Genomic DNA, 113,308 nt, shown 5'->3' on the forward strand with positions numbered 1-113,308 from the left:
CGATTTACGAAACCATGCCAGGCTGGAGCGAGACCACATTCGGCGTTAAGACGCTGGAAGGTCTGCCGCAAGCTGCACGTGACTACATCAAACGTGTAGAAGAAGTGACCGGTGTGCCGATTGATATTATTTCTACCGGCCCAGACCGCAGTGAGACCATGATTCTGCGCGACCCGTTCGACGCATAATCTCCTCAGGCCGGACTCTGTCCGGCCTTTGTATTTCTAATCTTTGACTCCACTCACTCTATTTTTTCTTGCAGATATCGATACTTGCCAGAAAAAACGCACCGGCCACCACGCTCTGGTTTATCATCATATTTAAACATCACGCCGACCGGCGCATAACCATAACGTTCGATGATTCACTGAGGTATATGTGCAGCTAACAAGTTTTACCGATTATGGTCTGCGTGCCCTGATTTACATGGCGACGTTACCGGAAGGTAAGCAGACCAACATTACCGAAGTCACCGATACCTACGGGGTGTCGCGTAACCATATGGTTAAAATCATCAACCAACTGAGCCGGGCTGGCTTTGTCGCCGCAACACGCGGTAAAAACGGCGGAATTCGTTTAGGCATGGACCCGGAAAAAATCGTCATTGGCGATGTGGTGCGAAGAATGGAGCCATTGCAGCTCGTGAACTGCGACGAGTGTGTGATCACGCCGGCCTGTCGTTTGCGTAAAGCATTGCACGATGCGGTCCAGCTATTCCTCAAGGAACTGGACAAGTATACGCTGGCCGATTTGGTCAAAGATAACGATTCGCTGTACCAACTTTTATTGTCCGAACCGCCGGTGGCAATCCAAATTAAATGACATCGGAGGAACCGTAATGTCAAAAGATCCTTTTCAGGATAGAGAAGCTGAAAAATACGAAAACCCAATTCCAAGCCGCGAATTTATTCTGGCACTGCTAGAAAAACGGGAAAAACCGACCAACCGCGATGACATCGCGCAGGAATTGAATATCACCAGCGAAGAGCAGCTGGAAGCGCTGCGTCGTCGTCTGCGCGCCATGGAGCGCGATGGTCAGCTGGTGTTTACACGTCGTCAATGTTACGCCCTGCCAGAACGTCTCGATCTCTTGCGCGGAAAAGTGATTGGTCATCGCGATGGCTACGGCTTCCTGCGCGTGGAAGGCCAGAAAGATGATTTCTATCTCTCTGCCGAACAGATGAAATTCTGCCTGCACGGCGACGTAATTCTGGCGCAGCCAGGCAGCGCCGATCGTAAAGGTCGTCGCGAAGCGCGCGTTGTGCGTGTGCTTGAACCGCGTAACAGCCAGATCGTTGGTCGCTACTTCACCGATGCGGGCACCGGATTTGTGGTGCCAGACGACAGCCGCCTGAGCTTTGATATTCTGATCCCGCAAGAAGAAACGCTCAACGCGCGTATGGGTTCGGTGGTGGTGGTGGAAATCACCCAACGTGCCACGCGTCGCACCAAGGCGCTCGGCAAGATTACGGAACTGCTTGGCGACGATATGGGCACCAGCCTTGCGGTCGATATGGCGGTGCGCACCCATGAAATCCCGCACACCTGGCCGGAAGAAGTTGAGAAGCAGATCGCTAAGCTGAAAGAAGAAGTGCCGGAAGAGGCGAAGCTTGGGCGTGTTGATTTACGTAAGTTGCCGCTGGTCACCATTGATGGTGAAGATGCGCGCGACTTTGATGATGCTGTTTTCTGCGAGAAGAAGCGCGGCGGCGGCTGGCGTTTGTGGGTGGCGATTGCTGACGTCAGCTATTACGTGCGTCCGGGCACGCCGCTGGACGATGAAGCGCATCAGCGCGGCACCTCGGTCTATTTCCCGTCGCAGGTTATCCCGATGCTGCCGGAGATTCTCTCCAACGGCTTGTGCTCGTTGAATCCGCAGGTTGATCGTTTGTGCATGGTGTGCGAGATGACCATCTCCTCCAGCGGCAAACTCACCGGTTTCAAACACTATGAAGCGGTGATGAACTCCCATGCGCGACTGACCTACAACAAAGTGTGGAACATTCTGCAAGGTGATGCCGATCTGCGTGAACAATACGCGGCGCAGGTTCCCCATTTGCAAGAGCTGCACAACATGTATCAGGTGTTGGAAACCGCGCGCGAGCAGCGTGGCGGCATTTCGTTTGAGACCGATGAAGCCAAGTTCATCTTCAACGCCGAGCGTCGCATTGAGCGCGTTGAGCGCACTTCACGCAATGATGCGCACAAGCTGATTGAAGAGTGCATGATTCTCGCCAACATCGCCTCGGCGCGTTTTGTTGAGAAAAATGAAGAGCCTGCGCTGTTCCGCGATCACGATCGCCCTAGCGAAGACAGCATCAAAAGCTTCCGTACCGTGTTGAATGAGCTGGGCTTAAGCCTGCCGGGCGGCGCTAAGCCGCATCCGACCGATTATGCTGCTCTGCTGAAACAAGTTGCCGATCGTCCAGACGCGGAAATGCTGCAAACCATGCTGCTGCGTTCGATGAAGCAGGCGGTTTACGATCCTGAAAACCGCGGGCACTTCGGCCTGGCGCTGGCGTCTTATGCGCACTTTACCTCGCCGATTCGCCGTTATCCGGATTTGCTGCTGCATCGCGCCATCAAATATCTGCTGGCAAAAGAGCGCGGCGAAGTCGATGGCATCACCACGCCGACCGGCGGTTATCACTACGACATGCAGCAAATGCTGCAGCTGGGCCAGCACTGTTCGCTGACCGAGCGCCGTGCTGATGAAGCCACGCGCGATGTTGCTGATTGGCTGAAGTGTGACTTCATGCAGGATCAGGTTGGCACCGTGTTCAACGGCGTAATCTCCAGCGTGACTGGCTTTGGTTTCTTCGTGCGTCTCAACGATCTGTTTATCGATGGTTTGGTGCACGTCTCGACGCTGGATAATGACTATTATCGCTTCGATGCGGTGGGCCAGCGTCTGATTGGCGAATCCGGCGGTCGTACTTATCGTCTGGGCGATGCGGTGGAAGTGCGCGTTGATGCAGTGCATATGGACGAGCGTAAAATCGACTTCGCGCTGATTTCCAGCAAGCGTGTCCCGCGCGGCGAAGGTAAAACCGAGCGCGAGCGTGAGAAACGCGGCGGCAAACCGCCAGCTAAACGTCGTCGTGATGCCGGTAAGAAGGGCACTTTCGAGCCTGATTCAGCGTTCCGTGGCGAGAAGAAAAAGCCTGCCGTTGCTGAGAAACCGGCTAAAAGCGATAAAAAAGGCAAAAAAGTTTCCGAGAAAACCCGTAAAATCGCCGCCGCCACCAAGTCCAAGCGTGCGTCGAAGAAGCAGCCTGACGAAGCCTGATAGTTTGGTCGCCTTGTATGGCGACCAGACGAAAACGTTGCAGGGTGCGCATTAATGCGCACCCGAATCTCCGTATTCAACGATCTAAATCCAACCTTGAGCAAAGTAATGAGTGAAATAATTTTTGGTATTCATAGCGTGCAGGCGCTGCTGGAGCGCGATCCTCAGCGTTTTCAGGAAGTCTTTATCCTTAAAGGCCGCGAAGATCGTCGCCTGCAGCCGCTGATCCTCGCACTGGAAGCTCAGGGAATCCCGGTGCAGGTGGCGAACCGTCAATGGCTCGATAGCCAGGTTGAAGGCGGCGTGCATCAGGGCATTGTGGCGCGCGTGAAGCCAGGCAAGCAGTATCAGGAAGGTGATTTGCCGGATCTGCTGCAGAGCCTCGAAAAGCCGTTCCTGCTGGTGCTGGATGGCGTTACCGATCCGCACAATCTCGGCGCTTGCCTACGTAGCGCTGATGCCGCTGGCGTGCATGCGGTCATCGTGCCAAAAGACCGTGCAGCACCGTTGAATGCCACCGCGAAGAAAGTGGCCAGCGGCGCGGCAGAAAACGTGCCGTTGATTCGCGTCACCAACCTGGCGCGTACCTTGCGCTTGCTGCAGGAATACAACGTCTGGGTAGTTGGCACCGCAGGCGAAGCCGATCACACCGTTTACCAAAGCAAAATGACTGGCCCAATGGCGCTGGTGATGGGTGCGGAAGGTGAAGGTATGCGTCGTTTGACGCGTGAGCATTGCGATGAGCTGATCAGCATCCCAATGGCCGGCAGCGTCTCGTCACTCAACGTGTCGGTTGCCACCGGCGTCTGCTTGTTCGAAGCCGTTCGCCAGCGTCAGGCGTGATCCCCACCGCAAAAAATTTTCCAGGCCAGGCATAACTGCAAAACAGCTACATACTTATACCCTAAATAATTCGAGTTACAGGAAGGCGGCAAGTGCGTGAGTCCCCAGGAGCTTACATCAGTAAGTGACTGGGGTGAACACACGCAGCCAACGCACCTGTAGCTCGAAGTATGACGGGGATATGTATGATCTGGGACACCCACACCGTATTCAATCAGCCCGATCCGCTCAGCAACAGCAACCTGTTCACGCGTGATATCGCCCTGTGCGAGGCCGTTGCACGCGAAGGCGCCAGTTGGGATCGCGAATGGCTGGCTTCCGTCGGCCTGCAACTTGGCAGCGCCGAATCCCTTGAGTTAGGCCGCTTAGCGAACGTTGAAGCGCCAGAACTGCTGCGCTACAACGCGCGCGGCGAACGTCTTGATGAAGTGCGTTTTCATCCCGCCTGGCATCTGCTGATGCAGGGATTGTGCGCCAGCCGGCTTCACAATCTCAGTTGGCAGCCCGACGTACAGCCGCAGGCGATGGTGACACGTGCCGCACGTTTTATCCTGCATGCACAGGTGGAAGCGGGCTCGCTCTGTCCAGTGACCATGACGCACGCCGCCATTCCGCTGCTGCAAAATCATCTGCCTGAACCCTACGCTGACTGGCGCGAAGCGCTGCTCAGCGATCGTTACGATGCGCATCACCTGCCGGGCAATAAGAAACGCGGCCTGCTGATTGGCATGGGCATGACGGAAAAACAGGGCGGCACCGATGTGTTGAGCAACACCACACGCGCCGAACCGCTCGGCGTGAGCGGGGCGGGCGAAGCGTATCGCATCACCGGCCATAAATGGTTTTTCTCGGTCCCACAAAGCGATGCGCATCTGATTCTGGCGCAGACTTCTCAAGGACTAAGTTGCTTCTTCCTGCCCCGCTTGCTGCCGGATGGCTCGCGCAACGCCATTCGCATCGAACGACTGAAAGACAAGCTCGGCAATCGTTCCAACGCCAGCGCTGAAGTGGAATTTCAGGATGCAATCGGCTGGCTGATGGGCGAAGAGGGCGACGGCGTGCGGCTGATCCTCAAGATGGGCGGCATGACGCGCTTCGACTGCGCGCTGGGCAGCCACGGACAGATGCGTCGTGCGCTGTCGATAGCCGTACACCATGCGCAGCAGCGTCAGGTGATGGGCAAGAACCTTATCGATCAGCCGCTGATGCGCGCGGTGCTGGCGCAACAGGCGCTGCTGCTGGAAGGACAAACCGCCTTGCTGTTGCGACTGGCGCGCGCCTGGTCAACACCGGCCAGCGAACATGAACGCTTGTACGCACGTTTGTTCACACCGGCCGCCAAATTCGTGGTCTGTCAGGCGGGCATGCCCTTTGTGGCAGAAGCAATGGAAGTGCTGGGCGGCATTGGCTATTGCGAAGAGAGCGAGCTGCCGCGTCTTTATCGTGAGATGCCGGTCAATAGCATTTGGGAAGGCTCCGGCAATGTGATGTGCCTGGATGTCCTGCGCGTGCTCGGCCGCCACGCCGAGGTGATGACCATGCTGCACGATGAGTTTGATGCGGTGAAAGGCAGTAATCGTCACTTTGATCGCCGCTGGCGGCAGTTACGCTTGCAGCTCGCGAATCCGCGCGAAGGGCAGGCGCGGGAGATCACGCGCGAATTACTGCAGCTGGCGAGTGCCGCGATTCTGCTCAAAGTGGCAGAGCCGCCGCTGGCCGATGGCTGGTGTCAGCAGCATCTCGATCTGCGCGGCACGCGTGCATTGAGCGACGATCTCTGCGCACGCTTATTGTTGCGCTGCAGCGCCGCTTGACGGTGCGCCATACAGAATGGCGGTGGCGTACCAGAAGCTGGGAATGGTGGTTTCATCCAGCATCAAAATTTGATAGTAAACCGCGCCCGCCTGATTGGCCTTAGCAGCAATAGCGCGCTGCGCATCATCCGGCGATCCGCGTGTGGTGGCGGTGATATTGCCGAGCTTTGGCAGACCATAACTTTGCGCGCGTGAAATCTCCTGCGCTTGCTGCGTGGGTGGCGGCGGAGCTTGTGGCGTGGTGGTGAAAGCGGCGCAGCCGCTGAGCAGCAGAGTTAAGGCCAAATAGAGGGTACGCATAGCAACTCCTGAAGCAGGAAGATGGCTCAAGTGTAAGCCATCTTCCTGTGGCTTTTAGTCCTTCAGATGAAAAATGCTCACCAGCTGCGTCAGATGATGACCTTTCTTACTCAGATGATTGGCAGTGGTTTCTGACTGGTTAATCATATCGCTGCTTTGATGCGTGGCCTGGCTGATGTGATTCATCGCCAGATTCACCTGACCAATGCCCGCCGCCTGTTCCTGCGCGGCAATATTGATTTCGCCCATCAGCGTTTTAACCTGCTCGATGTGATTGACGATATGGCTCATCGCATCACGCGTCTGCTCGGATAGCGTATGGCCAGCCGCCACTTTATCGATTGAGCTGGCAATCAAGCCATCAATCTCTTTGGCTGCCGTGGCACTGCGCTGTGCCAGCGCACGCACTTCCGCCGCAACCACCGCAAAGCCTTTACCGTGTTCACCGGCGCGCGCCGCTTCAACCGCCGCATTGAGCGCCAGAATGTTGGTCTGGAACGCAATTGACTCAATCACGTGAGTGATATCGGCGATGCTCTGCGACGCCACACGAATCTCCGACATGGTTTCCACCGAACGTGCCACGGTGCTGCCGCCATGATTCACGGTGTTAGCCGCTTCACCGACCAGCGCCATCGCCTGACGCACATTGGCCGCGGTTTGTGCCACCGTGGCGCCAAACTGCTCCATGCTGGCCGAGGTTTCCTCCACGCTGCTGGCCTGACGTCCAATCTGCTCGCTGATGCTGGAGCTGCTGGCGGCGATGGTATCGGTGCCGCTGCTGATTTCACGCGCCGCCGAACGCACCTGACTGACGACTTTCTCCAGCCCATCGCCAATGCCGTTGATCGCGCTGACCAGCTGACCAATCTCATCACGACGTGAAGAGTCGAGATGTGCCTGCAGATTACCGGCGGCGTACTGTTCTGCCAGATGGATCACCTGTTGCAGCGGACGCGTGATGGCGCGGCGGCTGTACCACATAAAGCCCATGGCAAAAGCGATCACCAGCGCCAGCCCAATCGCCATAAACAGGTTACGGCTGTGCGTGATCGGCGCCAGCAGGCTGGCACGGCTCACTTCACCGGCGATAATCCAGTTCCAGCCCGGCAGCTGCTGCCACGCCAGCAGTTTGGTTTCGCCATCCAGTTCAACCGCCACTAATCCCTTCGGCTGGCTAAGCAGCTGCTGCTGCGTGGCGTTATCCCAGCGCGGCAGTTTGCCTTCAGCATGACGATCAAACAGATATTGGCCCTGGCTGCTGCCCGGCGCACCGTTCAACACCGAGAAGGTGCCGCTGTCGCCAAGATGGCGCGCCAGCACTTTGTCACGCATCAGCGCGTATTGCGCATCAATCTGCACCCCGACGAACAGGATGGCGATCACCGTGCCGCTGCTATCCTGCACCGGCTGATACTGCGTGATGTAACGATGGCCGAACAGCGTCGCCAGGCCGCGATACACTGTGCCCTGATTGATGCTGCGCCAGGCAGCGCTGCTGCGATCCAGTTTGGTGCCCACCGCGCGGCTGCCATCCTCTTTTTTCAGCGAGGTAGCGATACGAATGTAATCCTCGCCGTCACGCACGAAGATGGTGGAAACCGCACCGGTGCGATCGAGAAAATCATCCACTGCGATTTGATCGAGGTTGAGGGTTTTCAATCCCGCGCGCAGCGTTGGCGTGCTGAATTCGCCCACCTGAACACGTTCGCTGTCGTCGCGACTAAAACGTTTTGGCAGGAAGCTTTGGAACAGTTTGGTGTAATTCGCCACCTCTTCCGACAGCGTGGCGTTGAACATGGTGGCCATTTCATTAATGCCTTGCACCTGATTCTGCATATCATCGGTTGCCAGTTGCTCCAGCTGACGTGCCGCGTTATGGCTCAGGGTTAAGGTCAGAGTAAATAGCACAATTGCCACGCTCAAAGACGTCAATACAGACAGCTTGATTCCGAGACCCATGGCGCTGAGAGAAAGACGCTTCATAAAGTACCTTTTGAGATTATTGAAGGGGTACAAGATCAACGGCAAAGCAGGCTAAATGTTTAGGGCAGAAATTATTCAAACTTAATGTGAAGTGGCTCGCATTTTGTCCGGCAGCGCTTACACTGAGTCCAGTGATAATCATTCTCAATGGAGGCGGTATGATTGAGTTGGCAACGGAGAATCTGGCGGGCATCGAATGTATTCACGCAGCACCGGCCGGGCAGCGCCAGGCGCGCTTACCCACGGTGCTGTTCTATCACGGTTTTACCTCATCGAAAGAGGTTTACAGCTACTTTGCCGTGGCGCTGGCGCAGGCCGGTTTCCGCGTGATCATGCCCGATGCGGACATGCACGGCGCGCGCTATAACGGCGATACCGACGCGCGCATGACCCACTTCTGGGAGATCCTCAAACAGAACATCGATGAAGTGCCGTTGCTGGAAAAGGTGCTGCGCGATAACGACTGGATTGCCGATGAGCGTTTTGCAGTGGCGGGAGCCTCGATGGGCGGCATGACCGCGTTGGGCGCAATGGCGCGCTATCCGCAAATCCACAGTGTGGCGTGTTTAATGGGTTCCGGCTACTTCATGCAGCTGAGTCATACGCTGTTTCCGCCGCTGGTGGCGCGTACGCCAGAACAGAAAGAGGCTTTTGCCGCGCGCTTAGCGCCGCTGGCGCCGTACGATCCCAGCGAGCAACTGGAGAAACTGGCGAATCGACCTTTACTGCTGTGGCACGGCGAAGCGGATGAAGTGGTGCCCTTTGCCGAAACGGCGCGTCTGCAGAAAGCGTTAGGCGAGGCGCAACTCGATCAACAGATGACCGCGCTTTCCGAAAAGAACATCGGCCACAAAATCACGCCTTCGGCCCTGACGGCGCTGGTCAGTTTCTTTAAACACCATTTATAAAAAATGCGGGTTGGCGTGATTGGCGCCAGCCCGTTTAAGTTGCCGAACTAAAGTTGTGATGACAACCGTTCGGCGGCGCTGGTATTGGCACTGACTGGGTTATTGCTTGCAGGCGCATCCAACCGATTGACGTAGACATAGCCTGATGCCGCGTTGCTGTTACTTCTCATCTGCTGCGCGTAGTCAGCGGAGCTGGCAAAAGCGGGTGGAGACAGGAAGAGACCCAGTAAAGTGGCGAAAATGATCATTTTCATAATCGACTCCAGACTCACAGGGATTGCACTCTCAGACGCGGCAAATAGGATTATTCGTTGCGCCTGTAAATAGTGTAGTTCTTAACCAACTTGCCGCCAGATCGTCCCATTGAAAGCCTTGTTCAGAGAATTTGATCAAACGCTCGCTAACTCACTGAGACATCTCACTTAGCACAAAAAGCCGCATCAGCTGGCACGATAGTCGCCATTTGATGAATTGTGCGCTTGAGTTTCCGTAAGGACGCCAGTATGATTACGCGTCAATTTTTCAGCTGCATTCAGAGGTGTGTTTCATTTTTTAAATGATTCGCAACCTATAACGTTCCTTGCTTCCGTGGGCCGCAGCTGACCCTGACAGGAGGCTGAATAATCCGTAAGGAGCTATCGATGCGTCATTACGAAATCGTATTTATGGTCCACCCTGACCAGAGCGAACAGGTTCCAGGTATGATCGAGCGTTACACTGGTGCTATCACCGGTGCACAGGGCACGATTCACCGTCTGGAAGACTGGGGCCGCCGTCAGCTGGCTTACCCAATCAACAAACTGCACAAAGCTCACTATGTTCTGCTGAACGTAGAAGCGCCGCAGGAAGTGATTGACGAGCTGGAAACTAACTTCCGCTTCAACGACGCCGTTATCCGCAGCATGGTTATGCGCGTTAAGCACGCGGTAACTGAAGCATCTCCGATGGTTAAAGCTAAAGACGAGCGTCGTGATCGCCGCGAAGACTTTGCTAACGAATCGGCTGATGACTCAGATGCTGGGGATTCTGAAGAGTAATCCGACATGACGGCAAATCGACTGCGCCTGTCTGGCACTGTGTGCAAGACGCCGGTTCGAAAAGTCAGTCCGTCAGGGATTCCTCATTGCCAGTTCGTGCTTGAGCATCGTTCTGTGCAAGAGGAAGCCGGTTTCCACCGGCAAGCCTGGTGTCAAATGCCGGTGATTATCAGCGGCAGCACCCATCAGGTGATTACTCAACATATAACGGTCGGCACGCAACTCACTCTCGAAGGCTTCATTAGCTGCCATCAGGCACGCAATGGTCAGAGCAGAATGGTGTTACATGCCGAGCAGATTGATTTGATAGATTCTGGAGACTAGCCAAATGGCACGTTATTTCCGTCGTCGCAAGTTCTGCCGTTTCACCGCGGAAGGCGTTGTAGAGATTGATTACAAAGATATCGCTACACTGAAAAACTACATTACCGAAAGCGGTAAAATTGTCCCGAGCCGTATTACCGGTACTCGTGCAAAATACCAGCGCCAGCTCGCTCGTTGCATCAAGCGCGCTCGCTACCTGTCCCTGCTTCCGTACACTGATCGTCATCAGTAATCGGTAGTTGTCCATTAACGACTTTAAGAGGATAAGGTAATGCAAGTTATTCTGCTTGATAAAGTAGCAAACCTGGGCAGCCTGGGTGATCAGGTTAACGTTAAAGCGGGCTACGCTCGTAACTTCCTGGTTCCACAGGGTAAAGCTGTTCCTGCTACCAAGAAAAACGTTGAGTTCTTCGAAACACGTCGCGCTGAACTGGAAGCCAAACTGGCTGACGTTCTGGCTGCTGCTAACGCACGTGCAGAGAAAATCAACGCACTGGGCAACGTAACCATCGCGTCTAAATCAGGCGACGCTGGTAAACTGTTCGGTTCCATCGGTACCCGTGACATCGCTGATGCAGTAACTGCAGCTGGCGTTGAAGTGGCTAAAAGCGAAGTTCGTCTTCCAGAAGGCGTACTGCGCACCACCGGTGAGCACGAAGTTGACTTCCAGATCCATAGCGAAGTATTCGCTAAACTGGTTGTGAATGTAGTTGCTGAGTAAGTTCACTCAGTGATGCGAAAACGCCGGCCATGTGCCGGCGTTTTTGTTTCTGCGTTTTACTGAGCGCGGATAAAGCTGCCATCCGGCTGACGCGTAAACAGCACCGGACCGTTGCTGCCATCCACCGTTAAACCGGTCACCACGCCTTGCGCGTCCTGACGAATCTTCACCTGCTGACCATTCTGCAATGCGCTCAGCGGCTGCCCATCACCTTCGACACGCGCCATGGCAAACACATCATTCACCGGCAAATTGTTGTCGCGGAACAGCTGCGCCAGCGTCTGGCCTGATGCCACATTGTAGGTGCGCCATTCGCCCTGCGAATCGGTTTTCGGCGGCGTGTTCTGCTGTTGATTGTTATCGTAAATCTCCGCCTGCATTGGTACTTCTTTAGCGTTAGTGTCTGCCGGGCGCTCAACCGGATACTGTGGCGTACTGCTTGGCCAGAGAAACGCCAGCAGCAGCACCAGCAGGGCAATAACAATGCCGCGACGATGCAAAGCGGGCAGCGGATCCATCCAGCGCACATCATCCAGCAAATGCCAGACGCGCTGCAGTGCGGCGGGAACGCGGGAAGGGTGATCGGAAGCCATTCGTGAATCCTCCTCGCTGGCGGCTTTGCGCGGAATGCGCTGCAGCCAACGTTGCAACCAAGGTAATAAAGTACGCGGTGCGCGCGTCCTGCGACGTCGTGGGGCGATCTGGCCCATGTATTCTCTCTTGTTCCGACGGTGGCAGGTGAAAACCTCGCCACAGCTATAGTATGAGCAATGCTGACAGGAAGTGCCTGGCAGCATTGAAAAATTTGACCGCTGTATTGTTTCCGTTTCGCCGGGAAATGTCATCTGCGGCGCGTGAGATTTTACGCCAGCCGCCCGCGCTGGTATGCTGCCGGTTCTATTTTTCTCCGGGATTAAGGAATCAAGATGACGACCCCTTCATTCGACAGCGTCGAATCACAAGCAAGTTACGGTATCGGTTTACAGGTAGGCCAGCAGCTGCAAGAGTCTGGACTGCAGGGTCTGCAGCCAGAAGCACTGCTCGCCGGCCTGCGCGACGCGCTGGAAGGGAACTCACCTGCCGTCCCGGTTGACGTGGTACATCGCGCACTGCGTGAAGTGCACGAACGCGCTGAAGGCGTGCGTCGTGAGCGTGTAGAAGCGATGGCGGCAGAAGGTCAGACTTTCCTTGAGCAGAACGCACAGCGCGAAGGCGTAAGCAGCACCGAAACCGGTCTGCAGTTCAGCGTCATCACCCAGGGCGAGGGTCCAATCCCTTCACGTCAGGATCGTGTGCGTGTGCATTACACCGGCAAACTGATCGATGGCACCGTATTCGACAGCTCAGTGGCACGTGGCGAGCCGGCAGAATTCCCGGTTAGCGGCGTGATCGCGGGTTGGATCGAAGCGCTGACGCTGATGCCAGTCGGTTCCAAGTGGGAACTGGCGATTCCACACAACCTCGCTTACGGCGAGCGCGGTGCAGGTGCCTCTATCCCGCCATTCAGCACCCTGATTTTCGAAGTTGAGCTGCTGGAAATTCTGTAAGTAGCAAGAGGGCGGCAATCGCCGCCCTTATTCGTCATTTCTTCTGCAAATCCATCTGCCACAGCGCAAAACCTATCTCATCGCTGCCCACGGCTTTCATCGGGTAATCGGCATGCTGCTCGATAAATTTCGTCGCTTTTTCGCCAGGCGCGGTTTCAAAACGGATATCCAGCGGCGTGGTGCTATTAATCGGTGCTAAACGCCAGTTGTGATCGGCCTGCGGTTTCACTTCGCCATGCGCTTTGGTTTCGCTGCTGATATAGGCGGCAACCACCGAGCGGTTCTCATCTGGTGAGGCGAAAGCAACATACTTATCGCCGGTACCGGCAAACTTGCCGCCGTAAGCGCGGTAGTTATTGGTGGCAACCAGGAAAGTGGCATCAGGATCGATAGGCTTGCCTTGCCAGCTGAGATCCTTAATGCGCGAAGCCCCTTTGTTGATTAGCGTACACTCCGCGTCATAGCGCGCCGGTTGTGTGACATCGATTTGATACTGCACGCCATCGATCACATCGAAGTTATAGGTGCGGAAATCCCAGTTAATCAGCGATTGCGGTTTGCTGCTGTGCGGATCGATTTGATTAAACTGCGCCGCTGAGCACTCCAGCCACTCCTTCACCTGCGCGCCGCTGACTTTCATCACCACCAGCGTATTGGGATAGAGATAAAGATCTGCGGCGTTACGGAAGGTGAGATTACCTTTTTCCACTTCGACATAGCTGGCGGGATCGTTTTTACGGCCGCCGGCTTTAAACGGCGCGGCGGCGGAGAGCACCGGCAAGCGACCAAGATCAGGATCGCCCTGAATAAAATGCTCAACGTAAGCGCGCTGCGCGTTGTTAACGATCTGCACAGTAGGATCGTCCTGCACCAGCGACAGGTAGCTGTACATCACGTCGGCAGATTTACCGATCGGTTTGGCAACAAACTCGCGCGTGGCGCGGTGATCCTGCTCCAGCACTTTCACCAGATCGGCATCTTCAGCCGCCAGCGATTTTTTCGCTGCGCTGTCATAAATTGGGCGTGCTTCGGCTTTGCCCTGCGCGACCTGCCATTTACCATCCTCGTTATTCAGCACCAGATCGACCACCCCAAGATGATCGCCCCACATGCCGGGCATCACCGACGGAACATCGTTGAGCGTGCCTTGAGCGATATCAGCGCCTTTAATTGCCGCAAACTCTTTGCTCGGGAACACCGCGTGAGCGTGGCCGAACATGATGGCGTTGATGCCGGGAACCTGGCTGAGGTAGTAAACCGAATTTTCTGCCATGGCGTGATAGGGTTCACTGCTCAAACCGGAGTGCGGAATAGCGATGATTATTTCAGCACCTTTTGCGCGCATTTCCGGCACATAACGCTTCGCTGTTTCAGTGATGTCATCAACCCGTACTTTTCCCTGAAGATTGTTGCGATCCCACACCATAATCTGTGGCGGAACGAAGCCGATGTAACCAATTTTCAGCGTATGCGGCTTACCGTCACGGTCTGTTACCGTGGTTTCTTTGATTAAGTAGGGCGTAAACAGCGGTTTTCCACTTTTCTCGTCGATAATGTTGGCATTGACGTAAGGAAAACGCGCGCCGGCCAACGCTTTTTGCAGATAAGGTAAGCCGTAATTGAATTCGTGATTGCCGAGGTTTCCGACCGCGTAATCCAGCGTGTTCATCGCTTTATACACTGGATTCACTTCGCCTGTTTTCAGCCCTTTCGCCGCCATGTAATCGCCCAGCGGACTGCCCTGAATAATATCGCCGTTATCGACCAGCACGCTGTTCTTCGCTTCGGCGCGTGCCTGCTGGATTAAGGTGGCGGTGCGCACCAGGCCGAACTTCTCCGTCGGCGTATCTTTGTAATAATCGAAATCCATCATATTGCTGTGCAGATCGGTGGTTTCCAGAATGCGCAGATCCACCGTAGCAGCCTGTACCGTGGCGGCAGTAATACAGAGTGCCAATAACGACATGCTCGCTTTGAACATCGCTTGCTCCTTGTTCGGTCCAATGGGCCTCTCAAAATAATGTAAAACCATGACGAATTATCATTTCAATTTGTGATGGAGCTCGGATTTTCATCCAATATCTGCTGCCGGGCCGCCATAAAAGCGCATTCAGCATCCCGCCATAGCCGCCGCTGATGAACTATGGTATTGATAATCATATAGATTGCCGGAGCAGACAGCGCAGTCGCAGGCTGTTGAATGACAACTGCTAAAATAAGAACAGATTGGCGGTTGGTGTCTGACAGGCAGAATCAGCGGAAAAGAGGTTAAGAATGTTAGATAAAATTTGTCAGCTGGCGCGTGATGCGGGCGATGCCATTATGCAGGTTTACAACGGCGCAGAGCCGGTTGATGTGACCCGCAAGTCGGATGATTCTCCAGTCACCGCGGCCGATCTCGCGGCGCATCGCGTTATTGTGCAAGGCCTGAAGGCGCTTTCGCCGGAGGTGCCGGTGCTGTCTGAAGAGGATCCACCGAGCTGGGACGTCCGTCAGCACTGGCAGAAATACTGGCTGGTCGATCCGCTGGATGGCACCAAAGAGTTTATCAAGCGCAACGGCGAGTTCACCGTGAATATTGCGCTAATCGAAAACGGCAAACCGGTGTTGGGCGTGGTGTATGCGCCAGTATTAGGCGTGATGTATTCGGCAGCGGAAGGTAAAGCCTGGAAAGAAGAGAACGGCAAGCAGACGCAGATTCATGCGCGTGAAGCGCGTCCACCGCTAGTGGTGGTTAGCCGTTCGCATTTTGATAGCGATACCGAGTTGCAGGAGTATTTGCATCAGCTTGGCGAGCATCAAACCACCGCGATTGGCTCATCGCTGAAGTTCTGTCTGGTGGCCGAAGGCAGCGCGCAGCTTTATCCGCGCTTTGGGCCGACTAACATCTGGGATACCGGCGCAGGCCATGCGGTGGCGATTGCCGCCGGCGCGCATGTCCACGATTGGCAGGGCAAAACTCTCGATTACGCCCCGCGCGAATCGTTCCTCAATCCTGGTTTCCGCGTTTCACTGTTTTAAGATTTGTAGGGTCGCCATTTATGGCGACCTCTACTCACTTCTGCAACAACTCATGAATTAACTTCATCGCCTGCTGCACTTCATCCTGCGTTAGCGGACCATCTTTGACGTAACGCACATGTGCGGTGTTATCCAGCACTACAATCGCCGATCCCCCTTTCTCCAATTGCCATGCCTGACGCGCGCTGCCGTTGCTATCGACGATAAACTGCGACCACGGATACTGCTGCTTATTGCTCTCAATGCTGCTGCGCACAAACATGCCGGTGCCAGGAATCGCATCATCGGTATTGACGATAGTGGTGGTTTGATAACGATCGTGCGGCAGATGCGCGGCTTTGATGGCTTCAATTAACGCCGCGTTCTGCTCTTTAGCCGAAGAGCGACCAGCAATATGCAGGATGACGCGAACTTTTCCGCTCAGTTGCGCGCTATTCCAGGATTTATAGCTAAACTTATCTTCATCTTGTTGATAAACCAGCTCTCCTTTGTCGTTAACGCCAACAGCGGGCACGCGTTCACCCAGTTTGAATGCATGTGCCGAAGCCAGGCCAGGCAGAAGTAGTGCCAGTGCTATCACAGTGTGTCTCAAACGCATTTATCAAACTCCTTGGTGATCCGACCAGTTGTTCATGTTCCTGCAATATTAGGCATGGATGATGCGTCTGTCGCAATGAGTTAACAGGTTTGCAACCTATGCCACAATTCCATAATGAGTGAAGGTTTATACTGGGTTTCGTGAGGCTGATAACAGAGTATTCTGTAATGATGTGTCAATTCAGTAAATAATTCACCTTTTCGGAACATTGGTAAGAAAGGATGCTCTATAGTTATGCCTCATTTGCGCTTCATGGGTTCGTACCAAATTTGGTCACGACGGAGCGTATTAAACATTTTCAGGAGTTAAACAGCATGAAGATCTTCCAGCGCTATAATCCGCTGCAAATTGCGAAATATGTAAAAACGCTATTTAGAGGAAGGTTGTACATCAAGGATGTGGGCGCGTTCGAGTTTGATAAGGGCAAAGTGATGTTGCCGCGTGTCAAAGATAAACAGCATCTTAGTGTGATGTCAGAAATCAATCGCCAGGTGCTGCGGCTGCAAGCCGAGTACAACTAAGTAAGCATAATAAAGGGCGCCGATGGCGCCCTCAGTTTTTTGTGCGGTTGGTCGCCATGAATGGCGACCCTACAGTGATTCTGTATCATCTACCGTATTCTTGGTCACATTCAGCACCGGCGGGCGTTCATCAATACGCGTGACCAGCAACTGGTCGATGCGGTAACTATCAATATCCACCACTTCAAACTTGTAGCCGGAAAACTTCACAAAGTCGGTACGCTTCGGAATCTTGCGCAGCATGTACATCATGAAGCCGCCGATGGTTTCGTAGTTGCCAGACTGAGGGAAATCATCAATATCCAGCACACGCATCACATCATCAATTGGCGTTCCGCCTTCCACCAGCCATGAGTTCTCATCACGCGCGACAATCTGCTCTTCCTGGCCCTGGCCCACCAAATCGCCCATCAGCGTAGTCATCACGTCATTCAGGGTAATGATGCCGACCACCAGCGCGTATTCGTTCATGATTACCGCGAAGTCTTCACCGGCGGTTTTGAAGCTTTCCAGTGCTTCGGAGAGCGTCAGCGTATCCGGCACAATCAGCGCAGAACGAATATTCACACCGCTGTTCAGCGTCAGGCTTTGATTGCCCAACACACGCAGCAGCAGCTCTTTGGAATCGACATAGCCGACGATGTGGTCGATATCGCCATCGCAGACAATGAATTTGGAGTGCGGATGCTGGGCGATTTTGGTTTTCAGCGTGGTTTCATCTTCGTGTAAATCGAACCACACCACGTTCTCGCGCGAGGTCATCGATGACGGCACGGTGCGTGATTCCAGCTCAAACACGTTCTCAATCAGCTCATGTTCCTGCTTACGCAGCACACCCGCCAACGCACCGGCTTCGACCACCGCATAAATATCGTCGGAGGTGATGTCGTCTTTACGCACCATCGGCAGTTTGAACAGGCGGAAGAAGACGTTCGCCAGGCCGTTGAACAGCCATACCAGCGGACGCAGCACCACTAAGCAGAAGCGCATCGGGTTAATGATGCGCAGCGCCACCGCTTCCGGAGCAATCATGCCGACGCGTTTTGGCGTCAGGTCAGCAAACAGAATGAACAGGCTGGTTACGATGGTGAAGGAGCAGATAAAGCTGAGCTGTTCAGCCAATTCGGGTGCCACGAAGCGGCTGAATAGGCTATTAAAGGCGGGCGAGAAGGCGGCATCGCCGACGATACCGCCGAGGATGGCGACGGCATTCAGGCCAATCTGCACCACGGTGAAGAACATGCCAGGTTGTTCCTGCATCTTCAGCACGCGCTGGGCATTGATGTTGCCTTCGTCAGCCAGCAGCTTCAGCTTGATCTTACGGGCGGCTGCCAGCGAGATCTCCGAAAGGGAAAAAAATGAACTGATGACTATCAGTAAAAGAATGACAAGCAAGCTATCGAGCATAAAAGATCCGTTGGGTTAATCACTTGTCATTTTTGGCCTGGGCAGCGCGGGAGTGGGCGTACATCCGGTACTTGCCAGTCAAACAGGCTATCCGTGCCAAAAATGTCTGCGCCATATCGACAAGATAAGGTTAACGTCGGGGCAGAAAAAGGTGCAGGCGAGGCCTGCTGGTCGCTGATTATAGCAGCAGCGCTTATCATGCCGCTATAGGGGCATGATAAGCGCTCGGATTAATCCGAGTGAGCAACCGTCTGCTGAAGAACAAGCTTGTGCTTGTTGTATCGTTTCCCCCATTTATCGACAATAGGTCACAATTTGGCTTAGTCGCTGGGTTTACGCCGATAGGCAGAAAAAAGGCGGCTATGCTGATGGGTACACGCGCGGTGATGATACCCTTCTACAGAATAAACGCCCCTGCGGAATAGGGGCCGGCATTATTAACAGGAGTACGTGTGCCACGATTTCATATTTATTGTTTGGCCAGCCTGTTGCTTGCTGCACCTGCCGTTGAGGCAGCCAAAGTGCGCTTGCAACTGGACGGTCTTACCGGGGATTTACAGAAGAACGTCAGGGCACGCTTGTCCACTATCGGCACTGACGAGGTGTCGAACGACGGGCGTTTCCAGGCGCGCGTTGCAGAAGCGATCAAAGAAGGCCTGCGTGCGCTCGGTTATTACGAACCCGAGATCGATTTCGAATCGCGCCCGGCACCGCCACAAGGTGGTCGTCCGGTATTGATCGCGCACGTTAAGCCCGGCGAACCAGTCAAGATCGGCGGCAGCACCATCGTGATTGAAGGTGAAGCCCGCACTGACAAAGATTATCAAGCATGGGTCAAACAGGGCACGCCGAAAGTCGGTACGCAGCTCAATCACGGCGACTACGACAAATTTAAAAACGGCTTCTCCAGCCTGGCATTGCGTAATGGTTACTTCGACGGTGACTTTAAGCAAAGCCAGCTTGGCGTTTCGGTTGAACGGCGCGAAGCCTTCTGGGACATCAATTACGATAGCGGCCCGCGCTACCGCTTTGGCGATGTCGGTTTCCAGGGCTCGCAAATCGACGAAGCTTATCTGCAAAATCTGGTGCCGTTCAAAAAGGGCGATCACTACAGCTCGCGGGATCTGGCGGAACTCAACCGCCGCTTATCGGCAACCGGCTGGTTCAACTCGGTGGTGGTCGCGCCTGAATTTGATAAAGGTCGTCAAACCAAAGTGCTACCGCTGAATGCGGTGGTATCGCCACGCGTGGAAAACACCATTGAAACCGGCGTCGGTTACTCCACCGATGTCGGGCCGCGCATTAAAGGCACGTGGAAAAAACCGTGGATTAACAGCAGCGGCCACAGCCTGGCCGCCAGCGCCTACGTCTCTGCGCCGGAGCAGCAGCTCGATCTCAGCTACAAAGTCCCGCTGTTGAAAAGTCCGCTCGAGCAGTATTACACCTTCTCTGGTGGCGTAAAGCGCACCGATCTCAACGACACCAAAGCCGATACCACCACGCTGGCGATGTCGCGTAACTGGGACAGCAGCAGCGGCTGGCAGAAAGCCATTAACCTGCGCTGGAGCCTCGATCACTTTACCCAGGCCAGCGTCACCAACACCACCATGCTGCTCTATCCGGGCGTCAGCCTGAACCGCACCCGTTCGCGCGGCGGTTTGATGCCGACGTGGGGCGATTCGCAGCGTTACTCGGTGGACGTGTCGGATACCACATGGGGTTCGGACGTTGATTTCGTCATCATGCAGGCGCAAAACGTCTGGATTCGCACGCTCGCCGATAAGCATCGCTTTGTGGCGCGCGGCAATGTTGGCTGGATCGAAACCAACGACTTCGACAAAGTGCCGCCGGATCTGCGCTTCTTCGCCGGTGGCGACCGCAGTATTCGCGGTTACAAATACAAAGACGTATCGCCACGTGATGACAATGGCAAGCTGACCGGCGCCTCGAAAATGGCCACCGGCTCGCTTGAGTATCAATACAACGTGACCGGCAAATGGTGGGGCGCGGTGTTCGTCGATTCTGGTGAAGCGGTCAACGACATCAAGCAGAGCAACCTGAAAACCGGTGCCGGCTTCGGCGTGCGCTGGTCTTCTCCGGTAGGGCCGATCAAGTTTGATATCGCGCGGCCGATTGGCGACGACAAGGAGCATGGATTGCAATTTTATGTAGGATTGGGGCCTGAACTATGAAGCTGTGGAAAAAGGTCCTGATTGGCATCGGTATTTTTCTGGTGCTGCTGTTGGGCAGCATCGCGTTTCTGGTGGGCACCACGCCGGGTTTGCATCTGCTGCTGAAAGGCGCCGATCGTTGGGTGCCAGGTTTGTCGATCAAACAGGTTGAAGGTGGCTGGCGCGACCTGACGCTAAGCGGCGTGAAGTATGAAATGCCGGGCGTCAGTGTGGATGCCGGACGTTTTCATCTGGCGCTGAATCTCAACTGCCTGCTGCATTCGTCAGTGTGTGTTAATGACATCGCGCTGCAGGATGTCAGCGTGGTGGTGGATAGCAAAAAAATGGCGCCGGCCAGCGCACCGCCGCCGGAAGAGCAGAGCGGCAGCACCAATCTCAGCACGCCGTATCCGATTACGCTCAGCAAAGTTGGGCTGCACAACATCAACGTTAAAGTTGATGACACGGCAATTTCCCTGCTCGATTTCACCACCGGCCTGCAGTGGCAGGATCGTGCACTGACGCTGACGCCAACCCATATCCAAAGCCTGCTGATCGCGCTGCCGAAAGCGGCCAAAGTGGTAGATGAACAAGTGGTGCAGCCAAAAGTGCAGCAGCCGCAGCCGGATGAAAAGCCGCTGGGCGAAACGCTGCAAGCGATGTTTGCTAAGCCGCTGTTACCGGACATGCCGGACTTCCAGCTGCCGCTGGATATCACCGTGCAGGAGCTTCTTGGTGAACAGCTGCGCATTACCGGCGATACCGACGTATCGATTACGCGTCTGTTGTTAAAAGCCAAAACCGCCGATCGTCATCTGCAGCTGGAAACCTTCGATGTCGATTCGCCGCAAGGGCAGGTGAACGCCAGCGGTGAAGCGACATTGGCCGATAACTGGCCGGTGAATTTCGCGCTTAACGGCACGCTCAATCTCGACCCGATCAAGGGCGAGAAGATCAAAATGAACCTCGCGGGTGCGATGCGTGACGAGCTGAAACTCGGGCTGAATCTTTCCGGTCCAGTGCGTGCGCAGCTGGATGCGACCACGCAACTTGCGGTTGCCGGTTTACCGCTGGCGCTGAAACTCACCAGCCCGCAGCTGCGTTGGCCGCTCACCGGCGCGGTGCAGTATCAGGCGGATAATCTCGATTATCAGTTTAAAGGCAAAGCCACCGATTACGTGATGTCGCTGCGCACCGCAGTGAAAGGTGAAGGCGTGCCGCCCGCGACTATTGCGCTGGACGGCAAAGGCAACGAGCAGCAGTTCAACCTCGATAAGCTGCGCGTGGCGGCGCTGCAGGGCAATATCGATCTGACGGCGCTGGTGGACTGGAGTAAAGCCATCAGCTGGCGCAGCGACTTGACGCTCTCCGGCATCAACACCGCCAAACAGTATCCGGATTGGCCAGCGAAGCTGGATGGCAAAATTGCCACGCGCGGCAGCCTGTACGGCGGAAGCTGGCAGCTCAGCGTGCCGCAGCTGGAGCTGAAAGGTAACGTCAAGCAGAACGCGGTAAGCGCCAAAGGTACCTTGAGCGGCAACAGCTATAACCAGTGGAAAGTGCCCGGCCTGAACATTGCGCTGGGCCGCAACCATCTGGACGTGAAAGGCGAGCTGGGCGACACGCTTAACCTCGATGCCAACATTGATGCGCCAAATCTGGATAACGCGCTGCCGGGCCTGGGCGGCGTCGCCAAAGGCACCGTCAAAGCGCGCGGTACTTTGCAGGCGCCGCAGCTGCTGGCCGATCTCACCGCTACCGGTTTGCGCTGGCAGCAGCTGCAAATCCGTCGTGTGGCGTTACAGGGCGATGTGAAATCCAGCGATCAGATTGCCGGTAAGCTGCAACTGCGTGTGGAACAATTGCAGCAGGATGCGCTGAAAGTGAATCTGCTGACGCTGAACGCTGACGGCAACGAAAAGCAGCATCAGCTGAAGCTCGACGTACAGGGCGAACCGGTTTCCGGTCAGCTGGCGCTGAACGGCAGCTTTGATCGCAAAACCGAGCGCTGGCAGGGCAATCTCAACAACACGCGTTTCGACACGCCGGTAGGCGAATGGCGACTGACGCGGGCGATGGCGATTGATTACCTCAACAGCAAGCAAACCGCCACCATTGGGCCGCACTGCTGGCAGAATCCGAACGCGCAGCTGTGCGTACCGGAACCGATTGAAGCCGGTGCCAGCGGACATGCGCATGTGGTGCTCAACCGCTTCGATCTGGCGATGATCAAACCGTTCCTCACCGATGCCACCAAACTGAACGGCGTGTTCAGCGGTGATGCGCGTGTCAACTGGACCGCCGACGGCGCGCTGCCAACCGGCACCGTCGCGCTGAAAGGCAGCGGCGTGAAAGTGGAGCAGGACGTGCAGGGCAACACCTTGCCGATCGCCTTCGATACGCTGAACCTGAATGCCGCGCTGCGTAACGGTCGCGCCCAGCTTGATTGGCTGATCCATATCGTCAACAACGGCCAGCTGAGCGGCAATGTGCAGATCGCCGATCCAGAGAACCGTCGTCAGTTGTCAGGCAACATCGGCATCAGCAATATTTCGCTGGCGATGCTGAATCCGGCACTGATGCAGGGCGAGAAAATCAAAGGCAATCTGAACAGCAATCTGCGCCTTGGCGGCACATTGCAGCAGCCGCAGGTGTTTGGTCAGTTGGGGCTGAGTGATGTGGATGTCGATGGCAGCTTTATGCCGGTCGATCTCACCGCCGCCAATCTCAACATGGTGTTCAACGGCATGAGTTCAACGCTCAACGGCATGATACAGACGGCGCAGGGCAATCTTAACCTGAGCGGTAACGCCGACTGGAGCCAGCTGGATAACTGGCGTGCGCGCGTGGCGGCACAAGGCAGCCGCATCCGCGTCACCGTGCCGCCGATGGTGCGCATGGATGTCTCGCCGGATCTGGTGTTTGAGGCCACGCCAGCCGCATTCAGTCTCGACGGCAGAGTGGATATTCCGTGGGCGCGCATTACCGTGCAGGAAGTGCCGGAAAGCGCCACCGGCGTCTCTTCTGATGAGGTGATGCTGGATCAAAATCTCAAACCGATTCAGCCGAAAACCGCCGCGATACCGATCAACAGCAATCTGGTGATCCACGTCGGTAATGATGTGCGCCTTTCGGCGTTTGGTCTCAAAGCCAAACTGAATGGCGATCTCAAGCTGGTGCAGGATAAAAATGGCTTAGGCTTAAACGGCCAGATCAATATCCCATCCGGCCGCTTCCATGCGTATGGTCAGGATTTGGTGGTGCGCAAAGGTGAGCTGCAGTTCGCTGGGCCGCCGGACCAGCCTTACGTCAACCTCGAGGCGATTCGTAATCCAGAGGCTACCGAAGACGATGTCACCGCCGGATTACGCGTAACCGGGCTGGCGGATGAGCCGAAAGTGGAAGTGTTCTCCGATCCGGCGATGTCGCAACAGGAAGCGCTTTCTTACCTGTTACGCGGCCAGGGACTCAACAGCGATGGCGACAGCAACGCATTAACTTCAGCGCTTGTTGGATTGGGGGTTGCGCAAAGTGGTCAGGTTGTGGGTAAAATCGGCGAGACCTTCGGTGTCAGTAATCTCGCGGTTGATACCGCTGGCGTAGGCGATAGCCAGCAGGTGCAGGTGAGTGGTTACGTGTTACCGGGTCTACAAGTAAAATACGGTGTTGGCATATTTGATTCACTGGCGACCTTAACCTTGCGTTATCGCCTGATGCCCAAACTCTATTTAGAAGCCGTGTCGGGTCTCGATCAGGCACTGGATCTGCTCTATCAGTTTGAGTTTTAGCAATGCGAATAATTGTCTATGGCAGTTTACGGCGCAAACAGGGAAACAGTCATTGGATGACGAATGCGCAGTGGCTCGGCGACCATCAGATTGTGGGGTTTGAACTCTACAATCTGGGTCACTATCCGGGCGTGGTGGAAGGAGAAGGCAGCGTCTATTGCGAGGTGTATCGCATTGACGCCAGCACGCTCGGCGAACTTGATGCCTTGCGCACCAAAAATGGCGAATACAAACGCCAGCTTATTCAGACGCCTTACGGCAGTGCCTGGCTGTATGTCTATCAGCGTTCAGTTACGGGTCGCACGCATATCGCGAGCGGTGACTGGTTAAGGCGAGATGGCGAAACAGAGGCATAAATAAAAACACCGTCCATTGGACGGTGTTTTTTTATGCATGGCAGAAAACAGGCTTATTTCTTCTGCGCGCGCTCGTAAGAGGCGATGATTTCAGCTTTGGCCGCTTCTGCGTTGTCCCAGCCGTCAACCTTCACCCATTTGCCTTTTTCCAGATCTTTGTAGTGCTCGAAGAAGTGGGTGATCTGCGCTTTCAGCAGTTCTGGCAGGTCGTTCACATCTTTGATGTGATCGTACTCTTTGCTCAGCTTGGTGTGTGGAACCGCAACCAGTTTGGCATCTTCGCCAGACTCGTCGGTCATTTTCAGCACGCCAACGGGACGGCAGCGGATCACTGAGCCCGGCACCAGCGGATACGGGGTTGGCACCAGTACGTCAACCGGATCACCATCCAAAGACAGCGTGTGGTTGATGTAACCGTAGTTGCACGGATAGAACATGGCGGTAGACATGAAACGGTCTACAAACAGGGCGCCAGACTCTTTGTCGACTTCATATTTGATCGGATCGGCATTAGCCGGGATCTCAATGACAACGTAGATATCTTCTGGCAACTCTTTACCTGCAGGCACCTGGTTCAAACTCATCTGGCTTTCCTTCATTAGTCATATGTTGAGTGACGGCTATTATAGCCAACTGACTCTGAAAGTATGCCCCCTTTTTGGCGTTTCGGAATGCTCCAAGGCGCTACTTCGCCGTGACAAACAGCGAGACGATCCCCGCAGCAATCAGTGGTCCGACCGGCACACCACGGAAGAAGGCCACGCCAATCACCGTACCAATCAACAGCCCACCAATCACCGACGGCTGCACGCTCATAAAGTTCACGCCGCGTCCGCCCAGCCAGGCGACAAAAACGCCCACCACAATCGCGATAATCGATTGCCAGTTGGCGAACGATTTCAACAGCGAAGAAGCCGGCAGCGTGCCGCTGGCCAGCGGCGCCATCACCGCAACGGTGAGGATGATGATGCCGATCTGAATGCCCTGTTTTTCCACATAGGGAAAGAATTGCGACAGCGGAGTGAGCTTAATCGCCAGCAGGATCAGAATCGAAATGGTAACGGCGCTGTTATGAACGAAATAGCTGAGGACGGCGAGGCAAACAAGAATGATGGTGGAGGCATAAGCAGCCATGGTTTCTCCCTGCAGATTAATGGGTGCGCTGGCCGATGCCAGCGCTAAGCGTATTAAACGCTTACATTAATCAACAATCGTCGGGGTTGGTGCAACTGCCTTTGTTAATTGATTGCAACATCAGCGCCTGATTGCGCACCAGACTCACGCCCTGCGCACCGACCGACAGCGCGGCCATCGTGCCCTGGCTGCTAACAAAATAGCTGCGGCTGGCATCCAGCCAGCTGTCGCGATAAGTCAGCCACGCGCGCTGGGCGCTGCGCAATTTGTCTTTAGGCGCGCCGGTTAATTTTTTCATCGCTTGGGTGTACTGCGCGTTCATCTCTTTATCCCAGGCTTTATTGGCCGTGCCGTAGCATTGAGACATGCCGGCGGTGCTGGATTCCTTATTCAGACACTGCTCGAGCTGCTGATCGATAGGGTTTTGTTGCGCTGCAGCAAAACCACTGACCAACAAACACGCCATCGGGAGCCATTTTTTCATCGTTTCATTCCTTAAATTTTGCTGGGGCAGACTTCAGTAAAAGTGAAGTCTGGGTGATCGTCAGCCAATTGACCATCAACAATGGATAAAGTTTCCGCGATCAACTGCCGATAATCTTTCCGTTTTAGGGCCAGCGGATTTCTGCCTTTTCTTGCAAACGGGGATAATCATGTTCAAACAGCTATCAATTCGTACTGCATTACTCACGCTTTTGGCTTTTATGACGCTGCTGCTGCTGGCAGTCAGCGCGATGGGCATCTCGGCCATCAACGCAGGCAATCAATCACTGGATGCGCTCAACCGCATACAGGGGATTGAGCTCAACGCCTTGTATCAAAGTCGTTCCGAACTGATGCGCGCTCGCGCCAACGCTGCATTGGCGGTGCGTAAAATTGAAATTGGTTTACTGGATGACGGCGATGTTGTCACCAAACAAACCCAGGCGGCAGTAGAAAGCTCTCATAAGTATTTGCAGGCCTTTGTGGAGGCCGGAACGGTCACCGCTCACGGCAAAACGCTGGCTGATGCCGTCGTCGCGACTTATAACGCGTACGAGAAAGAGGGCATCACGCCGATGATTGATGCCCTGAAAAAGCAGTACACCGATGAGTATTATCAGGTGCTGGAGGGCAAACAGTCGGCGCTGGCGGCCAGTTACTCGAAAGCGGTGAATGATTTTAGCATCTACGCCAATGAAGTTTCGGCAGCGCGCCTGGCTCAAGCCGCGCATGATGAGCTGCAGCTGAAGATTCTGATTGGCGTTTCCGTGGCGCTGACCTTGCTGCTGATTGCGCTGGCCTGGCAACTGCTGCGTCGTCTGCTGCTGCGTCCACTCGACGGCGCAATTCTGCATCTGGAGCAAATTGCGGCGGGCGATTTATCACAGCCGCTGCCAGCCGCCGGAAAGAATGAGTTAGGTCGTCTCAATCAGGCGCTGGCGAATATGCAGCTGGCGCTTAGCAGTTCGGTCAGTCAGGTACGTGAAGCCAGTTTGCAGATTGATGTGGGCAGCCGCGAGTTAGCGGCAGGCACCGTGCATCTTTCTCAGCGTACCGAAGAGTCAGCCGCCTCGCTGGAGCAAACTGCCGCCAGCATGGAACAGCTCACCGCCACAGTGCGTCTCAATGCCAGCAATGCCAAAGAGGCTAATCAGCTTGCCAGCAATGTCTCCGACAGCGCCGATCGTGGTGCCGAAGTGGTTGGCTACGTGATGGAGAAGATGCAGGAGATCACTCAAAGCTCCAATCGCATTGGCGACATTCTCAGCGTGATTGATGGCATTGCTTTCCAGACCAACATCCTGGCGCTGAATGCTGCGGTTGAAGCCGCGCGTGCAGGTGAACAAGGGCGCGGCTTCGCCGTGGTCGCTAATGAAGTGCGCACGCTGGCCGGTCGCAGCGCTACCGCCGCTAAAGAGATCCGCGAGCTGATCGCGGAATCGCAGACGCGGGTGCAAGAGGGCAGCGACATGGCGACGCGCGCCGGTGAAACCATGGATGAGATCTCCAGCGAAGTGATGCGTGTCACCACGTTGATGAAAGAGATCTCTATCGCCTCGGAAGAGCAGAGTCGCGGTATCGAGCAGGTGAATCAGGCGGTGACGCAGATGGATGAAGCTGCGCAGCAGAACGCCGCGTTAGTCGAAGAAGCCAGCGCCGCGACGCAATCGCTGGAAGCGCAGTCGCAGCAGTTGCAGGATTCAATGGCGCAATTCCGCGTGTCTGCGGCGTAATAAAGTTAATAGGTGTGAAATAAGTTGGGTCGCTATAAATTGCGACCCAATAATCAATTTATCGCAGCGCGTATTTAGACGTAGCGAATCATTAAGCCGGAATTTAATTACTTTTATGCGTGCGAATGATTTCGGCTAGCGCATCATCTTCCGCGTAAAAATAAGCTGCGGGTATTTCTAATACGTCCGCCAATCGCTGCGCTGTATCCAAATCAACCTGATGAATTCCATTCTCGTAACGATTAATTCGCGTGCTGGCAACAAACTCATCGATCCCCGCCGCAATCCCCAATCCTTTTTGAGACAAACCCTTAGCCAGACGCGCTTGTTTCAAGCGTCTTTGGAAGGTTAGCTGGAGAGAGGAGGTCGATTTCATGGCTACGAGAATCGTAGATTTACTGCTTGTCAGATACTACGAGTAACGTAGTATCGTAAATAGAACAGATAAGCGGACTAAGGAGAGTTACGTGAATAATGCAAAACAAGACTGGCATCCTGCCGATATTATTGCTGCTCTGCGAAAGAAAGGAACTTCAATGGCGGCGGTGTCGCGGCAATCGGGATTATGTTCAACCACGCTCGCCAATGCATTAGTGCGGCCGTGGCCAAAAGGGGAATTATTAATTGCCGAAGCGATTGGTATTTCACCCGCAGAAATTTGGCCGAGTCGTTATTATGCGGAAGATGGCGCGTTAATTGATCGCCAGGCCAAAATCAGAAATATGAAAACAAAAAGCCCGCACTAAGGCGGGCTTGGTACAGCGGGAACAAACTTACGCTGAATGGTCGTCCGGATATTCACGGATGAAGCGTTCAACGTCGCCCACCATCGCGTCGTTGCCGCAGAAGAACGGGCAGCGTTGATGCAGCGTTTCTGGCTGGATGTCGAGGATGCGATTGGCACCATCGCTGGCTTTACCGCCCGCTTGCTCCGCCAGGAAGGCCATTGGGTTGCATTCGTACAACAGACGCAACTTACCTTTCGGATGGCTGGCAGTGCTTGGGTAAAGGTAGATGCCGCCTTTCAGCAGGTTACGGTGGAAATCGGCCACCAGTGAACCAATGTAGCGCGAGGTATACGGGCGCTTGGTGGCGATATCTTCTTCCTGACAGAACTTCAGGTATTTCTTCACGCCCTGCGGGAAGCGAATGTAGTTACCTTCGTTGATCGAGTAGGTGTAACCCTTCTCCGGGAAGGTCATGCGTTCGTGGCTCAGGCAGAACACGCCGAGCGACGGATCGTAAGTAAACGCATGCACGCCCACGCCGGTGGTGTAAACCATCATGGTGGAAGAACCGTAAACCACGTAACCCGCCGCAACTTGCTTGTTGCCCGGCTGCATGAAGTCGGCTTCGGTGATTGGCGTACCCGGCTCGCTGATGCGATGGTAGATAGAGAAAATGGTGCCGACGGAAACGTTAACGTCGATGTTCGAAGAACCATCCAGTGGATCCATCAACACAACGTATTTGCCATTCTCTGAGCCTTCAAAGATGACGAACTCGTCTTCTTCTTCCGACGCGATACCGGCCACCACGCCGCGCGCTTTCAGGGCGGCTTTCAGCTTTTCGTTGGCAAACAGATCGAGTTTCATCTGCTGCTCACCCTGCACGTTTTCCACGCCGCTGGCACCCAGAATATCCACCAGACCCGCTTTGTTGATGTCGCGGTGGATAATTTTAGCGCCAAGCTTAATGGAAGAAATCAGCGCCGTCAGTTCACCTGTGGCGTGTGGAAAGTCGTGTTGCTTCTCGACGATGAATTCGCCTAACGTTTTCATAACACATTCCCTGCATCTACGATGGAGTGGCAGCAGCTGTAACAAGCTACCAACGTATGAGCGCAGTTTAGCCGATTGAACTTTAAAAACCATAGTCCTAATCCGTTTCTTCCCTCTCAACTCGGCGTTACACTGTGCGCCGAACTTTTGAGTAATGGATCTCTTTATGCGTATTCACATCCTCGGGATTTGTGGCACTTTCATGGGCGGACTGGCGATGCTGGCACGCTCGCTGGGACATGAAGTTACCGGCTCAGACGCCAATGTCTATCCGCCGATGAGCACGTTGCTGGAACAGCAAGGCATTGAATTGACAGAAGGTTACGATGCCAGCCAGCTCGATCCGCAACCGGATCTGGTGATCATTGGTAACGCGATGACGCGCGGCAATCCTTGTGTGGAAGCGGTACTGGAACGCAACATTCCTTACCTCTCCGGCCCGCAATGGCTGCACGATTTCGTACTGCGCGATCGTTGGGTGCTGGCGGTGGCGGGAACCCACGGCAAAACCACCACAGCCGGCATGGCAGCGTGGATTCTCGAGGCCTGCGGCCTGGAACCGGGCTTTATCATCGGTGGTGTGCCAGGAAACTTCGAGGTTTCGGCAAAATTAGGAAAAAGTCCATTCTTCGTCATCGAAGCGGATGAGTACGACAGCGCGTTCTTCGACAAGCGTTCCAAGTTTGTCCATTACTGCCCGCGCACGCTGATCCTCAACAACCTCGAATTCGATCACGCGGATATCTTTGACGATCTGCGCGCCATCCAGAAGCAGTTCCATCACTTGATCCGCATCGTGCCGGGCCAGGGCAAGATCCTGCTGCCGGAGCATGACAACAACATCAAGCAAGTGATGGCGATGGGCTGCTGGAGCGAGCAGGAAAGCGTGGGCGATAACGGTCACTGGCAGGCGAAAAAGCTGACGCCGGACTCGTCACATTGGGAGATCTGGCTCGACGGCGAGAAAGTCGGCGAAGTGAACTGGGCGCTGGTGGGCGAGCACAACATGCACAATGGCCTGATGGCGATTGCGGCGGCGCGTCATGTTGGAGTGAAACCGGTGGATGCGGGTGAAGCGCTGAGCAGTTTCATTAATGCCCGTCGTCGTCTCGAATTGCGTGGTGAAGTGAACGCCATCAAGGTGTACGACGATTTTGCTCACCATCCGACTGCGATTCTCGCCACGCTGGCGGCGCTGCGCAGCAAAGTGGGCGGCACGGCACGCATTCTGGCGGTGCTGGAACCGCGTTCAAATACCATGAAGATGGGCGTGAGCAAGAACGAGTTAGCACCATCGCTGGGGCGCGCAGACGAAGTGTTCCTGTTCCAGCCGCACCATATTCCGTGGCAGGTTTCCGATGTCGCCGAGGCGTGCATCCAGCCGGCGCAGTGGAGCGCGGATATCGATACGCTGGTGGAAATGGTGGCGAAGAAAGCCCAGCCAGGCGATTCAATTCTGGTAATGAGTAACGGCGGGTTTGGTGGTATTCACCAGAAACTGCTGGAGCGGTTAGGGCGGTGATTGTGCGGTGGCCATAAATGGCCACCCTACAACAGGACATCGTAGGGTCGGCATTCATGCCGACCTTTTTCATGTCCGCAGAAAGCTTAAGCTTCTGCCAGCTCGCGCAGATACTGGAAAATCAGGCGGGCGGATTTTGGTGGCTTATTGGTGGCTTTCTCTTTCTGCGCGTTGCGGATCATGCTGCGCAGTTGCTGACGATCGGCGTGCGGATAGAGGTTAAACACCTCAGCGACCGCGTCATCACCTTGCTCGATCAAACGATCGCGCAACATCTCCAGCTTATGGAATAGCGCAACCTGCTGGTTGTGACGGTTCTTCAGCTTATCCAGCGCCTGACGAATCGGATCTTCATCGCGGGCACGCAGCATCTTACCGATCAGCTGCAGCTGACGGCGGCGGCCTTCTTTCTTGATGCGCTGCGCCAGTTCAATCGCGTCGCGCAGTTGTTCGTCGAGTGGAATCTTGTCGAGGGAATTTTTCCCCAGATCAACTAACTCGGCGCCAAGGCGTTTCAGCTCTTCGGCATCGCGTTTAATTTCGCTTTTACTGACCCAGATAATCTCTTCGTCTTCTTCGTCATTATTATCCGGCACATCGTCGAGCCAGTCATCGGGCTGCTTGGTCATCTCTTGGCTCCCAAAAAAAAGAGGCTAATCCTACCAGTTTATCGGGCGACTGCGAAATTGTTCTCTGAGTCTGATAGACTCAAACAATTCATACTTAAGATTAGACGGCAGGTCGATGAACGTATCTACTCAGGTTGCAGAACAACGTAAAGTGTTGGAACAGGCTGTCGCGCAGGCGTTGGAACTGGCAAAAGCCAGCACCGATGGCGCTGAAGTGGCGGTCACGAAAACCACCGGCATCGGCGTCAGTACCCGCTATGGCGAAGTGGAAAACGTCGAATTCAACAGCGATGGTGCGCTCGGCATCACCGTCTACCATCAAAACCGCAAAGGCAGCGCTTCCTCAACCGATCTCAGCCCGGATGCGATCAAACGCACCGTGCAGGCGGCGATCGACATTGCGCGCTACACCTCGGTGGATCCGTTCGGCGCACCGGCCGATCCCGAATTGCTGGCGTTTGAAGCGCCGGATCTCGATCTCTACCATCCGTGGGAGATCGATGCCGATCGCGCTATCGAACTGGCCGCTCAGGCGGAACAAGCTTCATTACAAGCTGACAAGCGCATCACCAATACCGAAGGCGGCAGCTTCAACAGCCACGTTGGCATCAAAGTCTTCGGCAACAGCCACGGCATGTTGCAGAGCTACTGCTCAAGCCGCCATTCGCTCTCCAGCTGTGTGATCGCAGAGCAGGATGGCAACATGGAACGCGATTACGCGTACACCATTGGCCGCTCTTTTGACGATCTGAAAAGCGCCGATTGGGTGGGGGCCGAGTGCGCCCGCCGCGTGCTGGCACGTCTGGCGCCGCGCAAGCTCTCGACCATGAAAGCGCCGGTGATCTTCGCGCCGGAAGTGGCGACCGGATTGTTTGGTCATCTGGTGGGCATGATCAGCGGCAGCAGCGTGTACCGTAAATCGACCTTCCTGCTCGATTCGCTCGGTAAGCAAATTCTGCCGGAGTGGCTGACCATTGAAGAGCATCCACATCTGCTGAAAGGCCTCGCATCCACGCCGTTCGACAGCGAAGGCGTGCGCACCCAATCGCGTGACATCATTAAAGATGGCGTGCTGCAGAACTGGCTGTTGACCAGCTATTCCGCGCGCAAGCTGGGCTTGCAGAGTACCGGCCACGCAGGCGGCATCCACAACTGGCGTATTGCCGGTCAGGGCCACAGCTTTGACGACATGCTGAAGCAGATGGGCACCGGTTTAGTGGTAACCGAGATGATGGGCTCTAGCATCAACGGCATGACCGGCGACTATTCACGCGGTGCATCCGGTTTCTGGGTGGAAAACGGTGAGATTCAATATCCTGTGAGCGAGATCACAATCGCCGGTAACCTCAAGGATATGTGGCTCAATATGGTAACCGTCGGTAACGACATTGAAACCCGCAGCAATATACAATGCGGTTCGGTGCTGCTGCCGGAGATGAAAATCGCCGGACAATAAGAGTCATCGCTTTCTGAAAGCAGCCCGCAAGGCTGCTTTTTTTTTGGCCCGACAATAATAAGGATAAAATTTATGCGTAAGCATGTGATTGCAATGTTGTCTCTCTCGCTGTTGTTCTCCTCGGCTAGCGTGTTTGCGGCCGATTTAGAAAAAGATATGGATGCGCTTAAAGATGGTCTGAGCGTGGTGAAGAAAACCTCCGACGCGCAGGAAATGCATACCGCGCTGGGCAAAATGCGTCAGGCGGCGACGGATGCTAAGCAATCCACGCCGGAAAAACTGGAAGGTCAGGCGGCCGATAGTGCGCAGATCAAGGATTATCACGCCGGTCTGGATTCGCTGATTGCTCAGATCGATGTGGTTGATCAGCTGGCGCAAGCCAACAAGCTGGACGAAGCCAAGGCTGAAGCGAAGAAACTGGAAGATATTCGCAACGCCAACCATAAGAAATTCCGCTGATAAACCGGCCAGCCCTGCCGCTGGCCTTATTCCTCCTTGCCTTCTCTCCGTTTTAATCCGCGTAAATACATCATTTCTCGCATTTTGTGACCGGTTTCGCACACTTCGTGCGTCCTGAGATCTGGCGCACACTCGCCCGTGGGATTTCCACTTTGAGGTGGAAAAGATGCGTCTCAACAGCCTGCAGCGGAAAGCGTAATTTCTTTTCAACGCGAATTATCTGTAATTGTCCGCTGTAAACAGGAGTAACAAGGTGAGGAGTGAAGCTGTCCCGCTGAAACAGAGCACGCCGGAAGCGATTCAGGCGCTGGCGGATAAGGTGTTAAGCCAAATTGCAGCGATCTACGCCGCGCATCACATCGAAGCCAACGCCGTGCAGCAGCAGATGCTGGCTTCGCATGTTCGGGCGATGGCATCGCGCTCCCTGACGGGCGAAGCGCTGCCGGAAGTAGAAGCTGAGCTGTTTGAAGATATCTCGCCGGAAACCATGGCGCTGGCGCAGCAGGTGGTTGATCTGTTTGGCAATCTGCCAAAAGAGGAAGCCTGGCTGTTATCCGTACATATTGAAGTTGCACGTGCAAACGAAGCTTAAATTTTAAGGAATTCAACATGGTAACTGTAGTGATTGGCGATCGTCTGGGTAAAGGTCAGAAAGTAGCCGCGGGCATCGAGAAAGCCGGTGGTCGTGCGGTGGTGGTGCCGGGCGTGGCAGCTGACATGAAGCTGGGCGACGTAATGAAAGCGGAAAACGCTGATTTCGGCATCTCCTTCTGCGGCAGCGGCGGCGCCGGTGCGATTACCGCGCAGAACAAATATGGCTACAAAGCCAAACACGGCATGCGTTCGATTGACGAAGGCGTGACCGCCATCAATGAAGGCGCCACCGTGCTGGGCTTCGGCTTTATGGATAAAGAAGAGCTGGGTGAGCGTCTGGTGCAGGCCTGGACTAAAAAACACGGCAGCTAAGTATGAAACAGCAATACGAGACGCAGGTAACGGTGCAGGGCAAAGGCGACAGTAAAGCAAAAGCCTTTGCCGATGCGCTGAGCAAGGTGCAGCAGCAAGTGCTGCGCACCAGCCAAAAGATTCTGTTGCGCATTGAACCCATGGATGTGCGGGTGCTGCGCGCGCAGGAGAGCGTGCGCAAGGAAAAATTCTTGTTCTTCTTCCTCGCGCGTGAGCGACGGAATTACAGCGTTGAGCTGGAAATTACCGTTAGCGTCACTGTGATCGACACCGACAAGGTGGACTTCATAGCGACTTAATAAAAACGACAACAAGGGTACGACGACATGTTTTTAATCATTTTGTTTAAGTCGTTAATCATTGGTGGATTGGTTGGCGTCGGGGTAGGAGCGGGCGCAGCGCGCATGTTCCACGCACCGACCACGCAAGGTATGGGCGCATTCCGTACCTTAGGTGAACTCAATTCCTGTGAAGGCGATCCAGCATCGCACTTCTCCTTTGGTCTCGGCTTCTTCTTTAACGCCTGGGCATCATCCGTTGCAGCGGGTTCTTTCACGCAGGACGTCGATCACCGCATTTTGCCAAACTGGGGCGCGGCGGCATTGATGGTGAAAAACCGCAACGTGGCGGAAACGCTGCACAACCCGAAACGCATGGCGATTGCCTGCGGCATCATCGGCATGATTGTGGTGGCCTTCCTTAATAGCACCGCATCTGCCGTTCCGGCGGCCTTGCAGGTCACCGCAGTGAAAGTGCTGGTGCCGGCAGCTAACCTGCTGGTGAACACCGTGATGCCAGTGATCTTCTGGCTGGCAGCGATTGATGCCGGTAAGAAATCCGGCTTCTGGGCCACCATCTTCGGCGGCCTGGCGCAGCTGATCATGGGCAACGCGGTACCGGGTTTGGTGCTGGGTATCCTGATCGGTAAAGGTGTGGAAGAGAGCGGCTGGAACAAAGTCACCAAGGTGATGATGTTCGCCATCGTGCTGCTGTTTGCTTTGAGCGGCTTCTTCCGCGGTTTCGACATGAAACTGCTGCAATCCTTCCAACTGGGTATTCCGGGCTGGCTGGATATGATCCACAACAGCGTCAGCGGCAAATAAGGAGCCATCAGCATGAACGAAACCGAAAACAAAGGGTTCTGGTACGCCGACTGGTCTTTCCCGATTTTTGTTGGCCTGCTCTCATCCGGCGTATTTGCCGGTACGCACATGTATTACCTGTACGGCATTGGTGCTTTTAACGAAGTGGCGTTTGTCTCGATGCTGCGTTCCGGTATGGAAACCGGCGTGTACGGCGCAGTGGCGGCGTTCGGTGCCAGCTTCCTGTTCGCGCGCATTATCGAAGGTTCGCTGGTGGGGATTCTCGATATCGGCGGCGCGATCCAGACCGGCGTCGGCCTTGGCGTGCCTGCGCTGCTGCTCGGTGCAGGCATCGTGTTCCCGGTCGCCAACTTCGCCGCTTCATTGGCCACCGGTTTGGTGGTGGGATTGGCGATTGGTTATCTGATCATCCTGGCGCGTAAGTTCACCATCAATCAGAGCGACTCAACCTACGGCGCCGACGTGATGATGGGCGCGGGTAACGCATCGGGCCGTTTCCTTGGGCCGTTGATTATCTTGTCGGCTATGGCTGCGTCGATTCCGATTGGCCTCGGTTCGCTGGTGGGCGCGCTGCTGTTCTACCTGTGGAATAAGCCGATCACCGGCGGCGCGATTTTGGGCGCGATGGTGTTGGGTGCGATGTTCCCAATCTCTCTCTGATGCTGGACGGTCGCCATGAATGGCGACCCTACGGCGGGTTGGAGCGATTTTCGTAGGGTGCCCATTTATGCGCACCTTAATGAGTAAGGAGTAAGCATGTTTGATCTGATTCTGCGCCGCGCACGTCTGTGCGACGAACAGCTGGTGGATATTGCCATCCAGCACGGCAAAATTGCCGCCGTCGGCGAGGTAAGCGGCCCGGCACAGCAGGAGCGCGATCTCGCGGGACGTTACTACGTCAGCGCTGGCTGGATTGACAGCCACGTGCACTGTTATCCCAAATCCCCGATTTATCACGACGAAGCCGACACCATTGGCATGGCGCAAGGCGTCACCACGGTGGTGGATGCCGGCAGCACCGGCGCTGATGACATCGACGACTTTTATCAGCTCACGCGTTCGGCTACTACTGAAGTGCGCGCGCTGATCAACATTTCGCGCACCGGCATTGTGACGCAAAACGAGCTGGCCGATATGGCGCAGATCGATGGCGATGCGGTGGTGCAGGCGGTGAAACGCCGTCCCGACTTTATCGTCGGCCTTAAAGCGCGCATGAGCAGCAGCGTGGTGGGCGAGAACGGCATTCAGCCGCTGGTGCGGGCCAAGGCGATTCAGCAGGCAGCCGGCAATTTGCCGCTGATGGTGCACATCGGCAACAACCCGCCGGTGCTGGAAGAGATCGCCGATCTGCTGACCGCCGGCGACATCATTACGCACTGCTTTAACGGCAAGCCGAACCGTATTTTGTCGCCGCAGGGCGAGCTGAAAGCGGCGGTGAAAAATGCCATCGCGCGCGGCGTGAAGCTGGATATCGGCCACGGCGGCGCCAGCTTCAGTTTTGAGGTAGCGCGTCAGGCGATCGCGCAGGGCATTCTGCCCGACACCATCAGTTCCGACATTTACTGTCGCAACCGCATCAACGGCCCGGTACATAGCCTGGCGCACGTGATGTCGAAATTCTTCAGCATTGGCATGACGCTGCCGCAAATCATCGAGTGCGTCACCGTAAATGCCGCTGCTGGTCTGCGTCTGGCGGGCAAAGGGCGCTTAACCGCCGGTTATGACGCCGACCTGACCATTTTTACCGTCAAAGAGGAAGCCCGCCCGTTCGTCGATGCTGAAGGCGAACAGGTTTTGGGTCAGCAACACATTTTGCCGCAGGCCGTGGTTATCGCCGGTCACTGGCATCTGACTGATGAAGGGAAAGCGAATCATGTCTTCGATTTATGAAAAATATGACCTGAAGCAGGTCATTAACGCCTCGGGCCGCATGACCATTCTCGGCGTTTCCACGCCGTCTGCGGATGTGGTGGATACCGTCAGCTACGGTCTGAATCACTACTTCGAGATGAAAGATCTGGTCAACAAGACTGGCGCTTACATCGCCAAACTGCTGGACGTGGAAAGCGCGGTGGTGGTGTCCTGCGCCTCGGCGGGCATTGCGCAGAGCGTGGCGGCGGTGATTGTGAAAGATAACGACTGGCTGCTGGAGAACCTGCACGCCGCGCCGCTCAGCGTGCCGCACGATATTGTGGTGCCGAAAGGGCACAACGTGAATTTCGGCGCGCCGGTGGGCAGCATGGTGGCGCTGGGTGGCGGTCGTTTGATCGAAGCCGGATACAGCAACGAATGTTCGCCTGAGCAGTTGGCAGCGGCGATTACGCCGACCACGGCGGCGCTGCTGTATATCAAATCGCATCACTGCGTGCAGAAAAGCCATCTCAGCGTGGAGCAGGCGGCGGTAGTGGCGCGCAAGCATGGCATTCCATTGATCGTCGATGCGGCAGCGGAAGAAGATTTGCAGTGCTACTACCAAATGGGTGCGGATCTGGTGATTTACAGCGGCGCCAAGGCGATTGAAGGGCCGACCAGCGGTTTAGTGATTGGTCGTACGCAATACGTTGAGTGGGTGAAACGTCAAAGCAACGGCATTGGCCGCGCGATGAAAGTCGGCAAAGAGGGCATTCTTGGTCTGACGCAGGCGATTGAAAACTATCTGGTGCAGCCAAAAACCACCGGCGCTGAAATGGTCGCCAACATGACGCCTTTCATTGAGAACCTCAACACGCTGAACGGCGTTAGCGCGCGCGTGGTGTGGGATGCAGCGGGACGCGATATTGCGCGTGCCGAAATCAAGTTTGATGAAGCGATCACCGGCTGGCCGACCGGCGAACTGGTGCAGGCGCTGAAAACCGGCGACATCGCCATCTATTTCCGTGGCTACAAAGCCAACGAAGGCATTATCGAAGCCGATGTGCGCAGCGTTAGCGCCGATCAGCTGCACATCATCTTTAGCGCTATTCAGGCGTTGATCAGCGGAGGAAAACGCGCATGAGTCTGAACCCTAATTTCTATCAGGATCGCCTGTGCCTTAACGTGCTGGCCGGTTCGAAGCAGAACGCCAAAGAGATTTGGCAGGCGGCTGAAGGCCATGTGCTGGTGGGCGTGCTGTCAAAAAACTACGCCAGCAATGAAGAAGCCATTGCCGACATGCGCGAGTATGCGGCGCTGATCGACAATGCGCTGTCCGTGGGTTTGGGCGCGGGCGATCCGAACCAATCGGCGATGGTGAGTGAGATCTCGGCGGTGCTGCAACCGCAGCACGTCAATCAGGTCTTCACCGGCGTGGCGACCAGCCGTGCGCTGCTCGGCCAGAACCAAACCGTGGTGAATGGTTTGATTTCACCAACCGGCACGCCAGGTATGGTGAAAATCTCTACCGGCCCACGCAGCTCAAAGAACGCCGACGCGATTGTACCGATCGACAGCGCCATCGCTATGTTGCAGGACATGGGCGGCAGCTCGGTGAAATACTTCCCGATGGGCGGCCTGAAAGCGGTGAATGAGTATCGTGCGGTGGCGGAAGCCTGCGCGCGTCATGACTTTTGGCTGGAGCCAACCGGCGGCATCGATCTCAATAACTTCGAAGAAATTGTCCGTATTGCGCTCGACGCAGGCGTGAGCAAAGTGATCCCGCACGTCTACAGTTCGATTATCGATAGCGCAAGCGGCGACACGCGCATTGACGATGTGCGTCAGCTTCTGGCAACGTGCAAGAAACTGCTGTAACAAATGAGTAACAGGTGAGGCTCCGTGAGATTTCCCAATCAGCGTCTGACCCAGCTTTTCGCTGCGCTGCAAAATGAAACGCTGCCGCAGGATGAGCTGGCACGCCGCTTTTCCGTTTCAACGCGCACGGTGCGCACCGATATCACCGCGCTGAACGCGCTGCTGGAACAGCACGGCGCGCAGTTTGTGCTGGCGCGCGGCGCGGGATATCAACTCAAAATTGACGATGCGGCGCGTTTTGGCCGCTTACAGCAAGAGAGCGCCACGCCGCTGCGCGTGCCGCGTACCTCGCAGGAGCGCGTGCGTTATTTGCTGACGCGCTTTCTGACGGCGGCGTATTCGATCAAGCTGGAAGATCTGTCGGAAGAGTGGTTTGTCAGCCGCGCCACGCTGCAGAGCGATATGGCGGAAGTGCGCGAATGGCTGGGCCGCTATCACCTCAATATCGAAACCAAACCACATTACGGCATGAAGCTGTTCGGCAGCGAGGCGGCGATCCGCACCTGCTTAACCGACTTGCTGTGGCAGATCGATCAGGAAACGCCGGACAGCCCGCTGCTGACGGTGGAAGCGCTGCACAGCGGCATTCTGGCGCAGCTTGAACCTTTGCTGCAACAGTGCTTTGCTCAGCACGCTATTCGCCTCAGCGATGAGGGCGATCGCTATCTGCAAATCTACTGCGCGGTGGCGGTGCGCCGCATCAGCGAAGGCTTCCCGCTCAACGATCCCGGAGCCGAAGATGTCGGCGATGAAGTGCGTGAGGCGGCGCACGACCTGATCAACCTGATGCGTCCGCTGGTCGGCAAACCGATTTCACAGGCGGAAGAGAACTGGCTGCGGGTCAATATCGCTGCGCGCCAGATTCAGGCGCTGGCACCCAGCACCATTAACGCCGACGACGCCGATGCGCTGGTCGATTACCTGCTGAATTACATCAACACCCATTACAACTATCGGCTGCAGCACGACGAACAGCTGCGCGCCGATCTGCTCACCCATATCAAAACCATGATCACGCGGGTGCGCTACCAGATTCACATCCCCAATCCGCTGTTAAGCAACATCAAGCAGCACTATCCAATGGCCTACGATGTGACGCTGGCGGCGGTGACCAGCTGGGGTAAATACACGCCTTACACCATCAGTGAGAACGAGATCGGCTTTCTGGTGCTGCACATCGGTGTTGGGTTAGAGAGGCATTACGACGTTGGCTATCAACGCCATCCGCAGGTGCTGCTGGTGTGCGACAGCGGCAACTCCACGCTGCGCATGATTGAGGCGCTGCTGCTGCGCAAATACCCGCAGTTGGTGGTAACAGCGCGGCTGTCGCAGCGCGACTATGAACTGCGCGAGCATATCGATGAAGACTTTGTCATCTCCACCGCGCGGCTCACTGAAAAGAACAAGCCGATTGCGGTGATGTCGCCATTCCCAACCGAGTTCCAGCTGGAGCAGCTCGGCAAGCTGGTGCTGGTGGATCGCACGCGTCCGTACATGCTGGAGAAGTACTTCGACGCCCAGCACTTTATGGTGCTGGACAAGCCGATGGCGCAGTCGGATCTGTTCCGCCTGCTGTGCGATCAGCTGGAGAGCGAAGGTTTTGTCGATGCGGATTTTTATCCGTCGGTGGAGGAGCGCGAAGCGATTGTCAGCACCATGCTCGGCGAAGGCATCGCGCTGCCGCATTCACTTGGCTTGCTGGCGCAGAAAACCGTGGTCTACACGGTGCTTGCGCCGCACGGCGTAAGCTGGGGCGAGGAAACCGCATCGGTGATTTTCCTGCTGGCGATCAGCAAGAGCGAATACGAAGAGGCGATGGCGATTTACGATCTGTTCGTCACCTTCCTGCGCGAAAGAGCGATGACGCGGCTGCGCGATTGCGCGGATTTTGTCAGTTTTAAAGCGGTGGCGATCGATTGTTTGAGTCGGTTGTGATCGGTGCGGTTTGCAACGAGGTCACCATAAATGGCGACCCTACAAAACGCACGATCCGTAGGGGCGCCATTCATGGCGACCTGGGGTTGTAATAGGTGCGGTTTGCAACGAGGTCACCATAAATGGCGACCCTACAAAACGCGCAATCCGTAGGGTCGCCATTCATGGCGACCTGCTCAATCAGATTACCCGCGCTTCGCCAGCAACCTCGGAATCTCACGCAAACACCAGGCTTTGGCTTCGCCCATACTGTCGCGGCGCCACGCCATAATAATATCCACTTCGCGGGTATATTCGGCGCTCACCACGCGTAAACGACCTTCAGCGATATCCTGCTCCACCATCGGATAGGGCATGGTCGCCACACCCAAACCGGCTAGCAACGCGCGGCGTTTATCATCCATGCTGCTTACCGTCAGACGCTGCTGCTTATCGAGCAACTGCACCGTCAGCACCGGGCGCTCGCGCGCGGTATCCGCCACCGCGATGCCGCGATACTTCACGCGTGTCACTTCTGACAACGGCTCAGCTTCCTGATGAATTGGATGGTCCGGGCTGGCAACATAGACGCTCATAATGCTGTACAGCTTGCGGGTGTTGATCTCGGTTGAAGCGCGGAAGTGCATATCGGGCGCAATCACGATATCGGCGCGTCCCTGTTCCAGCCGCTCCCAGGCACCGGCTAACACTTCCGTAATCAGCGAAATCTGCGTATTGGCTTTTTCTGACAGCTTTTCAACCAGCGGGAACAAACGCTCGGTAGGAACCAGCGCCTCGGCAACAATGGTGAGATGCGTTTCCCAACCGCGCGCCAGCGCTTCGGCATCGGTGGTGAGTTTATCGGCGGCTTCCAGCAGCACGCGGCCACGTTCCAGCAGCATACGACCCACGTTGGTGAACTTGGTGCGGTGGCCGGATCGGTCAAACAGCACCACATCCAACTCCTCTTCCAGCTTCTGCATGGTGTAACTCAGCGCGGAAGGGACGCGACCAAGTTCATCGGCCGCGGCGGCAAAGCTGCCACGACGGTCAATAGCATCCATCACACGTAAAGCTTCAAGGGTTAACGCGCGGTCTTTTGCCATGCCGATTCTCTGTCAGTAAATTTGAACATGCCAGGCAGATTAACTGGCTTACAATCCGGCGTCCAGACTTTTACCATGATCCCATCAAGCCTGCGGTCGAATCTCACCGCAGCGCGTCGGAGGATTATCATGATGACAACCCGCTGCGCGTCCGCATGTGGCCAGGCCGATTTCGGTTGGTTGCAGGCGCGCTACAGCTTCTCATTTGGCCACTATTTCGATCCAAAATTAATGGGCTACGCGTCACTGCGCGTGCTCAACCAGGAAATTCTGGCACCGGGCGCCGCCTTCCAGCCGCGCAGCTATCCGCAAGTCGATGTGCTGAATCTGGTGCTGCAAGGTGAAGCCGAGTATCGCGACAGCGAAGGCAATCATCTGGTGGCGCGTGAAGGCGAGGCGATGCTGCTCTCTGCGCGTCAGGGCGTGAATTATAGCGAAATCAACATCAGCAAAGATCGCCCGTTAACCCGCATGCAGCTGTGGCTGGCTGCCTGTCCTGAACGTGAAAACCCGCTGTTGCAGAAGCGCGATTTGCCGCAGCAAACCAGCGTGCTGATCGCCTCGCCCGATGGCGCGCAGGGCAGCCTGCAACTGCGCCAGCAGGTTTGGGTGCATCAGGTGACGCTAGCGCCGGGCGAGCAGTACACGGTGAAATTGCACGGGCCACGCGCTTATCTGCAATCGATCCATGGTTCTTTGGATGTGCAGGCCAGCAGCGCCAATCAGCAGCCGCTAAGCTGCGGCGACGGCGCGTTCCTCAGCGATGAGAATCAGATTAGCCTGCAGGCCAGAACGCCGCTGCGCGCGCTGGTGATTGACCTTCCCGCCTAACCCTCACGCACAAAAAAGGGCGACCGAAGTCGCCCTGATACGTTGCGTTAACGCTTACTTGAGAATGGTGAAGGCCGTTGTCACGTGCTTCACACCGCTCACACGGCTGGCAACATCGGCCGCCGCTTTCGCTTCTTCTGCAGTAACCAGACCCAACAGGAACACTTCACCGTTTTCGGTGGTCACTTTAACGTTCGAGGATTTCACCTGATCGCTGCCCAGCAGCTGCGAGCGGATTTTGGTGGTGATCCAGGTATCCGATGACGAAGTGCCGAGGCTGACTTTCTGTCCGCTACGGATTTCGTTATACACCTCGGTGGCACCGTCAACGCCCATGGCGATCTGTTTGGCACGGCTCGCCAGATCTGGGGTTGGCGACTGGCCGGTCAGCAGCACTTTGCCCTGATAGGCGGTGACCACTACGCGCGCCTGGTTTTTGATTTGTTCATCTTTGGCCAGTGCGTTTGAAACGCGCAGCTCCAGAGTACCGTCATCGACCTGCGTACCCACGGTGCGCGGGTCAGTGGCGGTTTTGGTGGCGACGGCAGCGCCGCCTGCAACCACGGCAACACAGCCTTGCAGCAGCATGGCGGTTAAGAGAATGGCGACAGCGTTCAATGCTTTCATTTGAGCTCCTTCAGTCATTCCTGGTGTGGGAATAAAGTATTATCAATCAAATCGCACAGGCAGTTCAGCGTCAGCATATGCATTTCCTGAATGCGTGCACTGCGATGTGATGGAATGCGAATTTCCACATCATGCGGACCCAACAGGCCCGCCAGCTCACCGCCGTCGTGGCCGGTTAACGCAACGATGGTCATATCGCGGGTAACCGCAGCTTCAACCGCTTTGACGATATCGCGGGTGTTGCCACGGGTGGAAATGGCCAGCAGCACATCACCAGCCTGACCAAGCGCTCGAACCTGCTTGGCGTAAATTTCATCGTGCAGACGATCGTTACCAATCGCCGTCAGCATCACATTATCAGCGCTCAGTGCCAGCGCAGGCAGGCTAGGGCGCTCCGTCTCGAAACGGTTAATCATGCTGGCGGCAAAATGCTGGGCATTCGCCGACGACGCACCGTTACCGCAGCTAAGGATTTTGTTACCGTTCAGCAGCGACTGCACCAGCGTCATCGCGGCGCGGGAAATCGCATCGGGCAGCGCTTCGGCTGCGGCGATTTGGGTCTGAATACTTTCGGTAAAACACGCTTTAATTCTGTCCTGCACAAGACCACCTGGTTCTATCCATCGGCATTAAAGGCATCGGGCAGCCACTCCAGCTCACGCCCGGTAATGGCAATGATGTCAAAACGGCAATTCACCGTATCAAAACTGCCGCCACGCGCCAGCAACCAGAGTGCGGCGGCACGCAGCAGCTTTTGTTGTTTCTGGCGCGTTACGCTGGCGGCGGCACCGCCGTAGCGCGCATCGCGTCGATAGCGCACTTCAACAAATACCCAGCAATCGGCGTCGCGCATTATCAGGTCAATTTCCCCGCTGCGACAGCGTACATTGCTGGCGAACCACTGCAGCCCGGCGCGCTCCAGATAGCGACGCGCCAGCTGTTCCTGCTCAGCGCCAATGCGCTGGCGGTTTACTGCACCGGAACGATCTGTCCCTGACGATACTGGTTCCATGCCAACTTCCTGTTGATCACGCAATCCGTGTCGGCGTTCAGCTTGCCGGTGTTGCCATCAATGGCAAAACCTGGCACCTGACGCATCTGGTTAAAGTGATTCGCCAGCGTCCAGGCATCAATGCCCATCGCGTAAAGGCGAACCAGCGAATAATCGTTGTTAAACGACTTCGCCGCCTGCTGCATCAGGCCCGGATTACTACCGGACAACAGCGGGATATCACTGAACTGCAAGCCATCCATCTCCAGACGGAAGTCCGGGCCTGCGCCCGCCTGCGCACTGCGTGAACTGGCATACAGCGCGGTGTTGTTGCGGCTGCTGGTACGCATCGCAATCATCGGCTTGATTAGCTGCAGCTCATCCTGGCTGGCAACAATGTACACCGCATCCACGCTAGCGCTGCTGGCATCGGCCGCTGGTGCCGGTGCGCTGGTTTGCGGCGCAGGAATCGTCAGGCCAGCAATCGCTACGCTCTGCGACTGCGCAGGCTCAACGCTCAGCGGCGTGCCGCTTAACGCGATACCCGCACCGCTGTTGATGCCTTGCTTCAGTTCGCCGACGCCGCCAAAACGCTGCTGCAGTACGGTTGAGCCACCCAGCGTTTGCCACTCTTGCGCGAACGCTTTGCTGATACGGTCGCCATAACTGCTGCGCGGCACCAGCAACAACGGCTGGCGTTTGCCTTGCTCGTAGATATGGTGCGCGGCATCGCGCGCTTCGTCTTCAGGAGAAAGCGCAAAGTAACAAATATTCGGATGGTTCTGGATCTGTTCGGGTTCATTCAGTGCCAGCACGTTCAGCGGAGTGTTGCTATTGGCGACGGTTTCAACGTCATTTTTTAGGAGCGGGCCGACCACCAGCGTGGCGCCATCTTGCTGGGCCTGCTGCATCACCTGCGCAATCGGCTGGCTGCTGGTGTCATACACTTTTACCTGCGCATTGCTGTTGCCCTGGGCGACAGCTGGTTGTGCGGCTGGCTGTGGCTGCTCGGTTTGCGGTGGTGTGTTACCGGCAACGGCGGGGCTGACAACGCTATTGGCGTCGGCTGGCGGCTGTGCGCTGGCATCGGCTGCAGCAGGCGCTGGCGCGGCTTGCGGTGCCGGCGCGTTGAGCACGCCATTGCGCGCATCGTTGAAGCCTTTCTGAATCGCGTTAGCAAACACCTGCGCCTGGCCGTTAAGCGGCAGCAGCAGCGCGATGGTGTTGGTCGACGCTTTAGTGAAGTTCTGCACCTGGCTGAGCTGGGTTGGCAGCGTCTTCGCGCCTGGATTCTGCGGATAACGCGTCTGCCAGTCCTGAATCGCCGCTTTCAGCATTTGTGGATCCTGGCTGTTTGCGCGCCAGGTATTCAGCAGATCGAGCCAGCCTTGCAGCGTATTTTCGTCAGCATTGATCACCAGACTGTTGATCTGATCCTGCGTCATCTGCGTCAGTGCTTGCCAGGTTGCATCGATATTACTCTGGTGATCGGCACCTTTCAGCAGCGGCTCCTGCGCAATATAGGCACGCAGCAGCGGAAGTGAAGGGCGATTCTGAGCCGCTGCGATTTGCAGCGCGTAGTAGCGCACCTGCTGATCCTGCGACAGATCGCCAGTTTTGACCTGAGCAAGCTGTTGTTGCGCACCGCTGTAATTCTGCTGACCAACCTGCATCTGCGCGCGCAGCAGCAGCAGTTCTTGCTGTTGCACATCGCTTAACTGCTGCGGCAGCTGATTGAGCTGATTCGCTGCCTGCGGATACTTTCCTTCCTTCAACAGGGCACGGATGGCAAGTAATTGCCAGTCGGTCTTGCTATCATCGCTGCTTTGCTGCACCTGTTGCAGATAATAGTCAGACCGGCCAGTCGCAGGACCCTGAATATTGACGTTAGAGGTTTGTTGCGGTCCCTGACCACTACAGGCGGCTAAAATCAGCCCAGCGAGAAGAACAGGTACTAAGCGTCCTGCTTTATGACGTACGACTTTTGAAGGAAGCATACTGTATCCAGTGATGTTTTTTTCAAGATGCTCAATATTAAATCGGCAATTCGGATGAAACAATGAAACAACTCGATCGGGCAGAGATTTCTGCCAGCACGCTCTATATCGTTCCTACCCCGATCGGTAACCTGGGTGATATCACTCAACGAGCGTTGACGGTGCTCTCAAGCGTCGATCTAGTCGCAGCGGAAGATACACGTCATACCGGGCTGTTGCTACAACATTTCGCCATCAATGCGCGACTCTTCGCACTTCACGACCACAACGAACAGCAGAAAGCTGAGGTGCTGTTAGCCAAGCTGCAAGAGGGCCAGAGCATCGCGCTGGTCTCCGATGCCGGCACGCCGTTAATCAACGATCCCGGCTACCATTTGGTGCGTCGCTGCCGGGAAGCTGGCGTGCGCGTGGTGCCGTTGCCAGGCGCCTGCGCGGCGATTACAGCATTAAGCGCCGCGGGATTACCGTCCGATCGTTTCTGTTACGAAGGGTTTCTACCGGCCAAAAGCAAAGGACGTTGCGATGTGCTGCGCGCGCTGGGTGAAGAGCCGCGAACGCTGATTTTCTATGAATCGACCCATCGCCTGATCGATAGCCTGCAAGATATGGTCAGCGTGTGGGGCGCCGAGCGCTACGTGGTGCTGGCGCGTGAGATCACCAAAACGTGGGAATCTATTCAAGGCGCACCGGTGGGAGAGTTGCTGGCGTGGGTGCTGGAAGATGAAAACCGCCGTAAAGGTGAGATGGTGCTGATTGTAGAAGGCCATAAAGCTGATGAAGAAGCGCTGCCGGCTGAGGCGCTGCGTACTTTGGCATTGCTGCAAAAAGAGCTGCCATTGAAGAAAGCCGCTGCGCTGACGGCGGAAATTCATGGCGTGAAGAAGAACGCACTCTATAAGTACGCGCTGGAGCAGCAAGAGGCGTGACAAACGCTGGCAGATCGCCTATTATCCCGCGCCGAAGCTGACTAGACAGTCGCCGCTTTGTCGTCGTCCTCTTTCGGGGGGAGACGGGCAAAGGGGAGGAAAGTCCGGGCTCCATAGGGCAGGGTGCCAGGTAACGCCTGGGGGGCGCAAGCCTACGACCAGTGCAACAGAGAGCAAACCGCCGATGGCCCAGTAATGGGATCAGGTAAGGGTGAAAGGGTGCGGTAAGAGCGCACCGCGCGGCTGGCAACAGTTCGTGGCACGGTAAACTCCACCCGGAGCAAGGCCAAATAGGGGTTCACAAGGTACGGCCCGTACTGAACCCGGGTAGGCTGCTTGAGCCAGTGAGCGATTGCTGGCCTAGATGAATGACTGTCCACGACAGAACCCGGCTTATCGGTCAGTTTCGACTTTTTCAAACACAAAACCCGCTTCGGCGGGTTTTGTGTTTTCTGGGGCTAGGATGAGGGCATCAACCCGCACATAATTAATTAAACTCTCCCACGTAAAGAAATGAAAATCCCTGAAAACATTATTGCCGCTATGCCAGAATAAGCGCGTGTTTAACTACTGAGGACAAATTTAATCCACACTGACGAGAAGCAACAACGTGGATAAGTTGTAATTTTATGGACAAAATGTTTGCGCCAAATAAGGCTTCACTCTCTTCCTTCCTTTCTGTATCAAACTGCTCAATCTGCGATCAGCACTGGCGCTTCGCGCTTTAGTTCCGTTCTCTCCTATTCTGACTTTTTAATTTAACTTGGCTAACACGCTTATTTTCGCGTGGGTGGCGTTTATTTCTCGTTCAGGAGAGAAATCATGCTGTATTGGATTTTATTGGCGCTGGCGATCGCTGCGGAAATTATTGGTACCGTCTCAATGAAATGGGCCAGCGTAAACGGTGGCAACGCCGGCTATATTTTTATGCTGGTGATGATCGCGCTGTCTTATATTTGTTTATCCTTCGCCATCAAGCGGATTGCCCTTGGCGTGGCGTATGCCATGTGGGAAGGCATTGGCATTCTGTTTATTACGATGTTTAGCGTGCTGTTGTTCGATGAAGCCTTATCCGCCGTTAAAGTCGCCGGCCTGCTGACGCTGATCCTCGGTATTGTGCTAATCAAATCAGGCACGTTGAGTCGTAAGGAGCTGCGCCATGGCAACGTTTAACTGGCTACATATCGCGTGGCTGGCGCTGGCCATTGGCCTGGAGATTGTCGCCAATATCTTTCTGAAATATTCCAACGGTTTCCGCCGTCCACTGTTTGGCATGCTATCGCTGGTGGCGGTGCTGGCAGCGTTCAGTGCGCTGGCGCAGGCGGTGAAAGGGATTGATTTGACGGTAGCCTACGCATTGTGGGGCGGGCTGGGATTGGTTGCCACCGTAGCGGCAGGCTGGATTCTGTTTGGTCAGCGTCTTAGTCGGGTTGGCTGGCTGGGCGTGGGATTGTTGTTGCTCGGTATGGTGCTGATTAAGTTCGCCTAAAGAGCCCGGTCGCACAATCCACCTCAACTTAGCGACGGCAATAGTTTAGGCTAGCGATCATTCTGCTCTGCTCAATCACAGGTGAACATAGCATGCATCTTCAGCAGATCGATCGCTGGCCAAACACGCTACGCGATGAAACCGCCACGTTGCGTCAGGAGATTGCGGCACACTTACAGCGCCACACCGGCAACAGGACCAATATCGTGACGCCATTTCGCGGCGTGATGATGGCCGAGTTGCATGAGCCGACGCCGCCGATGTCCTACATTTATGAACCCAGCCTCTCGCTGATTATTCAGGGTGAAAAACGCGTCTCCTTTGGCGATACGCTTTACACCTATAACGAGTCGCGTTTTTTCCTCACCGCCGTCAATTTGCCTACCGTTGCAGAAGTCCCGTACGCCAGCGCAGAAGCCCCGTTTATGTCATTGCTGCTCCAGCTAAATTTACCGCTGGCTCGGGAAGTGATTGCCGATATGGAGCAGCATGGCAACCGCATTAATCGGCAGAATACTGGCATGTCGCTGGGCGCGGCAGACTGCGCTCTGTTACATGCGGTGCTGCGCTATCTCGCTAATCAAGATTCGCCGCATAACAGCAGCTATGTCAGCGATCTCATTCAGCGCGAAATCCTGTACCGCATCTTAACCAGTGAAGCGGGCAGCGTGTTTCGTGAAACGGTTTTGACGGGAACCAGTAGCCAGCGTGTCTCAATTGCCATTAACTGGCTGCGAGAAAACTATGAACAACCGCTGAAAGTCGAAGCGTTAGCGCAACTGGCGGGCATGGGCGTTTCTACTTTGCATCACCATTTCCGCCGCATGACTACCATGAGCCCGCTGCAATTTCAGAAGCAGCTACGCCTGCATGAAGCGCGCCGGTTGCTGATTGCAGAGCCGGTGGATGCATCAAGTGCGGCAATCCGCGTCGGCTATGAAAGCGTGACGCAATTCCATCGTGAATATAAGCGCATGTTTGGCGCGACGCCGATGCGGGATAAGGAGCAACTTCTGGCGGGAATAGGCAATCTGGCTATTGCGATACGCTAGCATCAGCCGGGCGCACCGGCTGATGCTGAACGGCCATTAATCGGCAGTTAATGATGCCATATCAATCACAAAGCGATACTTCACATCGCCTCGCTCCATGCGCTTAAAAGCATCATTGATTTGCTGCATATTGATGGTTTCACAATCCGGATGGATGTTTTTGCGCGCGCAGAAATCCAGCATCTCCTGCGTTTCCGCAATACCACCCGAAGGTGAACCGGTAATGCGGCGGCGGCCCATAATCAGTGGTAACGAACTGAATGCTTCCATATTGCCGAGCGCGCCCACAATCACCAGCGCACCCTCGACATCCAGCAATTGCACGTAGGGTGAGACATCGTGACGGGTTGGAATAGTATCGATGATCACATCAAACGATGATGCTGCCTGCTGCATTGCCTTGTCTGAAGTGGAAAGCAACACATGCTCTGCGCCGAGTTGGTGCGCCTCTTCGGCTTTGGCCGCGCTGCGGGTAATCACCGTGACTTCTGCACCCAAGCCCGCCGCCAGCCGCACCGCCAGATGACCCAATCCACCGATGCCCACCACGCCAACGCGCGATCCCGGCCCAACATTCCAGGTGCGTAACGGCGAATAGACGGTGATGCCGGCGCACAGCAAGGGGGCAGCGCGCGCCGGATCGAGTCCTTCCGGCACATTCAGGACAAACTCTTCACGCACCACCACATGTTTGGCATAGCCGCCGTAAGTGATGTCGCCGGTCTGGCGATCGCGGCCGTTGTAGGTCACCGTGGGAAATTCACGACACATCTGCTCTTCCTGGCGGCGACACTGATCGCAAGTCTGGCAGCTATCAACAATGGTGCCGACCGCCACCAGTTGACCGGGCTTGTAGCGTTTAACGTCGCTGCCGATATCCATTACGCGGCCGATTATTTCATGGCCGGGCACAAGCGGATAAACCGTTGGGCCCCACTCCTGCCAGTCATTTCTCGCCTGATGCAAATCACTGTGGCATACGCCGGAGTAAAGGATTTCGATGGCCACATCATTGCTGCGCAGTGCGCGGCGCTCGAAGGCAAACGGGGTTAACGGCGCGTCAGCGCTCAGGGCAGCATAACCGTAGGTTTTCATAGTCGCTCCAGTTTACGGTGAATGTTCGTCAACTGTAGCCAGGGTGATGGCGGGAGAGTGAGTCTGATTCTGCCTGATAATTGCCTGTTTCTCTGAGGCGGGAGCGGCGAGTTTTGCCCTCATCCTAATCTTCTCCCAGAGTGAGGAAGATTAATCGCATTAACAGTTCCCTCTCCCTTTGGGAGAGGGTTAGCGTGGGGGAGTTAACCCCGCCCGTGCGGTTCATCCCAGTCAAATGCTGGGCCCAGCGAAATCACGCCGCTTGGGTTGATGGTTTTGTGGCTGCAATAGTAGTGATGACGGATGTGCGGCAAATTCACCGTGTCGGCGATGCCCGGCATTTGATAGATGTCGCGCAGGAAGCCGCTCAGATTGCGGTAATCACTGATGCGGTGACGATCGCACTTAAAGTGGGTGACGTAGACCGGATCGAAGCGCACCAGCGTGGTCCACAAGCGTAAATCCGCTTCGGTCAGTTGGTCGCCTGTGAGATAACGGTGTTGGCCGAGAATCTGTTCGAGACGCGCTAACGAATGGAACAGCGCCGTTACCGATTCATCGTAAGCCGCTTGCGAAGTGGCAAAACCACTTTTATACACACCATTGTTAACCGTGTCGTACACCCAGCTGTTCACATCATCAATCTTGTCGCGCAGCACGGCCGGATAATAGTCACCCGCACGGGCACCTTGCGCATCGAACGCGCTGTTGAGCATGCGCATGATGTCGGCGGATTCATTGCTAACGATGGTTTGCTGGGTTTTATCCCACAGCACCGGCACGGTCACGCGGCCGGAATAGTGCGCATCGGCGTGCAGATAGATCTGATAGAGAAACTCTTTTTGATACAGCGCGTCGCCGGTGGCGTCCGGGAAGCTGGCGTCAAAGGTCCAGCCGTTCTCCAGCATCAGCGGATGCACCACCGAAACTGAAATCATCTCTTCTAATCCCTTGAGCTTTAGCATCAACAGCGTGCGATGCGCCCACGGGCAGGCAAGCGAGACGTAAAGATGATAGCGACCACGCTCAGCAGCGAAGCCCGCTTTGCCGGTTGGACCGGCGCTGCCATCGGCGGTAACCCAGTTACGCCAGACGGCTTCTGTGCGTTTGAAGCGGCCACCGGTTGACTTCGTATCGTACCAGGTGTCGTGCCAGACACCGTCAATCAGCTGTCCCATAAGCCCTCCATAATAAAAAGGGGCGAGGAAAATCCTCGCCCCTGTGATTCAGTATATGTGTTCTCTAACGCTTATGCTGCTTAGCGTGCGGTCGCTGGCTGAACGCGCTGACGAATCAGACGGTCAATGCTGTAAGCGCCCGGACCTACCAGACCCAACACCAGGAAACCACCGGCGATGGAGAGGTTTTTCATGAACATCAGCTGGTTAACACCTTCCGCGAAGTTGCTGTGGAACAGGAATGCGGTCAGCAGGGTGAAGCCAGCGGTGAACAGTGCGGTAAAGCGCGTCAGGAAACCGAACAGAATAGCCAGACCGCCGCCGAACTCCAGCAGAATAACCAGCGGCAGCAGGAAGCCTGGGACGCCCATCGCCTGCATGTATTGTGCGGTACCGGCGTAGCCAGTGATTTTGCCCCAGCCTGCGGTAATAAACAGAATGGTCATTAATACGCGTGCTACCAGCAGGCCTGAGTCTTCGAATTTTTTCATCATCTACTCCAACAAGGTTTTTGTTGCAGGTTGTTGGCCTGCGGGTTTTGAATCCCCTTGAACCGGTTGTTTCAGTTCAGTGGGCTGATGGAGGGAGATGATAATCGCAGGTTGAAAGAGTTGTAAGCGAGATAAACTGTCAATGTTATTCAGTAAATTTGAGGAGGGCGAAACCGAATCGACTAGATCCGGTTTTAGAGAGAGGAATTAGCGGGTATTCAAGGTTGATTTGATCATGCGCCATGTGCTCCAGACGCCGAAACCACGCTTGGCCCAGCGCAGCAGACGATTGGGGCTGCGAATCGACCAGATGGCCAAAGCGCTGCTGCCAATCGCCAGATAACGACGCATGCCGATGATGGTTAACCATCCGCGATCGTATTGCGCGGTGCTGGTCAGCCAGTCGCGGCTGTCGGCGCTGAGATCAAGCCGCTGCTGCTGCACCTGATTGAGCAGTTCGTGAATGCGTGCTTCACGTTCGCGGCGGCTCATGAGCGATGCTCCTCCAGCAGTTTGCGATCGGTATCCAGCTCTTTACGCGTATGGCGCAGTAGCGTTGACTGACGCGATTTGTACAACGTCCACAAACCGAAGATCAGCGCCAGCGCAAACAGTACCGCAGTGGTAATCGCAATCGCCATCAAACGATATTGTGCATCCACCGCCCAGATGATCAGTACCATCAGGCTCATAAGACCGAAAGCGGTAAACAGCATAGTAAGGCCCACCATCATCAGCATCTGAATCAGGTTTGCCTTTTCCTCTTCCAGTTCCACAATCGCCAGTCGGACACGCGTCTCGACCATGCTGACCAGCGTGGTAACTATCCGTTGACCGATGTTAAAGACCCCTTTGCCCGGGCCGTGGCTTTGCTGACTATCACTCATCATTAACGCCGTGAGATTAAAATGCCGATGAGAATACCTACCGCTGCACCAATACCCACGCCGTGCCAAGGATTATCACGCACGTATTCGTCCGCTTTCTCCGCCGCTTCACGCGTGGTTTGTGCAATACGTTCGCCGGAATCGCCGAGACGTTCACGGGAGCTTTCAATAGCGCCGCGCGCTTTATGACGCAGCTTATCCAGCTCACCTTTGGATTTATCTGCTGAGCTGCTCAGCACTTCTTCCAGGGTATCAGCCAGATTTTTCAATTCAGCGCGCAGATGTTCAGATGTTGATTCTTTAGCCATGGAAATCTCCTTTTACAGCATTTAGTTAAGTCCGATTAATAAGGTTCAGCTTCAAGCTTTTTCAGTTCGTGCTGCGCCTCTTCCAGCTTACGTTCGCGCTTCTCAATTTTGTCCTTGTCGCCATCCTGACGCTCTTCTTTCAGCTCACGCTCACGTTCGGCGATTTTGTGCTTCTGATCGGCGATACGTTCACTGTGTGCGGATTTCAGCTTCTCATCGGTGCAGCCTGCGCGGACTTCGGTCAACGCGCGCTCCAGCCCGGTGACGCGGCGCTGGTTGTCGTGCTGTTTCGCCATATCGATCTCGCGCTGAATATCCTGCTCTTTTTGTTGGCAGAGCGATTCAGCCGCCAGCAGCGAACCCGAGAGTGAAAAAAGAATAGCACCTAGCAGTAATTGATGTTTCATCAGGTTGTGACCTTCCATTGTTGATGACCTGCCTGAGAGCAGACAGGAGAGGCTTCCCAGCATGTCTTAGGCTTACGCTACCTCTAAGGATAGACAGCAGACGAAAAAATTCAAAGAAGACGCGGGGATAGCGAGGATTAGCTCACCGCCTGGCTTAACGTCAGGCGGTGGAATTTAGCTGTAAGTTGGGCGATTAGCGTCGGGATATTGCTGCGAAGCCTGCGGGCCAGCGGCAACGACAAAGCCTTGTGGCAACAGGCGCTTCAACACTTTCTGCGCCGCGAGGCTCTGCTCTTCATTCTCAAAATGAATCACCAGCGCATCGCCTGAAGGCGTAATACTTTTGATACGCACGCCCTGTGCGGAAAGTTGCTGATAGAGATAAAAACCATCGGGCAGATTGGTGCCGCTGTTGGCGACACGAATCTGCACCACGGTTTCATGCTGCATCAGGGTCGGAACGAAACAGATCGCCAGCAGCGCCAACGCGCCACCCAGCGCCCAAGGCAGGAAACGCCTTGGGAATCCACGGAGTTTGATCATGACTGTGAATTCCCGTTACGCGTCGACTGACGTTTGCGCCAAATCACCACTAAAGAACCGACCAGACCAATAACCAGCAGCACCAGCGGCAGCAGCATCAGGCACAACATCAGTTCATCTTCGTAACGACGGAAAATCGGAGTTTTGCCCAGCGCGAAGCCCAGCACGGTAAGGATCAGCACCCACAGGAAGCCACTTACCCAGTTGAAGAACTGAAAGCGCGCATTACTCAGGCCAGAAAGCCCGGCGATGGTCGGGAGCAAGGTGCGGACGAAGGCAATAAAGCGACCCACCAGCAATGCAGACAAGCCATGGCGATGGAACAGTCGGTGGGCGCGTTGATGATATTGCGCAGGCAGGTGCGATAACCATTTTTGCACGGTAGGCGTATTACCGAGCCAGCGACCCTGAATGTAGCTTACCCAGCAGCCAAGGCTGGCGCCGGTGGTCAGAATCAGCAGTGTCAGCGGGAAACCCATGGTGCCTTTAGCAATCAGCACACCCACCAGAATCAGTAAACTATCGCCGGGCAAAAACGCGGCGGGCAGCAGTCCATTTTCCAGAAACAGAATCATGAACAGCACGCCATAAATGGCCCAAACCAGCGTCGGGTCGGAGAGCATTTCGTAATCCTGCTGCCATAAGGCATGCAGCAATGCTTGCAAAATATCCATCAATCATTCCTGAACATCATTGTTAAACGTGCCCGTGAGGGGCTTAGGCGCAGACTGGCGTTGGTTATACATTTTAGATAAGCAGCCTGAGCAGGAGTTTCCGGATCCTTCCAGAATTGATTGTTAAATCAGCGACTTTATAAAAGCCCTGTCGCAAAGGGTAATAAAAGGGCGATAACTGTAACAAAAATAACGTTATCCAGACAGGGGAAAGTGCCCGCCGCACAGGAGTTTTACCTTTAGACGCAGGTGGTCCAAAGGAGCTTTACATGAGCTGACACTATTGCAGACTAACTGACTTTTTCGACAACAAAACGGCTGAAAAATAAGCAGGATCAGCGTGGGTTTTCGCTACCTTCAGGCAGGATGACCGGATTTTCAGCAAACATGTAACGGTCGACGTTAAATTCAAAATCGTCGGTGGTGGCGTTAAACAGCATCTGCTTAGTATTTTCCAGATGTTGCCACATTGCCAGCTTACTGGCGGCGGGATCTTTGCGGATTAGGGCTTTGAGGATCTGGTCGTGATCGTCACACCAACTGGTGATATTTTTGGCATCAATGTGTTCGTGCAGCTTCAGCCAGTAAGGATTGTGCAGACGATGTAGCCACATCTTCTCGACAATTGCCGCTAAGGCGCTGTTCTGCGTAGATTGTGCGATGCGCACGTGAAACTCCATATCCCACGCCGAATCGCGCGAATGATCTTCCTGACGCGCTTTCTCCTGAATCGCCATCAATGCCACGATGTCCTGACGCGTTACCTGCGTGGCGGCAAACTCAGCCACGTTGCTTTCAATCAGCTGGCGCGCCTGCAATAACTCGAAGGGACCGAAATTGGCGAACTCCAGCTGGCTGGAGGTCACCACGCGGTTCTGCTGCTGGCTACTGATCACGTGAATGCCGGAACCTTTCCGCACCTCCACGTAACCTTCCACTTCCAGCATGATGATCGCTTCACGCACCACGGTACGGCTCACCTGCATCTCTTCCGCAATCAGACGTTCGGCAGGCAGCTTGTCGCCAACCCGGTAATCGGCGGCTTCAATGCGGCGTTTGAGTTCACTGGCGAGCTGTTGATAGAGGCGTCGTGATTCGGTCAGGTCCATTGCGCGGTCCGCTGTGGGAGAAAGTTGAGTTGTTATACCACTTCAGCCGCACAGAGGAAATGGGCTGGCCGATGCCAGCCCGATGAGGTTAGGTGCGTACCGCAGCGGACTGCACTGCGGGCTGATCGTCGAGTTCAGAAACCGGCTGATTTTTCAGGACCGTCCAGATAACCACCGCGCCTAACAGATCAAACACCGCCAGCGCTGCAAACAGCGGGCTGAAGCCCAGCGTATCGGCCAGCGCCCCGACCACCAGCGCAAACATGGTGCTCGCCGTCCAAGCCGCCATGCCGGTTAAGCCATTGGCGGTAGCCACTTCGTTGCGGCCAAATACATCTGAAGAGAGGGTGATCAGCGCACCAGAAAGCGCCTGATGGGCAAACCCGCCAACGCACAGCAGCCCAATCGCGACATACGGACTGGTGAACAAACCGATAGTGCCTGGCGCAATCATCAACACTGCGCCCATGGTGACCACCAGCTTGCGCGAGACGATAAGGTTGACGCCAAACCAGCGCTGGAACAGCGGCGGCAAGTAACCGCCGACAATGCAGCCGAGATCGGCGAACAGCATCGGCATCCAGGCAAACATGGCGATCTCTTTCAGGTTGAAGCCGTACACTTTGAACATAAATAGCGGTATCCACGCGTTGAAGGTTCCCCACGCCGGTTCGGCGAGGAAACGCGGCAGCGCAATGCCCCAGAACTGACGATTGCGCAGGATCTGGCGCGCCGACATCTTCTTGTTATTACCGGTTTGATGCTGCAGCTCCTGGCCGGCAATGATGTAGTGACGCTCCTCATCGCTCAGCTTGGTTTGCTGTTTGGGATGTTTGTAAAACACCAGCCAGCAGATGGCCCACACCATGCTCAGCACGCCGGTAATAATGAACGCCATTTGCCAGCTGTGCGCCATGATCGCCCACACCACCAGCGGCGGCGCCAGCATCGCACCAATCGACGATCCCACGTTGAAATAGCCCACCGCCACCGAACGCTCTTTGGCGGGGAACCACTCGCTACTGGCTTTCAGACCGGCCGGAATCATCGCTGCTTCGGCTGCGCCAACCGCACCGCGCGCCAGCGCAAAGCCGCCCCAACTGCCCGCCATCGCGGTTGCGGCACAGAAGATCGCCCACAGCACGGCAAACACCGCATAACCGATTTTGGTGCCGAGCATGTCCAGCACATAACCGGCCACCGGCTGCATGATGGTGTAGCACGCCGAGTAGGCGGCGACGATATAGGAATATTGTTGCGTGGTAATACCCAACTGCGTTTCCAGCGTGGGCGCCGCAACGGCAATGGTATTGCGCGTCAGGTAGCCGAGCACCGTGCCCAGCGTCACCAGCCCAATCATGTACCAGCGTAGCCCTTTGATCTTACGCATTATTAACCTCGTCCAGTCTGTCGTTGCGGTTTTACCGCTGTAGTTATCTGGAGCGGGAAGATGTGAACAGCGCTGCTCACTCCCGCAGTTCCTTGCCTGTGCCATTAATCCCTTTAGCAACGGAGCGAGAGGTTAACTTGTTATACAGCTTCAAAAGTTGAATGCCATCACATAAACCTTGCGGCGCGTGTGTGTTAGAGCGAAAGATCGTTAAAACAGCCATTTAACGCAATATCCACAACAGAATCGTCCATATACCCACAGTGAAACTGTCATTATTGTGAGTCGGATCGCAAACAATTTTGCCGTTCGCCTAAATTGGTATGATAACTTTTGGTTAAAAGCCATCTGGCTACAAAATGAGGAAGCAGGTATGTCGCGTTTTATGAGTGAGGATTTTCTACTCGACACCGAGTTCGCCCGTCGTCTGTACCATGACTACGCCAAAGACCAGCCGATTTTCGACTATCACTGTCACTTACCGCCGCAGCAGATTGCCGATAACTACCGCTTCACCAACCTCTATGACATCTGGCTCAAAGGCGATCACTACAAATGGCGTGCGATGCGCGCTAACGGCGTGCCGGAAGCGTTGTGTACCGGCGATGCCAGCGACCGTGAGAAATTTAATGCCTGGGCGTGCACCGTGCCGCATACCATCGGCAATCCGCTCTATCACTGGACGCATCTCGAATTGCGTCGACCTTTTGGCATCACCGATGTGCTGTTGAACGAACAGAGCGCGGAACGCATCTGGCAGCAGTGCAATGAGTTACTGGCGCAGGACGCATTCAGCGCGCGCGGCATCATGCAGCAGATGAAGGTGAAAATGGTCGGCACCACCGACGATCCGCTCGATGACTTACAGCATCACCGCAAGCTGGCGCAGGACAACAGTTTCGACGTCAAAGTGCTGCCGAGCTGGCGTCCGGACAAAGCCTTCAATATTGAGCTGGAGAGCTTCCTGCCATGGATTCAGCGCTTAGAGCAGGTGGCGGATGTCAGCGTGCTGCGCTTTGACGATCTGCGTCGCGCCTTAAGCCAGCGACTCGATCACTTCGCTGCGCATGGCTGCAAAATCTCCGATCACGCGCTGGATGTGGTGCTGTTTGCGGAAGCGGATGAGGCCACGCTGGACGGCATTCTGGCTCGTCGACTGCAAGGCGCAGCGCCTTCCGCTGAAGAGACGGCCCAATTCAAAACTGCCGTGCTGGTGTGGCTCGGCAGCGAATATGCGCGCCGTGGCTGGGCGCAGCAGTATCACATTGGCGCGCTGCGCAACGCTAATCGCCGCCAGTTCGATATCCTCGGCCCGGATGTTGGTTTCGATTCGATTAATGATGCGCCGCTGGCGATACCGCTGGCACGCCTGCTGGATGCGCAAAACCGCAATAACGCGCTGCCTAAAACCATCCTTTACTGCCTCAACCCGCGCGATAACGAAGTGCTGGCGACCATGGCGGGCAATTTCCAGGGTGAAGGCGAACCGGGCAAGATGCAATTTGGTTCGGCGTGGTGGTTCAACGATCAGCTGGATGGCATGCAGCGCCAGATGACACAGCTGGCGCAAATCGGCCTGCTGAGCCGTTTTGTCGGCATGCTGACCGACAGCCGCAGCTTCCTCTCCTACACGCGCCACGAATATTTCCGTCGTCTGTTGTGCCAGATGATCGGCAATTGGGTGGAGCGGGGCGAAGCGCCTGCCGACGAAGCGTTGTTAGGGCAGATGGTACAGAACATCAGTTTCAACAATGCGCGCGATTACTTCGGCATTGAGCTGGGAGCCTGATGATGCAGCGACTTAACCGTCACGATTTTCCCGGCGCGCACTATAGCGAACGCGTTATCCAGTTTGGTGAAGGCAATTTCCTGCGCGCTTTTATCGACTGGCAACTCGACTGGCTTAATCAATATCAAGACACCGATGCGGGCGTGGTGGTGGTGCGGCCGCGCAATCGCGTGGTGGAAGAGACGCTTAATCAGCAAGATGGCTTGTACACCACACTGATTCGCGGGCTAAACACGGCGGGCGAGCAGGTGAGTGAAGCTCGCCTGATCCGCAGCGTGAATCGTGAAATCCAGCCGTATCAACAGTTTGACGAATTTCTCGCGCTGGCACGCGCGCCACAAATGCGTTTTGTCTTCTCCAATACCACGGAAGCGGGCATTGCCTTCGCAGAGCAGGATCGGCTGGACGATACGCCCGCCTCGTCCTTCCCCGGCAAGCTGACGCAGCTGCTGTGGGCGCGCTTCAACCATTTTGCTGGCGCCAGTGATAAAGGCTGGCTGGTGGTGCCCTGTGAACTGATCGATTACAACGGCGACACGCTGCGTGAGGTGGTGCTGCGCTATAGCCAGCATTGGCAGCTGCCGCCGGAGTTTGCCTGCTGGGTGCAGGATCACTGCGCGTTCTACAACACGCTGGTGGATCGCATTGTCACCGGATATCCGGCGGATAGCGCGGCGATCGAAGCTTCATTGGGCTATGAAGATCGTTATCTGGTGGCGGGCGAAGTCTATTATCAGTTTGTGATTCAGGGGCCGGACGCATTGGCGCAGGAACTGCAGCTGCACGCGCTGGCACCGGAAGTGAAGTTGGTTGAGGACATCACGCCGTACAAAGCGCAAAAAGTGGCGATCCTCAACGGCGCACACACCGCGCTGGTGCCGGTGGCGTTTCAGGCCGGGCTGGAGAGCGTGGGAGACGCGATGGATGACGCGCAGATGGTCGGTTTTGTCGATGCGCTATTACGCGATGAGGTGATCCCCACGCTGAATCTGCCGCGCGATGAGCTGCACGCCTTTGCCGACGCGGTGCAGCGTCGCTTCCGCAATCCCTTTATTCGCCATGCGTTACTCTCCATCGCCCTCAACGGCATGACCAAATTCCGCACCCGTTTGCTGCCGCAACTGCTGATGTCGCAGCAGCAAAACGGTCAATGGCCTGTGCGCCTGACTTTCGCCTTTGCCGCGCTGCTGGCCTTTTATCGCGGTGCAGAGGGCGAGCGTCACTGGCCGCTGCAGGATGACGAACACTGGCTGCAGCGTTTTGCTGAGCTGTGGCCAGCGGTAAATAACGATAAACAGACTCCGGAACAGTTGGTGCGCGCGGTACTGAGCGATGCCAATCACTGGGGCGAAGATCTCACTCAGCGGCCCGGATTAGTGGCTGCGGTCAGCCAACACCTGCAAAACATCATCGTCCACGGGATGCGGACGGCGTTGACACAACTGAGATAACGCTATGCAAGATGCCATTAGAATACATTCACGCGACAACGTTGCTGTGGCGTTGCGCGATTTGCCAGCCAATACCCAGGTCGAAATCAATCAACAGACGATCACCTTGCAGCAGGAGGTTGGGCGCGGGCATAAATTTGCGTTGCAGCCTTTAGCGACTGATGCGCTGGTGATCAAATACGGTTTGCCGATCGCGCACGCCACTCAGCCGATTGCGGCCGGTGAGATCATCCACTCCAGCAATGCGCGCACCAATTTGAGCGACGTGGATGAGTACGACTATCAACCCGATTTCCTCGAACTGCCGCCGCAAGCAGGCGACCGCGACGTGCAGATCTACCGCCGCGCCAGCGGTGAAGTGGGCATCCGTAATGAGTTATGGATTCTGCCCACCGTCGGCTGCGTTAATGGCATCGCACGGCAAATCCTGACGCGCTTTATGAAAGAGACCAATGACGCCGAAGGCATTGATGGCGTGCATCTGTTCAGCCATCCGTTTGGTTGTTCGCAGCTTGGACAGGATCACGAGAACACCCGCACCATGCTGCAAAATATGGTGCGCCATCCCAATGCTGGCGCGGTGCTGGTGATTGGCCTTGGCTGCGAGAACAATCAGGTCGATGTGTTCCGTGAAACGCTTGGTGGTTTCGATAGCGATCGCGTGCAGTTCATGGAGTGTCAGAAGCAGGATGATGAGGTGGAAGCGGGGCTGGAACGCCTGCACGAACTCTATCGTGCCATGCGCGAAGATCAGCGTCAGCCGGGCAAACTCAGCGAGCTGAAGTTTGGTCTGGAGTGCGGCGGTTCGGATGGTTTTTCCGGCATCACCGCCAATCCCATGCTGGGCTGTTTCTCCGACCAGATGATTGCCAACGGCGGCACCACGGTGCTGACCGAAGTGCCGGAGATGTTCGGCGCAGAGCGTATCCTGATGAGTCGCTGCCGCGATGAAGCCACCTTTGAAAAAACCGTGGCGATGATTAACGACTTCAAGCGCTACTTTATCGATCACCAGCAGCCGATTTATGAGAATCCCTCACCCGGCAACAAAGCCGGCGGCATCACCACGCTGGAAGAGAAGTCGCTTGGCTGTACGCAGAAGGCCGGACAAAGTCAGGTGGTGGATGTGCTGAAGTACGGTGAGCGCTTGCATACGCCGGGACTCAATCTGCTAAGTGCGCCGGGAAACGATGCGGTGGCCACCAGCGCGCTGGCAGGCGCGGGATGTCACATGGTGCTGTTTACCACCGGACGCGGCACGCCGTATGGCGGTTTTGTGCCGACGGTGAAAATCGCCACCAACACGCAGCTCGCCGAGAAGAAGCCGCACTGGATCGATTTTAATGCCGGACGTTTGATTGAAGGGATGAGTATGGCGGCGATGCTGGAGGACTTCGTCGATATGATTGTGGCGATTGCCAATGGCCAACCGGCGCGCAATGAAACCAATGATTTCCGCGAGTTAGCCATCTTTAAAAGCGGAGTGACGTTGTAGAACCAGGTCGCCATGAATGGCGACCTGGAGCAATTATTCCGATTCTGACACCGTACGACGCGGCTCGCGCTCAGCTTCGGCCTGGCATACGGCGGCGGTAAACAGAATATCCGTCGAGGAGTTCAACGCGGTCTCGGCGGAATCCTGCAGCACGCCAATAATGAAGCCCACCGCCACTACCTGCATCGCCAAATCATTCGGAATACCAAACATATTGCAGGCTACCGGGATCAGCAGCAGCGAACCGCCGGCCACGCCGGATGCGCCACAGGCACACAGCGACGCCACCAGACTCAACAGAATGGCGGTTGGAACATCCACCGAAATACCCAGCGTATGCACTGCAGCCAACGTCAACACAGTGATGGTGATCGAAGCACCGGCCATGCTGATGGTGGCGCCCAGCGGGATCGACACGGAATAAGTGTCCTCATCCAGATTGAGGCGCTTCGCCAATGCCATATTCACCGGGATATTGGCCGCGGAACTGCGGGTGAAGAATGCGGTGACGCCACTTTCACGCATGCAGGTAAATACCAGCGGATAAGGGTTGCGGCGGATCTTCTGGAACACCAGCATCGGGTTAATCACCAGCGCCATAATCAGCATGCAGCCGAGCAGCAGCGTGAGCAGATTGGCGTATTCCCACAGCGCATCAAAACCGGTTGAGGCAAGGATGGAAGCTACCAGGCCAAAAATCCCCAGCGGCGCACAGCGGATCACGCAGCGCACCACCCAGGTCGCGGCATTTGACGCGTCATTAAGAAACGCTTTGCTGCTTGGGCTGGCATGACGAAACGCCAGGCCCAATCCCAGCGCCCACACCAGAATGCCGATGTAGTTGGCGTTCATCAGCGCTTCAATCGGATTCGATACCATGCTCATCAGCAAACCGTGCAGCACTTCGGCAATGCCCGACGGCGGCGTAATTTGCGTAGCACCCACGTTCATCGACAGCGTCTGAGGGAACAGATGGCTGAAGATCACTGCCACAACCGCAGCAAAGAACGTGCTGAGCAGATACAGCATGATAATCGGGCGGATATTGGTTTTCTGTCCCTGCTGATGGTTGGCGATCGAGGAGATCACCAGCACCAGAACCAGCAGCGGCGCGACGGCTTTCAGCGCACGCACGAACAGCTCGCCCAGCAAGCCAACGGCCAGTGCGGCATCACGTGAGAACCACGCCAGCGCCACGCCCGCCACCAGGCCGATCATGATTTGTTTTACCAGGCTTCCTGCGAACAGCGCGCCCAGACGTCCAATAAAGTTGTTTTGCATATCACAGTCTTTTTATATTCGCGGTCATGAGTATTGTGCGCGGTTCCACCACGCACAACGGTTTGCCCGGCGTAGTATAAGGAAAAGAGCTTATGAGGAAAGAGATAATTCTGTGCATGCGTGGCAGATCGGTTTTTTGATCTGCTGATGATGGGAAGTGTGACAGATATATAAAAGGCGAAGGTTGCCACTGGCGAAACAAAGCAGGGGCGATTAGCGCCCCTGCAGAAGATTATGGTGAGATCTTCTTCTGGTCGTTTCTGTGGTTCACCCAGGCGTTAATCAGCAGCGTACCGCCGAGAATCACGCCCACCACCGTCAGCGAGATGCCGACGGGAATGTGATAGAACTCGACGATCAGCATTTTGATACCGATAAACACCAGCACAATCGCCAGACCATATTTCAGCATCGAGAAGCGCTCCGCCACGTTAGCCAGCAGGAAGTACATGGCGCGCAGGCCAAGAATCGCGAACAGGTTTGAGGTCAGCACAATGAACGGATCGGTGGTCACCGCGAAGATGGCGGGAATGCTGTCTACGGCGAAAATCACATCGCTCAGTTCAACCATGATCAACACCAGCAGCAACGGCGTAGCAAACAGCACACCGTTTTTGCGGGTGAAGAACTTCTCGCCGTCCAGGCTATCGGTCATACGCAGATGCTTGCGCAGCCAGCGCACCACCGGCTTGTCGCCAACCGTGCTGTCATCTTCCTCTTTCGCCAGCGCCATTTTCAGGCCGGTGAACAGCAGGAAGGCGCCGAATACGTAAAGAATCCAGCTGAACTGGGTAACCAAATAGCTGCCAGCGAAGATCATGATGGTACGCAGCACAATCGCGCCCAATACGCCATAAATCAGCACGCGGCGCTGCAGGTTGGCTGGGACGGCGAAGTAGCTAAACAGCATCAGCCAGACAAAAACGTTATCCACCGCCAGCGCTTTTTCTAAAACGTAGCCGGTGAGGAAAGCGAGAGTTTGCGCGGTGGCGACTTCGCGCCCGGCGGTGCCGTCGAGATACCACCAGAAGGCGGCGCTGAACAGCAGTGAAACTGACACCCAAATCAGCGACCAGACCGCTGCTTGTTTGAATGACATGGTTTGTGCGCCACGTCGGCCCTGCAATAGCAGGTCGATCGCCAGCATGATGAGCACCACGACAGCGAAGCTGCCCCAAAGTAACGGTGTGCCAACTGAGTGCATAGTCGTATCCTTATTCCAGAAATAAAAAAAGCGGCTGAAGTCAGAAGACGTCAGCCGCTTTAATCGTGCTGCAAGCAAACCTCGCCTTCCGGCAAGGTCTCACTTACAACTCAGAATGGATTCCGGGTTGCCTGACGACCGGATGCGTGGCGCATCGTAATGACGATCAATCAGCTTACAAGTTACTCCCCTTTGCAGCGCTAAACATACGGAGTTCGATAATCGCTTTCAAGAGGGCTCCAGAAATGTTTTGCAATATTTACACTTCAGCCTGATCTGCCGGGAATACCACGCCGGTCTGGCGGCGGATTTCCGTGAGCAGTTGCGCCGTAATGCGCGAGATTTCTAACCCCGCATGCTCAACTTCACCGGCTTCTACCAATTTGGCGAAGGTTTCGGCTTCATACAGCATGGTGTTGATGTGCTGCGGCTGCGTCAGGTTTTGGCTCTCACCGCCGCGCGGGATAAAGCGCAGTTGCTGGCATTCGGAGATCTTTTCAATTATCAGCGATCCCGCTTCGCCCTGAATCTCACTCGGGATCAGTGAATCGCTGACTTTTGAGTGCAACAGCGTGACATCAAAATCGCCGTAGCCCAGCACCACAACGCCATGCGCATCAACGCCACTTTCCAGCAGGGAAGCTTGCGCTTTGACCTGCTGCGGCGCACCCCACAAGGTGACGGCGGCGGCGAGGCAGTAAAAGCCGATATCCATGATTGAGCCGTTCGACCAGCGAGGATTAAAGGTATTCGGGTTCTCGCCATCCAGATAGCGTTGATAACGCGAGGAATACTGGCAATAGTTGATCAGGGCTTTACGCAGTTTGCCCAATTGTGGCAGCGTTTTTTGCAGTTGCAGGAACGTCGGCAGGCTGGCGGTTTTAAAGGCTTCGAACAGCACCACCTGATGCTGGCGTGCGCAGGCAATCATCGCCTCGGCTTCACGCAGGTTAGACGCCATCGGCTTCTCGCAAATCACATGCTTGCCGTGCGACATAAACAGTATCGCCTGCTCACTGTGCAGCGCATTCGGACTGGCGATATACACCGCATCAATCTCACTGCTGGCGGCAAGTTCATCCAGTGAGGTGAAGGTCAGCTTGCAGGGATAATCCACCACAAAAGCGTCGGCCTGCTGCTGATTACGCGAATAGACGCCGCTCAGCTTCATCTTGCCGGTTTCATGCGCGGCGTCGATAAACTGGCGGGTAATCCAGTTGGTTCCCACGATGGCGAAACGAATCACGTGCTGCTCTCCTGCTAAAGTAAAACGGCAGAGTAACATGTTCATCTGAGCGCCAGGCAGGCGAAATTTGATCCTGAGATCCGCATTCCAATATGATGATGCCGCACAACTTTTTAACCGACTTAACGGGGACGCGCGGGTGAGTGGAAGTAAACATGCTCTGAACTGGACCACATTACTGATCGCCATCCCCGTTGGATGCGTGGCCTCGCTGGTGACGCTGGCCTTTCGTGGCGTGATCGATGTCATTAACCGCCTGCTGTTCAACAGCGATAACGAAATCACCGTGGCGATGCATGTCTGGCCGTGGATCTTCTGGCCGCTGCTGGTGGGCGCGGGCGGCGTTATAGCCGGTTTTTTCCTGCGCTATGCGGTGGCGATTGAGAAACAGGAAACGGTGCAGACCGATTATCTGGAAGTGATCAACGCGCGCCTTGATGCGGTGCCGACCAAAACTTCGCTGTTCCGTGCGCTGTCGTCGATTGCCAGTATCGGCAGCGGCGCATCGATTGGTAAAGAGGGGCCGATGGTGCAGTTATCGGCGCTGAGCGGCAGTTTAATCGGGCGCTGGCTGCCCAAATCGCTCAATCTGCGCAATAGCGATATCGTGGCGATGGCCGCTGCTGCCGGGCTGTCGTCGGTGTATCACGCTCCGCTGGCGTCAGCGATATTTGTGGCGGAAATCGCGTTTGGCATCTCGGCGCTGCAACGCTTGATTCCGCTGATTGTTTCGTCGGCAGTGGCGGTGATGACCATGTGGTCGCTGGGTTTCCGCAGCGCGCTCTATCCGTTATCCGAAGCGCTGTTTCAGATGGATATCAGCAGTTTGCTTATGACGTTGCTGATTGGTTTTGTCGCTGGATTCGCCGGTTGGCTGCTAATAAAACTCATTGCGCGCAGCAAGGCGCTGTTTGGCCGGGTGCGTTCGCTGCCGTTACGGCTGGGCGCGGGTGGATTAGCGGTGGGCTTTCTGGCGCTGATCTCCACCGATATTCTCGGTAACGGTTACGAAGTGATCGTCAAAATCATTGATGGCCAATATCTGCTGATGGGTTTGCTGGGATTGCTGGTGTTAAAAACGCTGGCGACCACGCTGTCGGTTGGCTCCAACGCGGTGGGCGGGCTGTTTACCCCTTCATTATTGATCGGCGCACTGCTTGGCGTGGCGCTGGCGCAGATTGGCGTGATGTTGCATTTACCGGTCGGCAATACCTTGCTGTATGCGGCAATCGGCATGGCGGCGGTGCTGGCAGCGGTCAGTCAGGCGCCGTTAATGGCGATGCTGATGGTGTTAGAGATGACGCTAAATAGCAGCCTGCTGTTCCCGATCATGATCGCGTCGGTGCTAGCGTCGATGGTGGTCTATCGCTTGCAATCGTCCAGCACTTATCCGGTGGTGAGCAGTCACTTCAGTCGTTCCGAAGCCAAGTATGATTTCGATAACATGCGCGTCGATCAGTTGATCATTCCCGGCGCGGCGCTGCAGCCGGAAGAGTCGGTGGGGCAGGCGCTGGCGGTGAGCTCACTCAAGCGTGAACGCTATGTGTATGTGATTAATAGCGAAGGGCAATTTCTTGGTGTGGTGTCGATTCACGATATCTCACGCAAGGTGCTGTCGCAGGAGATCACGCTGCATTCGCCAGTCAGCAGCGTGATGGACAATAACTTTCCCTGCATTTATCAGAATCAAAGCATGCGTGAAGGTTGGGAAGCCTTTGCCCGCGTCACGCTTGAGCGCTTGCCGGTGCTGAATAACCCGCAGGAGCGCCGTTTTATGGGCGCACTGACCAAAACCAGTTTGATTCAAAAAGCGCAGGAGTTTCTTTAAGCCGCGTTGCCGCGCATCGCCTGGTCGGTCATCCACAAGCGGGCGTCAAACTCCAGCTGATGATAATCCGGTTCCATGTGGCAGCAGAGTTGGTAAAACGCTTTGTCGTGCTCTTTCTCTTTGAGGTGTGCCAGCTCGTGCACCACGATCATGCGCAAAAACGCTTCCGGTGCGAGGCGGAAGAAAGTGGAGATGCGAATCTCCGCTTTGGCTTTTAGATTGCCGCCTTGCACGCGCGAAATCGCCGTATGCAGCCCCAACGCGTGCTTCATCACTTTGATCTTATTGTCCCAAATCACTTTGCTCACCGGCGGCGCGCTGCGCATATAGCGGTTTTTCAGCGCCTGGGTGTAATCATAGAGCGCGCGGTCGCTGACGATATTGTGCGTATCGGGATAGCGTTGCTGAAGAAATGAACCCAAACGCTCATGTTCGATCAGCGTCTGAACCTGCTCGAGGATGTTTTCAGGGTAACCCTGCAGATAGATTAATGACATTGGGATTCCCGGCGAAAGACAGTATACTGCGCCCCCTTTTTAGGGCGAAAATCGCGCAAAGTGTACCACGCCGGAGATTCCATGAGCCAACTTGAACTGACCAATCGCACGCTGACGCTGCACCGCTTCCCGCCTATGCGTGAGGAAAGCCCGCTACAGGCGTGGGATTCCGCCGATGAATACCTACTGCAGCAAGAGCTGCCTGAGGGACCGGTATTGGTGTTCAACGACAGCTTTGGCGCGCTGACCTGCGGGCTGGGCGCACGACCTGTGTGGCACGTCAGCGATTCGCTGCTGAGCGAACAGGCGGCAAAACAGAACCTGCGTCTCAATGAGATGGATGAAGATCAGGTGCACTTTATCGATAGCCTGGCGCCACTGCCCGCCGCGCCGGCGGTGGTGATGATCAAAATCCCCAAAGCGCTGGCGCTGCTGGAGCATCAACTGCGTGCATTGCGCGAAGTGATCACGCCAGACACGCTGATTCTGGCGGCGGCGAAAGCTAAAGACATTCACAACTCTACGCTGCAACTTTTCGAGCGCATCCTCGGCGAGAGTAAAACTTCGCTGGCGTGGAAAAAAGCGCGTCTGATTTATAGCCGCTACACCGCGCCTCAATTAGCGGATCAGCCTGCGACCACCGTTTGGCCGCTGGATGATTCTGAGTACCAGATCCACAACCACGCCAACGTGTTTTCCCGCGCGTCGCTGGATGTGGGCGCACGCTTCTTTATGCAGCATCTGCCTTTTGACATTGAAGGTGAGATTCTCGATCTGGGTTGCGGCAATGGCGTGATTGGCTTGCTGGCGCTGGAGCAGAATCCGAACGCGGACGTGCTGTTTTATGACGAATCCTACATGGCGGTGGCATCAAGCAAACTGAACGTAGAAGTGAACCGTCCGCAGGATATGGCGCGCTGTCAGTTCCGCGTTAACAACGTGCTGAGTGGCTTCCCGTCCGATCGCCTGCACGCGGTGCTGTGCAATCCGCCATTCCATCAGCAGCACGCGGTGACCGATCATCTGGCGTGGCAAATGCTGCGTGATGCCAAACGCTGCCTGCAGTATGGCGGCGAGTTGCGCATCGTCGGCAACCGCCACCTCGGCTATCACGTCAAAATGAAAAAGCTGTTTGGCAACTGCGAACTGGTGGCGTCTAACGCCAAGTTCGTGGTGCTGCGTTCGGTCAAACTGCGTTAATTAGATACTCAGCGCCAGTTCGGTCGCCTGAGCTATGGCGCGGCGAGCATCCAGCTCCTGCGCCACATCTGCACCGCCAATCACCCGAACGGATTTACCTCGCGCACTGAGCTGGTTCGCCAGCAGGCGCAGCGGTTCCTGTCCGGCACAAATCACCACGTTATCTACCGCCAGCGTTATCGCTTCGCCCTGATGACGCAGATGTAATCCGGCATCATCAATCTGCAAATACTCGACGTCGCCCCACATCTGCACGCCGTGCGCCTGCAAACTGGCGCGGTGGATCCAGCCAGTAGTTTTCGCTAAGCCTGCGCCCGGCTTGCCGGATTTACGTTGCAGCAGCCAGATTTGCCGATCGGCGGGCTGTGGCTGTGGCTGTGGCGCAATCAAACCGCCACGCGCCTGCAGGCTTCGGTCGATGCCCCAGCTTTGGTAAAAATCGTCATGGCTGGATTGATGCAGCAGAAACTCAGCGGTATCAAAACCAATGCCGCCCGCGCCGATAATCGCCACGCGTCTTCCCACCGGTTTTTTATCGCGTATGACGTCGAGATAGCTCAGCACGCTGGGATGATCGATGCCGGGAATCGCCAGCTGGCGCGGCAAGATACCGGTGGCGATAATCACTTCGTCAGCAGCTTCCAGTTCGTCTGCGTCTACGCGGTGATCCGTCTTAACGGTTACGCCTGCGGCAGCAAGCTGATGACGGAAATAGCGCAGCGTTTCACTGAATTCGGCCTTGCCGGGAATCTGCCGGGCGATATTAAACTGCCCGCCAATTTGTGCGTCGGCTTCGTACAGCGTGACCTGATGGCCGCGCTCCGCCGCCTGCAGCGCGAACGCCATGCCTGCGGGCCCAGCACCCACCACCGCTAACTGCTTTGGCTGTTCGCTGGCGATCACCGGCATCAGCGTTTCATGGCAGGCGCGTGGATTCACCAGGCAAGAGGTGACTTTGCCGACAAAGATTTGATCGAGGCAGGCCTGATTACAGGCAATGCAGGTGTTGATGGCATCGGGCTGGCCGGTTTCTGCTTTACGAACGAAAGCCGCATCGGCGAGGAAAGGGCGTGCCATTGATACCATATCGGCGATGCCATCAAGCAGAAGCTGTTCAGCAACATCGGGATGGTTGATGCGATTAGTGGCAATGACCGGCACCGACACGCGCTCGCGCAGATGCTGCGTGACCCAGGCAAAACCGGCGCGCGGCACGCAAGTGGCGATGGTGGGAATACGCGCTTCATGCCAGCCAATACCGCTGTTAAACAGCGTAACGCCACACTGCTCCAGCGCTTGCGCCAGCGACAGCGTTTCCTCGAGCGAACTGCCGTTATTCACCAGATCGAGCATCGACAGGCGGAAGATAATGATGAAGTCGCTGCCAACGGCATCGCGCACCGCTTGCGTCACAGCTAACGCAAAGCGCTGACGTCGCGCCACATCGCCGCCCCAGTCATCATCACGCTGGTTGGTATGTGCTACCAGAAACTGATTAATCAGATAACCTTCCGAACCCATGATCTCCACGCCGTCATAGCCAGCCTGTTGCGCCAGTTTGGCGCAGTGCGCGAAGTCCTGAATGGTCTGATGGATATCCGCATCGCTGAGCGCTTGCGGCGTAAAAGGATTGATCGGCGCCTGTAACGCCGAAGGGGCAACCAGATCGCGTTGATAGCTGTAGCGGCCAGCATGCAAAATCTGCAGCGCGATTTTCCCGCCTTCTGCATGCACCGCATCAGTGATGACGCGGTGCCAGTTGCACTGACTTTCCTGGTTTAGGATCGCTCCGCCTTGAGCCACCACGCCTTGCGAATTGGGCGCAATACCGCCGGTGACAATCAACGCCACGCCTTCACGCGCGCGCTCAGCGTAGAAGGCGGCGAGACGCTCTGCGCCATCGGCGTGTTCTTCCAATCCGGTATGCATCGAGCCCATCAGAAAACGGTTTTTAAGTTGGGTAAAGCCCAAATCCAGCGGGACGAACAGGTGGGCATAATGTTCAGACATGATCACATACTCAGAAAGTGGTCGGATGAGTGAACTCTAGCGGGATTTTGCAGGGAAGGAAGTATGTGGCGTTCAGCCTGTGAGAAGCATCAAAAAAAAGCAGGGCGGTAAGTCGCAGACGAAAGTATCGGACTTCTTTCGCCAGGCACGGGAAGAAACCTACTCGCCCTGTAATAGCATGAAGAAGGGGCTAATAAATTAGCTCTGTGGTTATTAATTCCTTTAAAACTCAATCTTTTTAAAAACTGTCCGGGGTAAGGACAAGGCACATCATGCCATGTCACTACACTGTTTATCCGCAAGACTAGTCTTGATTTTTCTTTTAGCACGCTCCATTACGACGTGCGAGTTCGATGATATCTACCAGGTTTTTTGACTCAAGTTTTTGGAATATTTTTGTTTTATAAGTACTGATGGTTTTATTATTTAATCCCAGCTCGCAAGCGATGGTTTTATTTGATTTTCCTTGTGCGAGTTGCCGTAAAATCAAATTTTCACGATCCGTCAGGCGAGAAAGCATGTCTTGCTCATTCGCATAACGCTGACGCTTATCCAGAATGTCACCAGGCAGATAATTCACGTTGTTAGAGACGCAACCAATCGCGGCGATCAGGGTTTGAATGGGATCGTAGGTTGACACGAACCCGTTAGCGCCCTGGCTAAGTGATTGTATAGATAAGTGATTATTTCCACCCTGGCTTATTAGAATGACTTTCATCCAGGTTTTTGATTTAACGATGTCTCGTAAAAATGCGATGCCATTTTTTTCTTTAAAGTCAGGATCTAATATTAGTATGTCGATGTGATGATGAATGATATCATCAATTCCATCGTTAATTGTGTGCGCAGTAGTGACACAATTAAAACCATTCATTAATAATAAAGCCTGCACGCCGGCGGCAACCAAACGATGCTCATCAACGATGAGGATTTTTGCATTAAACATATCTCTCCCTTTAACGCCACCATAATGATGACGTTGACGGTCATTATGTCCGGCGGATTAATAGGGCGAACCGAGAAATGTCTCGATAAGATTATGATTCTAGGAAAAGTGATGATTTTTCAGGCGAAGTTCTGAAAATTCTAATAGCGTTTGATTTACACGATCTATTTCCACTGTAATTTTCGCTATTAATGTTTGCGCATCATATGCCTCCTCGCGGTGCACCTCTAATTGACGACCTAATTTCACCAGAGCATGCGCATTCAAAATCGCGGCACCTCCTTTTAGTTTGTGGCCGAGTTGTGACAGCGCACTGGCTTCCTGAGTTTGCTGTAATTCTGCCAGCAACGTTTCGTGGCTGGTGCGGATGCTGGCAATCAACGCCAGGCAACTTTCAACATCACGTTCAGCCAACTGGGTTAACAGTGGAGGGAGATTGACAATAGCGCTTTCTGCACCATCATCATCCTGAATGAATTCTTCAGCGGCAGGCGATGGTTTTGAGTCCGTCGCGCCACGTCGGGTGCAATGCTCAATCTGCGCCAGTAAACGATCCAGATTCAGAGGCTTAAACAGGCAGTCATTCATGCCAGCCTGCAAACAGCGTTGCATGATGTGTTGTTCGGCCGAGGCCGTTAGGCCGTACAACATAATCGGCGGTAAATGATGCAGTTGCTCATATTGGCGGAGCGCCTCAGCAAACTGAAAGCCGTTCATTGTCGGCATATTGCAATCGGTGATGATTAAATCAAAACGCAGTGGCGCTTGCTGCCACAGCGCCAGCGCTTCAGCAGCACTTTCGCTGACCACCACCTGATGGCCTGATAACTCAAGTTGCTTACCGAGTAGCAAGCGATTGGGAGCATGATCGTCAATAACTAACACTGAGAGTTTGTCAGAGAACACAGGATGCGACAGATGCGGTTGGGTCTGATCGCGTGGTTCTCCTTGCGGTGCACGGAAATAAAAAGAGAAGACCGCTCCTTCGCCCGGTGCACTTTCTACAATCAGCTCGCCATCCAGCAAGTGCGCAAGATTACGGCAAATACTTAATCCTAATCCGGTGCCCAGCTGCTGTTGATGGCGTTCGCCGACCTGGACAAAGGGTTCAAAAATGGCATGTTGTTGATCTTCCGTCATACCACAACCGTTATCGCTCACTTCAATGACAAATTCGCTGCCTTCCTCTTCCTGCGCGATACCTTGCATCAGCACCACGGTAACTGTGCCTTCTTCCGTAAATTTAATAGCATTGCTTAAAAGATTAGAGAGGATCTGGTTGATCATCAGCGGATCTGTTTTCACCCAATAGGCGGCGATATCCATTTCGACACGTAGATCAATCCCTTTGCTTTCGGCTTTGTTGCGGAACAGTGCGACAGCTTGCTCAATGACATCCGGCAAATAGACAGTTTCCGGCGTGGGTTGATACATACCGGATTCGATCTTTGAAAGATCGAGTACATCACCAATTAATGATAACAATGCGTGTGCTGAACTGTAGGCAACACGAATATTCTCTGAAAGTGAATCCGTGGGCTGCGATCGTGTTTCCAGCTCTAGCAAGCCAATAATGGCATGCAACGGGGTGCGGATCTCATGGCTCATACTGGCGAGGAATTCGCTTTTGGAACGATTCGCTTTATCCGCCGCATCTTTTGCCAGCTGCAACTCCTGCAACAGCGCATTACGTTCGGTCACATCCAGCCAGCCACCAATTACGCCTGCTACATCGCCGAGACGATCGCGAAAAGGTAATGTCCAGTTGTAGAGCTGGAGAGGTTGTTGATCAAATACCATATGGATATCGCGCATCACGGCTTCGCCATCGCGTAAGGTTTGCTGATAACCCTCTTCAATACTTTGGATGCTGGCATTATTGCCCGTAAATACATCGGATAGCCGTTTGCCAATCACCTCTTCACGCTGGAAATTCATATAGCGCAAATAGGCTTTGTTACAGTCAACCAACCGGGTATTTTTGTCGCGAATATACATCGCGACCGGCGATTCATTAAATAGAGTATGGGTGAAATTGAGTTGATTCTTTAACGCATTTTCGGCCTGAATGCGCTGTTGAATGACCTTACGCAAATGACGGTTCCACAACAAAATAAGCACAATCAGCCCGGACGAAACTGAAACAATCATCAGGATCGCCTGTTTATAGTTCTGCCATGAAGCGCTAATAAAAGGGGTTTCTGCCTGCCGCCACTGCGCCAGCAGTTTGAACAGTGTTTCGGGAGGGATCGCTAATAAGGCTTTATTGAGAATGCTGACCAACATTTCATTACCGGGCTCAACACGCATAACGAAACGTGCTGGATCGGCACCCAGCGTACTCTCAACATGCAACGCATCGCCAAAATGATTACGTAGCAGATAATCTGCAAAAATTTTTGGCAGCACTACGGCATCAATCTTGTGCTCTTGCAACTGGCGCAGGGCATCAATTGGATCATCACTGTTAGCTAAACTAAGGTGGGGATAATGCTGCAACATCCACTCTTTCATCGTTTGATTGCTCAGCATTAGTACTGAGCCAAAGGGGAAGGAATCGCGTCCGACGATATTGCGGGGTTTCTGATTGCGGATGATCACCCAATGCGACACCAGCCATGGTCGGGTTGTTAACTGAGGATGCGCCTCGTCTTCCCGATCCAGGATATCCATGGGAAACAGGCGAGGAGAATTATATTTATCGCTGGAAGGTGATGCTGCTCCCAACGCATGATTACTGAAATTCAGCCCGGTCAGATTGGCGATCAGTTCCAGCACATCAACACTCATGCCGAGGAAGGGCATTTTCGCTGTACGGCTACTTAACGGGGCTAATTTGGTCGGTAATAAGGTGCTTATACGTGAGTGATCCTTCAGCCACTGCTCCTCTTCCAGGGTTAATGCGAGTGGATTACGTTGCAAAACATGGTGAACATCAAGCTGCCAGCGTTTGGCTATCTGCATGCGAATAGACAGCGGAATTTGCTGCAATGCCTTATCAACCGCTTTTGCCAGCAAGGGAAAGTGTGGACTAATTCCAAAGCTAACGTTCATTGGAATGCTGTGTGCGTCTGGCGCTATTTTAAGCGCATTAGCAAACAGATATCGGTTGAGATGATTTAGCGTTGCGGCATTTCCCCAAACCTGCCCAGTCTGATTAAAAACCACGGACGCAACTGCATCATAATAGCCAGGAAAGCGCACCAGTTGGTCGCCATGATAGTTACTTTCCAGATATTCGCGTCGTTGCGGTGCTCCGGACCAGGCGATACGTTGGCCCTGTGAAGGACTCAGGCTGATTGCGTGTTCTGCTTTAAAGCCAACCACGCTGTAATCCAACATCCAGGGTGCACTTGAGATCAACTGTTGTGGCGGTGAAGTGGGTAACACAACATTGATCGCCAGCATCTGCATCTCGCCACTGATCACGGCTTTCTGCGCGGCGCTGTGATCAGGATAGTAATAGAGCTCAATGGTGGTATCGAGCATGCTTTGTATCAGGGAGAGATAATCGGCACTCAGCCCTTCAAAGCGTCGTGTGTCGGTATCCATAAATAAAGGAGGCTGCGGCTGACCCGCTACTGCGACTTTGATCACTTTGTTGCGAAATTCCGAAGGAATGGGTTCGGCTAATTGCAATGCGGGTTGCGCAGTATCATATCGAGCCAGAAGCTGCAGTGTTTTTTCCGTTGCAGATGATGTACAGGAAAATAAAGCGACCAGCAATAGCACTGTCCGGCGAAAACTTGCGAGCGAATTGAACACGGCTACATCTCGAGAAAAGTAATGATATTAATTACAGTGAGGACATTGGAGTATAGAGATATTTATATACTTCTCTCCCCCTATTTCAATAGTGTCAATATTTTGCGACCATTCTCAAAAAAACAACCTGTCGTTAAAGAAAATGCTTGAGCATTCAAAAACTCGATTTTATTAATTGTTCATTTTATTCAAAGTGTTAACTATGTCTTGTCCTTTCAAGACAATTCTTATGTGGTCTTATTGTGGAGTTAAGTCAGAATTTTCGCAGTTTAACGTGAGTGGACAACATAAAAATCTATTGCGCTGAGAATTGAAAGCCAGTTAAACGACGTGAATAATCTATTTTCTGGCGAAAGCGTGTGGGAAATTATAATGCTGAGATGAAATTATTATCTCAATCTTTACATATTAATATCATCAGGTCACTTCAGCTGGTGTGGTTATCACAATTGGACAAAGTTAAAACTGTAATAAAGGAATATATAAATGGTATATGCACACAATAAACAAGTGCGTGTTGCTGTCCTTGATGATCACCCAATGGTCCGTACCGTTTTCGAGTTGTGTTTAAAACATGAGCCCGATATTCATTTGGTGGGAACCTGGGCTTCAAGTAATGAATTATTTAATCAGCTAAGAAGTACTGTGGTTGATGTGCTGGTACTGGATTTCCTGCTGGGTGAGCGTGAACTGGATGGTTTGGCGTTGGTGAAACAATTGCGTAATCACTATCCGCAGCAAAAAATTCTCATCTCATCTTCAATGGAAAGTCCGGCCATCGTCAAAATGGTGCTCAGCGCGGGTGTGAAAGGTTTTATTGGTAAAAGCCACAACATGCAGGAAATTACGCATGCGATTCGTCAGGTGGCGCAGGGACGTTTGTTCTTGTCCAAAGAAGTCGCTTACGAAGTGGAGAATCTCTATGTAATGAGCGAAGAGTCACTGGATGATAGCCTCGATTTCAGCAGCAAAGGCAACATGTATGAGAAGGTGAAAACCCTCAGTCCGCGCGAAGTGGAAGTGGTACGTTGTTTCCTCGACGGTTTGAGCGTGTCGCAAATTGCCGTGAAGTTTAAACGCAGTCGTAAAACCGTGAGCGGACAGAAACAATCTGCGCTGAAAAAACTCGGTTTGCGCTCCGATTCTGAGCTGTTCAAATACAGCCACGACCTGATGTCAGGCTATTAATTCTGTTCTGCGGCGGCCAATTACGGCCGCCTTTTTTCCTTTCTACATCACATGCTTCACGTTCCAGGTAACACCTTCTCGTAACATGTTTTAAGGTGATCTTTGTCACAGTTTAAAGCTGCATAACCCGGTCTGATGACCCCCATTGCGACAGCACTTATGGGGACGTTATGAATATCGATACGCAATCCGGCGTAATCACCGGAAAAAAACAAGTCAGCGTTGCGCAGCAGCAGGTGAAATGGGACGGCAAAGGTACGCTGGTGCGCATTACGCGTGGCGGCATTTGTGGCTCTGACCTGCATTACTATCAGGAAGGTAAGGTCGGCAGTTTTGAGATCAAAATGCCGATGATCCTTGGGCATGAAGTGATCGGCTACGTGGTCGAGAGCGATAACCCGAATCTCAAACCTGAGCAAAAAGTCGCGGTTAATCCCTCCAAGCCTTGCGGTACGTGCAAATATTGCCAGCGCGATCAGGAAAACCAGTGCACTACTATGCGCTTCTTCGGCAGCGCCATGTATGTGCCGCACGTTGATGGCGGTTTCACTCAATATAAAGTGGTAGATAGCGCGCAATGCGTGCCATTCCCGCAGGATGCTGATGAAACAGTCATGGTATTTGCTGAGCCGCTAGCGGTTTGCATTCACGCCACGCAGCAGGCGGGCGATCTCACCGGCAAGCACGTGTTTATCTCGGGCGTGGGGCCAATTGGCTGCCTGATTGCGGCGGCAGCACAAGCGCGCGGAGCTGCCTCCATTGTGTGCAGCGATATCAGCGAGCGTTCACTGGAGATGGCGCAGCAGATGGGCGCAACCGACGTGATTCATGCCGCAGAGGGCAATTTCGCGCCATACCTCGCCGACAAAGGCTATTTCGATGTGGCGTTTGAAGCCTCTGGTCATCCTTCTTCGCTGCAGCGCTGCCTTGATGTGGTGTGCGCCAAAGGCACGCTGGTGCAGGTTGGTATGGGCGGCACTATCCCAAACTTCCCGATCATGGCGCTGATTGCCAAAGAGATTAATCTGGTCGGCTCATTCCGCTTTACCCATGAATTCAACACCGCCGTCGAATGGCTGGCTACTGGCGTGGTAAACCCGTTGCCGCTGTTCAGCGGTGAGTTCGCCTTGCAGGATATTGATGCCGCGCTGCAGTTTGCCGGCGATAAAACCCGTGCCGCTAAAGTTCAGTTAACTTTCTAAGGAGCAGTGATGAGCCAGTTATTTTCCCTCGAAGGCAAGCGTGTGCTGCTAACCGGTTCGGCGCGTGGCATTGGATTCCTGCTGGCGCGCGGCTTAGCGGAAGCCGGTGCCGAAGTGATCGTCAACGCCACCACGCATGAAGGCGCAGAGAAAGCTGCAATCCAATTGCGCGAGCTCGGATTCCGTGCACATGCCAAAGCGTTTGATGTCACCCAATCGGCGCAGGTGAAGCAGGCGGTGGATGAGATTGAAGCGGAGTGGGGCGCGATTGATGTGCTGGTGAACAATGCCGGCATTCAGCGCCGCCGACCTTTCCTGGAATTCCCGGAGCAGGACTGGAATGACGTCATTGCGGTAAACCAGACTGCCGTATTCCTGGTTTCACAAACCGTGGCGAAGAAAATGGTTGAGCGTCAGCAGGGTAAAATCATCAATATTGGTTCGATGCAGAGCGAATTAGGGCGCGACACTATCACGCCTTACGCTGCCTCCAAAGGCGCGGTGACCATGCTAACGCGCGGCATGTGCGTGGAGCTGGCGCGCCACAATATTCAGGTCAATGCCATTGCGCCGGGCTATTTCGTTACTGAGATGACACAAGCATTGGCTGATGATCCTGCTTTTACCGGCTGGCTCACCAAGCGCACGCCAGCCGCACGCTGGGGCAAGCCGGAAGAGCTGATTGGCGCGGCGGTGTTCCTCGCTTCAGGTGCGTCGAACTTCGTCAACGGGCATCTGCTGTTCGTTGACGGTGGCATGCGCGTCGCCGTGTGATGCCTGTGCGCGGCTGGCGTTATCGTCGGGCCGCGCCTAAACCTTAATCACCCCTCTGTATTCCTAAGGATAATAAAAAATGCCAATAACCATCATTGTGCTGGGTGTGATACTGCTGCTGGTGTTGATGATTGTATTTAAGGTCAATGGTTTCATTGCCTTAGTGTTTGTCTCGGCGGTGGTCGGTATCGCCGAAGGCATGACGCCGCTGAATGTGATGGCCTCGATCCAGAAAGGTATCGGCTCCACGTTAGGCGGATTAGCGATGATCCTCGGCTTCGGCGCCATGCTGGGGCGGCTGGTTTCCGATACCGGTGCTGCTCAACGGGTGGCCACCACGTTGATCGCCGCGTTTGGTAAAGAGCGGCTGCAATGGGCGCTGGTAGTGACCGGACTGATCGTCGGCCTGGCAATGTTCTATGAAGTTGGCTTCGTACTGCTGCTGCCGCTGGTGTTCACTATCGTGGCGGCTGCCGGTTTGCCGCTGCTGTATGTCGGCGTGCCGATGGTGGCCGCGCTCTCGGTCACACACTGCTTCCTGCCGCCGCATCCGGGCCCAACGGCGATTGCCACCATCTTTGGCGCCAATCTCGGTACAACGTTGCTCTACGGCATGATCATCACCATTCCAACGGTGATTATTGCCGGGCCGGTTTTCTCGAAGTTCCTTAAAAGCTTTGAGAAGTCACCGCCAGAAGGTTTGTATAACCCAAAAATCTTCACCGAAGAGGAGATGCCGGGCTTTGGTATCAGTATCTTTGCCGCAGTCATACCCGTGGTACTGATGGCGATTGCCGCCGTCTTCGAGTTGACCACGCCGAAAGAGAACGCACTGCGTCAGTTCTTCGAATTCATCGGCAATCCAGCGGTAGCGCTGTTTATCGCGGTGGTGATTGCGGTGCTGACGTTGGGGCTGCGCAATGGCCGTAAGATGGAAGAAGTGATGGATATGTGCGGCGAATCGATTGCCGCCATCGCCATGATCATCTTTATCATCGCTGGCGGCGGTGCGTTCAAACAGGTGCTGGTGGACAGCGGCGTGGGTAACTACATCGCCGATATGATGAAGGGATCGTCACTGTCACCGCTGCTGATGTGCTGGACGGTTGCAGCGATGCTGCGCGTGGCGTTGGGTTCCGCCACGGTGGCCGCCATCACCACCGCAGGCATTGTGACGCCGATTATCGCGGCCACGCACGCCGATCCGGCCTTAATGGTGCTGGCGGTGGGTTCCGGCAGCGTGATCGCTTCACACGTTAACGATCCCGGCTTCTGGCTGTTTAAGGGCTACTTCAACCTGAGCGTGGTGGAAACCCTGAAAACCTGGACGGTGATGGAAACGCTGATCTCGATTCTCGGTTTAGCCGGCGTACTGGCGCTCAACGCAATAATTCACTGATCGACAAGGCTTCACAAGGATGTGAAGCCCTCAACCACGCGTGCGGATCCACGAGAAACGTGACTGATAGCCGCTGTCAAAATGGGTGTTGTAGCGATAGCTGGAACCCGATTCCGCCATGCAGTAAGTACAGACGTTCAGCACCTCAATATGTTCCGCCACTATTCCCCGCTGTAACAACAAGCGCCGCGCCAGATTAGGCAAATCAAACCAGATTCCATCTTGCTGGGCCCGCGCCTGCGGACGGATCGCTTGTGCGTTGTGCGGCTGCTGAGTGGAATAGGGTAACGGCGGAAGATCGTGACGATCCTGCATCTGTGTCACCAGATCGTTACCCAGCTCATAGCAGCACGGCCCGATCGCCGGACCGATGACCACACGCAGTGTTTCACGGCTAGCGCCGCGTTCCAGCAGACGATCAATCGCGTTGTTCAACACGCCGCCGAGCGTGCCTTTTAATCCGGCGTGCACCGCCGCCACTTGCTGCTGTTGCGGATCGGCAAATAACACCGGCAGACAATCGGCGGTATACACCGCGACCGGCAGATGATCTTCGCCAATCAAACCATCTGATTCGCAACGCTTAGGCGGGATGTTTTGATTAGCCAGCAGCACATTGGCGCTGTGACGCTGTTGGCCGTAAGCGGCATTGGCTGGAACGGGCTGGCCCGCCGGCTGAAAGGCATATTCCAGCCAGGAAAACTCATCCAATAGTCTTGATCGTGGACCGCTGTGTGGGTGCTGTGCCATAAGTGTCTCCTCTCACCAAACGGCTGCATTCTGCTGCCCACAGCTTACGTTAACTGCTACATTTTTAAAGCTTTACAAAAACTGACCCTAATCACTTAAGGATGAAATGATGAAGAAAACCACTTTGCTGGCGGCGTCCGGCTTAATGGCGTTGGCTTTGACCGGTTGCGCGCAACCTGCCAAACAGCAGGCTCAACAGCAGCTTGGCCAGCAATCGGTACTGGCAGTGAACTGGTTCCAGCAATCAGGCGAATATCAGGCATTGAGCTGGCAGGCGTTTAACAGCGCGCGCATGGCTTTTGATCAGGCGCCATCGCTGGCGGGTAAACCGAAAGCGGTTATCGTCGATTTAGATGAAACGATGATCGATAACAGCGCCTACAGCGCGTGGCAGGCAAAAAATGGGCAGCCCTTCTCGGGTAAAACCTGGTCAGCGTGGACGCAGGCACGTCAGGCAACCGCCGTGCCGGGCGCAGTGGAGTTTGCTAACTACGTCAACAGCCACGGCGGCACTATGTTCTATATCTCCAACCGCGATCAAAAAGACTATGCCGCAACGGTGGAGAACCTGAATAAGCTGGGCTTCAGCGGCGTGAGTGAGAAGACGGTGCGCCTGAGCACCGGCAATTCCAACAAGCAAGAGCGCTTCGATGCGGTGAAAAACGCTGGTTACAACGTGGTGCTGTATGTGGGCGACAACCTGAATGACTTTGGCGGTTCAACCTGGCATCAGGGAAATGCGCAGCGTCAGCAGTTCGTGAGCCTCAACCATCAGCGTTTTGGCACCCAATTCATCGTGTTACCGAACCCGCTGTATGGCGACTGGGAAAGTGGCATGGCAGAAAACTACAACAAACTAACGCCTGAACAGCAATTGCAGGTGCGTGAAGCGCGTATGAAAGCGTGGAACGGTAAATAATTCGTCAGGTGAAATAGCGTCTGCTTAGGCAGGCGCATTCATGTCCTCTTCAGGTCCAGTTATATTTACACTCCTGCGTAACTATTATTCCCCTCATTGTTTTCCTGATCTCTTGCTTAATTTACTGAGAATGAATAGTGAATTATATTGCCTTTCTGGCGCAATGGCAGTGAATACCGCTAATCATAAGTTTTGTAATTAGGAATCTTCCCAGCTCAAAAGGTTTAATTCTTATCGCCACTTGAAAGGCATACCATTATTACGTGTATATTTTTGTAATTGCATTACGAATATTATATTTAAAGATGCTCTTATTTAACTGTTAATAATGATTTTTATCGATATCGCCGATTGCTTGTCCAATTGCATAAACTTACCGAATTCATACGTTTACTGAACTTTTGTTTACAAAAAGACTCGCTTTGTCGACGTCAGATATATTCCTGATGCAACACCATGCTTAAGCGTCTATAAACAATTTCTGTGAGGAAGTTCTGCTTTAATCCTCGATTGTGCACCATAGCCGCGTTAAATGACGTCGCTATTTACCTGAAAACGATATTTTTAAACGTTGGGATAAGATTATTGTGACGCCCCTGAAACCCTTATTAGCGATAAATCGCAGTCTGGCTTTGCAGCGCCGCGCGCGGTTAATTCAGCAATCTGCAGAGGAATCAACGCCATGAATTTAAGCACGCTTCGTCAGGATATTCCGGCTGGTTTGGTGGTGTTTCTGGTCGCGCTGCCGCTCTGCCTTGGCATCGCGCAGGCGAGTGGATTACCACCCTTTGCTGGTCTGCTAACCGGTGTGATTGGCGGTTTGCTGGTTACTGCGCTGAGCCCGTCGCGCTTTGCCGTCAGCGGTCCAGCGGCGGGTTTGGTGACGATTGTGGTCGCATCGATCGCCACGCTAGGAAGCTTTTCCGCCTTTCTCACCGCGCTGATTCTGGCGGGTGTGTTGCAGTGCCTGTTTGGCTTACTGCGTGCCGGACGTTTTATCGCGCTGGTGCCGAGCAGCGTGATTAAAGGCATGCTGGCGGCGATTGGTATTCTGCTGATCATGCAGCAAATTCCGGTGGCATTCGGCGCGGCCGGCGATGTCGAGCTGCTGTCGCTGGTTAACGGGGAGTTTCAATTTTCGCGCAGCGCGATGCTGGTTGCTGGCGTGGGTTTAGTCATTCTCTGGCTGTGGACCACGCCGCTGATTAAATCGGTTAAAGCGCTGAGCTGGATGCCCGGTCCGCTGGTGGCGGTGCTGGTGGGCTGTGCCGCCACGGTATTTGGCGATCGTCTGTTCCCGGCGCTGGCCGAAGGCTTACCGCGCATCACGCTACCTGCGTTCGATAGCATGTCGGCGCTGGTTGCGGAGCTGGAAACGCCAGACTGGCAAGCGTGGCAGAACCCTACGGTGTGGATGGTGGCGATAACGCTGGCGCTGGTCGCGAGCCTTGAAACCCTGCTCAGCCAGGAAGCGCTGAAGAAACTGCGTCCGCAAAATCCTGCTCCTTCACCTAACAAAGAGATGTTTGCCCAGGGCATTGGTAACCTGACCGCCGGTTTTCTTGGCGCGATGCCGATTACTGCGGTGATCGTACGCAGCTCGGTGAACGTGAGCGTTGGCGCGCAAACCAAGCTGTCGATTCTGATTCATGGTGTGCTGCTGTTAATCTGCGGCCTGTGGTTCAGTAATCTGCTCAACGCGATTCCCCTTGCCAGCCTCGCGGCGGTACTCCTTTATACCGGCTATAAGCTGGCCACGCCGCGCCTGTTCATTGAGCAGATACGCATGGGGCCGCAGCAATATGTGCCATTCCTTGCCACTATCGGCGGGATTATTGTGTTTGGCATGCTGGCCGGCATTGGAATTGGCATCGCTACCCAAATTCTCTACAGCATCTATAAAAGCCATCGCAACGCCTTGCAGCTCACGCGTCATGACGGTCACTACGTTTTACGCCTCAAGCAAAATCTGACCTTTATGCACAATCCGAAACTGCAGGGATTGCTGGCGGAGATTCCGGAAAACAGCGTGGTGGTTGTGGATAACGATAACGCCGAGTATATGGATCCCGACGTTAAAGCGGTGCTAAAAGACTTTGGTGAAAACGCACGTGAACGTGGCATTCGTCTGAGTCAGTGGCCTGTTGCGGTGAAATAGCAATAAGTCTGCGCTGGAATAGCGGTTTTAAAACGAAAAATCGGATATCTCGGATAGCCGATTTTTTTATTTACAGGGCATAATTGCCGCAAGTTTTATCCTTTGTCTCTGGTGTTTCCACAATGCCATTTGGCCCGACGCTGCTGTTTATGGCAGGTTGAGCGCCGCCCAGCCGCAGAGTAGGATGACGAACACTTGCTTAATTACCGAATCATCGCACGGTTATTTCCGGTTTAATGCTTGCTGATGCCTATGGCTGATGGCGGCACTTTCCAGGTTACAGGGTTCAGACGTATGCGCGTTATGCTGTTTGAAGAGAATAATTTTAAAAAGAATGCTCTCACGCTGTTCTTCATTACGCTGTTTTTCTGCTTTATCGGCAGCCATTTACGCATCCCCGAAGAGTTCTCTCTGTTCTGGCCGGTGAATGCGCTGGTGGCGGGACTGATAGTGCGGAATCCGTTTTTGCACACCACCTCCAGCTATCTGGTGTGCTTCGGTGCGATGGTTTTTAACGACACGGTATTTTCCGGCTGGGCGCTACCGGCGTTTACCGTCAATTTTGCCAATATTCTGTTTATCCTCGTCGCGGTCAGCATGCTGATCAAACATCTGCAGCGTCCTTCCGCTAACAGTCAGGTATTCAATGCGATGCGCATATTTCCCGCCTGCTTTCTTGGCGCGGCGGCGTGTGCGACCTGGGGCGCATGGGCGCAGGATATCGATTTCAATGCGCGCTTTATCGTGGCGTGGGGCGACTGGTTTAGCGAACAGTTCTCCACTTCGCTGATGCTGCTGCCGGTGATGCTGGCGCGCCCGCTGCGCACCGTTTCACCGCGCACCTTGCTGCATCCCGGCAAACTGCTGCCGCTGGCGGCGGTCATCTTGTCGCTGATCGTTGGAGCATTGATTGGCGGGGCTGGCAGCCTGACATTCCCGGTTCCTGCGCTGATCTGGTGCGCTATCGTGTTGCCGATTCCGTTGACCAGTTTGGTAATCCTGATAACCGGTATCACCGAGATTGTGCTGGTGTCGCACGGCGTCATGAACATTCAGGGTGACGATGCGCTGCTGCCGATTAGCCATCTCACCTCCGCACGCCTCGGCGTCGCTACCGTCGCGCTCAGCCCATTGCTGGTGGCGGTGAGCATGGATGCCATCCGCCAGCTGAATCATCGCCTTGCTCTGCGCGCTAATTTTGATTTCCTCACCCAGTTGCTGTCCCGTTCCGGTCTGTATGAAAGTCTGAGAAATGAACCTTTTTCGTTACAGCGGGAAGCGGGCGTAGTGATGCTCGATGTCGACTATTTCAAGGCTATTAACGACAATTTCGGCCACGATGCCGGTGATTGCGTATTGGAAGAGATTGCGCGGCGCATTCAGCGCGTGGTCGGTAATCGTGGCATGGTATGTCGATTCGGTGGCGAAGAGTTTGTGATGGTGATGTTCGATTGTAGCCATAGCCAGCTCTATCAATTGGCCGAAACGATACGTCAGGCGATGGTTAAAGAGAAGTTCTGGATTCAGGGCAACACGGTAACGGTAACCGCCAGTTTAGGTCTGGCGCGCGGCAGTGCGCAGAGCGAACGTGAATGGCCTGGCGTAATTAATCGTTTAGTGTCAGCGGCGGATAAGAATCTCTATCTCTCTAAACGTAATGGCCGTAATCAAACCTCACCGGCGATGGAGCCGCGCAGCATGATGAATGACGTGGCCTGAGCCACGTCCGCCTTTTACACGCTGCTTTTCAGTTGGCTGGTCTGCTGATGGCGCTGCTGTGCCAGCTCGATCAGACGGGTAATCAGATCGCTGTAGCTTAAGCCCGCCGCCTGCCATAACTTCGGATACATGCTGATGTTGGTGAAGCCGGGCAAGGTATTCACTTCATTAACAATGATCTCGCCGCTTTCCGTCAGGAACACGTCAACACGCGCCATACCAAAACACTCCAGCGCCTGAAACGCGGTAACCGCCACCTGACGAATTGCCTCGCTGGCTTCATTGCTGATCGCTGCTGGCACCACCACTTGCGCGCCGCTTTCGCTGATGTATTTGGTATCGTAAGAGTAGAAGGCATCATGGACTACCACTTCGCCGCACGGGCTGGCTTCTGGCGCATCATTGCCAAGCACCGCACACTCAATCTCCCGTCCCTTGATCCCTTGCTCGATTAAGACTTTGCGGTCAAACGTAAAGGCCAGATCCAGTGCGGCATCGAACGCTTCAGCGCTGTCGACTTTGCTCACGCCGACTGACGATCCCTGATTAGCCGGTTTGATAAACAGCGGCAGACCAAAGCGGGCAATCACGGCCTCAGTATTAATACTCGCGCGCTGTGCCTGCGTCACGCTCAGCCAGGGTGCGACGTTCAGTCCGGCATCACGTAGCAGGCGCTTGGTGAAATCTTTGTCCATGCTGACCGCAGAACCGAGCACGTCAGAGCCGACAAACGGCAGATTCGCCATGCGTAATAAGCCCTGTAGCGAACCATCTTCACCCAGCGTGCCGTGCACGATGGGGAAAATGACATCCAGCTGTGACAGCGGCTGCGCTTGCTGACGGGTAATCAACTGCTGGGACGAACTTCCCGGTACCAGCGCGACATTTTCACCTGAACGATTAAGGGCAATCAGCTTCGGATTTTCTGCGTTGAGTAAGAAACCCGATGCATCATTTAGATGCCATTCGCCCTGTTTATCGATCCCCAGTAACACCACGTCATACTTGCTCTTATCGATGGCTTCGAGGATGTTTTTGGCTGATTGTAACGACACTTCATGCTCGGCTGATTTGCCGCCAAACACGATCCCTACGCGCTGTTTTACCATTGCTATTTGTCCGATTGCGATAAAGCGAGCCAGTAAGATAACACGCCCAGGACAGCCATCAACAGCCTTGCTTTTTCCTACGTAACGCCGCGCAAAACAGCCCCTCTCAGCGCCCTTAGTCACGAGTTTAAACAATTATTCATAACCGTTTGAGACAAGTCTTGGACGGCTGAAAACCTGCCTTCTGTCAGAATTTTCCCAATTCAAACAGGTGCAACGGTGGGCAATGTGCTCACCGTTTTTTGTCAGGTTTACAGGAGTCGGGAAATGGTCGACCAGAAGCAGGATGCTGTGGAGCAGGATGCGCGTTCTGTTGCTCGTATTGAAACCACGGTGGATGACACGTTATTAAAAAGCGTGGCTTGGATCTGCAAACACTACAAACGCGAGAAAAGTGAAGAAGCGCTGGTGGCAGGGTTGCCAAAAGCGACATTGCTCTCCCCATCACAAGCCATGACAGCGTTAGAGAATGCCGGTATCACAGGCGGCATGGTCGAGCGTCGTCTACAGGATCTTCCGGAACAGTTAATGCCGATGATTCTGCTGCGCAAAGAGGGCGGCGGTTGCATTGTTCTGTCACGTCGTATTCATACCAATGAGGAGAACCAACGCGAGTTGCGCTTCCAACTGGTGATGCCAGAAGTCAGCGCGGCCGCAGTCGAGATGAGCCTGGCAGAACTCAATGAGATCTACGCCGGCTTTGCTGTTATGACGAAGCCCACGGCGATCATTGATGAGCGCGCCAGTGAAATGCTGCCGGAAGTTAAGGGCCATTGGCTATTTAGCACGTTGTGGCGTTATCGCCGTTATTACCGCAGCGCCGCAATTGCAGCGGTATTGATCAACGTCCTCGGTCTTTCCAGCATCTTCTTTACCATGAACGTTTATGACCGCGTGGTACCGAATCAGGCATTCGTGACGTTGTGGTCGTTGGCGATTGGCGTCACCATAGCGATGATCTTCGAAGCGGTCACGCGTTTCGTACGTGCGCATCTGCTGGATATGGCCGGTAAAAAAGCCGATTTAGTGCTCGGCAGTATGCTGTTCCGCCAGGCGCTTTCCATCCAGATGGAGCATAAACCGGCTTCCTCGGGTACCTTCGCCAACCAGATTCGTGAGTATGAATCGGTACGTGACTTCGTGGCGTCCGCCACGCTGGCGGCGATTTCCGATCTACCCTTCATTCTGATGTTTGTCGGCGTGATCTTCTTTATCAGCGGTCCGCTGGCGATCATTCCACTCATGATGATCCCGCTGATCATCATCGTCAGTGCGGCGATCCAGTGGCCACTGGCACGTATCATGAAAGAGAACCTGCGTGACGCTTCACTGAAACAAGGCGTGCTGATCGAGTCGGTTGAAGGAATGGAAACGCTGAAAGCAGTTGGCGGCGAAGCGCACATGCAGCGCCGCTGGGAAAACTTCAGCGCACTGCAATCGGCTAACTCAATGAAATCCAAACGTTACTCAACGCTGGCAACCGGCGTGGTGACGTTCCTGCAGCAGTTCCAGACGGTGATGTTGGTGGTTGCCGGTGTTTATCTGATCAACGAAGGCACCTTTACCATGGGTGCGATGATCGCCACCGTAATGTTAGCCAGCCGCGCCACCGGCCCGCTCGGTCAGGTTATTGGTCTGGCGGTACGTTATCAGCAGGCAAAAGCAGCATTAACCTCACTTAACAAGCTGATGGAGATGCCTGTCGATCGTGACAGCAGCAAAACCTATCTCACCGATCCGCCGCTAAGTGGCGAGATCACGCTGACCAACGTCAACTTCTCCTATCCGGCACCACCAATGAAGCCGAACCCGGAGATTCTCAAAGATATCTCGTTGAGCATCAAAGCTGGAGAACGCATAGCGATTCTCGGCCGCATCGGTAGCGGTAAATCCACCTTATTACGTGTGATGGCGCGTCTCTACCAGCCGGTGAAAGGCCAGCTTTCAGCCGATGGTCTTGATGTAAACCAGATTGATCCTGCGGACTGGCGCAAGGCTGTTGGCTTTGTCGGGCAGGATGCGCGCCTGTTCTACGGCACGCTGCGCGAGAACGTGATGATTGGGCGTCCAGACGCTACAGCTAATGAGCTGCTGCGCGTGCTGAATCTCACCGGTTTGGATCATGTCGCCGCACGTCATCCAAGCGGGATCAATTTAACGGTCGGCGAGGGCGGTGAAGGCTTGTCCGGCGGTCAACGTCAGTTGGTTTCTCTGGCGAGAACACTGTTAACGCGTCCCAAAGTACTGCTGATGGATGAGCCAACCAGCGCCATGGATAGCATGACGGAGAATCAGTTCCTCGCGCACTTACGTCGTGCCAGTGAAGGACACACGTTGATTGTCGTGACGCATCGCCCATCCATTCTGGCGCTGGTTGATCGCATCATCGTGGTGGAAGAAGGAAAAGTGGTCGCGGACGGTCCTAAAGAGCAGGTTCTGGCGGCGCTGGAAGGAAAAAATAAAGCGCGCCAACAACCGCGTCAGGCGGTTGAACCGGCGGTACGTGAGCCAGCTCCCGCTAACGATGCTTCGGCGGTGCCAATGCCAGCGGAAGCAGCAGCAGAGGAGGCTGCAGTATGAGCAAGTTAATGCCATGGCGTAAGAGCGCGAAAGGGATGTCCGCCGCTGATGCCGAATTTATGAATGACGTGCAGGCTTCTCTGCTGTCGCAAACCACACCCGGTTCCAAGCTAGTGATGTGGATCATCATCGCGGTGTTAGGCGTGGGTATTACCTGGGCCAACTACGCGCGGGTGGAAGAGATCACCAAAGGCGATGGCAAGGTCATTTCACGCAGTCGTGAACAGGTCATTCAAAGCCTGGAAGGCGGCATTCTGGCGGAAATGAATGTGCGTGAAGGTACGGTGGTGGATCGCGGTGATGTGCTGCTGAAAATTGACCCGACGCGCGCGCAATCCAGCTATCGCGAAGTCCTGAGCAAAGTGGTGGGTCTGAAGGGGAGTATTGCGCGCCTTCGTGCTGAAGCCTATTCACTGCCACTGGCGTTTGATGAGCAGGTGAAGAGCGATCCAGCTGTGGTGGCGCAGGAAACCAAAGCCTATGAATCGCGTAAGCGTGCGTTAAGTGACAGCATCAACTCATTGCAACGTAGTTACGCACTTTCGATGCGTGAGATTCATCTGGCTGAGCCATTAGCGGCCAAAGGTCTGTTGTCGGAAGTCGAACTACTGCGCATGCAGCGTCAGGCCAATGACATCCAGGCGCAAATCGTCGAACGCCGTAACCGCTATCAATCTGATGCTCACACCGAGCTGGGCCGCCTGGAATTAGAACTGAGCCAGGTCAGCGAGAACCTTATTGGTCGTGCCGATATCGTTGATCGCACCACGATTGTGGCGCCGGTGCGCGGTACAGTGAAGAACGTGCGCGTGAATACCATTGGCGGGGTTATTCAGCCTGGTGAGCACATCCTCGAAATCGTTCCTCTGGAAGAGCAGTTGCTGGTGGAAGGGAAAATCCGTCCGTCGGATGTCGCCTTCCTGCGTCCTGGTTTGCCTGCGAAGGTGAAAATCACTGCCTATGACTTTGCCATTTACGGCGGACTTGATGGGCACGTGGAGTACATCAGTCCGGACACGTTGAAAGACGATCAAAAAGCGGCCAGTGGACGCCCGGATGATACCTACTATCGCGTACTCATCCTGACGGATAAGAGCACGCTGCACGCGGGTAACAAAGATCTGCCAATCATTCCTGGCATGATCGCTACCGTTGAGGTGCGCACGGGTGAGAAAACCATTCTCGATTACCTGCTGAAGCCGGTCCTGAAAGCCAAAGAAGCATTCCGCGAGCGTTAATAATCATGAAAAATAATAACAAGATGCGCCATGCACAGGCGCGTCATTTCTCTCTGCTTGCCGTTTGTGTTGCGGTGGTGATGGCATCTGCTGTCAACGTAATGGCTGATTCCACCAGTGAGTTGATGATGTTTGCGGAAATGAGTGGTCAACGTCCGGTGGCTCCGGCTCCGGCTCCGGCTCCGGTTCCAGCTCCAGCGCCGGTGCGAACTCAGCCTTTGCCGGTTCCTGTGGTACCAGTGTCTGCTCCACCGGCATCTGCGGCAAACGTTGCGCGACCAGTAATCGCTACGCCAGCGCAGCAGCCGATCTTCGCTGAAAGGCAGATACCTGCGGCCGCTATTACTCAGCCGGTTCAGCCGTCAGCTGCGCCAATCGCACCGGCTGCGATAGCTGAAGCTCCGCAACAGCTTAAGGCCGTCGAACGTGCAGCAACGATCAGCGCCAACCCGAGCCAGCCGGCTGAAATTCAGGGTGGCGGTTTCCTGACTGAGGAACAGCGTCGTCCCGAGCCAAAGCCGTTCAATCCGCTGCAACCGGCGCGGAACGTGAGTCAGCCTCAACCTGCGCAAACCTCAACTTATGCTCCAGTGGAAAGCCCACAGGCAAATATCAATTTTGTAAGCACGCCTTCAGCCGATGCTGCAGTGACTTCCCCGGTGACGCTGAGCGGTGGGGCTAATGAAACGGTTGCCGAGAGTGAAATTCGTCAAAAGTTTCTCTCAGCGGCGCGCATTACCTGGCGTATTAGCCCCTCGCTGAAGTCCTACATCGCTCAGGGTGATGCGGCTGAAGCCAGCGTAGATGAAGCAAAAGGCCAGCGCTGGCCGCAGGTTGATGTCAGCGCCGCATCCGCCACCAAAGAGTTTGGTAGTGGCACGAAGAATTATGAATACCAGGGGAATACGCCATCATTAGGTGTTTCAGTGGCGACCAACCTTATCGACTTTGGCCAAACCAGTCGCACCATTGAAAGTCGTGAAGAGCGTGTGACTTCTGCACTGCAATCAGTGCAGGCACAGCGTGAAGATCTGGCGATGCAGGTAAGTAATGCATTGATTGAGTGGAATAAACAGCAGCACGTCATTGCCATCAGCAAACAATATCTGGGGCGTATGGCAGAGCTGACCAAAATGCTCAGCGGTATTGTTCAGTCAGATACCGGACGTCGTAGTGAACTGACGCAGGCAAAAGGGCGCTTGCTGCAAGCGCAAAGCTATCTGGAAAATGCCGAATCGCGCGCACGTGATGTAGAAATCACCCTGAATCGCCTGATGGGCAACAGCCGCGTGACTTTACCAGCCAGCGATAAGTGGGCACTTTCCTTTGGCGATTTAAATCGCCAGCTGACTAGTCTGGACGTGCATCCATTGATCTTGCGCGCCAGCGCCGAAGAGCGAGCGGCCTTCAAAGAGGCGGAGGCGATCAAAGCTTCTGGTCTGCCAAAGCTCAACTGGACAGTTAGCAAAAACACCCGTGAAGATCAACTCGGGCGCCAGCAGGCATGGCAAACCGGCCTCAACGTGAGCTGGGGCTTATTCCGCGGCGGTTCAACCAATGCACAGGAAATTGCGGCGATTAAGCGTGCCGAAGCGAGCCGTCAGCAGGTGCAGGAGCAGCGCCGCGATCTGGAAAACCGTGTACGCGCTGCCAGCCAGAATGCACACTCAACAGCGGAACGCGCCGTGCTGTACAAAAACCTGATTGTGGAATCCGATCGTATTCGTAAGGACTTCTTTGATCAGTGGTATCACTTAGGCCGCCGTTCACTGCTGGACGTATTGAGCGCAGAAAGCGATCTGTACAACAACCAGGTCAGTGAAGTCAGCAACCGTTTTGATAGCTATGCCGCCATTATCAGCGGGTATGCTAACTCGGGCACGCTGAGTCGTTGGTTAACGACCGGACGATAAACTGGCACATAAACCCGCCTCGGCGGGTTTCTTGTCCTTACCCAACGTAAACGAACGGGCTTTTTGAGTTGGCAACGCGGCGCAAACCACTTTAGAATCGCGGCGAATTTTTACCCAAGAGGAGAACGGCATTGGACACTTGTCCCACACGATTACAGCAGGACCTCGCGGTAAGATAGCTTTCACGCTGTCTTAACTGCGCGTTAAGACGGTGGATTTCCTTCCAGAATCACCCCTTTTCATAAGCACAATGCAGCTGATTCCCAGCGGTATTCGCACTGTCTGTAATCCATTTTTTAACCTGTTGTTCCGCATATAAAAGCTGCGGAGTGAGGTCTATCATGGATTGGAAAATCTTTTTACTGCGCGTCACAGTCGCGCTGGTTTTGGGGGCTCTGATTGGTAGTGAGCGCCAGTTACGTCAACGCATGACCGGATTGCGCACCAATGCGCTGGTCAGCACCGGCGCTTGTCTCTTCGTTCTGATGACACAAAGCGTGCCGGGTATCGCCACCGATGCGTCGCGCGTTGCAGCCTATGTGGTATCCGGTATCGGTTTTCTCGGCGGAGGCGTGATCATGCGTGATGGCTTAAACATCCGCGGATTAAATACCGCCGCCACCTTGTGGTGCACCGCCGCCATTGGCGTGCTGTGCAGCATGGGATTGCTGCTGGAGGCAACAATCGGCTGTATGGTCATTCTGTGCGCGAACATTCTGCTGCGTGAACTGGCTTTGGGGATCAACCGTCAAACCATCGTCTCAGCCGCCGAAGCGATTCAACACTATAAAGTACAAATCATCTGCCTCGCGCAGGATGAAGTCCAGGTTCGCAGCTTGATGCTGCACACGCTCGGTGGCAGCGGCCTACGGCTACAATCTCTGCACAGTGAAGATATGGATCCGCCGCATCGCATGGAAGTAAATGCCGAGGTGATTGGTAATCCGACGTTAACCGATCAGCTTGAAAGCCTGGTGAGCCGTATTAGCCTGGAGAAAGGGGTGAGTTCGGTAAGATGGCAGGTGAGTGAGTTGGAGCGTGATTAATCTTTTAGCAAACGTGACGCCATTTAATCGCCACTTTGAATGAAGAAGAAAAAAGCCACCTTGAGAGAGGTGGCTTAATTATATGAATTTATTCGCTAAATTTGGTGGCCCCTGCTGGGTTTGAACCAGCGACCAAGCGATTATGAGAAAGTTGAAGGGCAACGGAAAAACAATAACTTGCCATACTTATCAATATCTTAATTGGTTTTAGTTAGCATCAATAGGTATCTCTAGGAACTTTCCATCGCCATTTCATCGCCATTATGCCAAAGGATTAAGCTTCACTGCATCCTCAAAGTGTTCGGGTGAAAAGTGAGCATATCTCATTGTCATTTTAATGTCGGTGTGACCCAAAATGCGCTGTAAAACTAATATATTTCCTCCATTCATCATGAAGTGACTAGCAAAGGTATGGCGTAGCACATGGGTTAATTGTCCATCCGGCAACTCAATGCCAGTCTTCTTAAGCGCTGCTCTAAATGCTCCATAACAAGAAGGGAATAATGAACCACTTTTCAATTCACCATCGTCATCCCTTGGAAGCTCCTTAGATAATTTATCGCTAATAGGAATGCTTCTGTTCTTTTTACCCTTGGTCTTGATGAACGTGATTTTGTTGGAAGCGATTTGTGAAGATTTTAGAGATTCGGCTTCTGACCATCGTGCGCCAGTCATAAGGCAAATTTTCACAACAGTCTGTAACTCCGCAACAGAGCTACGCCCACACTCTTCAATTAAGTTAGCTATCTGCTGCTTAGTGAGGAATGTCATTTCACTTTCTTCTGTGCGGAACGGGCGAACATGTTGCAAAGGGTTATCCCCCTTCCAATCACCAAGCCTTGTTAGTTCGTTAAAAACGGCCCTGAAGTAAGCAAGCTCAAGATTCAATGTGCGTGGCGATACTTCTTTAACACGAGAGGATCGGGCGAATTTTCCACTCAATCGTTTCTCACGATAATCCGTAAAGCCCTGCGCGCTAAAGTCTTTGGCTAATGGTTGGCGCATGCACTCACATGCATGGTGCATAGCCTTTTGCCTTTTTTCGCCGTCTCTTAAAGTTATACCGTGACGCGAATACCATGAATCAACCAGGTCTTTAAGCGTGCGTTTATCTTCTGCCTCTCCAAGCCAAGGTTTCAGATTTGCTTTTTCAATCTCGTGGTTCTCAAAAGCAATTGCCTCCCCTTTGGTAGCGAAAGTCCTTCTGATGCGCTTGCCGTCTGCGCCATTGGGATAAACTTCAGCCAGCCATTTACCATTTGGTTCTTTTCTAACAGTCATTGTGAAACTAGCCCGTCAAGCCGCAGGAAATGGGCAGGTAAGCGACAACCTCAATGTCTGAATGCGCACATTCAAAGCTCTCATTGTTGAATGAAACCTTCAAGCGCGATCCGGGTAATCGACTCACCCTCTTGATTGAATGAGACCCCTCAATGCTTATCAACCATAGCCCGTCGAAAATGTCTCTTTTTCCAAAGTCCGCAATGTATTGAGTTGAGCCATCAATAATGATCGCTGGTTCAGACAGTTGAATGTTGAAATGAGTTAGAAGTGACGCATCAATAGCTACGAAATCCAGAGTTTGCAGCCCACCACCCGTTAGCACCTTCCTCTCAAGTGAAAAGCGATTAGTGATATTCACTTTTTGTGAATCATCGATCTCTTTTCCTCTACCTGTTGCCAACCACTCCAACGACACACCAGTTTCAGCCATGCATTTCACAACAATATCAGAGGGGAAGTAGCCCCTTGTATAGCGGTTAGCCAAGCTACTGCTGGCAATTCCTAGGTGATCAGCTAAAGCCAGTTTGGTTTTAAAACCATAGGCCTCGATTACTCGATCAAGAACTTCCTTAGCCCCATCCTCAAAATTAATTTGTAGCTTCAAGCTAAAAACCTCTTGATGTGTAGATATAAGTGAATGTAGAGTGCGTCCTGTAGCCAAGAGCTAAATACCTATAGGAACTGATTAGCGCCAAGAAAGCCTAATCGATACTCAATAACCAACAGGAGATTTTGCAACATGAACCCGGTTATTACAATCCGCATCCCAAGCGCTACGGTATCAACTTTAGAGTTCGCACGCCTCGAAGGTTATGCTGTTGATACTGTGAGAAAAATGACTCAGCGCGGGCAGTTGGAAGCGGAACCAAAGCGCCTGCAGCCAGGTAAAAAACGTGTCGGTGGTAAAACCCGCATCCTCTACGCACGCTACAAAGAGAAGCAAGTGCGCGCCAATTTGGGACATTCTCGTTTCGAAATAGTAATCGGTTAATTCACTATAAGTGAATCAAAGGATTGGCATATGTTTGATTTTAAGATTTCCACCCAAACACATTTCGATGATGCATGCCGCAAATTTGCTCTCACGCACAATATGGCAGAGTTGGCCAATGTGGCAGGAATGAAAGTGCAAACGCTACGTAACAAGCTGAACCCTGATCAGATTCACCAGTTAACAGTTTGTGAAATGCTGTTGCTAACAGATTTAACTGAAGATGCAACGCTGGTAGATGGCGCTCTGGCGCAATTGCAATGCCTGCCATGTGTGCCAGTCAATGAAGTGGCGAACGAGAAATACTCGGCTTATGTGCTCAAGGCAACCGCCGAGGTTGGCATGTTGGCAGCAAAGGCAACAAACCCTGAGAAAATCACAGCCACTTGCCGCCGTGGAATGGTTGAAGCTGCTAACACCGGCATTCGCTGCCTAATGCTAGCCGCGATTGCAGTACAGACCCGCATTCACTCAAATCCGACATTAGCCTCAACCGTTGATGCAATTAGCGGGCTGAGCGCTTCAATCGGAATTAGTTGAGGGAAAGATGATGATCTCATTTGCAGCACACTTAAAACGACGAAGCCCGTCAATGTCGTATGGCGACGGCTGGATTATGGGGGAGAATGGTAGGCGTTGGCACCCATCAGCCGATCAGCAGGCTCTATTAAAAGGCTTGTCAACTAAGCGCAAGCGTACCGGATTATTTAATCGTCTGCGTCGTAAATTTGGTGGTTAATATGGCAAGAGTTATATGGGAAGTACCTAAACAACACGCACCTGCTAATTTTTCCAAAATTCATTTGATGGGCGCTCGTGTTGATAAACTTCAGCCAATGACGTTTGATGAATTTCGCAAAAAGTGGCGTCAAATGCGTGATAACAACGCAAATCCGGCACTGCGTTATTTTAATCGTCAGAATGATGAATTTAAGTTCTGCGTAATGACGTTGGCTAATCGTGATAATCCCAAAACATTCAAGCCGGAGGAAATCGGAAAGCCTTTTGAGTATTTCGATGAGCGCCGCCGAGAGTTAATTATCATCGCAATGAATAAAGTTGCGCGTTGGGGGAAAATATTGCCTGGTCGTTTTTCAACTGCTGACTGTTTTTTACCTGAGTAAATAAGACGTTAAACCTAATGGCGTAAACCCGCCGGGCATTCTTTTGCCTTAATTCTGGAGAATTAAATATGCGAAATATCGAAACAATAAAATTAGGGGTCGATGTTGAACAGCTTTCCACAATCATCACGCAGGCCCGCACAGAAGAACGTGCCGAGCGCGGTCTGCAGGTAGCTCGCCGATTAACTGATTTGGCTATGCGGATTCAACAAAAAGGACTGAGCGGCATTGAAGCTGCTGAGTTGTTGCGTCAGGAAGCCGAGCGCTATGAGAGCGAAGCTCAAGAGGCGGTGCACTGATGGCGGATTCGATGGATTTAGTACAACAGCGTGTGCAGGAAGAACTGGCGCGCAATCTTGCAAGCGCTAAACAGCATCCTACCGGCGCAAGCGAATTCTTCTGCCTGTCATGTGATGCCGAAATTCCTGAAGCCCGCCGCCGTGCTCTGCCGGGTGTCCAGCTTTGCGTTACCTGTAAATCAATTGGCGAGCTTAAGAGCATGCATTATCAAGGCGGTGCAGTATGAGCACGATTCTAAAATGGGCTGGCAGCAAAGCGGGCATTATGCCCGCTCTTTCTATTCATTTGCCACAGGGTAAGCGATTGGTTGAGCCTTTCGCTGGTTCATGTGCAGTGATGATGAATACGGATTATCCGCAATATTTAATAGCTGATATTAACCCTGATTTAATTAATCTCTATCGTCAGGTTAAAGAGCATTCGCGCCCGTTTATAGTCATGGCGGCTCAGATGTTTAACCAAAATGCTAATTATGAGGATTATTACCGCATCCGCGCAGAGTTTAATCTTTGTCTTTCACTGACACTTCTGCAGCGTGCCGTTTATTTCCTTTACCTTAATCGCCACGGATATCGTGGTCTCTGCCGTTACAACCAAAAAGGCGGGTTTAATACTCCGTTCGCCAAAAACGATACAGCTTATTTCCCACTGGCTGAAATCGAAGCATTTGCAATAAAGGCACAGCGCGCCACTTTCATTTGTGCAGATTTCAAAGAAACCCTGCAGATGGTTGAAGGAGGCGATGTTGTCTATTGCGATCCTCCATACGACGGCACATTCAGCCAGTATTTCGGCGAGGGGTTTGGTAAAGAACAACACTGCCAATTGGCCTCAATGTTATCCGGGATTGCCGAATCGAATACGGTGGTTTGTTCCAACAGCGATAACGAGTTTACCCGTCAGCTTTACAGCAAGTTTCACACCTCGTCTGTAACAGCACCGCGCAGCATTGGCAGCAAAGCAGGTGCATCAAAGCGAGGTGCTGAGATAATCGCAACCAATGTCCGGCATTTACCATACATCGGTTTTGAGAAGGCTATCAGTGGTTCCCAGTCAGCAGAAATGCAGGCGGCGGAATGAATCAAGAATTCGCTTACCCGTGGAACGCTCCACGGGAAGCCATCGCCAGCCCATACCCCACCTATGAGGAAATGCACAGCCGCAATCAGATGAATGCGGCTTTAGTTCGTGCGCAGGAACTACTTGAAAAGCAGCCGGCACTTGTACAGCTCGACGTAAAGCGCCGCATCAGTGATCTTGAAAAAACACAGGGGACAGCCCGTGCCAATGCGTACTTTACGAAGACTTTTGTAGAGCGCACATTGCCACGCGTTGAGGTTGTTAGCAGTCAATATCGCCTTGGTGTAATGAAAGGCAGCACCCTGAACTTACTGGGTGAAAATGCTACTGACCGGGAAAACGCCGCCGTTGCTGGCGGACAATTGCATAATTTAATGCGCCGTTTTAATCGCCTTCCTAACATGGCTCGCGCTGATGTTGATTTGCTGGCAGGTGATATTGCTAACCTAATCCTCGCTGAATTGGTGCAAGCCCACCAACAGGCAAAAGATGAGTCAGATTACAAATACACTCACCGTGTATACATGACCGCCGCCACCATCACACGCGAGTTCAACCAAACCCCGCCACTATGGGAGAAAGTCACATCCCGACTTTTTGATCCGGAAGAGGTAACACCTGCGATCAGGCGTATGCAAACCGAAAAGTGGTGGAAAGGTCGGCTGCGTCGCGTCGCTGCCTCATGGCGCGAGCATCTACAAATTGCGCTGGCGAACGTCAGCAAAAAACATACCCCATACGCCAGCAACATGACCGTTGCGGAATGGCGCGAGCAAAAGCGCCGCACGCGTGAATTTTTAAAGTCGCTTGAGCTTGAAGATGAAGAAGGCAACCGCATCAGCCTTATCGACAAATACGATGGAAGTGTGGCTAATCCGGCGATCCGTCGCTGCGAGTTAATGACGCGTATCCGCGGCTTTGAAAATATCTGCAATGACATGGGCTTTGTTGGTGAGTTTTACACACTGACCGCTCCGGCGCGCTTTCACGCTACCATCAAAACCGGCCATCGCAACCGTAAATGGAACGGAGCCAGCCCGGCAGACACGCAGCGTTATCTCTGCAATGTTTGGCAGAAAATCCGTGCAAAGTTGCACAGAGAAGAAATCCGTATTTTCGGGATTCGTGTTGCTGAGCCGCACCATGATGGTACACCACACTGGCACATGCTGATGTTTATGCGACCGGAAGATGTTGAGCTGGTGCGCGAGATAGTCCGCGATTATGCCTATCAGCAAGATAGTGACGAGCTGCGCACTGAGAAAGCCCGAAAGGCGAGGTTCCATGCTGAAGCCATCGATCCCGACAAAGGAAGCGCTACTGGTTATGTGGCGAAGTACATTTCTAAAAACATCGACGGCTATGCGCTCGATGGCGAGCTAGACGACGAAAGCGGAAAAGAGTTGAAGGAAACAGCGCCCGCTGTTTCTGCATGGGCGGCTCGCTGGCACATACGCCAATTCCAGTTCGTGGGCGGAGCGCCGGTAACGGTGTATCGCGAGTTGCGTCGCATGGCTGATAGTGAAACGGCGCACGGCCTTAGTGTTGAGTTTGCTGCTGCGCATGATGCGGCAGATGCCGGTGATTGGGCGGGATATGTTAACGCCCAAGGCGGGCCGTTTGTCCGTCGCGATGATCTGGCAGTGCGCACATGGTATCAGCCAGGCGAAGACGTTAATGAATATGGCGAAGAAACCGTGCGCATTAAGGGCGTCTTTGCTACCGAAGTTGGTGCCGATACACCAATTCTAACCCGCCTTACACAGTGGAAGATCGTTCCAAAGCGTTCAATTGATACCCTATTTGAAAGCGCACCTAAGCCGATTTCGGCGTTAGATGTTGACCTTGATTTGGCCTTTGAATTTTTGGACGCGCCCGCGTCCTCTCGGAGTTCTGTCAATAACTGTACGGAGGGTTTGAGATCTGAAGATTCGAACCCGCCGGAAAGTTACGCAAAAATCGACTTTGAGGGTATGAGTCGCAAAGAACGACGCAAGCTTCTTGCCCGAATCAGGGTGGAACAGCCTAAAAAACGGCTTAGGAAGTTAAGGCGATCGGAAAAAATAGAGGCTGCTTGCGACAACGTGATTAGCCAGGTGAGAGATTTTTGCGGTGAAACTATTAGTCGCGGACTTGCCGTGCGCCTCATCGGTGGAACTCAGACTGAGATAGCAGGAAAAATGTGTCGTGCTTCAACATGCGGTGATTTGTTGAGAACCAAACCAGAAGCTAGGAAGGGCAGCATATTAGCGAGATTTAACCGATTAGCAGATTCAGTTAGAGCAAAAAATGCTCACCCATAGGTTAAGGTTAACGAAACTCGGAAAATTGTTAGGCAACAACAGGCGATTCGCGGGTGATGTTAGTCGCTGGGGTAAGGGCGATAAAGATGTTTCATATCATGCAGATAAAAACCTGTTTCTACTGACACTTTTTTCTTCCGCTTAAACTAAATGCTATGATACTGTATAGATGTACAGTGATTGTTGGGGGAGGGCGCGTGGATAACGAATTACAAGAGCGGGTAATGCTTGAACGTGTTGAGTTGATTGCTCGACTTACTAGTGAAGGAATGTGCAGAGAACGCGATAGGGAGATTGCGCTAAATCTGATAGCTGAAATCGCTAGCAATACCGCGATGGCGAATAAACAATTTTCAGTCGTATTTTCGGCTGTACCCATTGAAAAATAATCCTTGAGGTAGCTGTGATGCGAATTGAAATCATGATCGATAAAGAGCAAAAGATTAGCCAGTCAACGCTTGATGCATTGGAATCGGAATTGCTTAAAAACCTGCACCCCCAATACCCAAGAATGGCAATCCGCATCCGCAAGGGCAGTGCAAATGGTGTTGAGTTAAGCGGCCTGAGGATGGACGAAGATAAAAAAAATGTAATGGATATCCTCCAGTCCGTATGGGAAGACGATAGCTGGCATCATTGAGAGAACGTTGTGCTTGTCAAAATCTTGATTTTGGCGAGAGCAATGTTGAACAACGAGCACGGCGAGGCGTTAGGCTATGTCAAAAAGTCCTGAAAAATTCCAGATCGTTTACCGGGGTGAAGTGCTCACCTACTACAAACCCGGCGAATGGGTGTTTTTCCAGAGGCCTAAAGAATGCGGTGGAGGTTACTGGCTGGGCAAAACTTACGATTTTGTTTTCATGCTGGAAATACCGTACCCCGTTTCGTTAAAGCAAGGCATGCAATTCATGAACGAGTTAGAAGGCATGATTCCTTTCAAATCCGATTCAGTGGATGATTTTAAGCTCCAATAAGTCATGCATGCATAAGGTGCATGGATCTGAATGAGATCAACACCGCTAGAAACGTCTAACGGGGCCAGTGCTGGCCTCGTTTTTTTTGGATCGTGCAAGTGCATTAAAAGCAGCCTATGAAGCGGGCAGGCGTGGCGGGGAAAGCATTGCGCGCCTGAGCTTGCGTGTCCACTCTGATAGCACTGCAATCAGTAACGGGGGTGATAATAACTAAGTGTTTGTTTTTGGTTTGTGTAATAACCGAATGATTAAATGAAGTAGAGTTGCAGGTAGGCAGCAAATTGAAATATCATTTGAGCTAATTTTTAGCTGGATTATAAAAATGAATAAAAATATGCATAAAATAGCGCGTAGAAAATTTAGAAGCAAATTGAAGAAGGTTTTTAAAAATACACTCGATAGTGGTACGAATCACGATAAAAAAAAGAATCTTAAGCAAGTTATTAAGCTGAGGTATTTAAAGCATGATTCAGATGTTAATTATTCGCTTAATGCCGAAGCTAAAGATGTAATTTATGCCCCTGTATGCATAGATTACTATAATGAGGTGAATTTTAATAAAACAAATAACTTTATCCTAAAAGTTAAGAGAGCTGTCTTAAATAAAAAGAAGAGAGTTTCAATAAACTTTGATAACACCAAGCAAATTACCGCATCTGCCATGATTTCATTTTTAGCAGAAGTCGATACTCTTTTGTCGACTAGTACTCTTGGGAAAAATTGCATAACTTTCACGCATCCTAAGAGTGACAAAGTTGAAAGTGTACTTAAGCAAATAGGTTTTTATGATTTATTGAAGAAAAATAAAAGAGAAACCAAAGATTACGACGACGTTGCTTATTGGAATTATGCTTCTGGAGTTAACTCAGATACAGAACATGCTTCAGGAGCGATGAGGGAAATAGAAGTTAAAATTAGTCACCGAGCACAAAGAAAACTTATTAAAGGTTTTATTGAAGCAATGGCTAACTGTGTCGAGCATGCATACCATGATATGCCTGATGCAAAACAAGAAATGACGAAATGGTGGGCTTTTGCAGGTGTAAAAGAAAATAAACTAGTAGTTGTGATTTGCGACAAAGGTATTGGTATACCTTGCTCTCTTCCGCTCACTCGTGCTGAAGGTGTCATTGAAAAATTTAAAAACGCTCTCCAGTTAAAAAGACTTAATGATTCTGCAATGATAAAGATTGCCTCAAGGATGGGCAGAACCAGAACACAACAAGGAAACAGGGGGAAAGGGCTTAAAGATATTCGATCTATTATAGACACTATGAATGAGGGGCATTTAACAATTTACAGTAACAAAGGTTATTATCGATATTTCAGAAATAACTCAAAGCTTGACGACTACATGAAAGAGCAAAAAACCAGTGTGTGTGGTACAATCATTGAATGGGCAATCCCTTTAGATGCCAGTGTGCATGAGGTCATCAATGAACAAAGTAATTAAAGTTTCTGAAAAGTTCCCCTATCCGGGACCAAGATTCATTAAGTTAGGCCCTCAATCAGGTGAGGCCTTCAAAATGTATTTATATAAACAGCTAAAAGATATCTATGGGGAAACTTTTAATGACAATTTAAATTATAAAGTTACCATTAATCTGGATCAAACAATTGGCTATGGTTCCTCTTTCCTTGAAGAGGGATTTGGTGGGCTTATAAGGATGGGTGTTCCATTTAATATTGTTAATAACATACATATCATCTCCAATGAAGAGCCTGAGTTAATTGGGGAGATTAAAGAATATATTGAAGATGAAAAAAATAAGCATGCATAAATGTGAGGTTTTTTTGAAAGATGGCGACTGATAATGGAATTACAGATGCTCAATGGATTACATGGGCTTTGAATGTGACAGGGTGGTTAGTTGCAGGTTTAGTTGCGCGGTTTGTTTTGAGAAAGAATGCTAGAAATTCATGGATTGGTGATGTGAAAAAAGCATTGGGTGAGCTTGAAGACAATGCAATTGAATTCTGGATGGGTAAGAACGAAGATAATGAAATCATCCATCTGAATAAACTTAAGCGTAAAATTAAAGAAATAACCACCTTGGCAAGCGAAATTCAAGTTTACGGAGGGAGGGAATATCCTTTAGGTGAATTCGCAATACTTAGAAAGGCAATAACAACTGAGTTCTATCATGATGAAAAAGACCTAAAGCTCATTAGAGAGCTTCCTGCAAATGATAACAGAATATTCCAGATTTCATCAGTTTGTGCAGATTTGTCTATTATTTATAGACGTAAATAAAAATTACTTAAAAGTGCCGCATTAGGCGGCACTTTTTTCAAGCTAAACCTAACGAGTAATCTTTAAAAGTTATTACACTTAGTCCAAGCCAATCATTTATTTCTCGCATCCTTTCCTGTAAAGGCGTCAACTCATTCCGCACAAAAACCTGCGCCGCCTTAACCGCATCCCCAAACCCGCCCGTGTTATCCGGAATAATACCCATCATCTGTGGCGGTACGCGGTGTGCACTTAGCAGATCGTCACGGCTGGCCTTCTTGATATTAAAAAAATCATCACGCGTTGCCACTTCGCTGAGCGGTAAAATCTTGATGCCGTCCGGCTTGCCGTTTGGCGCATACATAAACAGGTTGCGGAAGTTGCCGATACCTTTGGTGTCGCGCATCGCCTGTCGCATACGCTCGATATCGCTGCTGCTTTGCGCCGCGTCGGTCATATACAGGATGTAACCGGCGTGCGCCCCGTTCTGGTAATACTTGCGGCGGAACAGCGTAGCCGACTCATTCAGCCAGGCGGAGTTAAGCGCGCTAAGATATTCCGGCAGGCCGTACAGCTCCTGATTGATATCCGGTTCAATAAGGTGGAACACCTGATCCGTCTCGAACTGGTACGCCTCCTTCCATTCCCCGACAAACCAGTACACGCTATCTTCGACGCCGCGCCGCGTATATTTGGCCGGTGACGTTTCAAGGCGCAGCGGCTGACCAAGCGTGTTGCGGCGCAGCTCGGCAAAGGCGTTGCCAAACACCAGATAATCCAGCGCGAACTTGCTGAACTCCTGCTGGCTTAGCAGCGGGTGCGGGATAAAGGTTGAAGCCAGAATGTTGCGCTTAACGTACAGCGGCGAGCTGTGGTGCACCGCCGAGCGCAGGCTTTTCGCCAACCCGTGAAAACTGACCGGCGGCTCGTACCAGCGCCCGTTATGAATGCATTCGGTGTAATCCATAATATCGCGCTTATCCAGCACCGCCGTCGGCTCGCCGAAACTGAACGCCTCGAACGGCTGCGGTGCTGCCTGCGCAGTCTGGGTTTGTGCGGTGAATGCCCTGCGGTCTTTGCGTTTGCTCATCAGTAGAATTCCATAAATGAAGGGTTATCGCCGCCGCTCGCAGCGGTAAGCGGTTCGTTAAGCAGTGCGTGCATGATTGCCCAGGCGACGTCGGCGTGGCTGGCTTCCTCGCTGCGGCTGGCTTCGTAAGTTGAACGGTTGCCGCTGGCGGTCATGGTTTTGCGGATCGCCATAAAGGATTGCGTGATATCGGTCTGGCCCGCGTCGTATTCGAGCCGGCCGCTGCTGATGGTGTCTTTCGCTTTCAGTACCATGGCGGTTTTAACTTCGGGCGAGTATTTGATTTCGCGCGCCGCCGGGAAGAACTGGCGCACAAGCTGAAACACGCCCTGTCCGATGCCGGTGGCATCCACGCCGATGTACTCGATGGTGTATTTTTCGGTGAGCTGCTTAATCGACTGCGCCTGCGCGGCGAAGTCCATGCCGCGCCACTGGTGGCGCTCCAGCACGCGGAATTTGCCGCCCTTCACCAGCGGCGGCGCAATAACCGCACATCCGGCGCTGTCGCCGGTATGCGAAGGATCGTAACCAATCCACACCGGGCGATAGTCGAACGGGCGCAGGGCGTAAGGGTTAAAGTCCGTCCATTCTTCCAGGCTGTCGACCATGCAGGTCTGCAGCTCGGCGAACGGGAACACGCTGGCCTCATCGTCGACAAATTCACACATCAGTAGGTTCTGATATTCAGACGGGCTGTACTCGAGCTGCAGCTGATCGATATCGAACAGGTTGCAGCCGCCGGTCAGCGCGTCCTCAACCGTGACAATCTGCCGCCACTGCCCATCGCCGCACAGCGCGCCTTTCGCCAGGTGCGAGTGCGAGAGATCCAGCTCTATGCGGTCATCTCTGTTACGGCGCCCTTTGTTGAACAGCTCGCCAGACCAGAACGGATAAGCGCTGTGAGACAGGCTCGACGGCGTGGAAAAGTAGGTTGTGCGCCACTTCTTGTGCAGCGACATGCCGCTGGCGACTTTGCGCAGCTCCTGAAACTTCGGTATCCAGAAATATTCATCCAGGTACAGGTTGCCGGTGTAGCTCTGCGCGGTGCGCACGTTGGTGCCGAGGAATATAAGGCGCGCGCCGTTGGGCAGCACAATCGGATCGCCTTTCAGGTCGACGTCAGCCTGACGGGCAAAGTCGAGTATGTAGTTTTTGAAGACGTGCGCCTGCGCCTTACTGGCGGATAAGAAAATCTGGTTGCGCCCGGTGGTCAGCGCATCGATGAGCGCCTCGCGGGCAAAGTAAAACGTTGCGCCAATCTGGCGGGATTTGAGGATGTTGCGGATGCGGTGCGCGAGTCCGGCCTGATGCCAGCCGAGCTGATACGCAAAGCAGCCCTCCATAAACAGGCCGGTTAGCTTGTCGGTCTGCTTGTCGCTGAATACGTTTTTGATTACCGGCTGGCGCTCGCCCCTGTTGCGGTTGCGCACGTTGGGATTGAGATCCGCCTCGTTGCCGCTGCTGCGGTAGCGCTCGACGCGCGCCAGCCGTTCAATCTGACGCCCGAGCGCGTCTATCTCCTTGTAATCACCGTTCCCCTTGACCTCTTTCATGATGAGCTGAATCAACCGCGCTTCCACGCTGGCTTCCACGCGACTGATGGGCGCGATGCTGTCCCATTCGTCGCGCAGCTTCCAGCTCTGCACGGTCGGCGTTTTCTGTCCGAGCGTCTCCGCAATCTGGCGCACGGAAAATCCCTGCCAGTAAAGCAGCGCAGCCTGACGGCGCGGATCGCTGATGATGGTGCCGGGTGTCATGTTCATGCCGGTAAGGCTACCGGTGGCAAATTGGGCGCGCCTGCACTCGCTGTTTGCTGATGTATGAGCGGGCGGCCATGCGTTGAGGGATTGGGTGGCGGCGGTGAAACTGGCCCCGAACCGAACCAACCCACTGACCGGAGCCTGATTAATGGCAACTAAAGCAAAGCGTTTCCGCATCGCTGTGCAGGGAGCAACCACCGACGGCCGCGAGATTTCCCGCGACTGGATTTCGCAGATGGCGAAAAACTATGACCCTACCGTGTACGGCGCACGCGTCAATATGGAACACATCAAAGGCTATGCCGCCGACAGCACGTTCCGCCGCTTTGGTGACGTCACGAAGGTCGAAGCCGAAGAAATCACCGAAGGGCCGCTTGCGGGCAAGCTCGCGCTGTTTGGCTACATCGATCCCACGCCGGAGCTGGTCGAGCTGACCAGAGCGCGCCAGAAGGTTTACACCTCGATTGAAGTAAACCCGAAATTTTCCGACACCGGCGAAGCCTATCTGATTGGTCTGGCCGTGACCGACGACCCGGCAAGCCTCGGCACCGAATACCTGAGCTTCAGCGCCACCGCCAGAGCCAACCCGCTGGCGTCCCGCAAGCAGGACAAAGAAAACCTGTTTACCGCCGCCGAAGAAACCCTGATCGAGTTTTACGACGAAGCCGACGCGGGCCCGTCGCTGCTGTCACGCGTGAAAGAGCTGTTTACCCGCAAAGAAAAAACCGATGACGAGCGCTTTAGCGACGTGAGCGCGGCTGTCACTGCCGTCGCCGAGCAGGTGCAGAAGAACGGCGAAAACCATTCGCAGCAGGTAACAGCGCTGGAAAAAACCTTTTCCGATCGCATCGCGGCGCTTGAGCTGGAAGCCGGTAAAGACCGCGAAGCGCTGAGCACCCTGCAGGAGACGCTGGCGAAAACTGACGGCGGCTTTAACCGTCGTCCGCCTGCGACCGGCGGCGACAACAAAGGCAGCGTGCAGACCGACTGCTGATACGCCGTATTGAGAAAACCTGATTACTGATTAACAGGAGCGCCAATGCGCAAGAATACCCGCTTTAAATTTAACGCCTATATGTCCCGCGTCGCCGAGCTGAACGGCGTAGAAATCGACGACATGAACAAGAAATTCAGCGTCGAGCCGTCGGTCACGCAGAAGCTGATGACCCGCGTGCAGGAGTCGTCCGCGTTTCTGACCCGCATCAACATCGTGCCGGTACCGGAAATGAAGGGAGAAAAAATCGGCGTCGGCGTGTCCGGTTCGATTGCCAGCACCACCGACACCGCTGGCGGCGACGAGCGCGAAACCGCTGATTTCTCTTCGCTCGATAGCCAGGGCTATGAGTGCGCGCAGGTCAACTTTGATTTCCACATCCGCTACAACACGCTTGACCTGTGGGCGCGCTACGACGATTTCCAGACGCGTCTGCGCGATTCCATCATCCAGCGACAGGCGCTGGACCGCATCATGATCGGCTTTAACGGCACGCACCGCGCCAAAACCTCTAACCGCGCAGCGAATCCAATGCTGCAGGACGTGGCGGTGGGCTGGCTGCAGAAGTACCGCAACGAAGCGCCGAGCCGCGTGATGAGCAAAATCACGGAGAAAGATGGCACGGTGATTTCGCCCAAAATCCGCGTGGGCAAAGACGGCGATTACGCGAACCTCGACGCGCTGGTGATGGACGCCACCAATAACCTGATCGAGCCGTGGTATCAGGAAGACCCGGAGCTGGTTGTCATCGTGGGTCGTCAGTTGCTGGCCGATAAGTATTTCCCGATTGTGAACAAAGACCAGGCGAACACCGAGCAGCTTGCCGCTGACGTCATCATCAGCCAGAAGCGTATCGGCAACCTGCCAGCGGTGCGCGTGCCGTACTTCCCGGCGAACGCCATGATGATCACCCGCACCGATAACCTGTCGATTTACTGGCAGGAAGGCACGCAGCGCCGCCATATCGAAGAGGTGCCGAAGCGTGACCGCATCGAAAACTACGAATCCGCTAACGAGGATTACGTGGTGGAGGACTACGCGGCGGGCTGCGTGATTGAAAACATCGAGCTCGGTGATTTCAGCGAACCGGCAGCAGCCACCACCGAAACCCCGGCAGCGGGAGAGTAACGCATGCTGAGTCCCGCCCGCCGTCACCGGATGCGCGTCCAGGCCGAAACTGAATCGCAGCGGGATGCGAACCCGCTGCGCCACGCCACCGGCTATGAGCAGATGCTCGTGAAACTCAACGAGGACAAGCGCCGCCTGAAGAAAGTCCACTCGGTAGAGCGCAAGGCTGAGCTAAAGCGCCAGCTCCTGCCCGACTACCTGCCGTGGATTGCAGGCGTGATGAACAGCGGGCGCGGCGCGCAGGATGCCATCGTGATGACCGTCATGATCTGGCGACTGGACACAGGCGACGTAACCGGCGCGCTCGAAATCGCCCGTTACGCATTAACGCACGGTCTGGTGCCGCCCGACGGATTCAAACGCGACAGCCTGCCGTACCTGCTGGCCGAAGAAGTGGCCAGCGCCGCGACACGCGCCTGGACGGCAAAAGAGGCGGTCGATATTGCGCCGCTGCTTGAAACCATCCGGCTGACCGACGCCGAAGACATGCCCGATCAGGTGCGCGCCAAGCTGCACAAAATCGCCGGGTATGTGTATCGCGATTCGGGCGGGACTCCGGAAGCCATGCACCACCTGAAACGCGCGCTGCAGCTTAACGAGGGCTGCGGCGTGAAAAAAGACATAGAGCGGCTGGCGACTGCCATGAAAAAGCAGGCGCAGGCCAGCCGCTGACCGGACGCGACCCCGCGCAGGGCGGCAGGACGGCAACGCACTTTCAGTGTCTGCGCCGTCCTCCACCGCCCACCTATTTCTGAGGCCAACTATGAGCACGCTGGTAATTGCAGCACAGCGACCGGCAGAGACTGCCGAGCCGCCGGTAAAGAACACCTTTTTCTGGCCTGATATCGACCTGCAGCATCTGCGCGAGTCACTGCGCTACGAGGGAACCGTCACCGCGCAGCGCCTGCGGCTGGCGGTGAAAACGGCGATTAGCGAAGTGAACGCTGAGCTGTACGACTGGCGCGCCGACCAGATGGCGGCGGGCTTCAAAACGCTTGCTGACGTCCCGGCGGAAGCGCTGGACGGCGTGAGCGAAAAAATCACGCACTACCTCGCCGCCGTCGAGGCGATCACCGCCGCCACCATCGCCGAGCGCTATCGCGGCTATGACGCCAGCGGCACGAAGAAGGCCGGAGAAGTTGAGGCCAGCGCCGACGAATACTGGCGCGACGCGCGGTTCAGTATCAGCCGCGTCGGTGAGCGCCCTAACTGCATCGTGAGCCTGCTGTGACGCGGGTTTACGCGCTGCAGGGCGATACCGTCGACGATATCTGCTACCGCCACTACGGGCGCACGGAGCAGGTAACGGAATCGGTCTTTGATGCCAACCCCGGCCTCGCCGACGCCGGGCCGATACTGCCGCACGGCTGGCCGGTCGATCTGCCTGAGCTGCCGGAATCGCCAACGGGTGAGACCGTTAACCTTTGGGACTGAATCATGAACATCACGATGGAGCGCATCAGCGCCTTTATCACCTACAGCATTGCCGTGGTGATGGGCTGGCTCGGTAAATGGGATTTGCAGGACGTGGCGACGATCCTCGGCATGGTGCTCGGCGTCGGCATGTTTCTGGTGAGCTGGTATTACCGGCGCAAAACCTACCAGCTTTTTGCAACGGGCCGCATCAGCCGGAGTGACTATGAATCTGCAAACCGTTAAGCGCTGCTCGGTGGGCGTGGTGCTGGCGATTGCCGCCACGCTGCCGGGCTTTCAGCAGCTTCACACCTCGGTTGAGGGACTGAAACTTATCGCCGATTACGAAGGCTGTCGCCTGAGTCCGTACAAGTGCGACGCGGACAAATGGACGGACGGCATCGGCAACACTGTGGGCGTGATGCCGGGAAAAAGCATTACAGAACGGCAGGCGGCAGGAACCTTTATCGCTAACGTGCTCCGCACGGAAAAGGCGTTAACGCGTTGCCTGTTCGTGAAGGTGCCGCAAAAGGTTTACGACGCCGTGGTGTCGCTGGCCTTCAACGTCGGCACGGGCAACGCCTGCAGCTCAACAATGGTAAAGCTGCTGAATCAGAACCGCTGGCGCGAAGCCTGCTATCAGCTGCCGCGATGGGTATACGTGAAAGGCGTGTTCAATCAGGGACTGGATAACCGCCGCGTGCGCGAGCTGGCATGGTGTCTTGAGGGGGCGTTGTGATCCGCATTACGGAAACCCTTCTGGCCGTGGCGATTCTGGCGCTGGCGTTAACCGGCTGGCGCTGGTCGGTTGCCAGCGATGAGCTGGCGAGCGCGCAGCGGGTTATCGGCACACTGTCCGCCGGTATCGAGAGCAGGGATAAAGCCATCACCCGGCTTAAAACTGAAAACAACGAAGGGCAAAAGCGCGAAGCCACGCTGCGGCTGATGCAGGGCAAAGCCAGCGCCGGAGCGCTGACGCGAGAAGCACACATACAGAGGGAAACCGATGCAAACCCGATACTCCGTGACTGGTCTGTTACTGCTTTGCCTGACGATGTTATCAGGCTGCACACCCGCCCCGCCTTCACCAGCGCCAGAGATTATCTGGATTGGCTGTCCGCGCGTGACAAGCTGCCCGGTGCCGGGAAATAGCCTGAGAACGGCGGGCGATCTGGCGGCGGATAACCGGCAGCTCGAAGCGGCGCTTGCCTCATGCGGGCTGCAGGTCGAAATCATTAAAGAGTGCCAGGAGCAACACGATGCTGAAACCCCAACAACTGCGCAAG

At 54.1% G+C, this 113,308-nt stretch carries 117 protein-coding genes and 1 other RNA gene (3 of these 118 cut by a window edge); 76 read left to right on the top strand and 42 right to left on the bottom strand.

All coding sequences use genetic code 11. The features are described 5' to 3' along the window. The 5 genes from BM323_RS06725 to BM323_RS06745 all read left to right on the top strand — a co-directional run. Window positions 1-188: the 3' portion of an adenylosuccinate synthase gene (locus BM323_RS06725; RefSeq protein ID WP_008103611.1), read on the top strand. 1,111 nt of this gene lie to the left of the window's left edge; the window shows 188 of its 1,299 coding nt (coding positions 1,112-1,299); the start codon falls outside the window, past its left edge; the stop codon is at window positions 186-188. Window positions 189-378: 190 nt separating this feature from the next. After that, complete coding sequence (gene nsrR, locus BM323_RS06730) at window positions 379-822, top strand: nitric oxide-sensing transcriptional repressor NsrR (protein ID WP_008103609.1); 444 nt, start codon at window positions 379-381, stop codon at window positions 820-822. A gap of 16 nt (window positions 823-838) precedes the next feature. Further along, on the top strand, window positions 839-3,289 hold the full coding sequence (rnr, locus tag BM323_RS06735; RefSeq protein WP_008103606.1) for a ribonuclease R: 2,451 nt from the start codon (window positions 839-841) through the stop codon (window positions 3,287-3,289). A gap of 108 nt (window positions 3,290-3,397) precedes the next feature. Continuing rightward, window positions 3,398-4,132, top strand: a complete 735-nt coding sequence (rlmB, locus tag BM323_RS06740) for a 23S rRNA (guanosine(2251)-2'-O)-methyltransferase RlmB (RefSeq protein WP_007892019.1) — start codon at window positions 3,398-3,400, stop codon at window positions 4,130-4,132. 185 nt (window positions 4,133-4,317) lie between these two features. Next, window positions 4,318-5,946, top strand: a complete 1,629-nt coding sequence (locus tag BM323_RS06745) for an isovaleryl-CoA dehydrogenase (protein WP_008103604.1) — start codon at window positions 4,318-4,320, stop codon at window positions 5,944-5,946. Here BM323_RS06745 and bsmA read toward each other — a convergent pair. Both bsmA and BM323_RS06755 read right to left on the bottom strand, forming a co-directional pair. Next, on the bottom strand, window positions 5,920-6,246 hold the full coding sequence (gene bsmA, locus BM323_RS06750; protein ID WP_008103602.1) for a biofilm peroxide resistance protein BsmA: 327 nt from the start codon (window positions 6,244-6,246) through the stop codon (window positions 5,920-5,922). The two genes, BM323_RS06745 and bsmA, sit on opposite strands and share 27 nt — an antisense overlap. Window positions 6,247-6,300: 54 nt before the next feature. Then, complete coding sequence (locus BM323_RS06755; RefSeq protein ID WP_008103600.1) at window positions 6,301-8,232, bottom strand: methyl-accepting chemotaxis protein; 1,932 nt, start codon at window positions 8,230-8,232, stop codon at window positions 6,301-6,303. Between the two features lie 158 nt (window positions 8,233-8,390). Here BM323_RS06755 and yjfP point away from each other — a divergent pair, with 158 nt between their 5' ends. Continuing rightward, the gene (gene yjfP / locus BM323_RS06760; protein WP_008103597.1) at window positions 8,391-9,140 is read left to right on the top strand and encodes an esterase; all 750 of its coding nucleotides are present in this window, start codon (window positions 8,391-8,393) and stop codon (window positions 9,138-9,140) included. A gap of 47 nt (window positions 9,141-9,187) precedes the next feature. On the opposite strand, the gene BM323_RS06765 is transcribed toward yjfP, so the two are convergent. Then, on the bottom strand, window positions 9,188-9,394 hold the full coding sequence (locus tag BM323_RS06765; RefSeq protein ID WP_008103596.1) for a hypothetical protein: 207 nt from the start codon (window positions 9,392-9,394) through the stop codon (window positions 9,188-9,190). A 387-nt stretch (window positions 9,395-9,781) separates the two neighbouring features. Between BM323_RS06765 and rpsF the strand changes: the two genes are divergently transcribed. The 4 genes from rpsF to rplI are packed head-to-tail and all read left to right on the top strand — an operon-like array spanning window position 9,782 to window position 11,222. Further along, a complete protein-coding gene (gene rpsF / locus BM323_RS06770) occupies window positions 9,782-10,177 on the top strand; it encodes a 30S ribosomal protein S6 (RefSeq protein WP_007892026.1) in 396 nt (131 codons plus the stop codon). Between the two features lie 6 nt (window positions 10,178-10,183). Further along, window positions 10,184-10,501: a primosomal replication protein N gene (priB, locus tag BM323_RS06775; RefSeq protein ID WP_007892027.1), complete on the top strand. Its 318-nt coding sequence runs from the start codon at window positions 10,184-10,186 to the stop codon at window positions 10,499-10,501. 4 nt (window positions 10,502-10,505) lie between these two features. After that, complete coding sequence (gene rpsR, locus BM323_RS06780) at window positions 10,506-10,733, top strand: 30S ribosomal protein S18 (RefSeq protein WP_002210155.1); 228 nt, start codon at window positions 10,506-10,508, stop codon at window positions 10,731-10,733. A gap of 39 nt (window positions 10,734-10,772) precedes the next feature. After that, complete coding sequence (rplI, locus tag BM323_RS06785; protein ID WP_008103594.1) at window positions 10,773-11,222, top strand: 50S ribosomal protein L9; 450 nt, start codon at window positions 10,773-10,775, stop codon at window positions 11,220-11,222. A gap of 56 nt (window positions 11,223-11,278) precedes the next feature. Here rplI and BM323_RS06790 read toward each other — a convergent pair whose 3' ends face one another. Continuing rightward, window positions 11,279-11,932 carry a LysM-like peptidoglycan-binding domain-containing protein gene (locus BM323_RS06790; RefSeq protein ID WP_157179236.1) on the bottom strand — a complete coding sequence of 218 codons (654 nt, stop codon included), beginning with the start codon at window positions 11,930-11,932 and terminating at the stop codon, window positions 11,279-11,281. A gap of 216 nt (window positions 11,933-12,148) precedes the next feature. On the opposite strand from BM323_RS06790, the gene fklB reads away from it, so the two are divergent. Further along, window positions 12,149-12,769: an FKBP-type peptidyl-prolyl cis-trans isomerase gene (gene fklB, locus BM323_RS06795; RefSeq protein ID WP_008103590.1), complete on the top strand. Its 621-nt coding sequence runs from the start codon at window positions 12,149-12,151 to the stop codon at window positions 12,767-12,769. A 34-nt stretch (window positions 12,770-12,803) separates the two neighbouring features. On the opposite strand, the gene BM323_RS06800 is transcribed toward fklB, so the two are convergent. After that, window positions 12,804-14,750 (bottom strand): bifunctional 2',3'-cyclic-nucleotide 2'-phosphodiesterase/3'-nucleotidase, encoded by a 1,947-nt coding sequence (locus BM323_RS06800; RefSeq protein WP_091003352.1) that lies wholly within the window; start codon window positions 14,748-14,750, stop codon window positions 12,804-12,806. A 293-nt stretch (window positions 14,751-15,043) separates the two neighbouring features. On the opposite strand from BM323_RS06800, the gene cysQ reads away from it, so the two are divergent. Then, window positions 15,044-15,790 (top strand): 3'(2'),5'-bisphosphate nucleotidase CysQ, encoded by a 747-nt coding sequence (cysQ, locus tag BM323_RS06805; RefSeq protein ID WP_008103587.1) that lies wholly within the window; start codon window positions 15,044-15,046, stop codon window positions 15,788-15,790. Window positions 15,791-15,824: 34 nt separating this feature from the next. Here the strand turns inward: cysQ and BM323_RS06810 are convergent, their stop codons facing one another. Beyond that, window positions 15,825-16,388, bottom strand: a complete 564-nt coding sequence (locus BM323_RS06810) for a YtfJ family protein (protein WP_008103585.1) — start codon at window positions 16,386-16,388, stop codon at window positions 15,825-15,827. A gap of 314 nt (window positions 16,389-16,702) precedes the next feature. On the opposite strand from BM323_RS06810, the gene BM323_RS06815 reads away from it, so the two are divergent. Continuing rightward, a complete protein-coding gene (locus BM323_RS06815; RefSeq protein ID WP_007892150.1) occupies window positions 16,703-16,909 on the top strand; it encodes a DUF1107 domain-containing protein in 207 nt (68 codons plus the stop codon). Window positions 16,910-16,978: 69 nt separating this feature from the next. Here the strand turns inward: BM323_RS06815 and BM323_RS06820 are convergent, their stop codons facing one another. Continuing rightward, complete coding sequence (locus tag BM323_RS06820) at window positions 16,979-18,316, bottom strand: polyamine export protein PaeA (protein WP_008103583.1); 1,338 nt, start codon at window positions 18,314-18,316, stop codon at window positions 16,979-16,981. A 452-nt stretch (window positions 18,317-18,768) separates the two neighbouring features. On the opposite strand from BM323_RS06820, the gene BM323_RS06825 reads away from it, so the two are divergent. From BM323_RS06825 to BM323_RS06835, 3 genes are read left to right on the top strand one after another with little or no spacing between them, the layout of a single operon-like run. Further along, complete coding sequence (locus tag BM323_RS06825) at window positions 18,769-20,508, top strand: autotransporter assembly complex protein TamA (protein WP_008103581.1); 1,740 nt, start codon at window positions 18,769-18,771, stop codon at window positions 20,506-20,508. Continuing rightward, window positions 20,505-24,275, top strand: a complete 3,771-nt coding sequence (locus BM323_RS06830; protein ID WP_008103579.1) for an autotransporter assembly complex protein TamB — start codon at window positions 20,505-20,507, stop codon at window positions 24,273-24,275. The genes BM323_RS06825 and BM323_RS06830 overlap by 4 nt, the downstream gene beginning before the upstream one ends. Before the next feature lie 2 nt (window positions 24,276-24,277). After that, window positions 24,278-24,631, top strand: a complete 354-nt coding sequence (locus tag BM323_RS06835) for a gamma-glutamylcyclotransferase family protein (protein WP_008103578.1) — start codon at window positions 24,278-24,280, stop codon at window positions 24,629-24,631. Window positions 24,632-24,684: 53 nt separating this feature from the next. Here the strand turns inward: BM323_RS06835 and ppa are convergent, their stop codons facing one another. The 3 genes from ppa to BM323_RS06850 form a co-directional block, all read right to left on the bottom strand. Then, complete coding sequence (ppa, locus tag BM323_RS06840; protein WP_007892166.1) at window positions 24,685-25,215, bottom strand: inorganic diphosphatase; 531 nt, start codon at window positions 25,213-25,215, stop codon at window positions 24,685-24,687. 100 nt (window positions 25,216-25,315) lie between these two features. Beyond that, entirely contained in the window at window positions 25,316-25,765 is a 450-nt protein-coding gene (locus tag BM323_RS06845) for a DUF441 domain-containing protein (RefSeq protein ID WP_008103576.1), read from the bottom strand. A 70-nt stretch (window positions 25,766-25,835) separates the two neighbouring features. Next, complete coding sequence (locus BM323_RS06850; RefSeq protein WP_008103574.1) at window positions 25,836-26,249, bottom strand: lysozyme inhibitor LprI family protein; 414 nt, start codon at window positions 26,247-26,249, stop codon at window positions 25,836-25,838. A gap of 169 nt (window positions 26,250-26,418) precedes the next feature. Here BM323_RS06850 and BM323_RS06855 point away from each other — a divergent pair, with 169 nt between their 5' ends. Beyond that, complete coding sequence (locus BM323_RS06855) at window positions 26,419-27,981, top strand: methyl-accepting chemotaxis protein (protein ID WP_008103571.1); 1,563 nt, start codon at window positions 26,419-26,421, stop codon at window positions 27,979-27,981. Window positions 27,982-28,084: 103 nt separating this feature from the next. Here the strand turns inward: BM323_RS06855 and BM323_RS06860 are convergent, their stop codons facing one another. Further along, window positions 28,085-28,357, bottom strand: coding sequence for a helix-turn-helix domain-containing protein (locus tag BM323_RS06860; RefSeq protein ID WP_008103569.1), 273 nt, complete (start codon window positions 28,355-28,357; stop codon window positions 28,085-28,087). A 91-nt stretch (window positions 28,358-28,448) separates the two neighbouring features. Here BM323_RS06860 and BM323_RS06865 point away from each other — a divergent pair, with 91 nt between their 5' ends. Then, window positions 28,449-28,727 carry a helix-turn-helix domain-containing protein gene (locus tag BM323_RS06865; protein WP_036648151.1) on the top strand — a complete coding sequence of 93 codons (279 nt, stop codon included), beginning with the start codon at window positions 28,449-28,451 and terminating at the stop codon, window positions 28,725-28,727. A 27-nt stretch (window positions 28,728-28,754) separates the two neighbouring features. Here BM323_RS06865 and fbp read toward each other — a convergent pair whose 3' ends face one another. Further along, the gene (gene fbp / locus BM323_RS06870; RefSeq protein ID WP_008103565.1) at window positions 28,755-29,762 is read right to left on the bottom strand and encodes a class 1 fructose-bisphosphatase; all 1,008 of its coding nucleotides are present in this window, start codon (window positions 29,760-29,762) and stop codon (window positions 28,755-28,757) included. A 166-nt stretch (window positions 29,763-29,928) separates the two neighbouring features. Here fbp and mpl point away from each other — a divergent pair, with 166 nt between their 5' ends. After that, window positions 29,929-31,284, top strand: coding sequence for a UDP-N-acetylmuramate:L-alanyl-gamma-D-glutamyl-meso-diaminopimelate ligase (mpl, locus tag BM323_RS06875; RefSeq protein WP_008103563.1), 1,356 nt, complete (start codon window positions 29,929-29,931; stop codon window positions 31,282-31,284). 86 nt (window positions 31,285-31,370) lie between these two features. Here mpl and yjgA read toward each other — a convergent pair whose 3' ends face one another. Then, on the bottom strand, window positions 31,371-31,913 hold the full coding sequence (gene yjgA / locus BM323_RS06880; protein ID WP_008103560.1) for a ribosome biogenesis factor YjgA: 543 nt from the start codon (window positions 31,911-31,913) through the stop codon (window positions 31,371-31,373). A gap of 115 nt (window positions 31,914-32,028) precedes the next feature. Between yjgA and pmbA the strand changes: the two genes are divergently transcribed. The 11 genes from pmbA to BM323_RS06935 all read left to right on the top strand — a co-directional run bounded on the left by pmbA (window position 32,029) and on the right by BM323_RS06935 (window position 41,561). Next, complete coding sequence (pmbA, locus tag BM323_RS06885; protein WP_008103558.1) at window positions 32,029-33,369, top strand: metalloprotease PmbA; 1,341 nt, start codon at window positions 32,029-32,031, stop codon at window positions 33,367-33,369. A gap of 72 nt (window positions 33,370-33,441) precedes the next feature. Beyond that, the gene (cybC, locus tag BM323_RS06890) at window positions 33,442-33,828 is read left to right on the top strand and encodes a cytochrome b562 (protein WP_008103557.1); all 387 of its coding nucleotides are present in this window, start codon (window positions 33,442-33,444) and stop codon (window positions 33,826-33,828) included. Between the two features lie 253 nt (window positions 33,829-34,081). Beyond that, the gene (locus BM323_RS06895) at window positions 34,082-34,420 is read left to right on the top strand and encodes a glycine dehydrogenase (RefSeq protein ID WP_008103555.1); all 339 of its coding nucleotides are present in this window, start codon (window positions 34,082-34,084) and stop codon (window positions 34,418-34,420) included. 17 nt (window positions 34,421-34,437) lie between these two features. Next, window positions 34,438-34,794, top strand: coding sequence for an SFCGS family glycine-rich protein (locus BM323_RS06900; protein WP_008103553.1), 357 nt, complete (start codon window positions 34,438-34,440; stop codon window positions 34,792-34,794). 2 nt (window positions 34,795-34,796) lie between these two features. Then, a complete protein-coding gene (locus tag BM323_RS06905) occupies window positions 34,797-35,093 on the top strand; it encodes a DUF4312 family protein (RefSeq protein WP_008103551.1) in 297 nt (98 codons plus the stop codon). A gap of 27 nt (window positions 35,094-35,120) precedes the next feature. After that, window positions 35,121-35,897 (top strand): DUF4311 domain-containing protein, encoded by a 777-nt coding sequence (locus tag BM323_RS06910; RefSeq protein WP_007892190.1) that lies wholly within the window; start codon window positions 35,121-35,123, stop codon window positions 35,895-35,897. Window positions 35,898-35,909: 12 nt separating this feature from the next. After that, window positions 35,910-36,557, top strand: coding sequence for a DUF4310 family protein (locus tag BM323_RS06915; protein ID WP_008103548.1), 648 nt, complete (start codon window positions 35,910-35,912; stop codon window positions 36,555-36,557). A gap of 96 nt (window positions 36,558-36,653) precedes the next feature. Further along, on the top strand, window positions 36,654-37,787 hold the full coding sequence (locus BM323_RS06920; RefSeq protein ID WP_008103546.1) for an amidohydrolase/deacetylase family metallohydrolase: 1,134 nt from the start codon (window positions 36,654-36,656) through the stop codon (window positions 37,785-37,787). Next, window positions 37,771-38,892: a DgaE family pyridoxal phosphate-dependent ammonia lyase gene (locus tag BM323_RS06925; protein WP_008103544.1), complete on the top strand. Its 1,122-nt coding sequence runs from the start codon at window positions 37,771-37,773 to the stop codon at window positions 38,890-38,892. The genes BM323_RS06920 and BM323_RS06925 overlap by 17 nt, the downstream gene beginning before the upstream one ends. Continuing rightward, window positions 38,889-39,626 (top strand): 2-dehydro-3-deoxy-phosphogluconate aldolase, encoded by a 738-nt coding sequence (locus BM323_RS06930; RefSeq protein WP_008103543.1) that lies wholly within the window; start codon window positions 38,889-38,891, stop codon window positions 39,624-39,626. Before BM323_RS06925 ends, BM323_RS06930 begins: the two co-directional genes overlap by 4 nt. A gap of 24 nt (window positions 39,627-39,650) precedes the next feature. Further along, the gene (locus BM323_RS06935; protein WP_008103541.1) at window positions 39,651-41,561 is read left to right on the top strand and encodes a BglG family transcription antiterminator; all 1,911 of its coding nucleotides are present in this window, start codon (window positions 39,651-39,653) and stop codon (window positions 41,559-41,561) included. Window positions 41,562-41,746: 185 nt separating this feature from the next. Here the strand turns inward: BM323_RS06935 and BM323_RS06940 are convergent, their stop codons facing one another. Beyond that, entirely contained in the window at window positions 41,747-42,646 is a 900-nt protein-coding gene (locus BM323_RS06940) for a LysR family transcriptional regulator (protein ID WP_008103540.1), read from the bottom strand. 129 nt (window positions 42,647-42,775) lie between these two features. Here BM323_RS06940 and BM323_RS06945 point away from each other — a divergent pair, with 129 nt between their 5' ends. Further along, window positions 42,776-43,477, top strand: a complete 702-nt coding sequence (locus BM323_RS06945) for a pirin family protein (RefSeq protein WP_008103538.1) — start codon at window positions 42,776-42,778, stop codon at window positions 43,475-43,477. A gap of 54 nt (window positions 43,478-43,531) precedes the next feature. On the opposite strand, the gene dolP is transcribed toward BM323_RS06945, so the two are convergent. Genes dolP through BM323_RS06965 form a run of 4 tightly spaced genes read right to left on the bottom strand, consistent with a single transcriptional unit; the run spans window position 43,532 to window position 47,092 of the window. After that, on the bottom strand, window positions 43,532-44,104 hold the full coding sequence (dolP, locus tag BM323_RS06950) for a division/outer membrane stress-associated lipid-binding lipoprotein (RefSeq protein WP_008103536.1): 573 nt from the start codon (window positions 44,102-44,104) through the stop codon (window positions 43,532-43,534). Between the two features lie 14 nt (window positions 44,105-44,118). After that, window positions 44,119-44,706 (bottom strand): DnaA initiator-associating protein DiaA, encoded by a 588-nt coding sequence (gene diaA, locus BM323_RS06955; protein ID WP_007890352.1) that lies wholly within the window; start codon window positions 44,704-44,706, stop codon window positions 44,119-44,121. A gap of 14 nt (window positions 44,707-44,720) precedes the next feature. Then, window positions 44,721-45,116, bottom strand: a complete 396-nt coding sequence (locus BM323_RS06960; RefSeq protein ID WP_008103534.1) for a YraN family protein — start codon at window positions 45,114-45,116, stop codon at window positions 44,721-44,723. Beyond that, window positions 45,074-47,092 carry a penicillin-binding protein activator gene (locus BM323_RS06965; RefSeq protein ID WP_008103532.1) on the bottom strand — a complete coding sequence of 673 codons (2,019 nt, stop codon included), beginning with the start codon at window positions 47,090-47,092 and terminating at the stop codon, window positions 45,074-45,076. The genes BM323_RS06960 and BM323_RS06965 overlap by 43 nt, the downstream gene beginning before the upstream one ends. Before the next feature lie 62 nt (window positions 47,093-47,154). Between BM323_RS06965 and rsmI the strand changes: the two genes are divergently transcribed. The 5 genes from rsmI (at window position 47,155) to BM323_RS06990 (ending at window position 50,559) form a co-directional block, all read left to right on the top strand. Then, entirely contained in the window at window positions 47,155-48,018 is an 864-nt protein-coding gene (gene rsmI, locus BM323_RS06970; protein WP_008103529.1) for a 16S rRNA (cytidine(1402)-2'-O)-methyltransferase, read from the top strand. Window positions 48,019-48,051: 33 nt separating this feature from the next. Next, an RNA gene (rnpB, locus tag BM323_RS06975) (RNase P RNA component class A) lies at window positions 48,052-48,430 on the top strand. Window positions 48,431-48,840: 410 nt separating this feature from the next. Next, a complete protein-coding gene (mdtJ, locus tag BM323_RS06980; RefSeq protein WP_008103527.1) occupies window positions 48,841-49,191 on the top strand; it encodes a multidrug/spermidine efflux SMR transporter subunit MdtJ in 351 nt (116 codons plus the stop codon). Beyond that, entirely contained in the window at window positions 49,178-49,507 is a 330-nt protein-coding gene (gene mdtI / locus BM323_RS06985; RefSeq protein WP_008103525.1) for a multidrug/spermidine efflux SMR transporter subunit MdtI, read from the top strand. The genes mdtJ and mdtI overlap by 14 nt, the downstream gene beginning before the upstream one ends. Before the next feature lie 92 nt (window positions 49,508-49,599). Next, window positions 49,600-50,559 carry an AraC family transcriptional regulator gene (locus BM323_RS06990; RefSeq protein ID WP_008103524.1) on the top strand — a complete coding sequence of 320 codons (960 nt, stop codon included), beginning with the start codon at window positions 49,600-49,602 and terminating at the stop codon, window positions 50,557-50,559. 36 nt (window positions 50,560-50,595) lie between these two features. Here BM323_RS06990 and BM323_RS06995 read toward each other — a convergent pair whose 3' ends face one another. The 11 genes from BM323_RS06995 to BM323_RS07045 all read right to left on the bottom strand — a co-directional run bounded on the left by BM323_RS06995 (window position 50,596) and on the right by BM323_RS07045 (window position 58,641). Next, window positions 50,596-51,654, bottom strand: coding sequence for an NAD(P)-dependent alcohol dehydrogenase (locus tag BM323_RS06995; RefSeq protein WP_008103522.1), 1,059 nt, complete (start codon window positions 51,652-51,654; stop codon window positions 50,596-50,598). A gap of 203 nt (window positions 51,655-51,857) precedes the next feature. Further along, the gene (locus tag BM323_RS07000) at window positions 51,858-52,832 is read right to left on the bottom strand and encodes a glutathione S-transferase family protein (protein ID WP_008103520.1); all 975 of its coding nucleotides are present in this window, start codon (window positions 52,830-52,832) and stop codon (window positions 51,858-51,860) included. Between the two features lie 80 nt (window positions 52,833-52,912). Further along, on the bottom strand, window positions 52,913-53,323 hold the full coding sequence (locus BM323_RS07005; RefSeq protein WP_008103518.1) for a DoxX family protein: 411 nt from the start codon (window positions 53,321-53,323) through the stop codon (window positions 52,913-52,915). Between the two features lie 207 nt (window positions 53,324-53,530). Next, window positions 53,531-53,815 (bottom strand): YqjK-like family protein, encoded by a 285-nt coding sequence (locus BM323_RS07010; RefSeq protein ID WP_008103516.1) that lies wholly within the window; start codon window positions 53,813-53,815, stop codon window positions 53,531-53,533. After that, entirely contained in the window at window positions 53,812-54,210 is a 399-nt protein-coding gene (locus BM323_RS07015) for a phage holin family protein (protein ID WP_175501688.1), read from the bottom strand. Before BM323_RS07015 ends, BM323_RS07010 begins: the two co-directional genes overlap by 4 nt. A gap of 2 nt (window positions 54,211-54,212) precedes the next feature. Further along, entirely contained in the window at window positions 54,213-54,518 is a 306-nt protein-coding gene (locus BM323_RS07020; RefSeq protein WP_008103512.1) for an ElaB/YgaM/YqjD family protein, read from the bottom strand. Between the two features lie 35 nt (window positions 54,519-54,553). Then, entirely contained in the window at window positions 54,554-54,925 is a 372-nt protein-coding gene (locus tag BM323_RS07025) for a DUF1090 domain-containing protein (RefSeq protein ID WP_139221405.1), read from the bottom strand. A 174-nt stretch (window positions 54,926-55,099) separates the two neighbouring features. Next, the gene (gene mzrA, locus BM323_RS07030) at window positions 55,100-55,468 is read right to left on the bottom strand and encodes an EnvZ/OmpR regulon moderator MzrA (protein WP_008103507.1); all 369 of its coding nucleotides are present in this window, start codon (window positions 55,466-55,468) and stop codon (window positions 55,100-55,102) included. After that, entirely contained in the window at window positions 55,465-56,142 is a 678-nt protein-coding gene (locus tag BM323_RS07035; protein WP_008103505.1) for a DedA family protein, read from the bottom strand. The genes mzrA and BM323_RS07035 overlap by 4 nt, the downstream gene beginning before the upstream one ends. Window positions 56,143-56,477: 335 nt before the next feature. Beyond that, complete coding sequence (gene exuR, locus BM323_RS07040; RefSeq protein ID WP_008103503.1) at window positions 56,478-57,251, bottom strand: transcriptional regulator ExuR; 774 nt, start codon at window positions 57,249-57,251, stop codon at window positions 56,478-56,480. An 88-nt stretch (window positions 57,252-57,339) separates the two neighbouring features. Then, the gene (locus BM323_RS07045) at window positions 57,340-58,641 is read right to left on the bottom strand and encodes an MFS transporter (RefSeq protein ID WP_008103499.1); all 1,302 of its coding nucleotides are present in this window, start codon (window positions 58,639-58,641) and stop codon (window positions 57,340-57,342) included. A 373-nt stretch (window positions 58,642-59,014) separates the two neighbouring features. Here BM323_RS07045 and uxaC point away from each other — a divergent pair, with 373 nt between their 5' ends. Genes uxaC through BM323_RS07060 form a run of 3 tightly spaced genes read left to right on the top strand, consistent with a single transcriptional unit; the run spans window position 59,015 to window position 63,376 of the window. After that, window positions 59,015-60,430, top strand: coding sequence for a glucuronate isomerase (gene uxaC / locus BM323_RS07050; RefSeq protein ID WP_008103497.1), 1,416 nt, complete (start codon window positions 59,015-59,017; stop codon window positions 60,428-60,430). 2 nt (window positions 60,431-60,432) lie between these two features. Beyond that, entirely contained in the window at window positions 60,433-61,881 is a 1,449-nt protein-coding gene (locus BM323_RS07055) for a tagaturonate reductase (RefSeq protein ID WP_008103495.1), read from the top strand. 4 nt (window positions 61,882-61,885) lie between these two features. Beyond that, a complete protein-coding gene (locus tag BM323_RS07060; protein WP_008103493.1) occupies window positions 61,886-63,376 on the top strand; it encodes a UxaA family hydrolase in 1,491 nt (496 codons plus the stop codon). 33 nt (window positions 63,377-63,409) lie between these two features. Here the strand turns inward: BM323_RS07060 and sstT are convergent, their stop codons facing one another. The 3 genes from sstT to BM323_RS07075 all read right to left on the bottom strand — a co-directional run bounded on the left by sstT (window position 63,410) and on the right by BM323_RS07075 (window position 67,107). Further along, window positions 63,410-64,657: a serine/threonine transporter SstT gene (gene sstT / locus BM323_RS07065; protein ID WP_008103491.1), complete on the bottom strand. Its 1,248-nt coding sequence runs from the start codon at window positions 64,655-64,657 to the stop codon at window positions 63,410-63,412. Between the two features lie 232 nt (window positions 64,658-64,889). After that, window positions 64,890-65,861 (bottom strand): TerC family protein, encoded by a 972-nt coding sequence (locus BM323_RS07070; protein WP_008103489.1) that lies wholly within the window; start codon window positions 65,859-65,861, stop codon window positions 64,890-64,892. 259 nt (window positions 65,862-66,120) lie between these two features. Further along, a complete protein-coding gene (locus tag BM323_RS07075) occupies window positions 66,121-67,107 on the bottom strand; it encodes a Gfo/Idh/MocA family protein (protein ID WP_008103486.1) in 987 nt (328 codons plus the stop codon). Between the two features lie 139 nt (window positions 67,108-67,246). Here BM323_RS07075 and BM323_RS07080 point away from each other — a divergent pair, with 139 nt between their 5' ends. Then, a complete protein-coding gene (locus BM323_RS07080; protein ID WP_008103484.1) occupies window positions 67,247-68,935 on the top strand; it encodes a chloride channel protein in 1,689 nt (562 codons plus the stop codon). On the opposite strand, the gene BM323_RS07085 is transcribed toward BM323_RS07080, so the two are convergent. Further along, window positions 68,932-69,432, bottom strand: a complete 501-nt coding sequence (locus tag BM323_RS07085; protein WP_008103482.1) for a M48 metallopeptidase family protein — start codon at window positions 69,430-69,432, stop codon at window positions 68,932-68,934. The genes BM323_RS07080 and BM323_RS07085 overlap by 4 nt on opposite strands. 81 nt (window positions 69,433-69,513) lie before the next feature. Between BM323_RS07085 and rlmG the strand changes: the two genes are divergently transcribed. Then, complete coding sequence (gene rlmG / locus BM323_RS07090; protein ID WP_008103480.1) at window positions 69,514-70,632, top strand: 23S rRNA (guanine(1835)-N(2))-methyltransferase RlmG; 1,119 nt, start codon at window positions 69,514-69,516, stop codon at window positions 70,630-70,632. Here rlmG and BM323_RS07095 read toward each other — a convergent pair whose 3' ends face one another. From BM323_RS07095 to BM323_RS07105, 3 genes are all read right to left on the bottom strand, one after another. After that, the gene (locus BM323_RS07095) at window positions 70,633-72,642 is read right to left on the bottom strand and encodes an NADPH-dependent 2,4-dienoyl-CoA reductase (protein ID WP_008103478.1); all 2,010 of its coding nucleotides are present in this window, start codon (window positions 72,640-72,642) and stop codon (window positions 70,633-70,635) included. Between the two features lie 322 nt (window positions 72,643-72,964). Beyond that, a complete protein-coding gene (locus tag BM323_RS07100) occupies window positions 72,965-73,588 on the bottom strand; it encodes a response regulator transcription factor (RefSeq protein WP_008103476.1) in 624 nt (207 codons plus the stop codon). A 99-nt stretch (window positions 73,589-73,687) separates the two neighbouring features. Beyond that, window positions 73,688-77,353: an ATP-binding protein gene (locus BM323_RS07105; RefSeq protein WP_008103474.1), complete on the bottom strand. Its 3,666-nt coding sequence runs from the start codon at window positions 77,351-77,353 to the stop codon at window positions 73,688-73,690. A 486-nt stretch (window positions 77,354-77,839) separates the two neighbouring features. Here BM323_RS07105 and BM323_RS07110 point away from each other — a divergent pair, with 486 nt between their 5' ends. The 4 genes from BM323_RS07110 (at window position 77,840) to BM323_RS07125 (ending at window position 81,916) form a co-directional block, all read left to right on the top strand. Beyond that, window positions 77,840-78,541, top strand: coding sequence for a response regulator (locus tag BM323_RS07110; protein WP_008103473.1), 702 nt, complete (start codon window positions 77,840-77,842; stop codon window positions 78,539-78,541). 170 nt (window positions 78,542-78,711) lie between these two features. Continuing rightward, a complete protein-coding gene (gene idnD, locus BM323_RS07115) occupies window positions 78,712-79,743 on the top strand; it encodes an L-idonate 5-dehydrogenase (RefSeq protein WP_008103472.1) in 1,032 nt (343 codons plus the stop codon). A gap of 9 nt (window positions 79,744-79,752) precedes the next feature. Next, window positions 79,753-80,517, top strand: coding sequence for a gluconate 5-dehydrogenase (idnO, locus tag BM323_RS07120; protein ID WP_008103469.1), 765 nt, complete (start codon window positions 79,753-79,755; stop codon window positions 80,515-80,517). Window positions 80,518-80,596: 79 nt separating this feature from the next. Next, entirely contained in the window at window positions 80,597-81,916 is a 1,320-nt protein-coding gene (locus BM323_RS07125) for a gluconate:H+ symporter (RefSeq protein WP_008103467.1), read from the top strand. A gap of 30 nt (window positions 81,917-81,946) precedes the next feature. Here the strand turns inward: BM323_RS07125 and BM323_RS07130 are convergent, their stop codons facing one another. After that, window positions 81,947-82,666, bottom strand: a complete 720-nt coding sequence (locus BM323_RS07130; protein WP_008103464.1) for a purine nucleoside phosphorylase YfiH/LACC1 family protein — start codon at window positions 82,664-82,666, stop codon at window positions 81,947-81,949. Between the two features lie 109 nt (window positions 82,667-82,775). On the opposite strand from BM323_RS07130, the gene BM323_RS07135 reads away from it, so the two are divergent. The 3 genes from BM323_RS07135 to BM323_RS07145 all read left to right on the top strand — a co-directional run bounded on the left by BM323_RS07135 (window position 82,776) and on the right by BM323_RS07145 (window position 87,462). Beyond that, window positions 82,776-83,585, top strand: coding sequence for a 5'-nucleotidase, lipoprotein e(P4) family (locus BM323_RS07135; protein ID WP_008103462.1), 810 nt, complete (start codon window positions 82,776-82,778; stop codon window positions 83,583-83,585). 682 nt (window positions 83,586-84,267) lie between these two features. Further along, window positions 84,268-85,743 carry a SulP family inorganic anion transporter gene (locus BM323_RS07140; RefSeq protein WP_008103460.1) on the top strand — a complete coding sequence of 492 codons (1,476 nt, stop codon included), beginning with the start codon at window positions 84,268-84,270 and terminating at the stop codon, window positions 85,741-85,743. Window positions 85,744-86,037: 294 nt separating this feature from the next. Continuing rightward, window positions 86,038-87,462 carry a GGDEF domain-containing protein gene (locus BM323_RS07145; protein ID WP_008103457.1) on the top strand — a complete coding sequence of 475 codons (1,425 nt, stop codon included), beginning with the start codon at window positions 86,038-86,040 and terminating at the stop codon, window positions 87,460-87,462. A 14-nt stretch (window positions 87,463-87,476) separates the two neighbouring features. Here the strand turns inward: BM323_RS07145 and ddlA are convergent, their stop codons facing one another. Continuing rightward, entirely contained in the window at window positions 87,477-88,571 is a 1,095-nt protein-coding gene (ddlA, locus tag BM323_RS07150; RefSeq protein WP_008103454.1) for a D-alanine--D-alanine ligase, read from the bottom strand. Window positions 88,572-88,838: 267 nt separating this feature from the next. On the opposite strand from ddlA, the gene BM323_RS07155 reads away from it, so the two are divergent. The 4 genes from BM323_RS07155 (at window position 88,839) to BM323_RS07170 (ending at window position 95,348) form a co-directional block, all read left to right on the top strand. After that, window positions 88,839-91,151 carry a type I secretion system permease/ATPase gene (locus BM323_RS07155; protein ID WP_008103452.1) on the top strand — a complete coding sequence of 771 codons (2,313 nt, stop codon included), beginning with the start codon at window positions 88,839-88,841 and terminating at the stop codon, window positions 91,149-91,151. Beyond that, complete coding sequence (locus tag BM323_RS07160) at window positions 91,148-92,389, top strand: HlyD family type I secretion periplasmic adaptor subunit (RefSeq protein WP_008103450.1); 1,242 nt, start codon at window positions 91,148-91,150, stop codon at window positions 92,387-92,389. Before BM323_RS07155 ends, BM323_RS07160 begins: the two co-directional genes overlap by 4 nt. A gap of 5 nt (window positions 92,390-92,394) precedes the next feature. Continuing rightward, window positions 92,395-94,302 carry a TolC family protein gene (locus BM323_RS07165; protein WP_008103448.1) on the top strand — a complete coding sequence of 636 codons (1,908 nt, stop codon included), beginning with the start codon at window positions 92,395-92,397 and terminating at the stop codon, window positions 94,300-94,302. Between the two features lie 341 nt (window positions 94,303-94,643). Beyond that, window positions 94,644-95,348, top strand: a complete 705-nt coding sequence (locus tag BM323_RS07170) for an MgtC/SapB family protein (protein ID WP_008103447.1) — start codon at window positions 94,644-94,646, stop codon at window positions 95,346-95,348. A gap of 261 nt (window positions 95,349-95,609) precedes the next feature. Here BM323_RS07170 and BM323_RS07175 read toward each other — a convergent pair whose 3' ends face one another. Further along, a complete protein-coding gene (locus BM323_RS07175) occupies window positions 95,610-96,629 on the bottom strand; it encodes a phage integrase (RefSeq protein WP_091003354.1) in 1,020 nt (339 codons plus the stop codon). A 7-nt stretch (window positions 96,630-96,636) separates the two neighbouring features. Next, on the bottom strand, window positions 96,637-97,236 hold the full coding sequence (locus BM323_RS07180; RefSeq protein ID WP_175501689.1) for a phage repressor protein CI: 600 nt from the start codon (window positions 97,234-97,236) through the stop codon (window positions 96,637-96,639). 135 nt (window positions 97,237-97,371) lie between these two features. Here BM323_RS07180 and BM323_RS07185 point away from each other — a divergent pair, with 135 nt between their 5' ends. The 14 genes from BM323_RS07185 to BM323_RS07250 all read left to right on the top strand — a co-directional run bounded on the left by BM323_RS07185 (window position 97,372) and on the right by BM323_RS07250 (window position 105,658). Beyond that, complete coding sequence (locus BM323_RS07185) at window positions 97,372-97,623, top strand: hypothetical protein (RefSeq protein ID WP_091003360.1); 252 nt, start codon at window positions 97,372-97,374, stop codon at window positions 97,621-97,623. 30 nt (window positions 97,624-97,653) lie between these two features. Continuing rightward, the gene (locus tag BM323_RS07190; protein WP_091003363.1) at window positions 97,654-98,163 is read left to right on the top strand and encodes a phage regulatory CII family protein; all 510 of its coding nucleotides are present in this window, start codon (window positions 97,654-97,656) and stop codon (window positions 98,161-98,163) included. A gap of 7 nt (window positions 98,164-98,170) precedes the next feature. Next, window positions 98,171-98,362: a phage filamentation protein Fil family protein gene (locus BM323_RS07195; protein ID WP_091003366.1), complete on the top strand. Its 192-nt coding sequence runs from the start codon at window positions 98,171-98,173 to the stop codon at window positions 98,360-98,362. 67 nt (window positions 98,363-98,429) lie between these two features. Further along, entirely contained in the window at window positions 98,430-98,747 is a 318-nt protein-coding gene (locus BM323_RS07200) for a hypothetical protein (protein WP_254773232.1), read from the top strand. A 68-nt stretch (window positions 98,748-98,815) separates the two neighbouring features. Further along, window positions 98,816-99,046 (top strand): DUF2732 family protein, encoded by a 231-nt coding sequence (locus BM323_RS07205; protein ID WP_091003374.1) that lies wholly within the window; start codon window positions 98,816-98,818, stop codon window positions 99,044-99,046. Continuing rightward, window positions 99,046-99,273, top strand: coding sequence for a TraR/DksA family transcriptional regulator (locus BM323_RS07210; RefSeq protein WP_091003377.1), 228 nt, complete (start codon window positions 99,046-99,048; stop codon window positions 99,271-99,273). Before BM323_RS07205 ends, BM323_RS07210 begins: the two co-directional genes overlap by 1 nt. Beyond that, on the top strand, window positions 99,270-100,127 hold the full coding sequence (locus tag BM323_RS07215) for a DNA adenine methylase (protein WP_091003380.1): 858 nt from the start codon (window positions 99,270-99,272) through the stop codon (window positions 100,125-100,127). The genes BM323_RS07210 and BM323_RS07215 overlap by 4 nt, the downstream gene beginning before the upstream one ends. Beyond that, window positions 100,124-102,430: a replication endonuclease gene (locus BM323_RS07220; RefSeq protein ID WP_091003384.1), complete on the top strand. Its 2,307-nt coding sequence runs from the start codon at window positions 100,124-100,126 to the stop codon at window positions 102,428-102,430. The genes BM323_RS07215 and BM323_RS07220 overlap by 4 nt, the downstream gene beginning before the upstream one ends. Window positions 102,431-102,627: 197 nt before the next feature. Next, entirely contained in the window at window positions 102,628-102,819 is a 192-nt protein-coding gene (locus BM323_RS07225) for a hypothetical protein (RefSeq protein WP_254773230.1), read from the top strand. Between the two features lie 17 nt (window positions 102,820-102,836). After that, a complete protein-coding gene (locus tag BM323_RS07230) occupies window positions 102,837-103,070 on the top strand; it encodes a DinI-like family protein (RefSeq protein ID WP_091003390.1) in 234 nt (77 codons plus the stop codon). A gap of 76 nt (window positions 103,071-103,146) precedes the next feature. Then, complete coding sequence (locus tag BM323_RS07235) at window positions 103,147-103,404, top strand: hypothetical protein (protein WP_091003393.1); 258 nt, start codon at window positions 103,147-103,149, stop codon at window positions 103,402-103,404. A 322-nt stretch (window positions 103,405-103,726) separates the two neighbouring features. Next, on the top strand, window positions 103,727-104,857 hold the full coding sequence (locus BM323_RS07240) for an ATP-binding protein (RefSeq protein ID WP_091003396.1): 1,131 nt from the start codon (window positions 103,727-103,729) through the stop codon (window positions 104,855-104,857). Beyond that, entirely contained in the window at window positions 104,841-105,185 is a 345-nt protein-coding gene (locus tag BM323_RS07245) for an STAS-like domain-containing protein (protein ID WP_091003399.1), read from the top strand. The genes BM323_RS07240 and BM323_RS07245 overlap by 17 nt, the downstream gene beginning before the upstream one ends. Window positions 105,186-105,205: 20 nt before the next feature. Continuing rightward, window positions 105,206-105,658 carry a hypothetical protein gene (locus tag BM323_RS07250; RefSeq protein ID WP_091003403.1) on the top strand — a complete coding sequence of 151 codons (453 nt, stop codon included), beginning with the start codon at window positions 105,206-105,208 and terminating at the stop codon, window positions 105,656-105,658. A gap of 37 nt (window positions 105,659-105,695) precedes the next feature. Here the strand turns inward: BM323_RS07250 and BM323_RS07255 are convergent, their stop codons facing one another. Further along, window positions 105,696-106,727 carry a phage portal protein gene (locus BM323_RS07255; RefSeq protein WP_091003406.1) on the bottom strand — a complete coding sequence of 344 codons (1,032 nt, stop codon included), beginning with the start codon at window positions 106,725-106,727 and terminating at the stop codon, window positions 105,696-105,698. Next, entirely contained in the window at window positions 106,727-108,490 is a 1,764-nt protein-coding gene (locus tag BM323_RS07260; protein WP_091003409.1) for a terminase ATPase subunit family protein, read from the bottom strand. Before BM323_RS07260 ends, BM323_RS07255 begins: the two co-directional genes overlap by 1 nt. 145 nt (window positions 108,491-108,635) lie before the next feature. Between BM323_RS07260 and BM323_RS07265 the strand changes: the two genes are divergently transcribed. Further along, complete coding sequence (locus BM323_RS07265) at window positions 108,636-109,481, top strand: GPO family capsid scaffolding protein (RefSeq protein ID WP_091003412.1); 846 nt, start codon at window positions 108,636-108,638, stop codon at window positions 109,479-109,481. A 45-nt stretch (window positions 109,482-109,526) separates the two neighbouring features. Further along, window positions 109,527-110,609, top strand: a complete 1,083-nt coding sequence (locus tag BM323_RS07270; RefSeq protein WP_091003414.1) for a phage major capsid protein, P2 family — start codon at window positions 109,527-109,529, stop codon at window positions 110,607-110,609. Window positions 110,610-110,612: 3 nt separating this feature from the next. After that, on the top strand, window positions 110,613-111,281 hold the full coding sequence (locus BM323_RS07275; RefSeq protein ID WP_091003419.1) for a phage terminase small subunit: 669 nt from the start codon (window positions 110,613-110,615) through the stop codon (window positions 111,279-111,281). Window positions 111,282-111,372: 91 nt separating this feature from the next. Next, the gene (locus tag BM323_RS07280) at window positions 111,373-111,840 is read left to right on the top strand and encodes a head completion/stabilization protein (protein WP_091003422.1); all 468 of its coding nucleotides are present in this window, start codon (window positions 111,373-111,375) and stop codon (window positions 111,838-111,840) included. Continuing rightward, window positions 111,837-112,043 (top strand): tail protein X, encoded by a 207-nt coding sequence (locus BM323_RS07285; protein ID WP_091003423.1) that lies wholly within the window; start codon window positions 111,837-111,839, stop codon window positions 112,041-112,043. The genes BM323_RS07280 and BM323_RS07285 overlap by 4 nt, the downstream gene beginning before the upstream one ends. Window positions 112,044-112,052: 9 nt before the next feature. Then, the gene (locus tag BM323_RS07290) at window positions 112,053-112,268 is read left to right on the top strand and encodes an HP1 family phage holin (RefSeq protein WP_254773233.1); all 216 of its coding nucleotides are present in this window, start codon (window positions 112,053-112,055) and stop codon (window positions 112,266-112,268) included. Beyond that, window positions 112,249-112,761 (top strand): lysozyme, encoded by a 513-nt coding sequence (locus BM323_RS07295; protein WP_091003432.1) that lies wholly within the window; start codon window positions 112,249-112,251, stop codon window positions 112,759-112,761. The genes BM323_RS07290 and BM323_RS07295 overlap by 20 nt, the downstream gene beginning before the upstream one ends. After that, a complete protein-coding gene (gene lysB / locus BM323_RS24615) occupies window positions 112,758-113,174 on the top strand; it encodes an Rz-like lysis system protein LysB (RefSeq protein WP_091003435.1) in 417 nt (138 codons plus the stop codon). Before BM323_RS07295 ends, lysB begins: the two co-directional genes overlap by 4 nt. Then, window positions 113,077-113,308, top strand: partial view of an Rz1-like lysis system protein LysC gene (gene lysC, locus BM323_RS24560; protein WP_254773231.1) — the 5' portion only. 41 nt of this gene lie beyond the right edge of the window; the window shows 232 of its 273 coding nt (coding positions 1-232); its start codon is at window positions 113,077-113,079; the stop codon falls past the right edge of the window. The genes lysB and lysC overlap by 98 nt, the downstream gene beginning before the upstream one ends. Continuing rightward, window positions 113,282-113,308: the start of a phage tail protein gene (locus BM323_RS07305; protein ID WP_091003439.1), read on the top strand. 441 nt of this gene lie beyond the right edge of the window; only the first 27 of its 468 coding nucleotides appear in the window; the start codon lies at window positions 113,282-113,284; its stop codon lies beyond the right edge, outside the window. Before lysC ends, BM323_RS07305 begins: the two co-directional genes overlap by 68 nt.

The sequence above is a fragment of the Pantoea sp. YR525 genome (assembly GCF_900116775.1).
Taxonomy (GTDB): domain Bacteria; phylum Pseudomonadota; class Gammaproteobacteria; order Enterobacterales; family Enterobacteriaceae; genus Pantoea; species Pantoea symbiotica.

Excerpts from the sequence above, each read along its gene's own strand:
- BM323_RS06860 (WP_008103569.1), bottom strand. The coding sequence starts at position 28,357 with ATGAAATCGACCTCCTCTCTCCAGCTAACCTTCCAAAGACGCTTGAAA.
- cysQ (WP_008103587.1), top strand. The coding sequence starts at position 15,044 with ATGTTAGATAAAATTTGTCAGCTGGCGCGTGATGCGGGCGATGCCATT.
- yjgA (WP_008103560.1), bottom strand. The coding sequence starts at position 31,913 with ATGACCAAGCAGCCCGATGACTGGCTCGACGATGTGCCGGATAATAAT.
- rnr (WP_008103606.1), top strand. The coding sequence starts at position 839 with ATGTCAAAAGATCCTTTTCAGGATAGAGAAGCTGAAAAATACGAAAAC.
- yjfP (WP_008103597.1), top strand. The coding sequence starts at position 8,391 with ATGATTGAGTTGGCAACGGAGAATCTGGCGGGCATCGAATGTATTCAC.
- BM323_RS06905 (WP_008103551.1), top strand. The coding sequence starts at position 34,797 with ATGAAACAGCAATACGAGACGCAGGTAACGGTGCAGGGCAAAGGCGAC.
- BM323_RS07110 (WP_008103473.1), top strand. The coding sequence starts at position 77,840 with ATGGTATATGCACACAATAAACAAGTGCGTGTTGCTGTCCTTGATGAT.
- bsmA (WP_008103602.1), bottom strand. The coding sequence starts at position 6,246 with ATGCGTACCCTCTATTTGGCCTTAACTCTGCTGCTCAGCGGCTGCGCC.
- BM323_RS06835 (WP_008103578.1), top strand. The coding sequence starts at position 24,278 with ATGCGAATAATTGTCTATGGCAGTTTACGGCGCAAACAGGGAAACAGT.
- sstT (WP_008103491.1), bottom strand. The coding sequence starts at position 64,657 with ATGCAAAACAACTTTATTGGACGTCTGGGCGCGCTGTTCGCAGGAAGC.
- cybC (WP_008103557.1), top strand. The coding sequence starts at position 33,442 with ATGCGTAAGCATGTGATTGCAATGTTGTCTCTCTCGCTGTTGTTCTCC.
- fbp (WP_008103565.1), bottom strand. The coding sequence starts at position 29,762 with ATGAAAACGTTAGGCGAATTCATCGTCGAGAAGCAACACGACTTTCCA.
- uxaC (WP_008103497.1), top strand. The coding sequence starts at position 59,015 with ATGTCGCGTTTTATGAGTGAGGATTTTCTACTCGACACCGAGTTCGCC.
- BM323_RS06930 (WP_008103543.1), top strand. The coding sequence starts at position 38,889 with ATGAGTCTGAACCCTAATTTCTATCAGGATCGCCTGTGCCTTAACGTG.
- BM323_RS06920 (WP_008103546.1), top strand. The coding sequence starts at position 36,654 with ATGTTTGATCTGATTCTGCGCCGCGCACGTCTGTGCGACGAACAGCTG.
- BM323_RS06925 (WP_008103544.1), top strand. The coding sequence starts at position 37,771 with ATGTCTTCGATTTATGAAAAATATGACCTGAAGCAGGTCATTAACGCC.
- BM323_RS07125 (WP_008103467.1), top strand. The coding sequence starts at position 80,597 with ATGCCAATAACCATCATTGTGCTGGGTGTGATACTGCTGCTGGTGTTG.
- BM323_RS07235 (WP_091003393.1), top strand. The coding sequence starts at position 103,147 with ATGTCAAAAAGTCCTGAAAAATTCCAGATCGTTTACCGGGGTGAAGTG.
- BM323_RS07060 (WP_008103493.1), top strand. The coding sequence starts at position 61,886 with ATGCAAGATGCCATTAGAATACATTCACGCGACAACGTTGCTGTGGCG.
- mpl (WP_008103563.1), top strand. The coding sequence starts at position 29,929 with ATGCGTATTCACATCCTCGGGATTTGTGGCACTTTCATGGGCGGACTG.
- ppa (WP_007892166.1), bottom strand. The coding sequence starts at position 25,215 with ATGAGTTTGAACCAGGTGCCTGCAGGTAAAGAGTTGCCAGAAGATATC.
- BM323_RS06940 (WP_008103540.1), bottom strand. The coding sequence starts at position 42,646 with ATGGCAAAAGACCGCGCGTTAACCCTTGAAGCTTTACGTGTGATGGAT.
- BM323_RS07260 (WP_091003409.1), bottom strand. The coding sequence starts at position 108,490 with ATGAACATGACACCCGGCACCATCATCAGCGATCCGCGCCGTCAGGCT.
- rlmG (WP_008103480.1), top strand. The coding sequence starts at position 69,514 with ATGAGCCAACTTGAACTGACCAATCGCACGCTGACGCTGCACCGCTTC.
- BM323_RS07045 (WP_008103499.1), bottom strand. The coding sequence starts at position 58,641 with ATGCGTAAGATCAAAGGGCTACGCTGGTACATGATTGGGCTGGTGACG.
- BM323_RS06820 (WP_008103583.1), bottom strand. The coding sequence starts at position 18,316 with ATGCTCGATAGCTTGCTTGTCATTCTTTTACTGATAGTCATCAGTTCA.
- BM323_RS06755 (WP_008103600.1), bottom strand. The coding sequence starts at position 8,232 with ATGAAGCGTCTTTCTCTCAGCGCCATGGGTCTCGGAATCAAGCTGTCT.
- BM323_RS07140 (WP_008103460.1), top strand. The coding sequence starts at position 84,268 with ATGAATTTAAGCACGCTTCGTCAGGATATTCCGGCTGGTTTGGTGGTG.
- BM323_RS07055 (WP_008103495.1), top strand. The coding sequence starts at position 60,433 with ATGCAGCGACTTAACCGTCACGATTTTCCCGGCGCGCACTATAGCGAA.
- BM323_RS07205 (WP_091003374.1), top strand. The coding sequence starts at position 98,816 with ATGCGAAATATCGAAACAATAAAATTAGGGGTCGATGTTGAACAGCTT.
- rsmI (WP_008103529.1), top strand. The coding sequence starts at position 47,155 with ATGAAACAACTCGATCGGGCAGAGATTTCTGCCAGCACGCTCTATATC.
- BM323_RS07250 (WP_091003403.1), top strand. The coding sequence starts at position 105,206 with ATGGCGACTGATAATGGAATTACAGATGCTCAATGGATTACATGGGCT.
- BM323_RS07070 (WP_008103489.1), bottom strand. The coding sequence starts at position 65,861 with ATGCACTCAGTTGGCACACCGTTACTTTGGGGCAGCTTCGCTGTCGTG.
- priB (WP_007892027.1), top strand. The coding sequence starts at position 10,184 with ATGACGGCAAATCGACTGCGCCTGTCTGGCACTGTGTGCAAGACGCCG.
- BM323_RS07195 (WP_091003366.1), top strand. The coding sequence starts at position 98,171 with ATGATGATCTCATTTGCAGCACACTTAAAACGACGAAGCCCGTCAATG.
- BM323_RS07165 (WP_008103448.1), top strand. The coding sequence starts at position 92,395 with ATGAAAAATAATAACAAGATGCGCCATGCACAGGCGCGTCATTTCTCT.
- BM323_RS06810 (WP_008103585.1), bottom strand. The coding sequence starts at position 16,388 with ATGCGTTTGAGACACACTGTGATAGCACTGGCACTACTTCTGCCTGGC.
- mdtJ (WP_008103527.1), top strand. The coding sequence starts at position 48,841 with ATGCTGTATTGGATTTTATTGGCGCTGGCGATCGCTGCGGAAATTATT.
- BM323_RS07035 (WP_008103505.1), bottom strand. The coding sequence starts at position 56,142 with ATGGATATTTTGCAAGCATTGCTGCATGCCTTATGGCAGCAGGATTAC.
- BM323_RS07015 (WP_175501688.1), bottom strand. The coding sequence starts at position 54,210 with ATGAGTGATAGTCAGCAAAGCCACGGCCCGGGCAAAGGGGTCTTTAAC.
- BM323_RS07265 (WP_091003412.1), top strand. The coding sequence starts at position 108,636 with ATGGCAACTAAAGCAAAGCGTTTCCGCATCGCTGTGCAGGGAGCAACC.
- BM323_RS07240 (WP_091003396.1), top strand. The coding sequence starts at position 103,727 with ATGAATAAAAATATGCATAAAATAGCGCGTAGAAAATTTAGAAGCAAA.
- BM323_RS07280 (WP_091003422.1), top strand. The coding sequence starts at position 111,373 with ATGAGCACGCTGGTAATTGCAGCACAGCGACCGGCAGAGACTGCCGAG.
- rpsF (WP_007892026.1), top strand. The coding sequence starts at position 9,782 with ATGCGTCATTACGAAATCGTATTTATGGTCCACCCTGACCAGAGCGAA.
- BM323_RS07210 (WP_091003377.1), top strand. The coding sequence starts at position 99,046 with ATGGCGGATTCGATGGATTTAGTACAACAGCGTGTGCAGGAAGAACTG.
- BM323_RS07010 (WP_008103516.1), bottom strand. The coding sequence starts at position 53,815 with ATGAGCCGCCGCGAACGTGAAGCACGCATTCACGAACTGCTCAATCAG.
- BM323_RS07255 (WP_091003406.1), bottom strand. The coding sequence starts at position 106,727 with ATGAGCAAACGCAAAGACCGCAGGGCATTCACCGCACAAACCCAGACT.
- BM323_RS07215 (WP_091003380.1), top strand. The coding sequence starts at position 99,270 with ATGAGCACGATTCTAAAATGGGCTGGCAGCAAAGCGGGCATTATGCCC.
- BM323_RS06815 (WP_007892150.1), top strand. The coding sequence starts at position 16,703 with ATGAAGATCTTCCAGCGCTATAATCCGCTGCAAATTGCGAAATATGTA.
- BM323_RS07170 (WP_008103447.1), top strand. The coding sequence starts at position 94,644 with ATGGATTGGAAAATCTTTTTACTGCGCGTCACAGTCGCGCTGGTTTTG.
- idnD (WP_008103472.1), top strand. The coding sequence starts at position 78,712 with ATGAATATCGATACGCAATCCGGCGTAATCACCGGAAAAAAACAAGTC.
- BM323_RS07245 (WP_091003399.1), top strand. The coding sequence starts at position 104,841 with ATGAACAAAGTAATTAAAGTTTCTGAAAAGTTCCCCTATCCGGGACCA.
- BM323_RS06845 (WP_008103576.1), bottom strand. The coding sequence starts at position 25,765 with ATGGCTGCTTATGCCTCCACCATCATTCTTGTTTGCCTCGCCGTCCTC.
- BM323_RS07020 (WP_008103512.1), bottom strand. The coding sequence starts at position 54,518 with ATGGCTAAAGAATCAACATCTGAACATCTGCGCGCTGAATTGAAAAAT.
- dolP (WP_008103536.1), bottom strand. The coding sequence starts at position 44,104 with ATGAAAGCATTGAACGCTGTCGCCATTCTCTTAACCGCCATGCTGCTG.
- BM323_RS07160 (WP_008103450.1), top strand. The coding sequence starts at position 91,148 with ATGAGCAAGTTAATGCCATGGCGTAAGAGCGCGAAAGGGATGTCCGCC.
- BM323_RS07130 (WP_008103464.1), bottom strand. The coding sequence starts at position 82,666 with ATGGCACAGCACCCACACAGCGGTCCACGATCAAGACTATTGGATGAG.
- BM323_RS07220 (WP_091003384.1), top strand. The coding sequence starts at position 100,124 with ATGAATCAAGAATTCGCTTACCCGTGGAACGCTCCACGGGAAGCCATC.
- BM323_RS07175 (WP_091003354.1), bottom strand. The coding sequence starts at position 96,629 with ATGACTGTTAGAAAAGAACCAAATGGTAAATGGCTGGCTGAAGTTTAT.
- rplI (WP_008103594.1), top strand. The coding sequence starts at position 10,773 with ATGCAAGTTATTCTGCTTGATAAAGTAGCAAACCTGGGCAGCCTGGGT.
- pmbA (WP_008103558.1), top strand. The coding sequence starts at position 32,029 with ATGAACGTATCTACTCAGGTTGCAGAACAACGTAAAGTGTTGGAACAG.
- BM323_RS07270 (WP_091003414.1), top strand. The coding sequence starts at position 109,527 with ATGCGCAAGAATACCCGCTTTAAATTTAACGCCTATATGTCCCGCGTC.
- BM323_RS07025 (WP_139221405.1), bottom strand. The coding sequence starts at position 54,925 with ATGAAACATCAATTACTGCTAGGTGCTATTCTTTTTTCACTCTCGGGT.
- BM323_RS07190 (WP_091003363.1), top strand. The coding sequence starts at position 97,654 with ATGTTTGATTTTAAGATTTCCACCCAAACACATTTCGATGATGCATGC.
- BM323_RS07000 (WP_008103520.1), bottom strand. The coding sequence starts at position 52,832 with ATGGGACAGCTGATTGACGGTGTCTGGCACGACACCTGGTACGATACG.
- BM323_RS06915 (WP_008103548.1), top strand. The coding sequence starts at position 35,910 with ATGAACGAAACCGAAAACAAAGGGTTCTGGTACGCCGACTGGTCTTTC.
- BM323_RS07095 (WP_008103478.1), bottom strand. The coding sequence starts at position 72,642 with ATGTCTGAACATTATGCCCACCTGTTCGTCCCGCTGGATTTGGGCTTT.
- BM323_RS06830 (WP_008103579.1), top strand. The coding sequence starts at position 20,505 with ATGAAGCTGTGGAAAAAGGTCCTGATTGGCATCGGTATTTTTCTGGTG.
- BM323_RS06910 (WP_007892190.1), top strand. The coding sequence starts at position 35,121 with ATGTTTTTAATCATTTTGTTTAAGTCGTTAATCATTGGTGGATTGGTT.
- BM323_RS07200 (WP_254773232.1), top strand. The coding sequence starts at position 98,430 with ATGGGCGCTCGTGTTGATAAACTTCAGCCAATGACGTTTGATGAATTT.
- BM323_RS07230 (WP_091003390.1), top strand. The coding sequence starts at position 102,837 with ATGCGAATTGAAATCATGATCGATAAAGAGCAAAAGATTAGCCAGTCA.
- BM323_RS06855 (WP_008103571.1), top strand. The coding sequence starts at position 26,419 with ATGTTCAAACAGCTATCAATTCGTACTGCATTACTCACGCTTTTGGCT.
- BM323_RS06900 (WP_008103553.1), top strand. The coding sequence starts at position 34,438 with ATGGTAACTGTAGTGATTGGCGATCGTCTGGGTAAAGGTCAGAAAGTA.
- BM323_RS06850 (WP_008103574.1), bottom strand. The coding sequence starts at position 26,249 with ATGAAAAAATGGCTCCCGATGGCGTGTTTGTTGGTCAGTGGTTTTGCT.
- BM323_RS06965 (WP_008103532.1), bottom strand. The coding sequence starts at position 47,092 with ATGCTTCCTTCAAAAGTCGTACGTCATAAAGCAGGACGCTTAGTACCT.
- rlmB (WP_007892019.1), top strand. The coding sequence starts at position 3,398 with ATGAGTGAAATAATTTTTGGTATTCATAGCGTGCAGGCGCTGCTGGAG.
- BM323_RS06800 (WP_091003352.1), bottom strand. The coding sequence starts at position 14,750 with ATGTTCAAAGCGAGCATGTCGTTATTGGCACTCTGTATTACTGCCGCC.
- BM323_RS07100 (WP_008103476.1), bottom strand. The coding sequence starts at position 73,588 with ATGTTTAATGCAAAAATCCTCATCGTTGATGAGCATCGTTTGGTTGCC.
- BM323_RS07295 (WP_091003432.1), top strand. The coding sequence starts at position 112,249 with ATGAATCTGCAAACCGTTAAGCGCTGCTCGGTGGGCGTGGTGCTGGCG.
- rpsR (WP_002210155.1), top strand. The coding sequence starts at position 10,506 with ATGGCACGTTATTTCCGTCGTCGCAAGTTCTGCCGTTTCACCGCGGAA.
- fklB (WP_008103590.1), top strand. The coding sequence starts at position 12,149 with ATGACGACCCCTTCATTCGACAGCGTCGAATCACAAGCAAGTTACGGT.
- BM323_RS07275 (WP_091003419.1), top strand. The coding sequence starts at position 110,613 with ATGCTGAGTCCCGCCCGCCGTCACCGGATGCGCGTCCAGGCCGAAACT.
- ddlA (WP_008103454.1), bottom strand. The coding sequence starts at position 88,571 with ATGGTAAAACAGCGCGTAGGGATCGTGTTTGGCGGCAAATCAGCCGAG.
- BM323_RS07005 (WP_008103518.1), bottom strand. The coding sequence starts at position 53,323 with ATGAAAAAATTCGAAGACTCAGGCCTGCTGGTAGCACGCGTATTAATG.
- BM323_RS07135 (WP_008103462.1), top strand. The coding sequence starts at position 82,776 with ATGAAGAAAACCACTTTGCTGGCGGCGTCCGGCTTAATGGCGTTGGCT.
- BM323_RS07145 (WP_008103457.1), top strand. The coding sequence starts at position 86,038 with ATGCGCGTTATGCTGTTTGAAGAGAATAATTTTAAAAAGAATGCTCTC.
- exuR (WP_008103503.1), bottom strand. The coding sequence starts at position 57,251 with ATGGACCTGACCGAATCACGACGCCTCTATCAACAGCTCGCCAGTGAA.
- BM323_RS06990 (WP_008103524.1), top strand. The coding sequence starts at position 49,600 with ATGCATCTTCAGCAGATCGATCGCTGGCCAAACACGCTACGCGATGAA.
- BM323_RS06995 (WP_008103522.1), bottom strand. The coding sequence starts at position 51,654 with ATGAAAACCTACGGTTATGCTGCCCTGAGCGCTGACGCGCCGTTAACC.
- BM323_RS06765 (WP_008103596.1), bottom strand. The coding sequence starts at position 9,394 with ATGAAAATGATCATTTTCGCCACTTTACTGGGTCTCTTCCTGTCTCCA.
- BM323_RS07185 (WP_091003360.1), top strand. The coding sequence starts at position 97,372 with ATGAACCCGGTTATTACAATCCGCATCCCAAGCGCTACGGTATCAACT.
- BM323_RS06945 (WP_008103538.1), top strand. The coding sequence starts at position 42,776 with ATGATGACAACCCGCTGCGCGTCCGCATGTGGCCAGGCCGATTTCGGT.
- mdtI (WP_008103525.1), top strand. The coding sequence starts at position 49,178 with ATGGCAACGTTTAACTGGCTACATATCGCGTGGCTGGCGCTGGCCATT.
- idnO (WP_008103469.1), top strand. The coding sequence starts at position 79,753 with ATGAGCCAGTTATTTTCCCTCGAAGGCAAGCGTGTGCTGCTAACCGGT.
- BM323_RS06745 (WP_008103604.1), top strand. The coding sequence starts at position 4,318 with ATGATCTGGGACACCCACACCGTATTCAATCAGCCCGATCCGCTCAGC.
- BM323_RS07085 (WP_008103482.1), bottom strand. The coding sequence starts at position 69,432 with ATGTCATTAATCTATCTGCAGGGTTACCCTGAAAACATCCTCGAGCAG.
- BM323_RS06790 (WP_157179236.1), bottom strand. The coding sequence starts at position 11,932 with ATGGGCCAGATCGCCCCACGACGTCGCAGGACGCGCGCACCGCGTACT.
- BM323_RS06960 (WP_008103534.1), bottom strand. The coding sequence starts at position 45,116 with ATGGAACCAGTATCGTCAGGGACAGATCGTTCCGGTGCAGTAAACCGC.
- mzrA (WP_008103507.1), bottom strand. The coding sequence starts at position 55,468 with ATGATCAAACTCCGTGGATTCCCAAGGCGTTTCCTGCCTTGGGCGCTG.
- BM323_RS07155 (WP_008103452.1), top strand. The coding sequence starts at position 88,839 with ATGGTCGACCAGAAGCAGGATGCTGTGGAGCAGGATGCGCGTTCTGTT.